We start from the raw sequence: 94,705 nt of genomic DNA, 5'->3' as shown, positions 1-94,705 counted from the left end.
CCCAGATAGCAACCACTGCTTTTGTGGATGCTGGGCTGACAGCTATCAATACGCTAGCTGATGGGAAAGTCTATCTTGGAAATGCAGCAAACGTAGCGACGGAAGTCACATTGAGCGGAGATGTTACCATAGACAATACGGGAGTGAGTACCATCGGAGCAAGCAAAGTGGTAAGCTCGATGATCGCTGATGGAACCATTGTGACCGCAGACCTGGCAGACGGTGCAGTGACCACGGCAAAGATTCTGGACGGAACAATCATAAATGCTGATGTGAGCCCAACGGCCGCAATCGCAGGCACAAAAATAGCTCCTGATTTCGGTGACCAAAATGTAACTACAACGGGCAATGCCACAGTAGGTGGGACTTTGGGAGTAACAGGAGCATCAACCCTGAACGGTGCAACTACTGTGAACAATACTTTGGCCGTAACAGGAGCATCAACAACAGCCGGGATTACCAACACAGGAGACATTTCAACGGGAACTTCAACAGTAACAGGAAATGCCACTGTTGGAGGAACATTGAGAGTAACAGGTATAACCACGTCATTAAATAATACCTCATCCAACAATAAAGATACCGGAGCTGTAGTGGTAACAGGAGGTGTTGGAGTTGGTGAAAATCTAAATGTTGGTGGATATATTTCATCACAAGGTAATATTACAACGCAGGGCAATATTAACGCTGGGAATAATTTAGCAGTAACAGGGAATACTAATTTATCTGGAAATTTAGCAGTAACGGGCAACACTAATTTAGGAGGGAATGCCAATTTTGCAGGTAATTCAGTTTTTCAAAATTCTTCTCCGACAATTGCGCCATTAGCACCTAATTCCGCAGTATTCACTGATGCATTCAATAAATTGGTATCCAACCCGATAACAGGAACAGGAAATGTGGTTTTATCTGCATCCCCTGCCTTATCAGGAGCACCGACTGCACCTACAGCTGTGGCAGGTACCAACACAACCCAGATAGCTACCACAGCCTTTGTGGATGCTGGGCTGACAGCTATCAATACGCTTGCTGATGGAAAAGTGTACCTTGGAAATGCAGCAAACGTAGCGACGGAAGTCACATTGAGCGGAGATGTTACCATAGACAATACGGGAGTGAGTACCATCGGAGCAAGCAAAGTGGTAAGCTCGATGATCGCTGATGGAACCATTGTGACCGCAGACCTGGCAGACGGTGCAGTGACCACGGCAAAGATCCTGGACGGAACAATCATAAATGCTGATGTGAGTGCGACTGCAGCAATTGCAGGTACAAAAATAGCCCCTGATTTCGGTGCCCAAAACCTGACCACCACCGGCAATGCCACAGTAGGAGGGACTTTGGGAGTAACGGGAGCAACAACCCTGAACGGTGCAACTACCGTGAACAATACCCTGACCGTAACAGGAGCAACAACAACAGCCGGGATTACCAACACGGGAAATATTTCAACGGGAACTTCAACAGTAACAGGTAATGCCACTGTTGGAGGAACCATGGATGTAACAGGAGCAACCTCACTTTCAACACTTGAGACCAGCGGACCTGCTACCCTGAACAGTGCAACAGTAACAGGAAATTCGGCCGTTGGAGGAACATTGAATGTTACAGGAGTAACAACCCTGACGGCACAGCCGGTACTTTCTTCATTGAATGCATCTTTACCGGTATTTACAGATGGTTCAAAAGGCTTGGTATCCAATCCAATAACAGGAACAGGAAATGTGGTTTTGTCCGCATCCCCTGACTTGACGGGCGTACCTACAGCCCCTACAGCTCTTGCGGGCACCAGTTCAACACAGATAGCGACCACTGCTTTTGTGGATGCGGGACTAACAGCTATCAATACGCTTGCTAATGGAAAAGTTTATCTTGGAAATGCAACAAATGAAGCTACCGAGGTAACTATAACCGGAGATGTTACTCTTAGCAATACAGGAGTGAGCACTATTGGGGCGAGCAGAGTGGTAAGCTCGATGATCGCTGATGGAACCATTGTGACCGCAGACCTGGCAGACGGTGCAGTGACCACGGCAAAGATCCTGGACGGAACAATCATAAATGCTGACGTGAGCCCAACGGCCGCAATAGCAGGTACAAAAATAGCCCCTGATTTCGGTGCCCAAAACCTGACTACCTCCGGCAATGCTACAGTAGGTGGAACTTTTGGAGTGACGGGAGCAACGACAACAGCCGGGATTACCAACACGGGAAATGTTTCAACGGGAACTTCAACAGTAACAGGTAATGCCACTGTTGGAGGAACTTTGGGAGTAACAGGTGTAACATCACTTTCAACACTTCAAACAAGTGGAACAGCAACCCTGAACAGTGCAACAGTACCAGGAAATACGGCTGTTGGAGGAACATTGAATGTGACAGGAGTAACCACCTTAACAGCACAGCCGGTACTTTCTTCATTGAATGCATCTTTACCGGTATTTACAGATGGTTCAAAAGGGTTGGTATCCAATCCAATAACAGGAACAGGGAATGTGGTTCTATCTGATTCGCCTACTTTAACAGGAACACCTTCAGCACCAACAGCTACTGCTGGTACAAGTACTACTCAGTTGGCTACCACTGCTTTCGTTGCAGCGGCAAATGCAACTAACGCTAATTTAACCGGACCCATCACAAGTGTAGGAAATACTACTTCTGTAGCTTCCCAAACAGGAACAGGATCCAGATTTGTAATGGACACCGCACCAACCTTGGTGACACCGGTCTTGGGAGTTGCAAGTGCAACAAGTATTAATAAATTAACATTGACTGCGCCTACAACTGCGGCTACCCTGACATTGGCCAACAACAGTACATTAGCAACAGCAGGTGCGTTTTCTCAAACATTAACGGCAACTGCCACAACAAATGTGACCTTGCCAACCACAGGAACATTGGCAACATTGGCTGGTGCAGAAACCTTAACAAATAAAACCTTAACAGCACCGGTATTGACTGCGCCTGTTTTAGGAACTCCAGCATCAGGAACTTTAACCAATGCTACCGGATTGCCAATTGCTACTGGAGTTAGTGGTTTGGGAACTAATGTTGCTGCATTTTTAGCAACACCTTCTTCTGCTAATTTAGCAGCTGCTTTAACAGATGAAACGGGAACAGGAAGTGTGGTTTTGTCCGCATCCCCTACCTTGACAGGCGTACCTACAGCCCCAACTGCTCTTGCGGGAACCAGTTCTACACAGATAGCGACCACTGCTTTTGTAGATGCGGGATTATCTGCAATTAACACACTTGCTGATGGGAAGGTATATCTTGGAAACGGATCGAACGTAGCTACAGAGGTAACCTTAACAGGCGATGTTACCCTTAGCAATGCCGGAGTGAGCACCATCGGAGCTGGCAAAGTAGTAAGTTCAATGATTTTGGACGGTACTATTGTGGCTGCCGATATTGCAAACAGTGCCGTGACTACGGCCAAGATTGCGGATGCGAATGTCACCACAGTTAAAATAGCAGATGCAAATGTTACTACTGGCAAGATTGCAGATGCAGCGGTTACCACTGTAAAAATATTGGATGGAAATGTGACCAATGCCAAACTGGACAAGGCTAACATTCCATTGACCGGATTCGCTTCCACTACATCGGCCCAATTGGCGGGTGTTATTTCGGATGAAACAGGAACAGGATCACTTGTCTTATCTGTCTCTCCCGTGTTAACCGGAACTCCAACAGCCCCAACAGCTCTTGCGGGCACCAGTTCAACACAGATAGCGACCACAGCTTTTGTAGATGCAGGATTATCCGCTATCAATACGCTTGCTGATGGTAAAGTATATCTTGGAAACGGATCGAACGTAGCTACGGAAGTTACTTTATCGGGCGATGTTACGCTTAGCAATGCCGGAGTGAGCACCATCGGAGCAAGCAGGGTGACGTATGCTAAAATACAAAATGTTACAAGCGGAACAGTTTTAGGAAGAACAACAGCAGGTACGGGAGTTGTGGAAGAAATTGCTACCACAGGTTCAGGCAATGTGGTTCGTGCCACTTCTGCAACTTTGGTAGCACCAAATTTAGGAACTCCAGCATCAGGAACTTTAACCAATGCTACTGGATTGCCAATTGCTACAGGAGTTAGTGGTTTGGGTACTAATGTTGCTGCATTTTTAGCAACACCTTCTTCTGCTAATTTAGCAGCAGCTATAACCGATGAAACGGGAACAGGCAGTGTAATTTTATCTAATTCTCCAACTTTAACTGGTGTGCCATTGGCACCAACAGCCCCAGCAGGAACAAGTACAACACAATTGGCTACCACTGCTTTTGTAACAAATGCAAATGCAACTAACGCTAATTTGACTGGACCCATCACAAGTGTAGGAAATACCACTTCTGTAGCTTCCCAAACTGGAACAGGATCCAGATTTGTAATGGACACCGCACCAACCTTGGTGACACCGGTCTTGGGAGTTGCAAGTGCAACGAGTATTAATAAAATAACATTAACTGCGCCTGCAACTGCGGCTACCCTGACATTGGCCAACAACAGTACATTAGCTACAGCAGGTGCGTTTTCTCAAACATTAACGGCAACTGCTGCAACAAATGTGACCTTGCCAACAACAGGAACATTGGCAACATTGGCTGGTGCAGAAACCTTAACAAATAAAACCTTAACAGCACCGGTATTGACTGCGCCTGTTTTAGGAACTCCAGCATCAGGAACTTTGACCAATGCTACTGGCTTGCCTTTGACCACTGGTGTAACAGGAACATTACCAGTTGCAAATGGAGGAACTGGCTTAACCTCTGTTGGTACCAATGGGCAAGTATTATCGACTACAGGTACTGGAACGTTAGCTTGGAGTACGCCATCAACAACAGCCACTGCTTATGATGGCGTATTGCCAGTTGCTAATGGAGGAACTGGATCTAGTACAAAGAACTTTGTGGATTTGACAACTGCCCAAACCATTGCTGGAGAAAAGACATTTAGTTCGGGCATTATAGTAAATGGAGAGTTAATTGTTGGTTATGGTAAGGGTGGCGATTATACTAGTGTGGCTGTTGGTGCATTGGCCCAAAGCTCAAATATTAATGGCACGCGTAATACAGCTATTGGTAGCTTTGCACTGAAAAATAATACAGCTTCTGAGAATACAGCAATAGGATATTATACCCTGGAACAAAATACAACAGGAATTTCAAATGTGGCTGTTGGTGGTTATGCAGGAGATCTTATCACAACAGGTTCTCAAAATACACTTTTAGGGCGTGGAACGGATCCAAGTTCATTAGACGGAGTTAATCAAACTGTAATTGGATACAATGCAATAGGTGCTGGAAACAATACCGTACAATTAGGAAACACTGCTGTTACCAATGTTAAAACAAGCGGCACCCTAACTGCCGGAGCAGTAACCTACCCAAATACTCATAATGAAACGGATAGTCAGGTTTTGATTTCGAATTCTTCGGGAGTGGCTAGTTGGACTTCGTTTTCATCAAGCATCGCAGCGAGTTCTATTGTCAATGAAGATATATCAGCCTCAGCCAATATAGACCAATCTAAAATTGCTGGATTGACCGATGCTTTAGCTTTAAAAGCTCCCTTAGCATCACCAACCTTCTCAGGAACACCTTCAGCGCCAACACCAACAGCAGGGACAAATACTACTCAAATTGCAACAACCGCCTTTGTTACGACTGCAAATGCAACTAACGCTAATTTAACCGGCATGGTCACTTCAGTTGGTAACGTGGCTTCTTTGGGTTCGTTTACTTCAGCAAATTTATCAGGTGCAGTTACGGATGAAACGGGAACAGGAACAGTTGTTTTTTCCAATTCACCTACTTTTACCGGAGCACCATTAGCGCCGACCCCCACAGGGGGAGATAATTCCACAAAAATTGCCACAACTGCTTTCGTTGCAGCTGCTGCAAGCTTGGTTAGAGAAGTTGCCGATGAATTTACTGCTACAGCTTCCCAGACAAGTTTTACATTGACTCAAACTCCATCTTCAAATAGTAAAGTAAAAATGTATGTCAATGGTGTCCGCATCAGTAATACTGCTTACTCGATGAGTGGAAATACACTGACTTATAATCCTACCAATAATGGAGCATATGCGCTTGCGGCAGGAGATAGAATTCAAATGGATTTCTATTATTAATACATTATTTATAAACAAAATAGATGTATAGAATTAACTCAAAGGCGCTATCGATGAAAAGCACAATAAAATTTATCTTGTTTTATGCATGCTTCTTCATTTCTATCTTTTCTGGGGTCGCTCAATCAACTCCACAAGGATTTACACTCGTAGCGTATGAGGGATTTGATTACAGTAGTGGGTCTCCATTACGAAATGCAGCAGGTGGAACAGGATGGACAAATCCTTGGGTGAAGGCCTACCAGGATAGATTTTTGAAAACCGCTACAACAGGGTTTACCTATTCTGGCCTTACAACTACAGGCCTTAGGGCTGAATTTGATAATACTTGTTACGGAACATGTAATGATATTGCAGCTTTAAGAAGATCACTTCCTTTGCAAAATAATGGTGTTGTTTATTTTCAGTTTATATCTGTTTTTGAGGCAAATGGAGGATTTGGTACACCTAACATTCGGCTTTTCAGTGAGGGGACACTGACCGGAGGTGTTGGTGCGAGTAGTGGTTCTTTCATGTCCATATTGGATGCTACTCTTAGCAATACAGCCTCCTCAACTGCAAGTTTGAGTGCACAAAACCTGGTAGTGGTTCGCATAGACTATAATTTGAATAAAACGGAAATGTGGATAAATCCTGATTTGTCAACGTTTGATTATTCAAATCCAATCAGTCCATCGGCAACTGCTTCAGGGTTTTCGCCAAGTTTTGACAGAATGGATATATTCATAAGATCCGGAAGCATTGATGAAATTTCAGTTTTTGCAGCTATTTCAGCACCCACAAGCATCTCTGGAAATAATACGATTTGCGCCGGTGACAATACCACATTATCCGCCTCTGGCGGAACTACTGGATCAAATGTGATTGATGTTTGGCATTCTGGACCATTTGATGAAGCTTTTTCCGAGGGTTGGGATACACAACCATATACCACACTTCAAAGTACAATTAATTCCACTAACAATGGAATTCTAAATGTGACGTCAACCGGGGGTGACCCACAAATAAATATGTATAATCTAGGTTCATTCGACCCCTCCGTATATAAATACATTAATTTTCGATACAGGGTGGTTTCTGGATCAGCAGGAGCGGCTCAAATTTTCTTTACAAATTCAGCGATAACAGTTGCTACTGTTGGATATTCTGTAACCAAATCGTTGATATCCGACAATACTTGGCGCATTGCAACTATTGATATGTCGGCACATGCAAGCTGGACAGATAGCAATATTACCGGGTGGAGATTTGATTATAGCAATAATTCTGGTGTAACCATGGATATCGATTTTATACAACTAGGGACAAGCCCCATTGTAGGAACTGGAACATCACTATCGGTTGCACCAACAGTAAGCACAACTTATTCTGTCAATAGAAAAGGGCCAAGTGTCAATACAATGGCTATCTCTCAGTTAGTAACTGTAAGTCCATTGCCAATACCAACGTTTACGACACAACCGGATGACATTGTGATTGATTCAGATGTAACTTATACTAGTCAATCAGGCCAATCTAATTATGTTTGGACAATTCCGGGTATTCTTAATACCGACTATTCAATAAGCTCGGGTGGCACTTCCACCGATAATTTTGTTGTTTTAAAATGGTTAAATTTTGGGAGTAGAGCGATTCAAATTAACTATACCAATTCGAATAATTGTGTGGGTGCTACAGCAACATCTTCAAGTAGTATAAAGGTAAGAAACTATGGAATTACTAAAAACGGGCTTAAAATTTCAAATCCTGTTATTTCTATAAATCAGAATGGCGCAATAGGTACAGGAAAAAGTTTAAGCATTTATGGTGAAAACATGAACACACCATATAGTTGGATTACATCGGGCTTAATCATGCATTTGGATGCTAGTAATACATCTAGTTATCCAGGAACCGGCACAACATGGTCAGATTTGAGTGGGAATGCTAATCATGGAACTCTTATAAACGGAGTTACCTATACCAGTGCTAATAATGGCGCTTTGATTTTTGATGGGGTGAATGATTATTTCGTGACAAACAACAATCTGGACCTTTCAAGTACAGATAAAATAACCATTCAAATCATTCTAAAACCGGCAACTACTAGCGAAAAAATGATTATGGAGCATAGTATAGACTGGAATTCTAATAATTCTTATGGTGTTTTTGTCAATAACAATAAAATGCAATTTACGGACCATAATCAAGGCTATAATGTGCGCAATTCAGTAGCGACTATAAATGATAATAATTGGCATCTTTTATCAGCAACTACGGATAGAAGTCTAAATGCGACAAACCAAACTGTGATTTATATAGATGGTAATGCTCCAAATAGTGAAATTGTCCCAACCCTGGCCAGTGACAACAATGGAAATTTCGCAAGTCATAAGCTATATATATCCTCTAGAGCAGGAACTGGTTATTATTTTAGCGGAACTATTGCCCAGGTATTAATTTATAATAGAGTGCTTACCGCTGAAGAAATCCTAAAAAATTATAATGCCTTAAAATCAACATATGGTTTATAATACTACTTCCTTTAGACCAAGATTTAAGATCCTGGAATATCACAATACATAGAGTATGCCTGAGAAATATGAATGAGACCCCTTTTAATAACTGATCTGATGTATTCACCCCATCTGATCAAATTCGTAAGGTTTTAACAAATAATAAAAATGAAAAAAATATATCTCTTACTGTTGTCATTTGTAGCATTTGCCGCACAATCACAAACGCCAATTTCAAACCCAGATAAAGATCTGATAGTTCAAAAATGTTTGGAGTTTCAACCCTTGGTCGATAAAATTCCTGTTGAAGTGCAAGCCATGATGGCGGACTATTATATTTTGGGCAACAATATGGGATCCGATTTTTCTCAAAATCTCATTGTGAATGGAAAGAAAATCTCTTTTCTGAACAAATCGGACTTAAGCTCTGGAAAGCCTTATTTTGATTTTTTTACATTGAATGTTGAAAACGATAGGGCATTTGTTCGCTATTATTTTACTTATAATAATGGTGAGAAAACTACAATTCCTATCACTATAGATTTTGTAAAAACAAACTCGGTATGGCAAGTGCTTCAGTACACCATTTGAATGAAATAATTATGACTCTTAAAATCACACCAACCAATATTGTTTTGAAAATAGTATTCGTTTTTTTACTGTTTTCTTTGCAAATCAATGCACAGTCGATTTTAAATAACGGACAAAGAAGAATTGGAAACGGAGGAGAAAATTCGATCAATGCCTCTGGAAATATGCAGCAACCTTTTTATTATAACAATGCTCAAAGTACTTGGCGTAAATTGACTTATAGTACTTACCCATTAGATATTAGATGGGGAGTTGGCGGAGATGGTACTAATAATTGGAATATTACAGGTAATTTTGCAGAAAATCCTACTCTTAGTAATATAGTTTATGACTACAGTGGATTTACACCGATAACTAACACTGCTACCAGAAATGAATTAGGGGGTACTGGAGTAATTAAAGTATCCGGAAATATAACAGTCAATAGTCAATTATTTCTTATAGAAAATTCGTACACATTGGGATCGACCGATGGTTTTTTTAGAGTAAAAACGAAAATTACTAATAAAAGTGGTTCAACTGCTACGAATGTTAGACTTTGGGTGGGTACACGCGATGATTGGATAGGTCAAACTGATCAACCAACCAAAGAAAGAGGAAATTTAGTTGATGGAGCTTTTACAATAATTCCCACCCAAGATACCCAAGCTAAATCCATAAAAGTATATTCAGGAGATGAAGCAATCTTGATGTTTAGTAATTCTCCTAGAGCATATTCAACCATTGCCGGATGTTGTTCTTTTACAAATGCAACTAACGTGAATCCTGCTACTAATACCATAAGTGTCACAAACGATGGTTCGTATGCTGTTTATGCAAAATTTAATGATTTGTTAGTGAATCAAAGTGACGAGCTAGATTGGTATTATGCAGCGGGTACAATAGCAGAAATCACTGAAATCATCCGCAAGGTGGCAGAAGCGGCCAGTGCAGTAAGTAATATTACCCATAATTCGGCAGATTATTCCTATTCGGCGACTCAAAGCGGAACAACAAGTTATGTTTTAGTTCCCGCTGGATCAACAGTACCAACTGCTGCGCAAGTTGAAGCAGGTGTAAGCTATACAGGCGGTACCGTTATTTCTAGTAGTTCTATTGCTAGTGTTGCTAACACTGCTCATATCTACAATTTTACAGGACTTATCGCAAGTACAAATTACACGATATATGCCGTTACAAAATACAATGACGGAGTTAGTGATGTATTCACTTCAGTACAAACTACGAATTTTGCTACGATTGCACAACCTACTGGTTTGACAAAACATGGTGAGATAACTACTGATGCAGTTAATATCGTAAACAGTAATGGCGGAATAGGAACCGGATTAGGTCTAAACATTTTCGGTAAAAAGTTGGACACACCGTTACCAATAGTTAAAGATGGTTTAAGCTCTTCTACGGCAGGAACAAGTGCCAAGCAAATAAAAACAGATTACGAATCATCTCCTAGCGGCATTTATTGGATCAGCAATCCAAATATTAATGGTGGGACACCTTTTCAAATATATGCCGATATGACAACAGATGGTGGAGGATGGATGTTATTGAATGTAGGAGCAGGACCAACTACGGTACCAGAATCTACCTCGGTAACATCTCCAAATGTTTTGGGGTATTTGCCTAGAAATTATGTTATTCAATTAGCCAATTTAAGCACAGATGTGCAATTGCGATCAGGGAATTCCTCTACCTCCTATGCCCACAAAACAACTTCCACATCGCCATTAGCAATAGGCGCGTTACGGAGCACTGCAACCGAAGTTAATGGTGCTGCCACATGGGCAAATGGTGCATCTTCTACGTTTGTTGTAAACTCAGGTACCTGGCTATGGGCGTATTGTTGCCCTGGTACTGCGGTGGGATGGCCAAAAATGTACCACTCGGTTAATTATGACCAAGGGGTACATTGGTCAGCAGATGTCGGCACCGGAAGAACTAGTTCTTCTCCTGATGCATGGTTTTCAACTTGGATTAGATAGGAATTTTGGACATCCGACTGTGCCTCTTCTAATAATGCAACAAGTCTGAATCAATTTGATAGTTAAAATTGGCTAGTATTTAAAAAAAGCTTTACCCGAACAAACAGGTTTAGTTTCAATTCGGAAAAGCTGAATTTATCAATAGAATATGAAAAATTACATCAAAATATTTCTGGGGATTTTAATTTCCTTATGCATTTCTACCGAGCTCTATTCGCAAGACTTAACCTTGGTCGGGGAAAGCAAGCTTACCTTGAAAGGGGAAGGTGTGATTTTTTCTGCACCTTCGGTAAAACTCAAGGACAACAGCCAAATCATCCAAGCTGAGGCCATAACATTGCCTCAAGCAGGATATATAGAAATGTTAAGTCCTGATGCTTTATTGAAGACGAGAACCTTGCAAAGTGGGGAAAAAGCTACTTTACAAGTTGGTATAGACAGTAAAGCAGATGTAAGCATTGTCAACCAATCCTCTGCCACTGCTTATTCGATTGGAATGGATAGGCTGAGTGAACCTGAATCCCTGCCATTTTTCTGGAAAGTTACTTCTCTGATCCCTGGAGACGAGGAAGCTATCGCAGATTTACAGTTTTCGTGGACTAAAGATGCTGAGCCGCTTGATTTTCAGCTGAAGTCCCTTGTTAGAAAAGAGGGTTCTGACTGGTTATTAGAATATGGTCAGGAAATCCAGGATACTACCGTTCATCTTAGGAACTATACCAATTTAAGAGCCCAATCTTCTGCATTTACAGTTTCGTCCGTCAGATTGGATTCTGATGGAGATGGCGTTCCTGATATTCAGGAGATCAGAGAGGGTACTGATCCAAATGATCCTACTGATTATTTGGATACAGATGGAGACGAAGTGCCTGATTACATAGAAGGTAACCAAAATACAGATCCATACAATCCGATCAGTTATCTGGATTCAAATGGGGATGGCGTACCTGACTATGTAAGGGACAGATCACCTATTATGTTTATCAATATTTCGGATATCGAGATTCCTTGGGGATATGAAGGTATTGATGCCATGTTACCAAATCCAATAGTAGCAGTATTGGGTTCAGGTGAGATCGTCAACCTTGAAGTCACTTGGGATAAATCAAACCTGGATATTTACAAAAGAGGTACTTACCAGATTATGGGTGACTACAAGTCATATCCAGGTCTTATGAATGGGTATAATTTACCATCTGATATTTTGGTAACAGTACTTCCAAAACCTGCTCCAATTCGGGTCAATCTCAGCCAATATGATTTTGTGGCGGAACCCGACGAAGACGCCATCTTTATCGCAGATATCTCAGTGGTGGATCCTGTGGACAATATCCACGAGATCACTTTGATCGACGGCTACAGGGACAACGGCTACTTCGAAATCAGAAACGGCAATCAGTTGTATTGGGTGTCAGCGGATCCTGCGGCTGGTAAGAAGGAGTTCTTTGTCAACTTCCTGATCACAGACAGAGACGGCAATACCCTGGAGTTCCTAGAGAAATTGACCCGTCACAGAAAATCGATCACAGAGCTGTTTGTTGGAAACACCATAACACCAGGAGATGATGGATACAATGATGCATGGGGAGTTCCTGACCTGATGTACTACGAAGGCGTAAGGCTTCAGATTTTTGACCGTGGCGGGATGCGCATGTTCTACACCCTTGACCCGAGTGAGAAATGGGACGGAACTGTCAACGGACGAGAAGTTCCTGTCGGTACCTACTACTGGACCATAGAAGTAGGTGAAACGGGAGAGACCCGAAAAGGACTCCTATATGTATTGCTAAAATAGATTTAAAAAAGGGACACCGATTAAAATAAGGTGTCCCTACTTTCAAATAACTCTTCGATTCTATAAAAAACATTCCCATGAAAAAAACATTACTCACTTTGCTACTGATCGGAGCTGTTTTGGGCAGCCTGCATGCACAGACCAGAAAATACGTGGCCCAGTTCAGCCACATGCAGGGCTACTTCAACCCAGCTCTGACAGGATATGAAGGTTCCACGGTACGGGGCTTCGTCAGGAACCAATGGGCAGGGTTTGAAGGAGCGCCCAAGACCTATTTTATATCTGCCGAGATGGACTTTGCTGATATTACGGGCAACAGTGACCCCTTGATGGCCGACAAGAATGCCTTCGGGATCAATGTGCTGCATGATGAGTACGGGGCCTTTGCCGAAACCGAGCTGATGGGCAATTATTCCTCAAGGATACAGCTCAGTCCAAGAACCAGCTTCAGGTTGGGAGTTGGTGTCAACTACAACATGATCCGTTTGGATGGCAATATGCTGAATCCCGATCAACCGGAAGACCCAAGGATCATGCAATACCTGAACGGCTTTGCCAATATGCAGGTACTGGATTTCAACATTGGAGGAGCGATTACCCACCCGAACTATTATGTTTCCTATGCAGTGCACAACACCAACAGAGGAGCCATCAACTCAGGGGATATATTTATGGAGAGAAGACCGAGGGTAGGAGTTTTTCAAGGAGGATACCGAAGTGCCTTAACCGATCAGCTTGCATTGGCTACCAATATCATGTACCGTCATCAGGCCGGACTACCGGACCATGTCGAGTTCAATTTCAAAGTGCTGATGATGGACAGACTATGGCTGGGTGCAGGCCACAGAAAATCCTATGCCAACAATTTCCAATTCGGAATGATCTTCCCGGCAGTCAGGCTGGGATATGTATATGAAATACCGATGGCACGTTCCTACCTATTGCCAAATACTACTCATGAATTCCTGGCGGTGTTCCCATTGTTCAGAAAAAATATCAGAGAGCGCAAGGATGAGGTTTTGATCTGGTAAATATATCAATCAAAAACCCTTTTAATAATCGCCCTGATCATCAAAATGGCAGCTAAGATTACTGAGCCTGCAATAACAAATTCCATAATTGGTTTTTTGTTTTAACCCCATTTGGATAGAAATGTTTGTTGAAGCACATTATTCCTGACAATTTATCTCCTGATTGCTTTTTTGCTGTTAGCTTTGTGAACTCAAACCTAACCTGCGATCAATAATGACTTTACTTCAAAAAAGAAGGATAGCCCTTGGAAGCTTATTTTTTTTGGCCGGTCTTTGTTTCTCTTCTTGGGCGGCAAGGATACCTGATATTCAGGTGAAGTTTGATCTGTCCGAGTCCCAATTGGGAACTTTGCTTTTGGGTCTACCCGTGGGGTCATTGTTGGCGCTACCTTTGGCAGGGTGGGCCGTATATCGATTTGGAAGTAAAATTGTAGCTGTTGTCAGTACTGTTAGTTATATAGTTTTTTTGCCATTGATAGGTTTTAGTGAATCAATGTGGATGCTTGTACCTGTGGTGTTCGTATTTGGTATGACAGGTAATCTGATGAACATTTCTTTGAATACACAAGCCCTAGCTCTCGAGGATCACTATGGAAGAAATATTCTGGGATCATTTCATGGCTTGTGGAGTCTTGCAGGATTTACGGGTGCTGGTATCGGGGCAACGATGATTTTTTTTGAAATCCTACCTAAATTTCATTATTTATCAATTTCAGCTATGGTGCTGGTTGTTTTGCTGGTTTCCTATGGTTTTTTGTTGGAAGAACATGATCGGGGCGGGGGTGGTGGATTGGTATTGAGAAAGCCTGATGACCTGCTTTTGAGAATTGGTGGTATAGCTTTTTTGGGCATGCTTTGCGAAGGTTGTATGTTTGATTGGAGTGGGGTATATTTTAAGAAGGTGGTTGAAATTGATCCCGGATTGATCGCTTTGGGTTATGTTTCTTTTATGGGAGCAATGGCCTTGGGGAGATTTATCTCGGATAGGTTGACAAACAAGTTTGGTAAGATTTTAATCTTGAGATCTAGTGGTATTTTGATGTTTTGTGGATTGATGCTATCAGTATTGTTTCCTGTTCCGGTTTTGGCCACAACAGGTTTTTTAATGGTTGGATTTGGTGTAGCATCGATAATCCCGATTGCTTACAGCACTGCAGGAAGGTCCAAGCTTTATTCTCCGGGTGTGGCATTGGCAATCATCTCTACTATCTCATTTTTTGGGTTTTTGATAGGACCCCCTTTGATCGGGTTCATTGCAGATTTGCTAAGTTTGAAAGCATCATTTACCTTGGTAGCCTTTACTGGCCTTGGAATTGCTATCTTAGCTTCTGTGAGAACAGCAGTATTCTTTCCTTCCCAAAAGGTGACCAAATAAAAAAAAGTATGTCAGCAAAACTTCCCTTCCAATATGAGAAAAAGTTTGAAGTGTTGTCATTTCAGATAGATCCACAGGGCAGGATTCGTTTGTCGGCATTGGCTGACCTAATGCAAGAGGTGGCTTGGAAACATGCAGACAGTAGAGACTTCGGTAAAGCGCTGCTCGAAAAAGGTTATGTTTGGGTTCTCTCTAGATTTGAAATCAAGATCCATCACATGCCATCTTGGGGAGACAAAATCCATGTTAAAACTGCCGGAAGAGGAATAGATAAACTTTTTGCCCTTAGAGAATTTTCAATTACAGATGAAAGGGGAAATGAAATTGCAGAGGCCATGTCTGCGTGGTTGTTAGTGGATATCAATACTAAAAGACCCCAAAGACCGGGGAATGTATTGCCTGCTGAGTTGTTTGTTTCCATAGATGACTCAGGCTTGATGCCTGAAAAGATTGTTTTGGATCAAAACCTGGACTTGATAGATAGTATCAAGGTGAGACCTTTTGATCTTGATATGAACAATCATGTCAATAATGTCAGTTACATCCGCTGGGTGGAGGATGTCAGCCTCAATATTGGTTTTGAAATCAAGCAGATATTGATCAATTATATCGCAGAGGCAAGGTTGGAAGAAAATATAGATATGTATTTGAAAAGAACAGTTGAATCGATTCTATTTTCGGGAAGAAATGTCGGAAAACAGGTATTTAATGCTCGTCTTGTAGGAAATTGGTCAAGCAAGAAGGATTAAACAGGTATTTCCTATTGAATAACACTTTTTTTTCATTTGATTTGTTCTATTACCCAAATTTGGACAGTCTTTACATAAGATGTTCTCTTATCCTAACCAAACTGTTTTTTGATCATGAAAGTAAAAACGAATCACCTTTATACTGTTGATCTGTTAAATTCCATTTTACCAATATCCTCAGATTTAATTGAATATCTCCATGAAAAAATGAAATTCACCAAATATAAAAAAGGGGAGCACATCTGTAATAGTGGTGAGTATTGTGACAAATTATTTGTACTTCAAAAAGGATTGGTTCGGGGTTATTTTAGCAGTGGTGGTAAGGAAATTACAACTTGGATAAGCTGTGACCATGAGCTTGTCACTTCAATTTCAGGGTTTTTCAATAGAAAAGCATCTAGGGAAAATATCCAATGTCTTGAAGATACTTCAGCAGAATATCTTTTGTATGATGATTTGAAACATGGAATGGAAATATTTCCCGAAATGGTCACAATTTATCGGATTTTGTTGGAGCAATATTATGTCCACGCAGAAGATAGGGCTTTTTTGGCGAGAATACCTGGGGCTTTGGAAAGGTTCAGGTATTTTAATACAACGTATCAACGACACTTGTTAAAAAGGGCACCTTACAAATATTTGGCATCTCTTCTGGCAATGCGGCCCGAGACATTTAGCCGGATTTTGAATGAGTTTAAAGAAGAATAATCCCTAAAAATTAACTTATTTGTTATGTATGTCTGATACTTTGCCTGTAGAGCTAAAAATACAGATTAATAAGCAGATAATCTTAGTATTTCGCGTGCTACAATTCAAAGAAGTTCATGATTGGAACAGTTGCTCTGAGACTTCAAACCTTGTAATATTTGGTTTATGGCAAGAAAGCAAATTATTTCATTAATTGTGATGATTATCACATCATTCTTTTATGTGAAATAATCAACTTTGTAGATGAATCATTTAATTACCCATGAAAGATATATTTCAGCCATTTATTAAAATATTGACATTGATGGTAGGACTGTTAATTACAATAACGGTACTAACTGCACTACTTATTGGAACTGTAGTGATGCAAATCAATGGTGTTCCACATTCACCTCCTATCCAAGCAAATTCAGGTTCTGCTCAATTGGTGGCCTCAACGACAGAGATTTATCGTGGTGTAGTTCCAAAAGAGGGGCTTTGGCAGGCACCTGCTTGGAATACTGTAGAGGCTGAACCCAATGCTGACCTGATCAAATATGGTAAAGAGCTGATCGCCAATACATCGGAATACTTGGGGCCAAATGGCAAAGTAAAAAAAATATCCAATGGAATGAACTGTCAAAACTGTCATTTGGAAGCAGGAACCTTACCTTTGGGTAATAACTATGCGGCGGTATCCTCAACCTATCCAAAAGTAAGAGGTCGTTCCGGACAAATGGAAGATATTCCCAAAAGGATCAATGATTGTTTTGAAAGAAGCCTGAATGGCAAAGGACTCGAAACTAATAGCAAAGAAATGAAGGCTATGGTAGCCTATATGGAATGGTTGGGAAAAGAGGTGAACAAAGGCGAAGCTCCAAAAGGAGTGGGAATATATGAAGTACCACTGCTTGATAGGGCTTCAGATCCAATAAAAGGAAAAACCGTTTATGCCCAATTATGTCAAAGCTGTCATATGGAAGATGGTCAGGGAATGATGAAAGCAGACAAAACAGGGTATATTTACCCACCATTATGGGGAGAACACAGTTACAATTACGGAGCAGGACTGTACAGAATGTCTAGGTTTGCGGGTTATGTCAAAACCAACATGCCATTAGGAGCAACTTTCGAAAGACCATTGCTTACGGATGAGCAGGCATGGGATGTGGCAGCCTATGTCAACACAATGGACCGACCCGGAAAGGATCTTTCAAGAGATTGGCCGGATATTTCCAAAAAACCAATTGATCATCCATTCGGGCCTTTTTCGGATGAATTCAGTGAGGAACAGCATAAATTCGGTCCCTTCAAACCAATAAAGGTGGCTAGAGAAAAAGCCGTGAAATGAAAGTTTTAATTTTTTTAATTTTTTCTACTTTCTTATGTTTTCAGAGTATAGCCCAAGATTCTGATACGTTAAGAAATAAATCCAAAAATCCAATACAAGGGACAATAGGAATTAGATCCTTTTGGATGTCTACAAGTTATTGGGAAGATTTCAAAGGGGACTTTGCTTTGGGGCAAAGTGCTTACCTTCAATTGAAAACAAAAGAGTATAAAGGCTTTTCGGTAATTGGTAGATATTCAGTTTTTGGTAATGTATGGAGTTCCGATTTATTGGAAAGAGATCCGGCGACCCAGAATTTCAATCGGTATGAAGTTGGGCTTTTTGATGTAAACAATCCATCCGACAGGTTTTTTGGAAAAATAGAAGAGCTCCAAATACGGTACAACGCTCCAAAATTCAATGTCATAGCCGGACGTATGGATATCAATACGCCTTTTATCAATCCTCAGGATGGCCGTCTTTCACCTACTTTTGTAGAAGGAGTTCGTTTGGATTTAAAGCCTGATAAGAAAAATCAGTTTTCTGCACAGTTCATAGGAAGAATGAGTCCAAGGTCTACTTCAGGATGGTTTGATATAGGTGAGACAATTGGGATGTACCCTGTGGGCCAAAGTGAATTTGGTGGGCCCTCCAATTACAAGGGAAATACTAAGAGTAGTTTCTTCACAGTAGCGAATTGGCAACACAGGATGGATTCAGATATTCAGATACAGCTGAATCATACTTATGTGAATAATATTTCCAGCACGGTTTTTACACAGGCTATCAAGGATTGGAAAATGGTAAATAATGATAAAAAGTTTGTTACAGGCCTTCAGTTTGTTGTGCAAAATGGGATTGGAGAAGGAGGTAGTTCTGATCCTGAAAAAAGATTCAAAAATCCTGATGATTTGAATTTTGTTTTGGGCGGTAGAATTGGAGTCAAGTCCCCAAGGTCGATTTGGTGGCTGAACTATACTCATATAGGCGGAAGGGGGAGATTTCTGAATCCTCGTGAGTGGGGGAGAGACCCTTTTTTCACATTTATACCAAGAGAGCGTAATGAAGGCTTCAATCAGGTAAACGCCTTCACCACCTATTATCAAAGAAATCTTCCTGAAAAAGGTTTCCAATTCTATGGTTTTGCAGGATTACATTTTTTACCTGACCCATCCAATCCCGAATTGAATAAATTTGCGTTTCCTTCTTATGCCCAAGCCAATTTAGGAGGAAAATATACGCCTATGAGTTGGGGGAAAGGATTGGATTTCCATATGATCCTCATGAGTAAATTAAATTTAAAATCAGGAGAAATAAAGCCGCTTTGGATTTACAATAAGGTGAATATGGTACATGTCAATTTTATTGTGAATTATACCATTAGGTGGAATTAAAAAAATAAACCTACCCCGATTTAAAACGGGATAGGTTTATTTTTTTAAATAAGTTTACACAAGAATGCCCATAAAATATTAAGCCTGAAACTGAAATATCCAGTTCATACCTGCTCTCCGATAGGCGGGGGTGTCTTCCAACTTCGGACTTCCCTGCCTTTATTTTCTGAATCAATCTCTTCGCTGCATAGAGACTTCATCCAATCCTCTTTTTTTAAGCAAGGCATCAATTTTAGGCTCTTCCCCTCTGAAATTCACATACATCTTCATAGGATCATCTGTCCCGCCCCTTTCAAGGATTTCTTTTCTGAATGCCTGTGCCTTGTCCTGATTGAACAGGTCGGTTTCTTTGAAAGCCTGGAAAGCATCTGTATCCAAGACGCCCGACCAGATATAGCTGTAGTATCCAGCAGAATAACCACCTGAGAAAATATGGGAAAAATAGGTGCTTCTATATCTAGGAATGATTTCATCTATAAGACCGATTTTTTCCATGGAAGCTTTCTCAAATTCATCTGCACCGATGGTAATCGGGTCGGTCTGGGTATGGTAATCCAAATCCAACAAAGAGGCAGCTAGATACTCTGTAGTGCCAAAACCTTGTCCGAAAGTCCCGCTTTTTTGGAGTTTTTCTATTAGGGAATCTGGAATGATTTCACCGGTTTTGTAGTGGACAGCGTACTGCTTCAATACAGTTGGCTCTGTGGCCCAGTTTTCCATGATCTGTGACGGCAATTCAACAAAGTCCCTGGGTACTGATGTTCCTGCTAGACTTTTGTATTGCACATTGGACAGCAAACCATGAAGTGCATGACCAAATTCATGGAAAAAAGTAGTCACCTCATCGAAAGTCAATAATGCAGGCGCATCTGCAGTTGGTCTTGTGAAATTACATACAATGGAAATAACGGGAGCCTTACGTTCGCCGTTTTCTGATTTCTGTGATCTGTAGGAAGTCATCCATGCACCACCTCTTTTGGAAGCTCTTGGGTGAAAGTCCATGTATAAAACTCCTACATGGGTTCCGTCAGCCTCTTTGACTTCGTAAGCTTTGGCATCAGGATGGTAGACAGGGATGTCTTTGATTTCTTCAAAAGTCAATCCCCAAAGATTTTTCACTACCATAAAAACACCTTCCTGAACTTTATCCAAAGCAAAATATGGCTTTACTTCCTGTTCGTCCAAGTCAAATTTTTGCTGCTTCAACTTTTCTTCATAGTATCTCCAATCCCATGGTGCCAATTCAAAGCCATTTCCTGAAGCGTTGATCAACTCCTGCATTTCTGCACCTTCTACTTTTGCTTTAGCCAAAGCAGGTGTCCATAATTGATTCAATAATTTATAAACATTTTCAGAATTTTTAGCCATGGTTTCTTCCAAGACATAATCCGCATGGGTTTTGAAACCAAGTAGGTTTGCTTTTTCCCTTCTAAGATTGGCTATTTCCAACAAGATTGCTTTGTTGTCTTTATCATTTGCCTGATTGGCCCTGATCTGGTAGGCTTCCCAGATTTGCTTTCTCAATTCCCTATTGTCGGCATATTGTAGGAATGGCATTACACTTGGATTTTGAAGGGTAAAAAGCCATTTCCCTTCCAATCCTGCTGCTTTGGCATCACTTGCTGCGGCCTCAATTTGACCTTCCGATAATCCTGAAAGATCATCTCGGTTATCAATTACGAGTTGGTAAGCATTTGTTTCAGCCAATAGATTTTGACCGAATTGTAGACTCAAAGTAGAGAGTTTGCTATTGATAGACCTCATTTTTTCTTTGTCTGCTTCATTGAGATTGGCACCACTTCTTACAAATGACTTGTATCTTTTTTCCAGAAGTTTATGCTGTTCGGGATTCAGGTTGAGGTTGTCTTTTTGGTCCCAAATGGCTTTTACTTTTTCAAATAGTTTCTCATTCAGATTGATATTGTCATAGTGTTTTGACATTTCAGGTGCCATTTCCCTTGCAATGGCCTGAAGTTCGTCATTGGTGTTGGCACTGTTGAGATTGGAAAAGACAATGTTGGTTCTGCTCAGCAAATCTCCCGAAAATTCCATGGCTTCGATGGTATTCTCAAATGTTGGCGCTTCAGAATTGTTAACAATAGCATTAATTTCTTCCTGTTGCTGTTTCATTCCTTCCCTTAAGGCCGGAGCAAAGTGTTCATTTTTGATTTTGTCAAATGGTGGTACTTCAAAAGGCGTGTTGAAAGCCTCCAAGAATGGGTTGGTCATATCGTTTTCATTTTCGCTTTGCCCGCAGGCCACAAATAAACTTGCGGTTGCCAAAGCAGCAATCAATTGTTTTTTCATAGGAAATATATTTGGGTTTGTCCTGCAAAGATACAGAGGTTTTTGAAAGGTGGCATTCTGACAAGTTAATATTGAATGTCAACCTATCTACAAACAATAACATTTAATGTCTTTTCTAAGGAAAAACAGTTATATTGAAGGTTGCTCATCTAATTTGGCTTAGTATCACCTGACTTTGCGTACAAGCAAATCTAAGTACCAGAAGAAATCCCTATAATTTCCAATTTAAAAGCAAATAATATTAAACTTTATTGCTTTAGAGACAAACCCTTCTATTAAATCAATTTCAGTATCAAATGCTTTTACAGAAAACCACAACATCAATTAATTTGCCTCTTTATGACCCATATTAATTTAACCAATAAAATTCTCGACCAAACCAAAGATCTCGTTTGGGCTGTGGATAATAATTTATACCTAGTTTACGCCAATAGTGCTTACCTCAACTTGATGAAGGAGGTAACAGGGGTGGAAAAAAAACTTAACACTCCCATCCTGGTTGAAGGCTTTGGAGAGGGATATATCGAAAAATGGAAAGCCTATTACAAAAGAGCTTTATCGGGAGAGTTTTTTGAAATTGAGGAGCATTTCTACAACCCCGATACCAAAGAAATGCAATACGGCCATGTGGCCTTTTCGCCCATTATGGATGAGGATGGGGAAATTCTGACCGTGTCCTGTCGTTCAGCTGACATCAGTCCGATTATTCGGCAAAAAGATCATGCGAGCCGACTGATGGATGCTACACTGGACGTTTTTTGCACCATTGATCAAGCCGGGAATTTTGTCTTTGTAAGCAATGCCTCTATTGAACATTGGGGTTTTCGTCCAGAAGAACTGATAGGTACGCCTTACAGGGATCTCATTTTAGAGGAAGACCTCGAAAAAACAGATTTGGTGGCTTCCGAAATTATGGCTGGGAAGGATATCAAATCTTTCTCAAACCGATACCGCAAGAAAAATGGAGACATCGCCTATAACTTGTGGTCAGTCCACTGGGGAAATGAACCCAAACACATGTACTGTGTAGCCCGCGATGCGAAAGAAAAAATTGAAGAAGAAGAGCGGTTAAAACTGCTCGAAAAGGTAATCAATAGCACTACAGATCCGATTTTGGTGACCGAAGCAGAGCCTCAGGACGACCCCGGACCGAGAATCGTTTATGTAAATAAGGCCTTTACAAAAATGACCGGGTACACTGCTAAGGAGGTGATCGGAAAAACCCCGAGAATTCTGCAAGGCCCCGACTCCGATTATGATGCGTTAAAGAAATTGGGGGAAAAAATGAGGCGATGGGAGCCTTCAGAAATCACCGTTTTAAATTATTCCAAATCCGGAAAACCGTTTTGGGTGAATTTTGCCGTAAGTCCGGTAGCCGATGAAAAAGGATGGTTCACGCACTGGATTTCCGTACAGCGCGACGTTACCGAGCAGAAAAAACTCGAAGCAGAAAAGGAATTGCTTAGTCAAATCAGCTTGAGCTTTAACAATGAGAAGGAATTAATCCCGGCCACCAATCGCCTTTGCGACAATCTGTATGACTTTGGTAAGTTTGATTTGATAGAACTCTGGTGCCCCAATATGGAGCAAACCCAAATAAAACTCATAGGTCACAGCACTCATAACCAAAATTTCTATGAACTTGAGCCTTTGGGAACTTCATTTCAGAAAAATGAAGGATTGCCAGGAAAGGTTTGGGGAAAGGGAAATCTGCTATTTTGGGATGAAAAACAGATTAAAAAACACTTCGTCCGAAAAAAAGGAGCTTCCAGGGTGGGGTTGAAAGCCGTACTCGGCATCCCCTTGACTTTTAGCGATGAATTGGTGGGAGTACTTCTGGTCGGAACCAATCGGGAGCCGGAATATTTAGAGCAACACAGCCCGGTGATGTGCCGACTGGAAACATTTATCGGATCGGAAATCAACCGAAAACGGCTCGAAAATGACCTCGTCAACGTGTATGATGCAATTCCCGAAATACTTTGCATCACCGACTTAGAGGGGCGATTTTTAAAAATCAACAATGCCGGTTGCAAGCTTTTAGGTTTCAAATCAGAAGAAGTGTTATTCCATTCTTTAGAGAAGTTTACGCTTAAAGAGGATAAAGGTAAGTTCAAAAAAGAAATTAACAAGGTAAACCAAGACTCCTCTATTTTTACTTTTGAAAATCGCTTCCTATCTAAAGATGGAAAGGTAATCTGGCTCAGCTGGAACTGCAATACCGCCTTGGAAGAAGGTTTGATTTATGCTTCCGCAAAAAACATCACATCGGAAGTTCAACTAAGGGAGCTGAATGCCCAAGCCAGTTCGCTGGCAAAAATCGGGTCATGGGAAATAAATTTAGAGGAAAAAACTGTTTATTGGTCTAAAGTAGTGCATCACCTGCATGAAACGGATCCCATTACCTATACTCCCGATTTAGAGACGGCTATTGATTTTTATCGTGAAGATTTTAGGACCTTGGTACAGAGCAGTATCGCAAAAAGTAGCACAACAGGTGAGGGCTTTGATTTTGAAGCAGTGATTGTCACAAAGAAGCTCAAAGAAAGATGGGTGCGGGCCATTGGAAATGTTGAGTTTGCCAATGGTGTCGCTACAAGAATATATGGAAGCTTTCAGGATATCAGCGATAGGAAAGAGCCCGAACTGAGGTTACAATCGTTCGCTGACAACCTGCCGGGGGTAGCCTTTCAGTATTATTTATTCTCAGACGGGACGGACGCTTTAAAGTATGTAACCGATGGTTCTAAAAAGGTATGGGGCTTTGACGCTGACAGCGTGATGCGAGAAAATAATCTTGTTTGGAAACAAATTGAGATTGGTGGAGAGCTTGATTTGGTTAAGAAGAGTATCATGAATTCGTTAGAGACCAAATCTGACTGGAAGGCTCAGTGGCGTTACATCACGCCCACCAATGAATTGCGCACCCATGCCGGATATGGCTCGCCAAACTTCCTGCCGGATGGTACGGTCGTGTTCAACTCGCTTATTTTGGATATCACTGAAGAATATCGAAGTGAGGAACTACTGAAGCAGGCCTCTGAAATGGCGAAAATCGGCAGTTGGGAACTTAACCTGATAGATCAGAAGAATGACAGCATGTACTGGTCGCCAATGACACTTGAAATATTGGAAGTAGATGACAACTATGATCCATCATTGACCGGTGGCTTTGAATTCTATGAAGCGGAAAGCAAGTCCTTAATCAAAAAGGGGGTTGAAGAACTGATCGAATCAGGTACTCCTTTTGATTTGGAACTCATGATTCAAACAGAAAAGAGAAGTAGCAAATGGATTCGTTGTATTGGTAACGCAGAATTTATTGATAGAACATGCGCGAGAATCTATGGTAGTTTTCAGGATATCCATGATAGGAAAACTGCCGAAATACAACTCAAGACATTAACTAATAATCTTCCTGGTGTTGTTTTCCAATACCTGGTTTTTCCTGATGGAAAGGATGCCTTGCGTTCTGTCAGCAAAGGTTCTTATCAAATTTGGGGGTACAGCCCGGAGGAAGTTGAACATGACATCAACCTGGTTTGGAATCAGACCAAATCAGGCGGAGGTTATCAACAGGTTAAAAAAGATGTTATAGAAGCTGTTAGAACAAAATCAAAGTGGTTCTCACGTTACAAAAGTGTTCAGCCAAGCGGTGAAGTTCAAGTCCATTTGGGTAGTGGTACTCCAAGTTTTTTGGCGGATGGTACGGTACTTTTCAATTCATTTGTAATGGATGTCACCAAGGAAGCAAAATATGAGGAGTTGCTTTCTGAAGCGATTCAGATGGCTCGAATTGGCAGTTGGGAGGTAAACTTTCATAACAACAAAATTATTTGGTCTGAAATTACACATCAATTGCATGAGACTGATCCGACTTCATTTATCCCTGATTTGGAAAAGAGTATCAATTTCTACCGGGAGGATTTTCGGGATATGGTACAATCACGCGTTGAGGCCTGTATAGAAGAGGGGAAGCCTTTCGATTTTCAGGCGGTGATCGTTACTGCCAAAAATAACGAAAAGTGGGTGCGAGCCATTGGTCGAGCAGAAATTATAAACGGGCAGTGCAAGCGCATTCATGGTAGCTTCCAGGATATTCACGAAGCCAAATCCAATGAGCTCAGGCTAAAGGAAATACTCGAAAGTATTTCAGATGCCTTTTATGCCATTGATTCCGATTGGAATTTCACCTATTTCAACCGGGAAGCCGAAAACCTTTTGAAGAAAAGTGCAGATGAAGTGCTGGGTGGAAACATATGGGAAATCTTTTCCCCTGCCAAAGGGACTGTTCTGGAGGAGATTTACATGCGCGTAGCTGTGACAGGACAATCTGAAAACTTTGAGTATCACTATCCGGGAGACGGATGTTGGTATGAAATCACAACATATCCTTCAGGCGGCGGTATATCATCTTACTTTAAAAACATTGATGAACGCAGAATGGCTGCTCAGGATCTTGAAAGAGCCTATCAAGAACGAAGTAGTATTTTAGAAAGTATTTCTGATAATTTCTATGCCCTGAACAGCAAGTTCGAATTCACCTATATGAATTCCAGTTGTGCAGAACTGTTACAAGTAGAAGCATCTGATATCATCAATGAAAATCTATTTGACAGATTCCCCGATTTAAAAAATACCTTATTCGAATCACAGCTACTGGAAACCCAGAAAACGGGAATGCCCGTGAAGTTTGAGTTTTTCTATGAATCCTATCAGTGCTGGTTCATTGAAAGTATCTATCCAAACAACGATGGATTTTCGGTATACTTCTACGATATCACAAAAATCAAGGAAGCCGAAAAACAAATTTTGGAAAAAAACAAACAGCTTACCAGATCTTATGAGGAGAAGAACAATATCCTGGAAAGTATTGGGGATGCTTTTTTTGCCGTGAATGAAGATTGGACAATAACCTACTGGAACAAGCAGTCGGAAATCATAATGGGCAGAAATAAGGAGAGTATACTTGGTAAAAATTTATGGGAACTTTACCCCGATGCCATAGATACCGACTTTTACGTGCAGTACCATCGGGCTAAGGAAACCGGTGAAACTGTTAATTTTGAGGAGTACTATCCTACCCTGGACATTTGGGTAGAAGTAACGGTTTACCCATCAGAAAACGGCTTGTCCATCTACTTCAAGGATATTACACTGAGGAAAGCAGCGGATATACTCTTGTTGGAAGCCAATGAACGCTTTGAATTGGTTACAAAAGCCACCAATGATGCCATCTGGGACTGGGATATAGAAAATGATCATTTTTTCAGATCTGATAGTATTCATAAAATTTTCGGAAAAGGGGCTTCTACGGAATTGAATAAAAATCAATTTTGGCAAGATGCATTTCATCCGGAAGATTTGGGGAAATTAAAGGAGAGTATTCAAAGTGCTATAAATGATTCCCAATCCGAGCGATGGGAAATGGAATATAGAGTACTGAGTGAAAACAATGAAGAGCTGTCCGTAATTGACAGGGGGATTATCGTGAGGAATAAAAGTGGAAAAGCTATCCGAATGGTGGGGGCAATGACTGATTTGACCAAACAAAAAAGGCTTGAAAAAGAATTGTTCGAACTCAACGAATCCCTGAAAAATTACGCAAAAGAACTGGAGCGTTCCAATGAGGAGTTGGAGCAATTTGCCTTTATCACCTCCCACGATTTGCAGGAACCACTGCGGATGATTTCGGGCTTTATGGACCTGTTGAAAAGGAAATATACGGACCAATTGGATGAAAAAGGGATGCAATATATTCAGTATGCCACGGATGGCGCCAAACGAATGAAACAGATTATCTTGGATTTATTGCTTTATTCCAGAGCCAATAGGCCGACCGAGCAGTTTGAAGAGGTAGATCTGAATGAAATAGTATCCGAATACTGCCAATTGAGAAGAAAACTTATTGCTGAAAAAATAGCAGCTATCAAATTTGACGGACTTCCTGTATTACAGACCTATAGGGCGCCAATTACCCAGGTTGTCCACTGTTTACTTGATAATGCTTTAAAGTACGCGAAGGAAAACGTAGCACCTCACATTGAAATTCGGGCTCAAGAAAAAGAGGCATTTTGGGAGTTTGCTGTAAAAGACAATGGAATTGGAATTGATGAAATGTTCTACAACAAAGTTTTTATCATATTCCAACGACTTCATAACAGGAATCAGCATGATGGTACCGGTATTGGCTTGTCCATTGCCAAGCGAAGTGTGGAGTTCCTCGGTGGTGAGATTTGGCTGGAATCAAAAGTAGGCGAAGGCACTACTTTTTATTTTACGATCAGAAAATGATCCCACAAAGATCATATTACTTAAAATAAAGTAATGATAAATAAATTAAAGGGCATAGTAGAAGATAATTGTATCTCCAAAGACGGGAATGTCACAACATTGGCCTATTGGAGTGACGTGGTTTTTGCTAAAATTGTTTTTATTCTAGTGCCACTTAGTTTGTTGGCTATAGTTCCTGCAATTATTATTTGCCTCCAAACCGAAAGTTATTTAATCCTGTGGTTTGATGTTTTCTGTTTTTTGATGTTGGTCTTTGTTGGCTATGCTCCGGTATTTTCTGTCAAAACCCGAAAAATAATCTTGATTCTATTGTTGTTTTTGACAGCGTTTGTGCTGTTAAAAGAATTGGGGAATTTTGGACCCGGGTTAGCTTACCTGCTTTCAGGTACTATTTTTATCTTATTGCTATTTCCAAGCAAAAAAACCTTTGCACCATTTATGCTAACGCTCATTTTTTGTGTTGTTTATGGTTTGTTGATTCATCATGGTTTTGTCGAAATACAAGCCAAACATGAAGATCATCTGATGGAGTGGTTTGCCGTTTCTTCAAATGTGCTGTTTATGTCAGCAGTTTTTTCGCTGATCATACCCTTCTTTTTTTCAAAACTGGAAGGGATTTTGGGCGAAAAAATTCAATTGCTCGAATCTGTGCGTAAATCTAATCTAGAGCTTAAGCGGTCGAATGAAGAGTTGGAGCAATTCGCCTTTATCACCTCCCACGATTTGCAGGAGCCCTTGCGGATGATTTCCAGTTTTATGGATCTGTTGTTAAAAAAAAGTGCCGATCAGTTGGATGATAAGACATTGCAATACATTCATTTTGCTACCGATGGGGCTAAGCGGATGAAGCAGATCATATTGGATTTATTGCTTTATTCCAGGGCCAATAAGCCCTCTGAGCAGCTTGGAGAGGTAAGCCTGAATGAAATCTTAGCTGAATACACACAGTTGAGAAGAAAACTTATTGTTGAAAAAAATGCAACCATCATATTTGATGGGCTCCCTACTTTAGAGACCTATAGGGCACCGATAATCCAGATCATTCACTGTTTACTTGATAATGCTTTAAAGTATGCAAAGGAAAACGTAGCACCTCACATTGAAATTCGGGCTCAAGAAAAAGAGGCATTTTGGGAGTTTGCAGCAAAAGACAATGGTATTGGGATTGACGAAAAGTTCTTCGATAAGATATTTGTCATTTTCCAAAGGTTACACAATAGAAATCAGTATGAAGGTACCGGTATCGGCTTATCCATTGCCAAGCGTAGCGTGGAGTATTTGGGCGGGGAAATTTGGCTTAAATCAAAAGTGGGTGAAGGCACTGTATTTTATTTTACAATACCGAAAAAGTGATGATAAAGCTGTGGAACACATACAAGAAAACGATTAACCACAATTGCAACCCTAGCGCTGTGGAGACTGAAGGGACTGTAAGCTATTGGAGAAATACGCTGTTTTCAACCACAATGATGTTTTTACTGCCACTTTGTTTGATTGCGTTAATTCCATCACTGTTTTTGATTACCTATGAAAATAAAGAGTTCATAACAATATTACATTTTACGACTATTGGTCTCATGTGTCTTATCGCTTTTGCGCCTAGCGTGAAAATAACCATGAGAAAATTGATTTTCTCATTCACCGTATTTGTTTTTGCCACTGTCTTAAATTTTTTCGCTGCTCCTTCTTCTGGTTCTGTTTTAGTTTACTTTTTGGCAGCTTGTATATATTCCATTATTATTTTCGATAATAAATATGCGTTTTGGTGGAGTCATATTGTGTTGTTTATATCGATTTTGTTTGGATTTGCTATACACTTCAAGTTATCAGACTTTAGCCACAATGTCGATATGAGCTCAGTTAATGAATGGACTGCCGTCAGTGCTAATCTTGTCTTTCTTTGTTACCTGTCATCAGTGCTAATCCCTAAAATATTTAACGGTATAGAAAACCATATACAAGAACAAATCAGGTTAAAACGTGAACTTGAGAAAAGTAAAATGACATTGCAAATCAAAAATGAAGAGCTTGAGCAATTTGCTTTTGTTGCATCACATGACCTGCAGGAACCACTGCGGATGATTTCCAGCTTTATGGACAAGTTGAAACGGAAATATAGTGATCAGTTGGATGACAAAGCACTACAATATATTCATTATGCCAGGGATGGAGCCCAAAGGATGAAGCAGATCATTTTGGATTTATTGCTTTATTCCAGATCCAACAGGCCTACCGAACTGATTGAAGAAGTAAACCTGAATGAATTGGTAGCTGAATACACCCAATTGAGAAGAGCGCTGATTGCTGAAAAAAAAGCCAAGATCACGTATGATTCACTGCCTGTTTTACAGACCTTCAGGGTACCGATAACCCAGGTGATTCACAGTTTACTGGACAATGCTTTAAAGTACATAAAGGAAAACGTACCCCCGCACATTGAAATCCAAGCTAGGGAAAAGGAGACAGTTTGGGAGTTCTCTGTTAAAGACAATGGAATTGGAATTGATGAAAAGTTCTACGACAAGATATTTGTCATTTTCCAAAGATTACAAAACAGAAATCAGCATGATGGTAATGGTATTGGCCTACCCATTGCCAAGCGGAGTGTGGAGTATTTGGGCGGGGAAATTTGGCTTAAATCAAAAGTGGGTGAAGGCACTGTATTTTATTTTACAATATCTAAAAACAATTAATATGGGTGCAGAGAAGTTAAAATTAGCGCACATCGTTTTTGCAGAACACTGTAAAATAAATGTGGAATCTAAACCAAACTTAGGCAGCACCTTTTATTTTCCAATTGATAAAGGGCAGAGGGAAGTTTTACTTAAAGCGTTTAGATGAAGATTTGATTTAATTAATTAAAAAGGTTGAATAATGGATAAAAAATTGTCATTGGATGAAATATTAACACTAACAGGCGAAATTGCCCGAAATGAACTTGCTCCCCGCGCGGATGAGGTCGATAAAACAGGCAAATGGCCGAAAAAGCAAATACAGGCATTACAAAAAGCAGGTCTGGGCGGGCTGGTTATTCCGGTCAGGCTTGGCGGACACGGTCAGGGACTATTGGGTGTCGCCAAAGTTTGTGAAATTATGGGCAGCCACTGCGCATCCACCTCTATGTGTTTTGGTATGCATCTGGTAGCATCTGCCGTTTTAACTGCAAAAGCTACCCCGAAGCAGGAAGAAAAATTTTTGATTCCTATCGCTCAAGGCAAACATCTAACCACCCTCTCGTTAAGTGAACCGGGAACAGGCTCCAATTTTTATATTCCTGAAGCCAAACTTGTTAAAAAGAAGAATGGAGATTTTATCTTAAACGGTACAAAATCATTTGTCACCAATGGTAGCCATGCCGATTCTTACGTAGTCTCTGCGGTGATTCCCGACCCGAATACGCATATAGGTCATTTTTCGTGCATTGTTGTTCCCGATCAAACAGATGGAATCGAGTGGAAAGAAACCTGGGAGGGAATCGGCATGAAGGGAAACGCATCCCGTAAAGTTGAAATAAAAGACCTAGAGCTCCCGGCTGAAAATTTGCTTGGTGAGCAGGGTGATGAAATATGGTATGTCTTTGAAGTAGTTACTCCCTACTTTGTTACAGCCATGGCCGGAACGTACCTGGGTATCGCATCAGCAGCTTTGCAGGAGGCAATTCAACATTTACAGCATCGCTCTCATACCCATAGCGGAACTTCATTATCTGAGCAACCGGTTTTACAGCATCAGTTGGGTGTCTTGTGGGCCAAGGTGGAACGCTCTCGTCAGCTCATCTATTCTGCGGCAGCCAAAGGTGATGCCGGGAAGGAAGGAGCGCTGCTTTCTATTTTAAGTGCCAAAGCAGAAGTATCCGATTGTGTGGTGAATGTGGTAAATGAGGTAATGACCCTGATGGGTGGAACCGCATATGCACAAGAGGGAAAACTCTCCCGACACCTGCGGGATGCACGGGCCTCCCATGTAATGGCTCCAACTACTCACCAGTTAAGAACATGGACAGGAAGAGCCCTGCTGAATCTGCCGCTTTTAGGAAATTAATGAATGTTTAATAACGTAATATGACAAGGAAGACGGCCATAGCAGAACAAGAGTATATCTATCTGATCCAGACGGAAAACAATGATCTTGTACAACAACTATCAGATATAGTTGACGGGGAATGTAAACAGGTAGCCTCGATCAAAACATTCGGTGATCTGAAGAAAATGCCATTCCAAGGAGAGGTTGTAGCATTTATTATAGGCAGTGATGTAGCAGACCCTATACAGAGTGCCCAGCGTCTTCATTCATTTAATAAAAATGCAAAAATCGTCCTGCTGAGCCCCTCAGAAAAAATTACCGAAAACCTTAAAGAGGCCATCCGTTTTTCACCGTTTATGGGCACAAATGTTACTTGTCTTCATGAAACTGACTGGGAGCATCTCGGGAAGATTTTTCAGGAGAGCCTGCAGGCAGTTAAATACCGGGCTATCCTTGCGGAAACCAATTCAAAAATTTCTACAATAGTTTCGTCCCGAAAACAGAGTTACCATCAACAATTCATCAATAAACTGATGGATATTACTCCTGTAGGCATAGCTATCGTGAGCAATCAAGGGAAAATTTTGGGATGGAATAAAGAAGCAACATCCATTTTTGAAAAAAATGAATCTCAGGTTATGGGAGCCACTTTCTCAAATCTCTTTGAACACAAGGAAGGTAATAAATTAGAAAAATATCTCAGAAAAAGCATTAATACTTCCTATAGCAACGATGAAGGTGAAGCGCTGGAAGTCAAAAGAGAAACACAACACAACACTATTCAAATTTTAAGTATTACCTCAGCCCGGTTCGAATATTCAGAGGAAGATGAAAATGGGCTTATTTTGGTAATCAATGATATCACAACGCGTAAAGAGTCTGAACAGTGCCTAGAAAAACTGAATCTTTCGCTAGAAATCCAGACCAAAGAACTGGCCGCTTCAAATACTGAACTGGAACAGTTTGCTTATGTAGCCTCACACGATCTGCAGGAACCGTTGCGGATGATTACTAACTTCCTGACAAAGTTAGAATGGAAATATGATCATCTGCTGGATGAGAGGGGCAAAAGATATATTCATTTTGCAACTGACGGGGCCAAGCGTATGCGGCAAATTATTCACGACCTGCTAGAGTATTCCAGAATTGGGCGTGTTGAAATTGAAAAGGAAGATATCGATATGAATGATCTGGTACAGGAAGCACTTGGATTAAACGAAATATTGATTAATGAGCAAAAAGCTGTTATTAAAGTTGAGAAACTGCCTGAAATCAATGGTGCAAGAGCGCCTATGCGACAGCTTTTTCAGAATCTGATAAATAATGCAGTTAAATACCAAATAAAGGGAAGTAATCCAGAAGTAAAAATTACCTCAAACGAGGATGAGGAATTCTGGCACTTTGAGGTAAAGGATAACGGCATTGGTATTAAACCGGAATATTCTGATAAAATTTTTAAAATCTTCCAAAGGCTGCACAACAAGGAGGAATACAGAGGTACCGGAATTGGTCTTGCAATCTGTCAAAAGATTGTGGAAAATCACGGGGGTAGAATCAGGGTTGAATCAGAACCGGGTAAAGGAAGTACATTTTATTTTACGATTGCAAAAAATCAAATAGTCTATGTCAATTAACTTTCATTTTAACAAAAAATTATGATCGCAATAATCAGCAAATATGAACATATAAGTAGTTAGTTATGAAATCATTTAACGTTAAAAAAATTTATGAAAGTTCTAATGAGCTTTCTGATTATATTTCGGAATTGCATTTCAAGCATGATCCTTCAGTATCTGATCGTTATAGTCCGGAAGGAAAAACCCAATGCCGACAAGATGCTGTCAATCATCTCAATTTTTTAGCAGAAGCATTGGCAATGGAGCTTCCCGAGATGTATGCAAATTATATTCTTTGGGCTGAAACTATGCATAAATCAAGAAATATCCCTGATACAGACCTTCTAAACAACCTGGATTTTGTTCAAATCGCGATTCATGAAATACTGGGCAGTGATTTTTCAAATGTTACAAAAGACTATATCAACAATGCCAGAGAAAAACTTTTAGAAAAAAAAGAAGAAGTCAGTTCATTTATTACCGATGAAAATCCTTTAAAAGATGAAGTGACCATGTATCTTGACTATTTATTAAATGGTAAAAGGCATGAGGCCTATCAATTGATTTCTGATCTGATTTCGAAAGAAACGTCCATAAAAGATATATATCAACAGATTTTTCAAATATCCCAATACGAAATCGGACGGCTTTGGCAATGCAATAAAATTACAGTAGCGCACGAACATTATTGTACTGCTGCAACCCAACAAATCATGTCAGGATTGTACGCTCATATTTTTTCAACTAATCGCAACGGCAAAACATTGGTGGCTTGTTCTATTAGCGGTGAATTGCATGAACTTGGAATCCGTATGGTAACTGATTTTTTTGAGATGGACGGATGGGATACCTATTATCTTGGCGCTAACCTTCCCGAAGATCAACTGCCGAAAGCCTTAAAAGAATATAAAGCCGATATTCTGGCACTTTCGGTGACCCTGCCTACCCATGTGAGTAAATCTGTTGCATTGATCAATAATCTTAAAAATGTAGATGAATTCGAGAACCTAAAAATAATGGTGGGTGGCTATCCTTTTATTACCAATCCGAATCTCTGGAAAAAAGTGGGTGCTGACGGCTTTGCACGAAATGCAGATGAAGCCATAAAAAAAGCTAATGAACTGATTTCTAACTGATATGGACACTATCAAAGAACATAAAATAATGTTTTCCTGTAATCATCACGGAACGATTGTTCAAGTATTTCTTGACACTGCCGGAATATTGGAAAACTTTGATTTACCAATTGGTATTCATCAAATCATTGAAAAATCATCTATCAATGTATTGGGAGATTTTTGGCTTTCAATCAAACAAAATATGATGGAGGAGGAGCACTATTTAGTAGGTCTAAATAATCAAGGAGAAAATATAATTTTTAATTTTTCGGGCTATCTGCTCAATGATAAGGTATTGATATGCGGAAGAACTGATATGAATTCTTCCGAAAAAGCTTTGGAAGAAATAATGTTAATAAACAATGAACAGGCAAACAAAATACGGCTCGTAGAGAAAAAAGCAGACAATTTCGAAAGAAAAGTCAATAAATATGAAGTGGATGAGTTTTTATTGAATGACTTTTCATCCCTGAATAATGAATTGATCAACAGCAAAAGAGAGATGATGCGTAAAAACCAAAAAATAGAGCTGTTGAATAATGAACTTAATACTGTGAATAAAAATCTGGAACTGTTGGCTTATTCACTCTCTCATGATCTAAGGGAACCTTTGCGAATGGTGGGATCTTTTTTGGGCCTACTTCAAAGGAAATATGTTGATCATTTAGATGTAAAAGGACAGCGTTACCTGAAGTTTGCTTCAGAAGGAGCAAAAAGGCTCAGTAAAATGTTGACTGGGTTATTGGAATACCATAAAGCCGGCAATATAGTTATAGATGAAACAGTTGATCTCAATAATGTTTTATCAGAAGTCAAACAGATATTACAAACTGTAATAAAAGAGAGTAAAACTGAAATCATTAGTGTAAAATTACCCATTGTAAAAGGTTCTTTTACAGGATATCAACAAGTATTTCAAAACTTAATTTCAAATAGTATCAAATTTGTACCCAAAGGTAGGACTTCAAAAATATCAATTGAAGTATCAGAAAACGACCAATTATTCACACTTGCAATCCAAGATAATGGCATTGGTATTCCTGAAAAAAAATATCAAGAAGTATTTGTGATGTTTAAACAATTACATAATTCCGGAGAATATGAGGGTACGGGAATGGGTCTTTCTATGGTTAAAAAAACGGTTGAAAGAATGAACGGAAAAATCTGGGTTACCTCAGAAAAAGACAAAGGTAGCACCTTCTTTATAGAGATAAAAAAACAGAAATAAATGCATACATTTCCAATCATAGCTTTAGGAGCTTCAGCAGGAGGGTTGGAGCCGCTTGAAGTTTTCTTTGAACATGCCAACCCCAAATCAAAATATGCTTTTGTGATTATTCAGCACCTGGCCCCCAATCACAAAAGCCTGATGGACGAGTTGCTTTCAAGGCACACCAAGCTTCCCATCCAAAAAATTGAGGATGGCATGTCAATTGAAAAGGGAAATATTTACCTCAACCCTCCCAAAAAGTTTGTGGAGATTGAGGATGGAAAATTCGTTTTGACTGAAAAAGAAGACAGAACCCTAAGCTTTCCGATCAGTGATTTTTTTGCTTCATTAGCGGAAAATCTTCACGAAAAGGCTTGTGCCATCATCCTGTCCGGTACGGGAAGTGACGGATCTAAGGGGATAAAATTCATCAAAGAAAACGGAGGACTGGTATTGGTACAGGACCCTCAGCAGGCCAAATTCAATGGCATGCCCAATAGTGCCATTTATTCCGGTGTCGTTGACATGGTTTGCCGGGTGGAAACGATGCATCAGGAGATTGACCGTTTTTTTGAAAACCGCGATACCATTTCACAAAACTTCAACAATTCTTCCAAAGCCAACGCTGTAATCACAAGTATTTTACGAAGTGTAGAAAAACAAATTGATGTAGATTTCACCGGATATAAGCATACTACCGTTTCGAGAAGGATCAGCAGGAGAATGAGTATTCTGGATTACACCAAAATGGATGCTTATTACAACCACCTGCAAAACAATCAAAATGAAGCCCAGCTTTTAGCCAAGGAACTGCTTATAGGCGTTACCCGCTTTTTCAGAGATGAAGAGGCCTTCAATGCCCTTAAAACTCAGGTGATTCCTAAAATGATCGAAAACAATTCGGACTCAAAGACCCTTAGGGTTTGGGTACCGGGTTGCTCTACAGGGGAAGAAGCCTATTCCATTGCCATATTGATCAAAGATCATCTTAGGATAAACAAACTACAATATGAAGTCAATATTTTTGCCACAGACCTGGACAAAGAAGCCATAAAATTGGCTGCAAGTCGCGTTTTCCCAAACAATATCAGCGCTGAAATACCCATAGAATACCTGAACACTTATTTTGTCTCCCAAAAAAACGGTTATGCCATAGCAAAGGAAATCCGTGAAATGATTGTGTTTTCGGTCCACAACGTAATCCAGAATCCTCCTTTTAATAAAATCGATTTGATCAGTTGCAGAAACCTCCTGATCTACCTTACTGATTCGATCCAACAGCAGCTTTTTACCATTTTTCAATATTCTTTGCGAACCAACGGATTCCTGTTTTTGGGATCCAGTGAAACGCTGGGCGATGCCAGGGAAGATTTCTTTGAGTTCAACAAAAAACAAAACCTGTTTGTCAATAAAGAGAATAAGAAGTTTGTCCAGCGATTGCATTCCGTCAAAAAGAGGAATCAAAAGGTAAGTGACAAATTACCAAATTCCGATCTTGACAACAGCGTTCCTGCTTTTAAAGCCAATAAAAAAAACCTGCTGAGCGAAATACAGCATTCCCTTATTCAGGAATATGTGCCGGATTCTCTCATCATTGATGAGCAGTTGAACTTGCTGCACAGTTCGGGCAATGCTCACAGACTGCTGACCATGCCTTCGGGAGAGATCAGTTCCAATATCACCAAGATGCTGCCTGATACTATTGCCATTCCCCTGGAGGTAGTAGCCAATAAAGTATTGCAGTCTGGAAAGCCCGTAACCCTGACGGATATACAGGTACCGGATGAGTTCAGAGCTTTCGTAGGTGCAAGTGGGTTTATGAATATTCTTGTCCGTAAAAAAGAACTTTTTGATGGCATGCATTACCTGTTTATTACCTTTGAGACTTCCTCGAAAAGGCCTCCTGAACAATCCCCATCAGAGCATGTAACGATCAATACGGTCTCTAAAGAGAAAATCCATATCCTTGAAAGAGAACTCAGAATCAATAGAGAGACCTTGCAAACGACCATTGAGGAGCTGGAATCAAGCAATGAGGAACTACAGGCCACAAACGAAGAACTGCAGAGTTCCAACGAAGAACTGGAATCAGTCAATGAGGAGCTCTATACCGTCAATGCTGAGTATGAACAGAAAAACCATGAGCTTTCTCAGTCCAATGATGATCTGAATAACCTGATTCACAGCACCGAGCTGGCCATTTTATTTTTAGATGCCAATCTGAATATACGGAAATTTACCCCTGCCATCAAAAAGATTTTGGATTTAGTACCCCATGATATAGGAAGAAACATCAGTCATTTCAGGGCTAAAATCCATTTGGAGAATTTTTTGGAGCATATTGAAGCGGTTTTGGCTGAATCGGTTTCTTATGAGTTCACCATCGAAGACATTAAGGGCAAAGAGTATCTGTTGAAAATAGCCCCATTCCGAAACCACAAAAAAGATGTTCAGGGAATTACGCTGGTATTTGTAGACCTGACACAGGCCAAAAAGCTCAAGCAAGCTATTCAAGTATCGGAGAAAGCTCTTTCGGAGCTGGAACTGAAACATGAAAATCAGGATGAAATTTTCAAGTTGATTTCCAACAACCTGAGGGATATGGTTTGCATTGTAACTCAACAGGGAGCCATAGAATACAGTACTCCTTCAGGAGTTGAAGTCACCGGATACGCTTTAGATAAGTTATATAATATAAACTTTCTGGAAAAAATGCCACAGCTTAGACATAGGGAGATCTTTCAAAAAGCATTTTCAAATGTCCACAAAAATCAAGAGCTCGGTCTGGTAGAGTTTGAGTTTAAAAAGGCCAAAAATGTATTGAGATGGCTGGAAGCGAGCATCAAACCCATCCAACAAAATAAATCCCAGGAGCAGAAGTTTTTGTTGATAATCAGAGATGTTCACCAACGGAAGTTGAATGAATTTGAGTTTACCAAAAACTCGCTGATTGCTGAGCAAACCAGTAGTGCTGTGATCATAACAGATGGGGAAGGTGGAATAAACTTCGTCAACGATGCCTTTGAAAAGATGACAGGATATACCGAAAACGAGGTTTTGGGCAAGAAGCCCGGGGATTTTTTGCAGGGCCCGGAAACGGATCCCAAACTCGTGGAATTGATGTCCCAATCTATCCGGGCAAAAAAAGCATTCACTGTGGATATCATCAATTACCATAAAACAGGCAATAAATATTTGGTGAATATCAAAGCAGAACCCCTATATGATAAAGAAGAAAATTTCATAGGATTCTTCTCCATACAAAATGATATCACAGAGCATCAGGACCATATCAATCAGATTTACCGACTAAGTCAAATTAACAAAGAACAATTCAAGAAACTGGAAGAGGTGAACAGATCGCTTGAAGAATTTGCTTATATCGCATCTCATGATTTGAAAACACCAATCCGAAATATCAAATCTTTGTTGCAAATGATCCAAAAGAAGGGAGATCTGTTAGAGGAAGAAAAAAAGCAAAAGTATTTTGAGGTGATTCTAACCTCATCTGTTGAAATGGATAAGTTGATCAATAATTTACTTGATTATTCAAGAACCGGGATCTCCAATGAGAAATCAGTTGTGGTGAATCTCCCTGATTTTTTTCATGATGTTATTGAAGTTTTTCAGATAGACTTAAATAAAATTACTCATTCCATAAAATATGATCTTTCAGTCAAGGAATTGTCTGTCTACCCCATTATATTTAAGCGCTTAATCAATAACTTAATAGGTAATGCCATCAAATACAGAAGCAATGATAAGCTTTTGTTAAGCATCAATAATAAAAATGTTGAGAATGGGGTTCAGTTTCAAATCTCTGACAACGGCATTGGAATTCCTCAAAATCAATTTGAAAATATATTTAAGATGTTTCAATCTTTAAAACCGAATAAAGAAAGCAATGGCATAGGATTGTCTGTTTGCAAAAAGATAGTAGAGCTGCATGGTGGCAGGATATGGGTAGAATCCACATTGGGGAAAGGCTCTACTTTTTATTTTACAATTGCAAAAAATAATTAAACTATATGAAAACAAGGAATTTTAAATTAGCACATATTCTTCTTGTAGAAGACAACGACGGAGATGTTTTGCTCACACTTGAGGCATTTGAGGAGAGTAAATTCCATACACATGTTAGTGTTGCCAGAAATGGTCAGGAAGCTTTGGATTTTTTACACAAGAAAGGTGAGTTCTCCAACGCTCAAAGACCTGATTTGATTTTACTGGACATCAATATTCCCATCTTCAATGGGCTTGAAGTTTTAGAAGAGATTAAGCAGAATGAGAGTCTGAAAAAAATACCGGTAATTATGCTGACTACCTCCTCCAATCAGAAAGATATTGATATGGCTTACAAAAAATACTGTAACAGTTATGTGAAAAAACCAATGGAAATGGACGACTTTATGGAAGCTATTCAAAAAATTGAAGAGTTTTGGTTGCAGCTTTCAGTATTATCTAAATAATGTATAACCCAAAAAATATGAAGCCTAATAATTTGTCCGTTATGGTCATAGAAGACAATGAGGGAGACTTTATTTTGGTAGAGGATTTGTTAATCGAATCCTATAAAAAAATACAAATTAAACATTGTGTTGATTTCAGTACCGCGGCTGATGATTTAAATCAAAAGGAAGGCCAATTCAATGTAATCTTGCTGGATTTAAACTTGCCGGATTTGAGCGGTATTGAACTCATCAATGCAGTATTGAAAATCAGTAAAGATGCACCAATCATTGTGTTGACAGGATACGCTGATATAAACCTTGCCAAGCAAAGCTTGGAATTGGGTATATACGACTTTTTGATTAAGGATGAAATTAATCCCAGTTTACTTCAAAAAAGTATCGATTTCTCACTTTCAAGAAAAAATTTCAGAAATCAATTGGAGGGAGAACGTGAAAATTACAAAAACCTTTTCAACCTCAGCCCACAGCCCATGTGGCTGCTACACCCTGAAAATTTTAAGATTCTGGATGTCAATGAAGCAACAATTGAAAAGTACGGTTACTCGCTTGATGAATGCCTATCGCTTTCTATTTTGGATTTACACCCAGCCTGGGAAAGAGATGTTTTAATAGGAAAACTTGTAGATAATCCTGCTTATAATGTTAATAATCAGTTTACACAACTGAGAAAAGACGGTCAGGAAATCAATGTAGAGTTATCTACAAAAAAAATAACTTACAATACAGGCAGAAAAGGAATCATTGTTCAGGCTACTGACATAACAACCATCTTAAATCATGTCAAAACGATTGAACAACAAAATGAAAAACTAAAGAATATTGCGTGGACTCAGTCACATGTGGTCAGGGCACCACTTTCAAGAATTTTAGGAATTATCAACTTAATTGAAGAACACCATGAAAATCTAGATGATATGATGTTCTGGTTAAAAGAACTCAGAACATCAATGAATGAAATGGATGATATCGTAAAAAAAATAGTTGATGAAGCCCAGAATTTTGACCTCTAATTTCTTGGTATATGGAGAAAATTATATGCATAATTGATGATGACCTGATATATAGGTTGATAGTCCAAAAGATGATAAAAAGAAACTTTCCTTCACAAGTATGTCATGAATGTGAAAATGGGGAGGAGGGTTTAAAACTTTTAAGTTCTTTCCAAAAATCACCATTAAAGATAATTGTGTTGTTAGACATTAACATGCCGGTTTTGGACGGTTGGGGGTTTCTAAATAAATTAGAAGAAAACAACTTATACAATATTCAAGACCTGTCAATTTATTTGGTTTCGTCTTCAACAGATCATAATGATATATCGAGGGCGAATCAGTATGGTTTTATAAAAAAATTTATACACAAACCGCTAAGCTCAGAAGATTTGAAAATAATTTTAGGTTGATTTTTTGATAGGCTATGAACATGGTCTTAAAAATTTGGGCAATGAATTTTTAATTGTTAAAAGCAGGGGATTCTTTTTCAATGTGGGGTTGGTATTTGGAAGGTAGTAATTCAATATTTTCTATTATTCAAATTACCATTATTTTTTTTATCAAGAATCCTTTAATTTTAACCTTTATTTGAAAATTTAGAAATCAAAACCAAAAAATAAGTGTCAAAAAGAACCGTTAAAGTAGGGTTGGTCCAGAATTCCTGTAGTCCTGATCTAGAATTAAACCTATCGAAAGCAGGAGAAGGAGTAAGAAAAGCCGCCCAAAAAGGTGCGCAAATCATCTGTCTACAGGAACTTTTCAAATCCCTTTATTTCTGTGATGTGGAGGATCATGATAATTTTAAATTGGCGGAAAATATTCCCGGACCATCCACTGATTTTTTTTCCGCTCTCGCCAAAGAACTTGGGGTGGTCATCATTGCTTCGCTTTTTGAGAAAAGGGCAGAGGGCCTTTATCATAATACAACCGCTGTGTTGGATGCTGACGGAAGTTATCTCGGCAAATACCGGAAAATGCATATTCCTGATGATCCGGGATATTATGAGAAGTTTTATTTTACGCCAGGAGATTTGGGCTATAAGGTATTCAACACCAAGTTTGCTAAAATAGGAGTATTGATCTGCTGGGATCAATGGTATCCTGAGGCAGCAAGGGTCACATCGCTCATGGGAGCAGAGATGCTTTTTTACCCGACCGCTATTGGTTGGCATAAGGATCAGGATCTGGAAACCAATGATGAGCAATATCAGGCTTGGCAAACCATTCAGCGTTCCCATGCAGTGGCTAATGGTGTTCCGGTAATCTCTGTCAATAGGGTAGGCGTTGAAGGAGACATGAAGTTTTGGGGAGGGTCATTTGTGACCAATGCCTTTGGTAGGGTTTTATATCAAGCGGATCATGGGGAAGAGGAGGTTTATGTCCATGAATTGGATATGGAGAATTCTGATAGGTACAGAACCCATTGGCCTTTTTTGAGAGACAGACGCATTGATTCCTATTCCCCCATCCTCAAGAGGTTCATTGATGAAGACTAATATTTACACCAAAGACATTTTCGAAATTGCAAAGTCTGGAGAAGTTACCCCTTTCCAATTGGGTTATTCTTTTCCTGCGGAATTTGCACTTCATTCGGCGACTTGGCTGAGTTGGCCTCATAAAGAGGCTTCCTGGCCTGGAAAAATCAACACCATTTTTCCTGCTTATGCTGAGTTTATAAAATATGTGGCTTTAGGCGAAGAAGTTCATATCAATGTCAAAGATGAAGTAATGAAGGCATTTGCTTTGGGGCATCTTGAGGGGGCTGGGGTGGATTTGGATAAAATTTTCTTTCATTTTTCCCCTACCAACGATGCATGGTGCAGGGACCATGGTCCGGCTTTTTTGATCAATGCCGAGGCAGACACCAAGAAGGTTCTGGTCAAATGGGATTACAATGCATGGGGAGATAAATATCCTCCCTATGATTTGGACAATCAGATTCCGATCAAAATTGCAGAATTTAGAAAAGTTCCTTGCTTCAAGTCTGGGATTGTCATGGAAGGTGGTTCGGTAGAATTTAATGGCAAAGGAACATTGCTCACCTCAGAAGCTTGTCTGCTCAATCCCAATAGGAATCCACATCTTTCCAAAAAGCAGATTGAAGAATATTTACAGGGTTATTATGGCGCAGAAAATATCCTTTGGCTCAATGATGGCATCGTAGGTGATGATACTGATGGGCATATCGATGACCTGACAAGGTTTGTCAATGCGGATACGGTGGTAACCATGGTAGAACACCATAAAGCAGATGAAAATTATGTTCCACTAAAAGAGAACCTTGATCTACTTCACAAAATGAGGTTGGAAAATGGGAAGCAGATGAATATTGTGGAACTGCCGATGCCAAGGGAAATTATCCACGAAGATATGCGATTGCCTGCTTCCTATGCGAATTTTTATATCTCCAACCATGCTGTGGTGGTACCTACTTTTCAGGATAAGAATGACGATAAGGCTTTGGAAATCCTGACTTCCTGTTTTCCGGACAGAAAAGTGGTGGGGGTCAATTCCTTGGACCTGATATGGGGCTTGGGTTCGTTTCACTGTCTGAGTCAGCAGGAACCGTTTGTTTAGGAGACGGAAGATGGAAGACCGGAGACCGAAGAAGCGAGATGGTAGCCTAGGAAAGAATCTGATAACTGGAAGGAAAGTTAGGGATTCTTTGACAAGCCAAATATAATTCAACAATTGCCTGCACTTTCTAGGATTATCATTGGATTGTACGAAATCCTAACAATAACCATCCAAAATTAAAGCTAACAGGGCCAATGCCTTATTGCCAGGCACATCGGTCATCCGATATCGGACATCACTCAATTTTAAAAAAGTTTAATCCAAATCCGAAAAAACCTCATCCAAGTCAAGTTTGAATCCCTTGATGCATTTTGATTCGACGATATCGCCGACAGTAAAAAGTTTGGAGGGTATGTATTTGCCATCAGTCAAAGTATAGATCAAAAGTGTCAGTTCGTAAGGCTGAATGATCCAATACTCTTTTACTCCACTTTCTTCATAAACTTCGTATTTATTTTGGAGTTCTTTTTTGTTATTTCCTGGTGAAAGTATCTCAACAATCAGGTCAGGAGCACCAATACAGCCATATTCATCCAACTTACTTTTGTCGCAGATCACACAGATATCAGGCTGGACCACTGTAAAAATATCTTCATTTTTCTTTGACTTGACCGGAAGCCGTACATCGAAAGGTGCATCATATACTTCACAAGACTTGCCTTCTAAGTAGACATGTAGTTTTGTCAAAACATTTCCAGATATCTTTTGATGGATTCTTCTTGGTGCCGCTGCTGCTGATTTGAATATTTTTCCTTTGATGAGCTCGACCATTTCTTCAAATTCCCATGTCAAATAATCAGCATAGGAATATACGCCACCTGCCTGTCCGGTAGGAAGATATTCGGATAATGGCTCCTCTACTTTGTTTTGGTTTGGTGATGATTCCTCATACTCTTTCATGTTACTAAGTTATAAAAATCTTATTAGTTGAAAAAGGTTAAGTTTTTGTTTTTAAAAGGATTACGGGATATTCCAAGATATTAACTTTTGAGTAATGCCCTATAAAAAATTGAGCTCCAAACTTTCTTTTGTTACTTTGGATTCCAAAGCAAATCCGACAGCAATGAATCATATAAAATCCCTTTTTGCCTTATTAATTTTTTTCGCTTTAATTCACCCACAGGTCTTTTCACAGGAAAAAGAGCAGTATGTAATCCTTATTTCTCTTGATGGTTTTAGATATGATTATGTGGAAAGATTCAAACCGGAAAATCTAACCCGATTTATTCAAAATGGGACTGCTGCTGAAGCATTGATTCCTTCGTTTCCTAGTAAAACCTTTCCAAATCACTACACCATTGCTACAGGTATGAAACCTGAGAACCACGGTTTGGTGAACAATTCCTTCTATGAACCTGAAAAAGACCTTGTCTATTCCATGGGCAACAGAGATATTGTTGAAGATGGGTATTGGTATGGAGGAACCCCTATTTGGGTATTGGCAGAACAAAATGGCATGAAAGCCGCGAGTTACTTTTTTGTCGGATCTGAGGCACCGGTGCAGGGCATTCACCCGAGTTACTATTTTAATTTTGATGGAAGTGTACCTAACCTTACACGGGTTTCCAAGGTGTTTGAATGGTTGCAGTTACCGGAAGAGGAAAGACCGAGAATGATAACGTTGTATTTTTCTGATATGGATAATGTAGGGCACAGTTATGGGCCTGACAATAACGAACAAATAGGACATAGGCTGGAAAAATTGGACCGCGAATTGGGGGCCTTGTTTGAAGGATTGGAGAGTTTTGACTTGGATATCAATATATTCATCGTCTCCGATCATGGCATGACCAACATTCCCAAACAGAATCTACTCAACCTTGACCATATCACCGAAGGGATTGCAGCGAGAGTAGTCAACAACGGTGCATTGGCCCATCTTCACTTGGAGAATGAAAAGGAATTGGAGAAGGTTTACAGGAAATTGAAGAAAGCTGAAAATCATTTCAAAGTAGTCAGGATATCGGACAGGGAATATTACAAGAATACCGAAAAGTACAGAAATCGATTAGGGGACCTGCTCATCATTCCTGATTTGGGCCATTATTTGGCCACTAGCCAAGGCATGGTTTCTTATCAAAACAGGTCAGCCATGTTCAAAACAGATGTCTTTGGGGAGCATGGTTTCAGCCCTGAGTTTAAAGATATGCATGGTATTTTTTTCGCTAAAGGACCGATGGTGAAGGAAGGGTTGATAATTACACCTTTTGAAAATATTCACGTATATCCATTGTTGGCTACAATCTTGGGATTACCGATTCCTGAAGACATAGATGGGAAGCGTGAAATACTTGAACCGATTTTGAAAGAGAAATAATGGAAAGGAAAGAAATAGAGAACAGGGATGACGTGTCGCTTTTGGTAAGGAGTTTTTATGCCCGCATCAGAGTCCATGAAAATTTGGGACCAATTTTCAATAAGGTAGTTGAGGATTGGGAAACACACTTGGAAAGATTGACTGATTTCTGGGAAATGGTATTGTTGAATACAGGACCTGGGGCTGGTAAGTTCAGTCCCGTTCCAGTGCACAAGGAAGTTGATCGAAATACAGGAAATACAATTGAACAACTCCATTTTGGAAATTGGTTGGAGCTGTGGTTTTCGACCTTAAATACTTATTTCGAAGGTGAAAATGCGGATTATGCCAAGGAACATGCCCGAAACATGGCACATATCCTGTTTTTCAGGATCATGGAAGGCAGGAGCAAAACCATGTGATTTAGAATTCAACACTTATTCATTTTTATTTTGATTTGAAAAATGTAAACTTATCCCATTCCTTTCTATACCTGAAAAGATCATCCATGAAAGGAAGTCCACCCACCACGAATATTTTTTCAATTCGGATTTCATGGACACCATTTTCCAAATGAGAGATGTCTAAAAGTCCCTGATATGCTCTTTGACGGGTATCTCTCATAGCGATTTTTCGCCATTTGGATTCTTCGATGAAAACGAGACTGTCATTAAGATAAAAGCGGTAAAGATCGATGTCCGAATTGAGCGTACCCCAGCCAAGGCTGTCAAGATCAGGCTTGAATTTTTCTTGGAGTATCTTGAGGTTTTTGCTGTCCATTTCGTAATAAGACAACGTAATGGGCGTTAGGTCTTCCTTGATTTCTTCACTTTTCAACATTGCCCGTGGGAATCTTTCTTGCTTATCGATTTTATCCTCAAAATGCCATGATTGGTATGGCCAATCGAGTGATTGTTCCGACAGGTTTGAAATGTTGGAAAAGAGGAAAAGGTCTTTGCTGTCCGAGATGATGAAAGGTATGGTGAAGAGAAAAATGAATATGGTGTAACCCAATATATACCATTTGCCAAGATTGCTTTGGTATAATGCCTGAATAGTACTGAATAACGACTTAGCCATCCATGCTTTCAGTTTTGATTTTTTTCCAATAGCCGAGAAAAGAGCAAATCCAATCAGTGAGGCCATAAAAATCAGATAAATCAAGAAGAAATCAAGATCGAAAAATTTATAAATTGCCAATAGAAATCCCAGATAAGAAGTAAATATTAAAAAAATAATCCCCATCATCAATGGAAAAGCAAATGCCATACTGCAAATCCTTTCCAGTTTTAAGACCATATCGGAAGGTTTGGCATATTCATAATCCTTCCCTACTTTGAACAGATTCTCATTGATGACACCTTTTGGAAAAGCATAGCTCAGGCCCAATAAACCTGCCCAGGCAAATCTCAAAATCAAGTGTACAGTAAAAAAAATCTTAAAGACATTGACAATAATAGAAAGGTAGATAAATACGAGCCAGGCCCCAATAAAATCAAGACCTATATCCTGCACCAGTACGATGGCAAATTTGTACACTTCTGCAGGAAAAGCGAAAATGAAAGCCAAAGAGATACCTGAAATTATTACCTCAGGTTCCCAGCTGTTTTTTTGGAGATTCCTCAACCATGAAGAATCTTCCTCTTCAATCTGGCCAGTCTGCTCACTCATATATTCATAGTTAATTTTAAAAATTATTTGCGCTCAAACCAAAAGTAAGTAAAAAAAATAATAGTTGCTTTGATCAGGTAGGAAATGCTATAGGAAGCACCTATCTGATAGGCGTTTGTAAGAATAGGTAAGTAAATAATTTATTGCATTTTATCAGACTGAAATCAGCTTGAAATGATAATTCATTCTTTCTGCTTTTTGAAAAGAAATGGTTTTCCGCAAGTGGTAAAATGCTTCCAGCAGCATAGCATTTTCAATTTCTCCGGCGTCAACAGGTTTAAAACCAACCCATTCGATGATTCTTTTTACCATTGCTTTTTCTGTGGAATCAGGTCCACAGTAATAACTTTCATTCACCAAGCCCATAGGATCTGATTTTGGATAGTCTATACCCAGGTTATTGAATGCTTTGAAAAGCTTATGTTCTCCAATACTCCTTTTGATTAAAGTTGTATTTGGGCAAAACTCTGCGGTGTAAGCACCGTTGGTACAGTCTATGATGATTTTGTTGCCCAAGTCGGATATTGCCAATGCTTCAGATACTCTTGGCAGGTGCTCGTTTTCGCAGCAGATCAATACCACATCAGACATTTCAATGGCAGTTTCGTAACTGAAAATTTTGTCCAAATACATGTTGAGAATTTTCCACTCGATTTCTTTGATTACAAAATCTTCACGTACTCCAAAAACCACAGTTTGGTTTGCGGACAATAATTTGTTGCCGAGTGTGGAAGCAAGCTTGGTTCCACCTAATATACTTATTTTCATAATCGATCAGTTGCTTAGCTTTTGGGTGAAAAAGCCAACGGTTAGATGATAATTTAACCACTCCGTTTGTAGTATTTTATTTTGATATTCAACAGAATGGTTTGAAATATAGACAATTAGAACTCGTATTCAAAATATATTTTTGGAAATTCAACCTGGTAAAAATGAAAAGCAAATAAGTATTTGTGACTTTCAAATTACAAAATGGGAAGAGGGATTTTGGAGAGAAAAATTTTTAATATTTTTTTTGATCGGAAGGGAAACTTGATAAAAATCAATTTTTTAGAGGGAAAATAAATTGGAGAAAATGGTTATCCGCTTCTTTGCCATTAACCCAATATTCTACTTCAAACATGTCTGATTTTCCGAAGTCGGATGTCCCCTGTCTGCAGACAGACAGGCATGTGCCGGACTATTCAACTCCGTAGTTAGAATTATTTTGAATTACCAATTTACATGGATCATTACGCACATACGGATTGGAAAAATATGACTTTTGGATCTGAATATTCCATGAAGAAATGCCGGGATGAGAACCGTGACCAAGCCAAAATAATGCGGGTAAAAAGAAAGAAGCTTAGAAGTCAGACTGTAATCAATTTGAAGTGATATTCTGTTTTTTCTTTTTTATTGGTAGCAATTTCTTTTCTCAAATGAAAGAAAGCTTCTAAAAGATAAGCACTTTGTGAGGAGCCTGCGTCAATTGCCTTAAATCCTGATTTTTCAATCAGTTTCTTCACTTTTAATTTTTCGGGTCCTTCTTCACCACAAAAATAGGTTTCTTTGATTAAGCCCAATACATCTGAGTCCGGATAGTCAAGTCCTAAATTATTAAAAGCTTTGTAAATATTTTTTTTTCCAAGGGATTTTTGGATTAGAAAACTGTTGCAGGAAAAATTGCTTTCAAATCTTCCATTAGTGCAGTCGATGATTGTTTTGTTTGTAAGATCAAGATCCAAAAATGATTGGCAGATTTCATGCAATTGATCGTTTTCGCAGCAAATAAGGACGATCTCAGATCTTTTGATAGCTTCGGCAAAACTATATATTTGACTTGGAAATCTGTTCAGAAGTTTCCATTCAATATCTTTTGATTCAAAATTCTCCCTGACTCCATAATTGACTTCCAAATTAGAGGAGAGAATTTTTTTTCCCAATGTTGTGGTGAGCTTGGTAGCTCCCAATATCCCTATTTTCATTAATCAGGCTTATTTTGAAGATTGCTTGAAGTTTTAAATCCACACCTTTACTAGGGCTTTGTTAGGTATGGATTGGGTCAGGTTGGCAACAAGATCTTTATACGAAAGGTTTTTTTGTAATTTGTCTTGCTTTTGTTGAAAATTAATAAATCAAATATGAATTACAAAATAAAATATTGAAAAATAATAATTTTTTTAAATAAAAACATTGGATTAACAATCAGTTAATATGTTTTCAAAAGAAATATTGGATGATTCACTGAAACACAGCCCAAAACAAACCTAATGTCATCTCTGAAGAAATGGTCACACTATTTTGATTGGATGAATTTTTGAAATGGATTAGTTTTTCTGTTCTTGAGTCCATGAATACCTGCGGCTATAAATAAAACCGCAGCAAAAAACAGAGCAGCATAGGCTACCATAGATTGATTATCCCATTGTTTGACAGCAATTGCAATAAAGGCCCAAACACCTACCAAAGCAGCTTCTCGCATATTTCTGTAGCGGATAAGGGCTAAATAAATCCCCGTCCCAATCGTTAAAACTGCTATAGTCCAAAACACCTGATTGGACAGCAATATTTCTTTAGCTAAAAACCATACCGATAAGTTAACCACAGAAGCCGTGATAATCCAACCTGTGTAAATACAAATCGGCCACCATACAAATGCAATGACATCCAATGGTGCATCCCATGTTTCCAGTCTTAATTTAACTACAAGAATCAAAAGGCACATCAGCAATGCGAATATCACCAAAACGGAGATAGTAATCATTTGAGAAGTCCAGACTACTATCCAAAGGCCATTGAAGACATTTGAAAGTCCAAACCAAATGGATGCGGGAATCAGGGATTTTTGGTTTTGATTTTTGAAAAATGAGAACCATTGGAAGACGATAAAGCTCAACAAAAGAAGATAAATTAAGCCCCAAATGGAAAAAGCATATCCGGCAGGCGTAATCAAAGTGTCATATTGATTGCTGATTTCACCCACTGATTTTCTTTCTCCTACTCCGGCTCCGTAGAGATAATTGAGATATAGGGTTGCTACAAAACTAAGTGTGTTGAAAATTAGAAGGGATAGATTTTTTGTCATAAAAAGGGAAGTTCAGCTTCGGATAGGACTATCAGTATTGAAATTGTTGCATGGCAAATTGAAGGGATTAGATCATATCATCAAACACTTCTTCCAAATCAAGAACAAAGCCTTCAACTGCTTGGGAAGCTACTTTATCTCCATGTGTAAATATTCTTGATGCTTGGTATTTCCCATTCATCAAGGTGTTAATGATCAAGGTACATTCATTAGGGTGGATGATCCAATATTCCTTTACCCCGGATTCTTCGTAGACTTCATATTTGTTTTGCAGTTCTTTTTTATTGTTGCCGGGAGAAAGGATTTCTACAATCAGATCGGGAGCACCCACACAACCAAGTTCGTCCAATTTTTCCGGATCACAGATCACACAGATATCAGGTTGGACAACGGTATCGATGTCTTCATGCTTTTTGGATTTGACAGGAAGCCGGACATCAAATGGTGCCGCATAAACTTTGCAAGAATGTTTTTCCAAAAAATTGTAAATTTTATTGAAAATTCTACCAGAAACCTCCTGATGAATTCTTCTTGGTGCAGCCGCTTGCCTAAATATCTTGCCTTTAATCAGTTCTACCATTTCATCCATCTGCCAGGTCAGATAGTCAGCATAGGTATAGCGACCGTAATCTGCTAATGGCTCTTCAACTTTGTTTGTCAATTCTTCCTTTTCCATAAAGTAAAAATACTGATTATAAGGGAGAAAGGAAATATGGAATTTAAGGTGGATTAGAATATGGTCATTAGCGTCGTTTTATTTCGGACAATAGGATTACCGGAATAGATTTCAATAATATAGGGACATCATTAGGAGCAGGGGTGAAAATATCAGCTTCTTCGTCTGTTAACTTGAACTTGATAAATACAGGTATAGGGTCTTGGCTGACAAATTTATACTCTTCAGGTAGATTTTCCGGATAGTAAACCTCATCCTTATAGCGAATTAAAAACTGGTATGAACCTCGTGTAGCTACATTTATAACCACTTCACCATTTCCTTCTAAGAAAGGACCGTCATCCGAAATGCAGGAGTTAAATAAAAGTAGAAATACGCTGATTAATAAACTTAAGTTAGACTTCATATTGTAAAGACGATGATTTTGATAAAAATGTGACAGATGATCTTTTTCTAAAATAAAATACCCGAGATAAAACTTTTTGTCCTATGCAATGCTTGGACAAAGAGAATTGAATGTAGAATTAATAATTTCAAACACTGCAACGCTACGTATGTTATCAAAGTTGAAACGGTCCTTAATTTAATCTATGAAATTTTACACCAGTTACCTTGCTTGTACCATTCTTTTGTTAGGATCTTTATCCTGTTCTTTCAAGGGGATTCATCGGAGCAAAGAGATTACCTATATGGAAAATGGGTTTTTGGAAAATCTTCCTGAAAAGCAATTAAATGTCTTTGCTCCAAAAAAGGCAGATGGAAAGCAACCCGTTATGCTTTTTATCCATGGTGGCAGTTGGGATTCTGGAAATAAGGATATCTACAACTTTCTTGGAGCAAGATTGGCGAGGAAGGGAATAGTGGCAGTGATCATTGATTATCCCCTCACTCCGGATTATCAGGTTCATGACATGGCAAAAGCTTCGGCGCAGGCTGTTAATTGGGTAAATGAAAATATCAATAAATATGGCGGAGACCCAGATAGGATATTCGTTTCAGGACATTCTGCCGGGGGTCACTTGGCAAGTTTGATTTCTGTGCGGGATGAATATTTTGATACCTTGGGTGTGGAAAATCCTATCAAGGGGACAATCCTGATAGATGCGGCGGGTCTGGATATGTATTGGTTTTTGAAGGAAATGAATTATGAACCTGGGACTAAATATCTCCGGGCCTTTACGGATAATCCACAGGTATGGAAAGATACCTCACCGATTTACTATTTAGATAAAAAAGATCCACCGATGCTGATCATGATGGGAGGAAGAACGCTTCCGGGAATAGAAAAGACCACGGAAAGATTTTTGGAGGAATATAAAAAAATAGAACCCGAACCTAATTTTCATCTTCAGAAAGGCAAAAAGCACAAACCCATGATCGTACAGTTTATATACACGCCCAACAAGGTATATAAGTGGATTGAGGAATTTATGGAGGTTAAATAATGAGTTGAAAGTTGTAAGTATGATTACAACTTTTTGATATTTTTGATTAAGTTGTAAGTATGATTACAATAAATTATATATTTGTATATTCTTGTAATCATAATTACATATATGTTCCAGATACCCAAAAATTTAAATACCCGTCAGGATTACCTGGATAAGATTAAACCCTTTATTGGAAAAGGTTTGGTGAAAGTTTTGACCGGACAGAGAAGGGTCGGGAAAAGTTATTTGTTGTATCAGCTAATTCAGGAACTTCAAGATAAAGACATCAATACCCCGGTTATTTACATCAACAAAGAAGACCTTGATTTTGCGTGGATGAAAGAAGCCAAAGACCTGCACCAGTATGTCAGGGACAAAAAAGTGTCTGGTAGGATGAATTATGTATTTATTGATGAAATACAGGATATTGTAGATTTTGGAGATGCATTAAGGTCATTACTCTTGGATGAAGAACTCGATATCTATTGTACCGGAAGTAATGCCAATTTGCTTTCTGGTGATATCGCCGGGAACCTTAGCGGAAGGTATATAGAAATTACAGTTTACAGCCTTTCCTACCTCGAATTTTTGGAATTTCATCAATTGGAGGACAGGTCTGAAAACCTTGAAAAATATTTGAAATATGGAGGATTGCCATATTTAAAGCATTTGGAACTGAAAGATCACATTGTCTTCGAGTATTTAAAAAACATTTATGGAACAATTGTATACCGCGATATCATCAACAGGTATGGAGTAAGGAATACGACATTTCTTGAGCAGCTTGTCTTTTTTTTGGCAAGCAATACAGGAAGCCTGTTTTCAGCCAAGAAAATTTCTGATTTTTTAAAATCCCAAAAAATAAATATGGCACACAATCAGGTACAAACATACACCGAGTACCTGTGTAATGCCTTTTTGATCCACAAAGTACCACGGTTTGACATAGTGGGAAAGCGTTTGTTTGAGATAGGTGACAAGTACTACTTCGAAAATCTCGGAATCCGACATGGTATTTGGGGCTACCGACCTGAGGACAGGGGGAAGATTCTGGAAAATGTGGTGTACAATCATTTACTCTTCAAAGGATATAAAGTCAAAGTTGGTGTATTGGGAAATGAGGAGATTGATTTTGTTTGTCAAAAAGACGGAGAAACCACCTACTATCAAGTTGCGCTTACCATCAACGAAACCAAAACGATGGAAAGGGAATTTGGCAATCTTCAAAAAATCAACGATAACTACCCAAAAACCGTCATCACCATGGACAAGTTTGATGGGAATACTTTTGATGGGATTCAGCAGATGGAACTGAGGAATTTCTTGAAAGTGTGACAGATTGGTTCAAGTCTTCAGACTTGGACCAAAAACGTCACAGTCTTCAGACTGTGGTAAATGCAGTCTGAAGACTGCAACTATAATAGTCCAAGACAAAGTCTTGAACTACTCCATCAATATCACCTCCATCAATCTATCCGTCAACCCCGCATAACTCGCAGCAGCTATAGAGATATTCTTCTGGAGAGAAGAAAATGCCCAGTCCTAGAGGATTGTTTGATTGATATTTTTCGTTTGGTTTTCATGGATATGGCCTAATCTTCTTTTTATTAAAGCTATACTGAAATTTGGACTAGTTTTCCATCTTTAAGCGAATAAATATTTTCCTCTTCGTCTTTTAAAAAATCAAATCCGGGATTATTAGAGATAATTTTTAACCATTCATTTCCATCGTTTATTTCTTCTTCCAATAGAATTAAGACTTTAACGTTTTTATCAGCCTCTTTCAAATCCAAATCTAATTTCAAATGGCCTTTTTTATTGGTTTTTGAATTTATTTCAATTGCTTTCATTTTTGCTAAAGTTTATATTTATCAAAGTACGATTTTTTTACCTAATGGTAGGTAATGCCCTTCACAAAAACAACCCCACTGGTTCAAGTCTTCAGACTTAGACCAAAAACATCACAGTCTTCAGACTGTGGAAAATGCTGGTTGTAAATATGATTACAATGAATACCTGATAAGGGAAAGTTTTTGATACCTAAAATAAACTTATAGCAGAAATAGGTATTACACCATGATTTTCTGTTTGAAATGCATTTTCCATTTTATCTGCCCCTGTTACAGCGACTCCAATTACTTTATTGTTATAAGAAATTATTGGGCCACCACTATTTCCCGCAATCAAAGGGGCATTTATTAAAAAACGGGTTATCGAAGATGCTTGTCTTGTCCCTATTATTAATCCAGGAGAAAATATTCCGGAATCCCCATAATTATGATTTGGAAAACCTGCCACAACTATTGGATCGTTTAGTTTCACTCTGTCTGAATCACCTATTTCTAAGCCATTACTTATTTCAAAATCATCAACTTCAAAAATTGCAAGGTCAATAACTTCATGCCTTTTTTTAATTTTAACAGGAAATCTTTTATGTTCTTCATTAGATCTGAAAATTTCGCTGTCAAAAAATAAACAATGACTACAAGTTACAAATCCAACCCCATTTAAATAAAAACAGGAACCCTGAATTGCGTTAGAGGATGATTCAATTACGAATATGTTATTTACTATCTTATTTATATCAAATGATGGGGGTTCAGATATTACCCTCATTATTCTTTTTCTATTTAATTCAATTAGTTGGGGCAACACATGGTTGTTTAAATAATCAATTAGAAATTTTTGATAATGAAGAAAATTGAACTTCATATCTTCATGCGTACCTATAAATGTATACTTAGTAAATGAAAATTGATCTGGTAAAACTTCATTCACATAATTGAAATCAGGGAACTTATTAAGTTGAACAATTTTTAAAGCATTGCCAATTAATTGGGTATCCGATATTTTATTAAAAATTGGAGGATTTGAACCGGTTAAACTGTCTAATTGGAAAATGACAACTCCATTCTCTGTGTAGGAGCTAAAGATAGTAGTTCCTAGAAATGGAGTGTCACAAATAAATTCGGGATATCTTTGTTCAATTACTAATCTCATCAGTTTTGGAAGATGGATTCCTAAATCCACTTCAGGAAAATTTGAATACGGAATGCTCCAGTCGTAGTTTATTTTAGACATTTTTTATAAGCTGATTAAGATTTAATTATGCTCACTAAGTAGTTCAGGAAAACAATAATGTTATAAGTACTTTAAAAATCTAAATTTATAAAATTTCTTTTCAAATTAATTTAAAGTCAAAGTTTTCATTTCTTTCTGTTTTCCAACTTGTAAATGTCAATCACTTTGCTCTCTTCAGACCATCTTCCTATGATGATATTAGAAAATACAAAACTTTGATTTTGGCCGAGGGTACAAGTATTCAGGCTTGTACTACCAAAAACTAAAAGACCAAATGATGATTAAGGATGACATTTTAGTTTGGAAAACCTCAAACCCTCAATCCCCCGCATTCCAATAAGCCATCCGCTCACAACTCTCCACCTCAATACTGTAAAAGTCAAATTCCTGCGTGACTTTACCTTTGATCAGATAAATACCACGGCCTTTGAAGGGATATTTTTTGACTACCGGAGGAAAATGAACGGTATCTATCCAGTCGCCCTCCCGATCGATAAAAGTGCCAAAGTTCATTACATCGCCCTTTACTGTCCTGGTGTACTTGATGGTGACGAGGTAACCAATGATCTGCACAGACTTGCCCAAATGCTGCTTTAAATCCCTTGCTTTAATGCTGGGCACGGTCTGATCCTTGACCAAGTGGAAGGGAGAGTCCAAGGGAAATTCCAGAATATCTATCTGATCCACAATCTCCTGCCGTACATCAGAGGCTTCCAGTTCGGGCACTTTCAGCTCCCGGAAACCGGCCTGCCGGAAAAGTTCATTGCCTGTAGCCACTGCTTTCCGCTTATTGAGAATAAAATGTGCTTCCCAAAGCAGTTCCTGTTTGCTCTTTCCTGTAAAGCGGAAGCAGCCGATACGGATCAAGATCAGCACTTGTTCCAGGCTGATCTCCAACCGGGCGATAAAGTCCGAGAGCCCGAGATAATTCCCGTTTGCCCTGCGCTCAGTCAGGATTTTCTCTACTGTGTTCTTTTCCAAGAACTTCAGGTGAATAAAGCCTATATACACTTTCTTGCCATGGATGTTGGTCAGGTAATCGCTCTCGTTGATATGTGGGGCTTGGATGTCGGCACCGTTCATGCGGAGTTCGTGGAAGTAGAATTCGGTGTGGTAAAAGCCCCCGAAATTGTTGATCACACCTACCATAAATTCCAAAGGGAAATAAGCTTTCAGGTACAAGCTTTGATAACTTTCCACAGCAAAGGAAGCCGAATGCCCCTTGGCAAAGGAGTATCCCGCAAAACTCTCGATCTGATGCCACACTTCTGCCGTAATCTTGGGGTCACGTCCCAGCCTTTTACAGTTCGCAAAAAACTGATCGTGTACCCGTTGGAATTCATCCTTGGAGCGGGACTTACCACTCATGCCCCGACGAAGTACATCCGCTTCGCTGAGTGAGAGTTCGGCAAAGTAATGGGCCACTTTGATCACATCTTCCTGATAGACCATGATGCCGTAGGTTTCGGGCATGATGTCCATCATCACAGGATGAGCCTGCTTGCGCCTTTCTGGATCCACATGCCTCAGGATATATTCCCGCATCATTCCAGAGCGGGCGACACCTGGACGGATGATGGAACTGGCAGCAACCAACTCAAGGTATTCATCTGCCTTCATCTTGGCCAGCAGCATCCGCATGGCAGGAGATTCCACATAAAAGGCACCGATTGTATGCCCATTGCGCAGGTGTTCCTTGATCTTGGGATCTTTTTTGAATTTTTCCACTTGCCTAATATCCACTTGCACCCCTTGGTTTTGGTAGATGATTTCCAAGGCGCTTTTGATATGGCCGAGTCCCCGCTGAGAGAGGATGTCAAACTTGTGCAAACCAATGTCCTCCGCGATATGCATGTCAATATGTGCGAGAGGGAATCCTTTTGGAGGCATTTCCGTGGCGGTATAATAATGTATCGGTTTATGCGAAATCAGAATCCCACAGGCGTGGATGGTCAGGTGCGAAGGCATCCCGTGGAGCACCTGACTGTATTTGATGATCAGCTTTCCATACTGGTCTGGAATAAACTCAGGCTTACCTGCATAATAGATCAGTGACTCAATTTCCGTCTTGGGAAGGCCAAATACTTTCCCGAGTTCACGCAGCATCGAGTTAGACTGGAAGGTGCTGTATGACCCCAAGAGTGCCACATGGTCTTGCCCCCCTTTGTTGTATTTCTCAAAAATATACTTCGTCACATCATCCCTATCCGTCCAACTGAAATCAATGTCAAAGTCAGGAGGATTTTCCCGATAAAGGTTGATAAAGCGCTCAAAATATAAATCCAGCTCAATCGGATCCACATCGGTAATATACAGGCAGTAGGCGACAATACTATTGGCTCCGCTTCCTCGGCCCACATGATAGAAATTTTTGCTATGGGCATAATTGACGATGTCGTAATTGATCAGGAAGTAGGAAACAAAGCCTTTTTGTTGGATAAGCTCCAGTTCTTTCTCTATTCTTGTGCTGATCTCTGCCGAAAGGTCCGGATAGCGGTTGAGGGCACCCTTGAAGGTTTCCTGCCGGAGGTAATCGTAATCCTCCCAATCGGAGCCTAGGATATCCCGCTTGTTTTTGACGGCTTGGAAGTAAAAAGAAAACTGACACGCTTCTAGGAGTTTTTGGGCATTGTACAGCAGGTAGCTGTGCCCCTCACAGCGGGCCACCATGTCCGCATAACTGTACAGCATATCACTGATTTCTCCCTGTTCTTCCACTTCAAGTTTGCTGAGCAGTGTATTTCCATCAATGGCCCGCAGCAGACGGTGGGCATTGAATTCCAGTTTGGAGGAAAAGGATGCGGGCTGTAACAATACCAGCTTGTCCTTATACCTGAACCACGGGGACTTGACGATTCGGTTAAGCTGATAGGGGTGCACACCTATAAATTCATTTTCCCGGAGGGCAAAAAACTTGGGAGGCAAAGGGTAGATGATAAAGCTGTTCTGGAAAGCCGGAGCGCTATCTGCAAATGGAATACCCTTGATGCGGTGGTGGGAAAGGTGGCGATTGAGTTCGTAAAAGCCTTCCTGATTTTTGGCCAGCCCGATATATTGTTGCCTGACCCCATTTCGGAAGTCTATGCCAATGACAGGATGGATGCCATTTTTCTGTGCTTCGCGGATAAAGGGAAATACCCCCGACACCGAATTGATATCGGTCAGGGCAAGGGCATCGAGTTTTTTGCCCTTCGCTTCGGTAATCAGCGCTTCCACGGACATGGTGCCGTATTTGAAGCTGTAAAATGAATGGCAGTTGATGAACATTGATATAAATTTGAAATATGCTGAAGCGATATAAATGGATATATACGGATGTGGGACCTATGTTGGGAGTGAAATCCAACAGTAATTTATTTGATCCGCGTTTAGATAATGGATATTCTATCTATATCATCTCAATGCTTGGAATATCCGGCATATCAATATATGTCAAATAAATTAACATTATAATGTTTATAATTTAAACAAATAAAAAGTAACCAAACAAGGAGAGAGAAGAGAATTGTCAATAAATATTCTTAAAAATGGATCAAATCTTTAAAAATCAGCTTTTTTCAGTCCAATTGATTTTTTTCCAAAATAGGCTCAATTGCTTCATTTAAAATGAGTTTTCTGATCGTCAGGATTGGGAATATAAGGACAGAATAAGCTATCATAAAAATGATAATATAGTCAATATAACCTATAGCCAACATTATAGAGATCATGAGTAATTGAAAACCCAAACCGTAGAGGGATACCATGGACATAAACCATTTTGGGAAAGGTTTTGTGCGTGTTACATCTTTTTCTATAGCATAAACTGTCTTGTCAAATAAACCATACATAAAGCTAAATACCTTGAACAGGAAATCTACAGTACCCTGTTTTTCTCCTGGTAGGGCTTCAGGGCTTTCAGTCTCGATGATGTTACTGGTCGTATCACCTCCATCTGAAGCATGTCTCAACACCACATAATAAAAATTGTAAAATGTACCCTGAAGTTGCATGCAGAAAAATGCAATCAGAATTAGTGAAATGCTTGTCTCAGAAACCAATCCAATAGATAGCAGAATAAGAAAATTGAGGATCCAATCAAAAATAGAATCAAGATACCTTCCTGTATAGGATGGGGTGTTTTTAGCTCTTGAAAGTTCACCGTCTGCTGCATCAAGGATGGATTTCAAAATCAAAAAAAAGCCAGCAGTCAAATACCAGCCTTGAATAATACAATAGATTGAAATCAATCCGCTTACCCCAAAAAGAAGAGTCAAGTCAACTGGTGTAAACTGGGTTTCTTTAAGGTGATATACAATTATTTTGGCAATTGATCTGCCATAATCTGAGAAGTCGAGGAACTTCTCTTCTTTGGAAAGTTTTGACATTTTAGAGGACCGAAGTACAGCGAAAGACGATTGGAGTCTTAATTCGGCGTTAGGACTTAAACTGAAATTATATTTTACAAACAGCATTACCAAAGTATTTGTTTTATTTGGTTTAAGGTTATGCTTCTGTTGGTTAATTATCAATCAGTTAAATAATTCTCCTTTACCCAGAAATTGCCAGTAACATTGATTTCAATAGAATTTGAAATTCATAGATACATGAGACCAATAGAAACTACCTTGTCAATCAAATAGTATAAAGAAAATCAAGCCTTACAGTTATTAGTGTGGATTTACATGGCTTTTCTATTTGAAATAATAGAAACTAGCCTTAAGTTAGATTTTTAAATTATAGGTATGGAAAACTGGGTTGAATACCTAAATGATATAGTCGAATACGAAGTCAGGTGGAATATCTATAAAACTGTCCTGATCATTTTGATTTTATGGCTGATCAAAAAGGGTGCCTATAAGCTTATAGGTATTGGAAAGGACAGTGACCTGAAAAGGGTGTACCATTGGCGCAAGACTATTCAATACACCCTTGTTTTTATCGGGTTATTATTGGTAGGAAATATATGGATCAGTAATTTCCAATCAATCACCACTTTTCTGGGGCTATTGTCAGCGGGTATTGCGATTGCTTTGAAGGATATTTTTGTCAACATAGCCGGCTGGATTTTTATATATTGGCGCAAGCCCTTCGATGTGGGGGACAGGATTCAAATAGGGGATTACAAAGGTGATGTGGTAGACCTCAGGTTGTTCCAGTTTAGCCTGTTGGAAGTGGGCAATTGGGTAGATGCCGACCAAAGTACAGGCAGGATTGTCCATGTACCTAACGGAAAAGTTTTTACAGATCCGCAGGCTAATTATAGTCAGGGATTTGATTACATCTGGAATGAGCAGAATATCAATATCAGTTTGGATTCGGATTACAAAAAAGCCCAGGTTATCCTGAAAGAGATCATGAACAAAATGTTTCAATCTGATTTCAAGACAATCGAATATGCGCTCAGAAAAGCACAGAAAGAGCATTTTATCTCATTCAGTCAATATACACCAACTGTTTATAGCAAAATTCATGAGCGGGGAATACAGCTTTCATTGCGATACCTGTGCAATCCCAGAAAAAGACGTTTTTTTGAACATTATTTTACAGAAGAAATGATAGACAGATTCAGAATGGAACCTGAGATCAAGATTGTTTATCCTATTACTTCTATATACTTGGAAAAAGGATCAGAAGATGGAGCTTCAAAACTTTAAAAATAGCCCCAAATTAGTATCCTTGGGGCTATTTTCGAGATTTAGTGGATAATAAGTTTTTAATCTTGCTCTAATTTAATGTATGACACGGTTCAGAAAAATCTATTTGATCAATCTCCACCCATGGCATACTGACAGCTTACATTTGGATTGAAGGGAGAATACATACCCATCGGATTATTGCTCCACAACCAAACATGGAGTTGGTAATGTGGGAATGGAGGTCCGCCTTTGGCATTAACAAAGACATTTGGCTCGATTTCTATCAATTCCCGATGATCATCAAAAGGTATTTCGCCTAACATGGGAGGTCCATCATTGTTGGCATCCCAAGGTTCAGAAGGTACCAAATACTCTACGGCGACGAGTTTATATCCACCGTTTTTCATAGGCTCATATACTAAAACTCCGGGTTCAATCGGATTGACAAATGGAATGATTTTGTCCATATCAGCAGCATGATGCCCCATTCCTCCCAAATCAGGTGCTTCGACGCAATGAGGATTGAAAACATAGCCATCAGCTTCTGCTACAGAAAGACGATGGTATTTGGCAGTTGCTGCTCTAATGTTTGCTAAAAGCTTATTCTGATTGGAGGGATTCATCCTGAGGGTGATTCCAATGTCATCATCCAAAATAGCTAACTCCTCTGTACTCAAATTCATATCCTGCGAAGGTTGAATAATGTCCTCCGTGATGCTTTCTTGAATGCATCCAGCCATAATCAGGCAAACTGCCAAACCAAAAATGAATGCGGCTGATAAATGTGTTTTTTTTCTCATAATGCTTTGATTTTAAGGGTTAAAGAATTGATTTCAAACCAAATGATTGATCAAATGGAAGTATATCCATTTAAAATATCTTTTTGGTTTCTGCTCTTAAAATTGCTGTGAGTAGGTACAACATCCTTCACCCTAAAGGGTGATTTTGTCAATACACAAAAAAAAACTGCGCATTGCGCAGTTCATGAAGATTTGTCAACTAAAAACCCAATGATTTAATCCCGTTTTTTCAAGTCACCTCTTTTGATGGATTGGATAAACTTAGACCAAGCAAATGGATCCACAAGTGTAAATGGTCTTGGTCCGTATCGGTCTTGGATTTGCATGATTTGCCCCTGTTGGAAATAGCGCATATTTTCATTGCCGGAAGCTGGCATTCCTTCTGCCCATCTGAGTAGTGTTTCAGGATTCATATTACCCCTTGTGTCCACTGACATGGGTGCATCATAATTCATAGCCAACACAGCTCTTTTGAATTCTTCTTCAGTTGGGTAGGGCATGACTTCAATTTCTGCCAAAGCTATTTCATCCACCTGCATGGTAAGGATAAGACTGATTCTGTCTTCTTCTACAGATTCCGGCACATTAAATACCTGTCTTTCCAATCCGATAAAACTGAAAACGACACTATCGCCTTCTAAAACCGGCATAGAGAAATAACCATACCGCCCACTACTTGTACCACGGCCTTTCTTTGGGACGTAGACATTTACTCCCGGAACAGCATCAGTACTGTCTGCATTCAGAATAATTCCTGAAAGTTGAATGACTTTTCTTTCTTTTTGATCTTGGGCAAATGAATTCTTATTTCCAAAGAAGAAAAGACCTAAAAATAACATCAGGGCTATATGTGATAATTTTAATTTCAAAGCGACAATTTTAATAAATAATGAAAATTAACCCGATTGAGTTCAGTAAAGGTTTTTAATTTGGCTATAATATTAGCCTATTTTGGTATCATTTGTTTAATTTCAAACCAGATTTATTCGTTAAAAAATATAAATGCGACTTAAAAATATCAGTTTGAGCTATGGAATGAGAATTTTCAAAGCTTTGTCAGAGGAGCCTAGGGTACGTATTCTCCACTTATTACAACAGAATAAGGAGCTTTCTATTTCAGACTTGGAACATATTCTGGATTTTACCCAGACCAAGACAAGCAGGCATCTTGTCTACCTCAAAAATTCAGGTTTGGTCGGAAGCCGCAGGGTGGACCAATGGATTTTTTATTACATTCTTGAAGAAGTACAGGAAATCATTCAGCAGGTTTTTAAGTTTATTCAAAAGGATGCCAACCTTATCAAGGATCAGGAAGTTTACCAAATACTCCATTCCAATAGGGAACTTGCCATCAATAAAATACAAAACAATCCATACCGAAAATAATCTTCCTTGAAAACTTACCAACACCTCTTCTTCGACCTCGACCATACCCTTTGGGATTATGACAAAAATGTGCAGGAATCACTTTCAGAACTTTTTGAAATATATCAGCTCCAAAATTTTGGAATCCTCGATTATGAAACTTTTTTGGAAGCCTTCTACCAGGTCAATTTTAAGTTATGGGCGATGTATGATTTGGGCAAAGTGGATAAAAAAAGGCTTAGAGAAATCCGTTTCAAACTGATTTTTGAAAAGGCTGGAGCTAGGGATAATGCTGTTCCCAAAGAAATGGAAGATGACTTCATGCATAGGACATCTTCCAAGCCACATTTGCTCCCCTATTCCAAAGAGATTTTGGACTATCTTAGGCCCAATTACAGGATGCATATCATCACCAATGGTTTCAATGAAAGTCAGGCATTGAAAATTAAATCTTCCGGTTTGGAATCTTATTTTGATTTTGTGATCACCTCTGAGACAACGGGACATAAAAAACCTGACCCGAGGATCTTCAAATATCTTTTGGACAAATTATCCGTGAACGCCACAGATTGTATTATGATAGGCGACAATCCCAATTCTGATATTCTGGGTGCTATCCAATCCAATCTTGATAACATCTATTTTGATCCCCATGGAAAAGGAATCGAGCATCTGCCGACTTATACAATCAAGCATTTGAAGGAATTGGAAGGAATTTTTTAGAAGCGAGAGATGAGAAGCGAGAGTTTTAGAGCCAAGAAACAAGAGCCAAGAACAAAGAAACATCAAGAGCCACGGAGTTGGGAATGAGACGTGGTATTTGAGAAAAGCTATGAATTATTTAATGCCGATAAATAGGGAAGCCAGAAATAAGAATCAATTGGTGTGAGACAAAGAAGACTACTAGATGATTTAGATAATACAAACTTTTTTACTTTAGAACCATCCAACTTTTGAACCTACCCAACAACCAAACCTCCTTTCTGACGGGGTTTTCCCAATAGGAAGCCTTATATTTGGGGAATTAGAAACTTAATAAACTCAAATAATATGCTTAAAGGATTTTTCAATGTTCCAGAACCGGTCAATGAACCGGTCAAAAGTTACGCCCCAGGTTCTCCGGAGAGGTCAGAGCTTCAGGCAATGTTAAAAGAATTCAGGGCGCAGCAAGCCGACGTGCCTATGTATATCGGGAGTGAAAAAGTGAGAACAGGCAACAAAAAGCCCATGAACCCGCCACATGACCACCAACATCTTTTGGGTCATTTCCATGAAGGAGATGCTTCCCATGTGGAGCAGGCAATTAATGCCGCGATGGGGGCAAAGTATGCTTGGGAATCTATGGAATGGGAGCAAAGAGCTGCTATTTTTCTGAAAGCCGCAGACTTGTTGGCAGGTCCCTATAGAGCGAAGATCAATGCGGCAACCATGCTAGGTCAATCCAAGAATGCTTTTCAGGCCGAAATTGATGCTGCTTGTGAGTTCATTGATTTTTTGCGCTTCAATGTAAAATATATGGTAGAAATCTATTCCCAACAGCCACCCGTTTCTGGAAATGGCGTTTGGAACAGAGTGGAGCAAAGACCTTTGGAAGGTTTCGTATTTGCTTTGACTCCTTTCAATTTTACTGCTATTGCAGGTAACCTGCCTACTTCTGCTGCCTTGATGGGAAATACGGTGGTTTGGAAGCCCGCCCATACTCAGATCTATTCTGCCAATATATTGATGCAGGTTTTCAAAGAAGCCGGTGTACCGGATGGCGTGATCAACCTGATCTATGTAGATGGACCCACCACTGGAAAAATTGTTTTCAACCATCCTGATTTTGCCGGGATTCACTTTACAGGTTCGACGGGCGTTTTCCAACATATATGGAAGACTATTGGTGAAAATATCTTTAAGTACAAGTCCTATCCAAGAATTGTTGGCGAGACTGGAGGAAAGGATTTTGTGATTGCCCATAAATCAGCAAATCCCAAAGCAGTGGCTGTGGGACTTTCGAGAGGAGCTTTTGAATATCAAGGTCAAAAGTGTTCTGCGGCATCAAGGGCCTATATCCCCTCCAATATGTGGGATGATGTGAAAAAATATTTATTGGAAGATCTGGCGTCCATGAAAATGGGACCAACTGAAGATTTCACCAATTTTATCAATGCCGTAATTGATGAAAAAGCATTTGACAAAATCTCCAATTATATCTCAGAAGCTAAGAAAGCAGATGGAGTGGAAATCATCTCAGGCGGCAATTTTGACAAATCCAAAGGTTACTTCATCGACCCCACCGTCATTGTAACCAAAGACCCCATGTATACTACGATGTGTGAGGAGATTTTTGGCCCTGTTTTGACGATATATGTGTATCAAGCTGAGCATTTTGAAGAAGCGTTGGAATTGGTAGATCAGACTTCCCCTTACGCCTTGACAGGAGCGGTCTTTTCCACTGACAGATATGCTATCGAATTGGCTACCCAGAAACTCAGAAATGCAGCGGGTAACTTCTATATCAATGACAAGCCGACAGGTGCAGTGGTAGGGCAGCAGCCATTTGGTGGTGCTAGGGCTTCCGGGACCAATGACAAGGCCGGTTCCATGATCAATTTGCTTAGGTGGGTATCTCCCAGGACGATTAAAGAAACCTTTGTGTCTCCTGTGGATTATAGGTATCCGTTTTTGGGAGAGGATTGAGAAAAGCGTTTAGAAGCGAGAGACAAGAATCAAGAATCAAGAAAAAAGAGAGCGTTGACCTTTGAGGTCTTTTTTGACCTCGAAGATTTGTGGGAAGCGAGAAGCGAGAAGCGAGACTTTAGAAACATGAACCAAAGCCTGCCCCGAGAATCGGGGAGCCAAGAATCAAGAGCTAAAGCTTTTCCCGAATATTGGGAAATCAAAAACCAAGTGACCTTTGGGGTTTATTAAAACCTCAAAGGTTATCACTTCTTTTTAAACAATGAATCCACAAACTCTTTTCTGTTGAATACCTGTAGGTCAGTCATTTTCTCGCCAACACCGATGTATTTGACCGGGATTTTGAATTGGTCCGAGATGCCGATGACTACGCCACCTTTGGCTGTACCGTCCAGTTTGGTGATAGCCAAGGCAGTGATATCTGTGGCTTTGGTAAATTCCTGTGCCTGAATAAAGGCATTCTGTCCGGTAGAACCATCAAGTACCAATAGGATTTCATGGGGAGCATCGTCGATGAATTTCTGCATGACTCTTTTGATTTTGGTCAGTTCATTCATCAGGTTGACTTTGGTATGCAATCGGCCGGCGGTATCCACAATGACCACATCTGCACCGGTATCCACTCCTTGTTTGACAGCATCAAAAGCCACCGAAGCAGGGTCAGTATTCATCCCATGGGAAACCACAGGCACACCGACCCTATCACCCCAAAGAATCAATTGATCGACTGCCGCAGCTCGAAAAGTATCCGCAGCTCCCAATATGACAGATTTCCCGGCACCTTTAAATTGGTGGGCCAACTTACCTATTGTGGTAGTTTTTCCCACACCATTGACACCGACTACCATGATTACATAAGGCTTTTTGTCTGCAGATAGGTCAAAATCAGAAAGATCGGCACTTTTGTTTTCTTCCATCAAGCCCATGATTTCTTCCCTAAGGATGACATCAAGTTCTGTGGTATTCACATATTTATCCTTGGCTACACGGTCTTCTATTCTTCTGATAATTTTGATGGTAGTATCCACACCAACATCTGAGGTAATCAGGATTTCTTCCAGTTCATCCAATACTTCCTCATCAACCTTGGATTTGCCGACAACAGCCTTGCTGAGCTTGGAAAAAATATTTTCGCTGGACTTTTGTAGTCCCTGATCAAGACTTTCTTTTTTGTCTTTTGTAAAAAAACCGAAAATTCCCATATCTATACAATTTTAGAATCCGAATATAATGAAAAAGTCCCTCCAAGACTTTGCCTGAAGGGACATTTACTTGCAAATGATTGCAATGTATTATTTTTTCAAGGTATCCTGAACCATTGTGGTCGGAACCATCTCTTCTTTAAAGGTATATGCACCGGTCTTGTCAGACTTGATTGCTCTGATCACCTTAGCATAAGTTACTCCACCTTCTTTTTTCAGGGTTGCTACTACTTTCTTAGCCATATTATTGAGATTTATTAGGTTGATTAAACAAAAACCTAAATTATTTAATTTCTTTATGTACCGTCATTTTCTTCAAGATTGGGTTGAATTTCTTCAATTCCAATCTTTCAGTAGTGTTCTTACGGTTTTTGGTAGTGATGTACCTTGAGGTACCTGGAAGACCGGAGGTTTTATGCTCCGTACATTCCATTATCACTTGAACTCTGTTACCTTTCTTAGCCATCGCTCTATATTATTTATTGGGTAAACCCGCTGATTATCTAATTACAATGAATCCTTTTTCCTGAGCTTTTTTCAATACGGCAGTAATGCCTTTCTTATTGATAGTTCTTAGGGCTTTGGTACAAACTTTCAACGTGATCCAAGCATCCTCTTCAGGAACATAGAAGCTTTTCTTGTGCAAGTTTGGATAAAACTTACGCTTGGTCTTGTTGTTCGCGTGCGATACATTATTACCTACTCGAGGTCTTTTACCGGTGATGTCACAAACTTTTGCCATGATATATGATCGTATTATTAAAGACGTTTTTCCAATTGAGTTTGCAAATATCGGACTTTTACCTGAATTACCAAGGGTAGGTTTCAAAAATATTCCTGAAAGTTTTTAATGCAAGACATGAGATTTGAGACATGAGACACAAGAAAGGATGTTTAAGACCTTTGAAACGAGTGATAAAGGTAAAGTTTGTACCAAGTACATTGAACCAAGTACCAAGAATCGACAAATTTGGAACTTGGTGATTTTGAACTGCTAACAGTGTTTAAGTCCATAAAGGACTTCTCCTTGTCACCTCGACGGCAGGTCTTGTCCGCCGTGGCGGAAGAGGTCTGTAACATTTAAGGTTGTATAGATTTCTCCTTTTTTCCGAAAAGACAAAAAAGTCAATCCAAACAACTCAACCCTTTTCCTTATACGGACAATGCTTGCAGCCGCTATCACAACAATATCCCCTCCTTAAGTGGTATTGGGCCGTGAATACCATGAGGCCATTTTCATTGATGTAGTAGTCTCCCGGGATGAGGGTCATTGGTACTGTTGTCTTCTTTTTGGAATTCATTCTTTTATCCTAAAGGCATTTACTATATTTGCCGAAAGTGATATATACGGTCAAATCTGTTCTTGATTGGGCAGCGAAATTACAAATTTTATGATGGAAACAATAAACTCAAGTGATCAGGCGATTGCGCTGGAAGATAAATATGGAGCCCATAACTACCATCCCTTACCGGTTGTGCTGTCTAAAGGTGAAGGTGTTTTTCTTTGGGACGTCGAGGGTAAGAAATATTATGATTTTCTTTCTGCCTATTCTGCTGTCAACCAAGGTCATTGTCATCCAAGAATCAAAAACACTTTGATCGAGCAGGCCGGAACTTTGACTTTGACATCAAGGGCATTCCACAATGATATTTTGGGACCGTTTGAGAAATACATTACCGAATATTTCGGTTTCGATAAAGTATTGCCTATGAATACTGGAGCGGAAGGTGTTGAAACTGCCATCAAGATTGCAAGAAAGTGGGGTTATGAAGTTAAAGGTGTAGATGAAAACAAAGCTAAAATCATAGTAGCTGAAAACAACTTTCATGGAAGGACTTCCACTATCATTTCATTTTCAAGTGATGAAAATGCGAAAAAGAATTTTGGACCCTATACCCCAGGCTTTATTAAGATACCTTATGATAATATTAAAGCACTGGAGGAAGCATTGGAAGAGGAGAATGTTGTTGCTTTTTTAGTGGAGCCTATCCAAGGTGAAGCAGGGGTGTATACACCAGCTGATGATTATTTGAGAAAAGTATCAGAAGTGTGTAAGTCCAAGAATGTATTGTTCATAGCAGATGAAATTCAGACTGGAATTGCACGTACAGGTTCGCTATTGGCCGTTTGCGGCAACTGTACCTGTGAGGGGCATTGTGAAAAACAGGATACCTATATCAAACCGGACATGCTGATTTTGGGAAAAGCTATTTCAGGAGGTTTTTATCCCGTGTCGGCAGTATTGGCAGACAATCATATTATGAACGTGATCAAACCAGGTCAGCACGGTTCTACCTTTGGAGGCAATCCTTTAGGTGTAAAGGTGGCGATGACTGCATTGGAAGTAGTCAGGGATGAGAAACTCGCCCTCAATGCCCGCAAACTTGGAAAGCTCTTTCGAGTTAGAATGCAGAAATTGGTGGACAAATATAAAATCCTCAAACTAGTGAGAGGCAAAGGTTTGCTCAATGCTGTTGTCGTCAATGATTCGGAAAAAAGCTCTACCGCTTGGGATATGTGTGTGGCACTGAAGGACAATGGGCTCTTGGCCAAGCCTACACACGGCAATATCATCCGCTTTGCACCACCTTTGGTCATGACTGAGGAACAGTTGCACGAATGCTGCGATATCATTGAGAAGGTGGTGAGGGAGTTTGAAAAGTGAAATCATGAAAAAAGCGGTCATTTTCGATATGGATGGCGTAATCTGTCATACCAATCCCTTCCATTCAATGGCATTCAAAGAATTTTTTGCCAAAAGAAATATGTATCCTACGGAGGAGGAGTTTGCCCTGCACATGTATGGTAAAAGCAATTCCTATATCATGAGCCATTTTTTTGGTAGACCCATTTCCGGAAATGAGCTTTTGAAACTTGAAGATGAAAAGGAAAGTCTGTTCAGAGAGATTTATAAGGATAAGATTGACCCGATTACCGGATTTATGGAGTTTTTCCAGCAATTGAAAACCAATAAGTTTCTGACCGGAGTAGCTACCTCCGCGCCTTTTGCCAATATGGAATTAATAGCGGGAACTTTGTCTTTGTTTGACCATATGGAATCAGTGTTGGCGAGCGAGGATGTGACCAAACACAAACCCGACCCACAGGTATATCTGAAATCTTCCGCAAACCTTCAGGTTGGACCTGAGTTATGTGTGGTTTTTGAGGATTCATTTTCAGGCGTGACAGCGGCCAAAAATGCGGGTATGAAAGTAGTGGGAGTCTTGTCTTCTCACAATAAAGAAGAATTGCCTGTCTGTGACTTGTATATTCAGGATTTCAGGGAAGTGGATGTTGAGAAGGTTTTGGGTTTGTTGACCTAAGGTTTTCACCTAAATCCAATTATCAAGAATGAATTTGAATTAAGGCTAGGATACTTCTAAACTTTATATTGCGATCATGAAAACCCTATTTTGTTTTTTCTTCATAAACCTTTTGTTTTCGGAGATACAAATAAACCAATTTTCTTTAGGAGAGAATAAGCCCTTCATTCACCGAACAGAAGAGAACTTCCGGGAGTACCTTAATGAATTTATTCTTGAGGATGATATTTCCCCTTTGATGGAAGGTGAAATATTGGTCATCAATTTATGGGCTACATGGTGCGGTCCCTGTATACAGGAAATCCCCGAATTAAATATACTTGTGGAGAAATACCAGGATCAGCACATCCGTTTTTTGGCCTTTACTGATGAAAGCAAAGAGGTTTTTGAAAAATTCCAGAAAAGGAGACCTTCTTTTGAATTCGGTTTTGAGAAGAGTTTTGAAAATATGGAAGCCATGGAAGTATTGATGAAATTGGATAAAGAATACCAAGGCAAGGCGATTCCCTTACATGTTCTGGTGAAGAAAGATGGCAGTGTCAAAGAAGTTTTTGTCGGAGGTTCAAAGTATAATATCCAACGGATCGAAAGTTTTATAAAAAAGGAACTGAAAAGCAAAAAGTAATCTATTTTTAGTTTATAGTGTAAAATAATTCTGGGAAGAATTGAAAAAAGATTTGGATGGCAGCAATATTGGAAACTAAAGAATTGACCAAAAGATACGGCAATCAGCTGGCATTGGATGGGTTGAATTTCAGCCTAAAGAAAGGTCAGGTCCTTGGGGTGATCGGTCCGAATGGCAGTGGAAAGACCACTTTGTTCAGTATTGTTTTAGGCCTTAGGAAAGCTTCCTCCGGTTCTTTTACTATACTAGGGGAGGATGACCCTGAGGAAGTCAGAAAAAGGGTGGGTGTCATATTGGATCAGGGTAATTTTTACCAGAATATTTCAGCGAAAAAAAACCTGACTATTTCGGCCATGACAAAAGGAGTGGACTTGGCAAGGGTAGGTGAGCTTCTTGAAAAAGTAGGGTTAGGTCAAGTGGGAGAAAAAAGCTTTAAGAACTTTTCTTATGGTATGAAGAAGAGATTGGAAGTTGCAGATGCTTTATTGGCCCAACCTGAATTCATTATTATGGATGAACCCACCAATGGATTGGATCCTGAGGGGATCATTTTCATCAGGGATTTGATTGTTCGGTTGCAGCGTGAAGGAAAGACCATCATGCTTTCCAGTCATTATCTGGATGAAGTAGAAAAAGTCTGTACTGACTTTTTAATCTTGAAAAATGGAAAGAATATTTTCCATGGAAGTAAAGATGAGGTCAAAGATAATTTCAAATCTCTTGAATCAGTATTTACCAATAAATTTTGATCAGATGACTTTTTCACAAATGTTGAAAATTGAAATGTATAAGCTGCAACGCTTTGATTTTTATTTGTTTGCCGGATTATACCTCTTGTTGATCATTGCTATTCCTTTTGGGGTCAATTCAATTTTTGGCAATGCAATATCATATACCGAAGCTGTGAGATTTATGCATTTGGTGAGTATCAAACTGATGTTATTTGGGACCATTATCGCCACTTCAAGAGAATATACCAATCAGGTAAACAGAAAAAGACTGCTAAATGGATACAAAAGGCATCAGCTATTCCTCTCCCAATTGATTACAGTAGGTTTATACGTTTCCACTATAATGATACTCTCCTTGTTAGCCATCCCGATATTGGCGATGATCGTTGGAGGATTTTCTGGATTTCTGGAAATCCCTTGGATTTGGTATGCAGGACTGATGCTGAGTAATATAGCATGGGGACTGTTTGCAGTTTTTTTGGTCAATGTATTCAAAAAGCCACTTTGGGCTATATTGGCATATTTTGGGCTTAGTTTTATTGAAATCCCATTGAAGTTCGTGGGTCAGTTTCAAATGGCATCAGGAGGAAAGGATAATATGGTGTATTTTGCCCAAATGGATTTGTTCAATAAATTCCAGACTTTTGAAGAGCTGAACTTTGCTTTGGTGATAGCACTCATAGTTTATTTACTCTTGTATCAATTTGGGTCACTGTTAATCATTAAAAGGAGGGATTTTTAATTTATATTTAAATTTGCCCGGATGTCACTTCGGAATAATTAATCGTAAGGACTTAGGGTGTGATCATTACTTAGTTTCTCATGTTTACATGAAAGTGAAATATTTTAGCTCTAATTAGCTCTAATAAGTAGGGAAAAATATAATCGTTTTTATCATAATAGTATCTTTGAAAAAAATTGAATTACCATGCTCAGAAGACCAAGAAGAAACCGAAAGTCACAGGCCATCCGCAATATGGTGGAAGAAACAAGGCTTTCTGTAAAAGATTTTATATTCCCCATGTTTTTGATTGATGGGGTGAACCAGAAAATCGAGGTAGCTTCCATGCCGGGCATATATAGATATTCTTTGGATTTGATGTTGGAAGAAATAGCAGCATGCATGGAGTTGGGCATAATGGCTTTTGATATTTTCCCTGCCTACCCCGAAAGTAAAAAAGACAGATTTGCTACAGAAAGTCATAATCCTGAGACTTTTTACTTAAGGGCCATCCATAAAATCAAAACAACTTTTCCAGATGCAGTAGTCATGACTGATGTGGCCATGGACCCTTATAGCTCAGATGGACATGATGGTTTGGTCGAAAACGGGAAAATATTGAATGACGAGACTTTGGAGATATTGGCAAAAATGTCTTTGGCGCAAGCTAGAGCAGGGGCTGATATATTGGGTCCTTCAGATATGATGGATGGAAGGGTCGGTTTTATTAGGAGCATGTTGGACGACCATGGATTTACCGATGTCTCCATTATGTCCTATACTGCAAAGTATGCTTCTGCCTTTTACGGTCCATTTCGTGATGCATTAGATTCTGCCCCTAAGATGGGAGATAAGAAAACCTATCAAATGGATCCGGCCAATTATTATGAGGCCTTGATAGAAGCCGATTTGGATACTGAGGAGGGCGCAGACTTTTTGATGGTAAAGCCTGCTTTGGCCTATTTGGATGTGATCAGGTTATTAAAGGACAATTCTAATCTGCCCATTGCAGCCTACAATGTCAGTGGAGAATATGCCATGATTAAAGCTTCAGCCCAGCGAGGTTGGTTGGATGGAGAGAGGGCCATGATGGAATCCCTACTCAGTATCAAAAGAGCTGGTGCCAATGTGATATTAAGTTATTTTGCCAAGGAGTTTGCTCAATTAAGCAAGTAGTTATCAACTATTTTGGGTAAATAGGTTGAAAGATTGGATTAAATGTGGTTTTTGATTATATGCCGATACCCATGGTTATTACTGGCCAAGAAGCGGATATCCATCAATCAATTTATTTATTTTTTACAAATTTTTGTTATTTTTTGTCTTGTGGTGTCCAAGCTCGGCCAAAATTTTTTATCTTAAAAATTATTTCAAATCTAAAAGAAGAGCGTGTTGGCCATTCCAATTCAAATTACAGATCCCGTTTATAAAGAAAGGCAAATCTTTACCGGGTACGAACGATTTTTGATGAGATTTATCAAAGATCCACGGGACTTGCCCTTTTTACATTTGATGACTTCTATCCACCTAACAGTGATTCCGTTGGCAATTTTACTTTATTTGCCGATTCTAAATGGACTTTGGTGGTGGGCTGTTGCCATTCCATATTTTTACATTTCCCAATTTTACTTCAAAGGCTCCTTTGGGTTGATGCTTCATTGCTTTTGCCACCGCAGTATGTGGAAATCTGAGTGGCAATGGATGCAAAAATATATTCTTTGGTTCCTATCTCCTTTTTTCGGACATCTTGGAGAATCTTACCACAGCCATCATATTGGAATGCACCACATTGAAGGAAATATGCCGGAAGATTCTAGCAGTACGATGGGATACCAAAGAGATAGCGTAAAGGATTTTATTAAATATTGGTTGAATTTTATGGCTTTGGGCTTCCATGATACTTTCCAGTTTTTGTTTAAAAGAAATTTGAGGAAATTCTATGTTCCATTGACCTACAGTGAAATACTGTTCTACATTTTCGCAGTTGCCATGTGTTTTGTTAACTTAAAAGCAACCATGGTTGTATTTGTAATACCTTTCTTTTTCGCAAGACTTGTCATGATGTTGGGCAATTGGACACAGCATGCATTTGTAGATCCTGTCGAGCCTGAGGATGAATTAGCGAGTACAGTTATTTGTATGAACACGGTTTACAACCATAAGTGTTGGAATGATGGTTACCATGCATTTCATCATTTAAAACCAGCAGCACATTATACAGAATATCCCCTGATGTTTGAAAAGTATAAAGATCAGTTAGCGGAGAAAAAAACTTTTGTTTTTTCGGGAGTGCATTACCTCCATATTTTCAAGTGGCTGATGACAAAAAACTATGATCAAATGGCCGCCCATTTGATCAATATCAATAATTCTTTCAGGGACAAGGACGAAATGGTCTCTCTATTGAAAGCAAGGGTACAGAAATTTGAGAATACTGATCAGCCAAAAACAAATCCCAAAGAATTTATCTCAAATTAGAAAAATGGTAATCCCTCTAAAAGTATTTTTACTTTTGGAAGGATTATAACTCTTCTTCTCTTTCCAGCATCAATAGGGAGTGCTGTGGTACGATATAGTATTTTTCCCCTTCATAGAGCACTTCGTACGAACCGTTCAAAAGGAAAATAGCCAAATCACCTTCTTTTGCCTGAAGCGGAATGTATTTGATATTGTCATCCCTATCTTTCCAAGGTTCATCTATTTCCATGGGTGAAGGTATTGGATAACCGGGACCGGTCTTGATGATATAGCCTTGTTGTACTTTTTCTTTTTCCTGCACACCGGGAGGAAGGTAAAGCCCTGTTGCTGTCTTTTCATCTGCCTTTCTGAGTTTGATCAGAACCCGGTCACCTACTATGATGAGTTTTTTTAGTTTATTGTCAGGGGTGAGTTTCATTTGATTTTAGATTTTAGAAGGGAGATTTTAGATTGGAGACTCAAGATTGGAGACACAAGATGCAAGACACAAGGTGGAAGATACAAGAGCCAAGAACCAAGAGCCAAGACTGTCTTGATTCTTGGTTCTTGGCTCTTGGTTCTCAAAAAAAAGAGGCATCCATATCAGATATAGATGCCGTCTTTTTTGGTTTATGATTTAATTATTTTTTGTCCTCAGACACTTCTTCGTAGTCAACATCAGATACGCCGTCTCCGGCTTCTGCTGAAGCTCCTGCATCTGCACTTGCTCCTGCATCAGCACCTGGTTGGGCACCTTGAGTAGCATTGTACATTTCTTGAGAAGCACCTTCCCATGCTTTGTTCAAAGTTTCCATAGCAGCATCAATTCCAGCCAAATCCTGAGACTGATGTGCTTTTTTCAATGTTTCCAAAGCTGAAGAAACATTAGCTTTATTCTCATCCGAAAGTTTGTCACCATATTCTTTCAGTTGTTTTTCGGTTTGGAAAACAAGACTGTCAGCCTGGTTCAACTTTTCGATTTTCTCTTTTTCTTCTTTGTCAGAAACAGCATTTGCTTCAGCTTCTTTTTTCATTCTTTCGATATCGTCTTGCGACAATCCTGAAGAAGCCTCAATCTTGATTTTTTGCTCTTTTCCTGTTCCTTTATCTTTTGCAGATACATTCAGAATACCATTGGCATCAATATCGAAGGTCACTTCGATTTGAGGAACTCCTCTTTGTGCAGGTGGGATATCGCTCAATTGGAATCTTCCAATTGACCTGTTATCCTTGGCCAATGGTCTCTCTCCTTGCAAAACATGGATGTCAACCGCAGGCTGATTGTCTGCTGCTGTAGAGAAAACTTCAGATTTTTTGCTTGGAATGGTGGTGTTGGATTCGATCAGTTTGGTGAATACACCACCCATAGTTTCGATACCTAGAGATAGGGGCGTCACATCAAGCAACAACACGTCTTTTACTTCACCGGTCAATACTCCACCTTGGATAGCAGCACCTATGGCTACAACTTCGTCAGGGTTAACACCTTTTGAGGGTTTTTTACCGAAGAATTTTTCAACTTCTTCCTGGATTTTTGGAATTCTAGTCGAGCCACCTACTAAGATTACCTCATCTATATCCGATGGAGACAATCCTGCATCTTTAAGGGCCTTTTTACAAGGGTCCATGGATCTTTTTACCAAATCCTCAGACAGTTGTTCAAACTTAGCCCTACTCAAAGTTCTTACTAAGTGCTTGGGGCCTGTTTGCGTCGCAGTGATATAAGGAAGGTTGATTTCCGTGGAGGAAGAACTGGACAATTCAATTTTAGCTTTTTCAGCTGCTTCCTTCAATCGTTGAAGCGCCATCGGATCTTGTCTCAAATCAATTTGTTCTTCGGCTTTGAACTCGTCTGCAAGCCAGTTGATGATTTTCTGATCAAAGTCATCACCACCTAAGTGAACGTCACCATTTGTAGATTTAACTTCAAACACGCCATCACCCAATTCAAGAACAGAAACGTCAAATGTACCACCGCCAAGGTCATACACAGCGATTTTCATATCCCTGTTTTTCTTATCCATCCCGTATGCCAAAGCAGCAGCAGTGGGCTCATTGATGATTCTTTTTACTTCAAGGCCAGCAATCTGACCGGCTTCTTTGGTAGCCTGACGCTCAGCATCATTGAAATAGGCTGGAACTGTGATGACAGCCTCGGTAACAGTCTGACCCAAAAAGTCTTCAGCTGTACTCTTCATTTTCTGAAGGATCATAGCAGAAAGCTCCTGTGGCGTGTAAGCTCTGTCACCAATTTTGATGGTGATAGTGTCGTTTGAACCCTTTTCAACTTTGTAGGAAGCATGTTTTTTCTCTTCGGAAACCTCGGAGAATTTTTTGCCCATAAATCTCTTTACTGATGAAATGGTGTTGGCAGGGTTAGTGATTGCCTGACGCTTTGCAGGGTCACCTACTTTTCTTTCTCCATTACCATTGTCCAAGAAGGCCACAATAGATGGAGTGGTTCTTCTTCCTTCACTGTTTTGGATGACCACCGGCTCGCTGCCTTCCATTACGGCAACGCATGAGTTAGTAGTACCCAAGTCTATACCTATGATTTTTCCCATGATGATATATTATTTCTGTTATTGATTACAATTTTTTGAATTACAATTTCCTTATTGACAAGGGTTGTGCCAATGAACGTTATCCATGATTTTGTGTCAGATTGACAGATTTGTGTCACAGATTTAAAAAAGATATTTCAAAGTTGTCATTATGCAGGATGTGATGTCAGGTCAATCATACACCCACCAATCAGGTCTTACGGTGACAAACCTTCTACCCAATGCCCGATTTGCACAAGTCTGACATTCGGGTGGGTATTCAAATAATTGTCTCCCCAATACAAAAGTGCAGGGAGGGCGTAAAAAAACAGGTGATATTTCAGATGTTACATAAAATCGGGTGACTTGGGATTTTGCTACTTCGAAAAATCCCAAAACTTTATCATTAGGGTCATTTACGTTTTTAATGTTCCCATTGATGGGAGCTGGGGGGATATCAAACAAAGAGCCCTGATTTTCAATCACGATTTTGATTCTTTCCCAATATTCGAAAGCCTCTCTGTTAATACTCAATTGTTTTACACTGATAAACATGGGATACAGGAATGAATTATCCATTTTTCTTGTAGCCAATAGTTGATCAATGTTTTGTGTTTTGCTGGTAGATCCGTTAAAGAGGTTGATTCTTGCAGGCTCCATGATATCAAAAATAAAGCATGGAGGGGGCATTGGGGGCGGGATTCCAGGCGCATTTATCCATACCAACTCCCAATATGAAGTTTCTTCGACAATCCACCTCAGATAAGCAGGCTCATTATCCTGAGGAAGTTGTGTTTTGGTAAATACTTTGAAAACATGTTCATTGACTGTAGTTCTAAATGGTTCATAACCGACTTCATAACTTAGGCTATCAGTACCAATTGAATTTGGGATTTCTTGAAACGATGATCTAAACACTTTTTCCCCAACCTTTACTTCAAGTGAATAGCTTTGTCCTTCAATGGGGTTGAAATTATGTAGTTCATAATTTCCATTGCCGAGGGAAGTATACCGTAAAGTACCCCCATCTAGCACCAATAAATTGACTTCTGCATTGGGTATGCCGATTTGAGTAAAGCCTAAACTCCTGCTCGACCCTACATTTACAGTATGGGTGTTTTCCCCTGCTGATAGTAAACCGTAGATGATTATTTGCCCTTCCACCGTATCACCTATAAAATCCAATCTGTCAATACAAGAGCTTACCAGAAAAAGCCATACTATACATAGTAAAGGACTTACAAGGAATATATTGAAAAATTTCTTCATTTATTAAATGTTACGCTATAGGTAATTGATGGGAATGCAGATCCCAAAACAGATACTTGATAAGGCCTTAACCGGAGAAAATTCTCTTCTCTTTGGAAAAACACCGAATAGGCATTTCTTCTTCCCAATAAATTATAGACACTGAAATTGATTTTGTCATTCCAATTTCTGACAAAACCTTTGGCAAGATAAGAAAGGTCAACTCTAAAATAATTTGGAATTCTGAATTGGTTTCTGTCACTATAATCAGGAATCAGAATGCCATTTACCAGATAATTTGTGGATGGCGCTGTAACAGGTCTTCCTGTTGAAAAATTGAAATTCAAATTGAAATTTCTTCCTTTGCCCAAATGAAAATTAGTCACCAAAGATACGATATGCGGCCGATCGAAATTGGTTGGAAACCAATTGCCCCGGTTTATCTGGATTTCACTGAATTCTGAAGTAGTTCTGATAAGCGAACGGCTGTAAGTATAAGCTAACCAACCTGTGATTCCACCCGTGTTTCTTTGAATAAGAAATTCTGCACCATATGCAAGGCCTTGACCTTGTATTACTTCCGTTTCGAGATGTGGATTAAGAAACAAATCCGCAAAATCCCTGTATTCCAACTGGTTTTCTGTAGTTCTATAAAACCCTTCCAAAGAAGTGGACCATTCGTTTTCTTTGAAATTCCTGAAATAACCCAAAGATAAATTGTGGGATCTTTGGGGTTGAATGTAGGTGGTACTCAACTGCCAAAGATCAATAGGCGTAGGTCCTGTGGCATTTGAAATGGTTTGTAAATATTGGAACATACTTGAATAGCCTGCTTTGATGGAATTCACCTCGTTGAACGTCCATCTCATAGATGCACGGGGTTCAAATCCACCATACCGGACAATGGAACCCTCATCAATTGCATCAATGCCGGAAATGGTGAGTCTCGTCCGGGGTAATCCTTCCTGATAGCGATGAACCGAATCAGGTCCCAATTGATGATACTGAGAATACCTTAGCCCACCTGAGATTGAAAAGTTTTCGGTGGGATTCCAATCAATCGAAGCAAATGGAGCAAACTCCAATCCCTTCTGTTTCCCTACTTTTTCCTGGAAAATACCTGATTCTCCTGAAAAGGGCAGTAGTGTTTCAGGCCTCATCTGATATTGAATGGCTTCACCGCCAATAGTGATATCAGTGTTTTCAAGGGTAAGCAAACCTGTAATTTTCCCCTGAAAATAATAAAGGCCGTTTTTGATAATGGAAGGGTCAGTGCCAGATGGTTCAAAAAATCCATTATTAAATGAACCAAATGCCGCCATACCGATCAAAGAGAAGTTTTCAGACAATAGGTTATTGCTGGTAAGCGAAGTGACAAGGTTATTCCATTCAAATCCAAATTGATCGGAAAACCTAAAATAGTCACCTGTGTTCAGCAAGGAAAAATCTAAGGAATGCTCTTGGGAGAACTTGTGGTTGAGTCCCAAGTAAATATCGTGAAATCTGATGTTGCTGTTTCTGACATCAGGTTCATCGACTCTCTGCAACAACCAATTCGCATTGGACCTTCTCAATCCTGCAATCATGCTTGTTTTTTCGGGAATGATAGGACCTTCGACAAGAAGCTTGCTCACAGCAGTCCCCAGTGATCCTGAATAATTCCATTTTTCAAAATCACCTTTGCTCATTTCTATATTCAAGGCTGCAGCACTCCTGCCACCAAAATTACTGGGAACAGTACCTTTATATAAAGTAAAATTCCTGACCACATCTCCATTGAAAGCAGATAGAAAACCCAATGCATGACTGTTGCTCAGTACAATTGCCTCGTTCATCATGATAAGATTCTGATCCGCTTGTCCGCCTCTTATGTTCAGTCCCGAAGAGCCTTCTCCCACAGAAGTGACTCCGGGAGTGGCCTGAAGGACATTGAAGACATCAGGTTCACCCATCAAAGTAGGGATCAATTTAATATCCTCAATATTCATTTTTGTAACTCCTGTGATGGGGCTTTTTATATTCCTGTCTTTTTCCTCCTCCCGGACTATAAATGTCTCCAATTCGAAACTGAGGTTTTCCAATTCAGTATCCAAAACACCATCTCCATAAAGTTCCACAATAAAGGGTTGTCCCTTTTTGCCAAACTGTCTGAAAACAATCCGGTGTCTGCCTGAATCCAAATGTGCTAGATACATTCCATTTCTATCGGTATTTATTCCCGTAAAAAAACCATCTACATGAACAGCTGCACCCGAAATCAAATCCCCAGTTTGTTTATCAATAACTTTTCCGGTCAGTATGTATTTGGCTTTTTTTCTTTCTGGGTCTGCCTGAAACTTCACTATGGGAGTTTCAGATTGCGCCATGACAAAGGATTGGCAAAAAGTCATATAAATGCTAAAAGCAATGCAAAAACAAATGCGGGTCTTGATCGAATGCTGAAACTCAAAAATCCTTTCCACAAACTCTTTTCTCCAAATTTTTGGGATTTATAAGCTTACAATTAAACGAATTATTTTTTGCCTTAAAAATGATTTGTGAAAATAGAGAAATCTCATAATCAATTATATGAATAAAGTTTCTTTGATTTTATAAGTACCTGATGCATATAGTCAGTCCATCATCAATTTTCTTCTCTGTTGGTTAAAATTTGTCAAAAACCTGATCGCATTGCTTTCGTTAATGCAGAAAGCAGTATTTTTCGTTTTCAAAAATCAATGACACCTCTATGTCTCTGAATCAAATTTATTTCCGGTTTTTCATTTCAGTATTATTTGTCTTTTTCATTTCAGATCTGACAGCGCAGGGCATAAAAGGAAAAGTGACCACCTCTGATGGTGAGGCATTGCCTTTTGCCTCCATCTACATCAGGAATTTGGGTGATGGGGTTCCGACCAACCAAAATGGCGAATATGAGTTCAGGCTAAAACCAGGATATTATGATGTGCTTGCACAGTATCTTGGCTTTGCATCAGTTTTAAAAACTGTGGAAGTCAAAGACGATTGGATCGTATTGGATTTTGAAATGAATGAACAGGTTTATGCTTTACAGGAGGTGGAAGTAAAGACCAAACAAGAAGATCCTGCTTTGACCATCATGCGTAAAGCCATTTCCAAAGCCAAATACCACAGGCTTCAGGTGCAGGAATACTCTATGATGGTGTACCTGAAAGGCACAGGGGAGTTGACCAATGCGCCGTTTTTTTTGAAAAAGGAAATGGAAAAGGAAGGTGTGAAGTTAAATGAGGCCTATACTTCAGAATCAGTTTCCCAAATCACTTTTAAGCAACCCAATTCTGTCGAGGAAAAAGTAATTAGCATCAGGACCAATGGTGAAAACAACCAAACCTCTCCTGCACCCTATATCGCTACGAGCTTTTACAATGAAAAAATCAATGAAGCAATATCCCCTTTGGCACCTTCGGCCTTTGTTTATTATAAATTCAAGTATGAAGGATCCTATGTGGAAAATGATGTAATGATTAACCGGGTAAAAGTTACTCCAAGGTCAAGAGGTGAGCGGGTTTTTGAAGGTTATATTTATATCATTGAAGATCTTTGGGCCATTCATAGTTTGGACTTGACAACTTCTTTATTGGGGTTTCAAATCGGAGTCAAACAACTTTATCAACCTGTGGCAGAAAATGTTTGGATGCCCTCAACACACACATATACTTTTGGCGGTAAGTTTTTTGGCTTCGCTGGAGAATTCAGATACCTGGCATCCACAAGGGATTATAACATAACCCTCAATCCTGATTTGATAGTGGAAACAAAGATCATTGACGAAAAAGTTGATGATGTCCCCGATGATGTGAACACCTTCAGCAAAAGTTTGTCTAGTCTTGAACAGATGAGTCAGGCGGACAAAATGACCAGAAAGGATTTCAGAAAACTGGTCAATGAATATGAAAAGGAAGCCATGAAAGAAAGGGAGGAGGTAGAGGTCATTTCCAATAGAAAATATTCCGTTGATAGCTTGGCCAAAAAAAGGGATCTGAGTTATTGGGACAGTATCAGACCGGTGAAATTGACAGATGCGGAAATCAAAGGATACCAAAGAGATGACAGTCTTGCCGTAGTGGAAGCTGCCAAAGAAAGTGAAGTGGACAGTATTGCCAAAAAGGCAAAAAGAGGATTTAAGCCTCTTGAAGTCATCACAGGTGGTTCTTATTCCTTCGGGAAAGGAAGGTCAGCAGGATTTGATCCCAATCTGACTAAGCTGTCTTTCAATACCGTGGAAGGATTTAAATTCGGGTTTTCAGGATTTTATAGGATAGTCCAAAACACCAAAATGGCAGATTCGGTCACCATGCATCGGAGGTCATGGACGGTCCGTCCCGAATTCAGGTATGGTTTTGCCAGCCAACAGGCCTATGGAACACTGGACATCAGAAGGTCTGTCAACAAAGGAAGGCCCGGATATACTTATGGGTTGACAGGTGGGAAATATATTTTCCAGTTCAATGGTGACAATCCCATTCAGGAACAGGTCAATATGGTCTATTCCCTTTTGCTGAGACAGAATTTCATGAAACTCTATGAACAACAATTCTTAAAGGCATTTTACAGCCATAGGGTCAATGATGCATTTACTTACAGAACTAATGTGAATTATGCTTTTCGAAGGGAATTGGAAAACAATTCCGATGTAAGCTTTTGGAACAGACCTGAAAGGATATATACGCCCAATAGGCCTGAAAATATTGAAGCAGATCCTACGGCTTTTGATGACCATCACGCCTTGATCTGGACCAACAATGTCGAATGGAGGCCGGGATTAAAGTATAGTATCAGAAACGGACGTAAAAACCCGATATATGAATCCGCACCTTTGGTCAATTTCCGATATACCAAAGCCTTTCCGGGCATTTTCAACAATGCGATGGCTTCCAAATTTGATCTGGTGGAGGCAAGTGTGGAGCACTTTTTCAACTTTGGTGTCAGTGGCAAATTGGACTTCAACCTGACAGCCGGTGCGTTCCTGAACAATGACCGGGTGTATTTTATGGACTACAAACATTTTGGCGGCAACAGGACCATATTTGCCAATATGGGAGTAGCTTCAAATTATAGGTTTTTGGATTATTACCAATACAGCACCCAAAGTCAATATGTGAGTGCCATAGTACATTACCAGTTCAGAAAGTTTTTGCTGACCCAGTTACCGATGCTTCGGTTTTCCGGCGTCAGGGAAAATATCTTCTTCAACTATCTCAAAACAGAAAATTCACCCCACTATTGGGAATTGGGATATTCCTTGGATAACCTGTTCAGGATATTTCGTGTGGAAATGGGTGCAGGCTTCGAAGGAGGCACCTTTCAGCGGGCAGGTATGAGGTTTGGGATTGCCAGCTTTATCAATATTAATTTTGATTGAGGGGGGTAGGGGTGTTGAGTGAAAATTGAGGCAATTAAAATTGAGGTCGGCAACTGTATGGGATCTTAGGATAAGCAGGAGGCTGAATCAAAAATCGTCTTTCAAATTTTATTGCCAAATAAAGTGTCTGTTTTACTATTAGGCCATTTGTGACTTAGTGTCTTTGTGGCCAAAATTGTTAAAAAATGCCATAAAAGCACAAACGCAACGATTATTCAAATTTAATCCCAAATAATATTTGGATAAAATTTCGAAGATTTCACTTATGAGACAGCCTCATAGTGTCTACGCTAAACTTCACCCAAATAGGGATTTTTGGAGGGCTGCTTGGCTATCAAGTTGTTAGGCTTGGAAAAAATAACTAAAAATGCTTGGATAATAATAATAATAATAATAGTATACTTGAACTAACTTCCAAGTGGAAGCAGATTTTGGCCAAAATCAGTTTTAAATTATTTAAATGAAAATCAAATGAAAAAATTTGTTTTTGGATTATTTTTATCCGCGTTGTTTTATTTCCCATTTAATGCAAAGCAAAATACTGCTTTTGCAAATGGTTATGAAATGCGAACAGAATTGTGTAGGGATGGAAGCACACAAGAAAGATGCAGGCCAATGGAGCGTGCAACCTGTAATGTAAGTGGTCAAACCGATTGCGGCGGAGGAGGCGGCGGCGGTCCAATTCAGTAAATTCCATTATAAGCTGTCTCTCAGGGAGAGACAGCTTTTATTAAAATAAATGAACACTAAACTCTGAATTTTTAATGATAAGAAGGATATTGATTCTTTTGACGATTTCAGCATTTCTACAATCTTGTAGTGAAAATGACAACAATTCTAAACCAAACATTAAAGTACAGCTTGATAACTCTGGTTCAACATTGCTTTCAGATTTTTTTGATGATATTGACTATATTTTATTGGACGAATCAGACGAATTTCCTATAGTTAAACCTTATAAGGTTGTTTTCTATAATGGTTTAATTATTGTACATGACAATGTCTTGGACAATCTCCATTTATTCGATTTCAATGGAAAAAATCGAACAATATTAAAATCTCTGGGCCAAGGTCCAATGGAGTTTTCTCATATCGAGGATTTTGTACTTTATGGAGATAGTCTAATTATTAAGGACAATGTTCTTAAAAAACTCATATATTTCAATTTGAAGGGGGATATTTTAGGAGAAAGTAAAAGTCTTATCAGCTCATCGGAATTTTTTTATACTCCTAAGATGCAACTCCACTTTATGGATAATAGAGATGAATTCAATTTCTTAAGGCTTGATGAAAATGAAAATATTTCCGACAAATATTACCTGGTATCCAAACATTTAAATGGATTTCATTTCAAATCAATTACTGGTTTTTACAGGGATAAATTTAGAAATAGAATTCTCTTCAATATCCCATATACTTATCATATAGCAATTTTTAGCCTCTTGGGTAATTTGGATAGTATTATAGAGATTGACTTAGGTAGGGCTTCCATGGATCAAGAGACACTAAGTAGGTACAATAAAGGGTTTGAACGAAGAGCATTCGTTGAGGAAAATAACTTATCGGAGATGATCACATGTTTTTTTCCGTTTGAAAATGGGTACTTTCTTTTTTTGGTACAAGGAAAGGGAAACTACCATTTTATATTCCTAGATGAAAAAATGAATGTAAGAAAACAGTCCAAGTTATTCAAAAACGACTTGGACGGAATGAAAATCCGCACTATTCCTTGGACTTTTACTGATGAACATATTGTTTTCACCTCCAGTTCTATAGATATTTTGAATGATTTTATGGAAAGAGAGGCAGAAATAAGGGAGAAATATTCAAATTCATCTATCATTAAATTTATAGAAAAAAATAAGGATAAACTTGCTTCAGAAAAAACAGTATTGATACTTTTAAAGGTCTCAAAGGCTCTTAATTCACAAGAATAAGCCACATCCCTAATTGCCTTCGCACTTCCGGACTTATGCCAGTTTTTAATACTCTCCTGCTTTACAAAAACAGATGGGAGATCGAGCCAATCTTTTAAAAAGATTAAGCTAAACTTCGAGATTGCTATTTTCTTCCGGGAGCCCGGAAGGAATCAAAACACAGATATAGATGGTGTAGATTGCTGACCTGATATTTAGCGCGGTTCACAAGCCGATCAAAGAAGTTGAGCAGTTCACATCCTTGGTATCCATGGTCCGAGTAAACCTGATTTCTATCACAAAAATGATTGGCTATTTAAAAATTAATTTTTAAGTTTAGTAAATAATTTTTAAATAAAACTTAAAAATTAAATAGCCATGTATCTCCAATATAAATCCTCGTTTTTCTTTGTTTTGGTTTTTGCCTTCTCTATTTCCTTTGAGGTAACAGCTCAAAAAGAGGCGGAAAAATTTACCGCAAAGCATTCAGCCTATCTTGAGGTCGGTGGAAATGCAGGCCGGTATGCTTTCAATTATGGGCGAATAATCCATCAAAAAGGGAAACTAAAGCTAAATGGGAGTGCAGGTTTTTCAATGTTCCATCACAGTTTAAATTCTAAAACAACACGGCTCCCAGTAGTACCTGTAGAGATATCAGCATTTTATGGTAAGTCAAACCATCATCTGGAATTAGGTATGGGAGTTACTTCTTACTTAACCAGAAGTTTAACTTTTGATTCGGAAACATTTGAAACAATCGATAAAGTGGTTTTTGATGCGTGGATACCTTTAAGAATTGGCTATAGATTCCAAAAACCCGGTGGAGGATTTTTTATTAGGGTTGCTTATACACCATATATTGCTTTTCCCAGGGAAGGAAGAGAAGGTTGGATTTTTTCACCAATTTTTGCAGGATTGAGTATTGGTAAGAGTTTTTGATGACTCCCATTATTTTGGACTGGTGTAAGTATTGTCAGAATGTAAGGTTTTGGATTCAAACCTTTAAAGCTGGGGTAAAATTGGACGGATGCGGCTAGGTGTAATTTGCAATTACACCTTTCTATCAGTCCCAATTTGCAATTGGCTTTTTTACCTACTAATATAAAACTAAAGCTAATTCTTGAATCAAAGAATAAAAAATATATAAGATAGAAAGTTGTAAATGGAATCTACACCTAGCTACTTTTCCGAAATTTCTCAGCAGGGTTCACAGACTTCTCCTGACGTCGAAGTGACAAGGTGAAGTTGGAAAGTACTCTTAAGCACTATTTTTAGAGTAACCGTGTAAAATGTTCTTCCTTTTGTTCGAACCAAAAAAAAGCTGTTTCTGACTAATGCCAGTATTTTAATACTGTTTGGGTTCTTGTTTGATATGTCTTACCCTCAATATTCTGATATGCGTTTCGGTGATAAAGTAAGCAATTCGGATGCTGTGTTTTTCAAAAGCCCTAAAATTTCCATCATTTTCAGTCTTAAATTTGTCAGCATTGAATTTCTCGGGATTGTCAGGCAAATCATCGATTATTTTGAAGATATCCTCTATGACATTTTCTGCTGACTGAAAGGAGTCTTTTTTTATATGATCAATTAGTCTGTTGAAAGTGTTTCTGGCCTTAACATCCCAAATTATTTCCTTTTCACCCATGATTTTGACTCCTCTTTTACAGCTTCGTGGGTCAGATATTCTCCAGCTTCGATGCGGGAATTGGCTTCGTCCAGTTCCCGATTATACTGCTCGATGCTGTCACAATGATGGGATTCCTTCCATTTCATTAATTCATTGATCAGGGTTTGGTCATGAAGATTGGCCAACCATTCAAGCAATTCCAGTTTTTGTAATTGTGCAGTGCTCATATTAAAACCATTTACTCAAAGTAACGAATTTTGAATTTCATTTGATCACTTATAAGGATTAAATATCACATTAATCGTATTATGTTCCCATGCTATGCGAAGTAAATTGGACGGAGGCGGCTAGGTGTAATTTGCAATTACACCATTCTATCAGTGCCAATTTGCAATTGGCTTTTTCACCTTCAAATATAAAACTAAAACTATTTCTTGAATCAAAGAATTGAAAATTCTTAGAATAGAAAGTTGTAGATACGATTCCACATTTAGAGCATACTCCATACTTCAACCATCCCGGCACACAGACTTCTCCTGACGTCGAAGTGACAAGGCAAAGTTGGAAAGTACTCTTAAACACTAATTTTAGGACAACTGTGCAATATCTCATTCCCAAACTGCCCACTGTTTCACCCTGGGCATGAACACTGCCCACTGAACACTTTTGAACTTCCCACTCCCTACTTCCCTACTTCCCACTTCAACATTTTGAAAATCCCCCAATCCCCTCTATATTAGCAGGCAGTAAGGTTTAATATTGCAAAAGATTTAACAGTCTATGGCTGTTTCATCTTTCCACGGGGCTTCTTTGAAGCCTTTTTTGATTTTTATGCTTTTTTTAGCCAAACCATTCCTTAATTTAGCCACCTAAATTCCTATAGTTCGAAATGTCCCTTCAAATCAATTCACTTACAAAAACCTACGGTCAGCAGAAGGCGCTGGATCAGGTTTCTTTTGTGGCTGAAAAGGGAGAAGTCCTGGGTTTTTTGGGGCCCAACGGTGCCGGGAAATCCACGACAATGAAGGTGGCCACGGGATTTATTTTGCCTGATTCCGGCGATGTGATGGTGAACGGGATTTCTGTTTTGGAGAATCCAAAAGCCGTCAGCAAAATGATCGGATACCTTCCCGAACATAATCCGCTTTACCTGGATATGTATATCAGGGAGTTTTTGGATTTTATCGGAGGACTTTATGGAATGAAGGGTAATGTATTGAAATCCAGAATAGAAGAACTGATTTCCCTTTGTGGCCTTGAACTTGAAGCCAATAAAAAAATCCAACAACTCTCAAAAGGATACCGGCAAAGGGTCGGATTGGCCAAAGCGCTGATCCATGACCCTGAGGTGATCATTTTGGACGAACCTACCACCGGACTGGATCCCAACCAATTGGCGGAAATCAGAAAATTGATAAAAAATATCTCCGTCAACAAAACGTTGATTTTGAGTACCCATATCATGCAAGAGGTGGAGGCGATCTGTGACAAAGTAGTCATTATCAATAGGGGGAAAATCGTAGCCTCAGATCTATTGCAAAACCTCAAGTCAGTTGTAGGTAAAAACATCCTGTTGGTAGAGACCGAAGAATCCATGGACTTGGAATGGTTTGCCCATTTGGGTGAAGTTTCTTTTGTCAAAAACAAAAACAATGCTATCAGTTTGATCGTGGTGGATGCTGTGTCTTCCCGAAAAGAATTGCTTCAAATGTTACAGCAGAGGTCTCTGACTTTGGTCAGTATCCAACAGCAGGAAAAAAATCTGGAATCTATTTTTCATCAAATCACCCAAAATTGATGAGAGCACTGTATTGGAAAGAAGTAAATGCTTTCTTCAGCAATGTCAGCGGATACCTGATCTTGGGCGTTTTCCTTGTTTCCCTAGGCCTGATAGTTTGGGTGTTTCCGGATACAGCTGTCATGGAATATGGTTTTGCTGATCTGGAACCGCTTTTTGTGTACACGCCTTTTGTATTTACTTTTCTGATCCCTGCCATTACCATGAAGATGATATCGGAGGAAAAGAAAACCGGTACCTGGGAGTTATTGATGACCTCACCATTGGGCATTCGAAAAATCATCTTGGCCAAGTACTTCGCCTCAATAACTTTGATCTTTGTGGCTTTGATCCCGACTTTGGTTTATTACTATTCGGTGGTGCAATTAGGAGACCCTGTTGGAAACATTGACCATGCGGGTTTTTTTGGTTCATGGATAGGCCTGTTGTTTATGGGGGCAGTCTTTGCTTCGATAGGTATTTTCAGCAGCGCTTTGACCTCACATCAGATCGTGGCATTTATATGGGGCATTTTTATTTCATTTTTATTGTATTTTGGTCTGACAGCCTTGGTACAATTGCAGGTGATGAGTCCATTTGCTTTGTTTTTGGAGGAAATGAGTTTGAGTTACCATTACCAAAGTCTGAGTAGGGGAGTGATAGAAGCCCGAAATGTGGCGTACTTTCTTACAGTGATTATCCTGATGTTGGGCCTTACCGGAGTTTTGATCAGAAGGAGATGAGCAAAGGTTCCAACATATCGCTTTTCAAGAGTTATGGTATTCCGGTTGGAATACTTGTTCTCATTTGGGTTTTTGTTACCCTGTTTCCTTTCATAATTGACCTTACAGAAGATAAAAGATATTCACTTCATCCTGCTACCATTGCTTTATTGGAATCCATTGAGGAACCTTTGGAAGTGGAAATCTTATTGACAGGAGATCTCCCAGGTGGAATGAGAAGACTCCAAAGATCGATTGAAGAAACTGTCAAAACCTTTAATGCATACAGTGCCAAAAAAATCACTTTTTATTATGAAGATCCTTTGAGTCTTCCTGCTGACATTAGGGAGGACTATATTGTGGATTTGGCAGGATATGGAATCAATCCCACCACCTTGTACATTTCCGAAGCAGGAGGTCAAAAAAGCAAATTGATTTTCCCTGGTGTAGTGGTTCGGAATGAGGAATTTGAGACAGGGGCTTTGTTACTAAAAGGCGAGAAGGAATTAGGACCCGATCAGATATTAAATCAATCCATTGAAAACCTGGAATTTGAATTGGCTCAAGCAATACGTAAACTCCTCAGGAAACAGCAATATGCCATAGGAATGATTGTAGGCAAAGGCGAATTGGAAGAAGATGATGGTTTTGGCATTGTAGAAGGTTTGGCAGAGGACTTTGAAGTGTATAAGGTCCCGTTGGAACAGGCAAAAAATGTGGAGGACTTATTTCCATTTGATGTGATTTTGATTGTAGGTCCCAAAGAAATTTATACTGACAAAGAAATCTTTCTGATTGACCAATACCTGATGAATGGGGGCAATTTGATATTCTTGGTCGATGCCTTGGTTTTTGATATCGATCAGGCCGGAGGTGAAGGAACGGTGGCCATGCCTTTTGAAAACGGATTGGATCAATTGCTGTTCAGATATGGGATCCGGGTCAACAAAGACCTGATTCAAGACATGAATTTTGGATACCATCCGGTCATGGGCGGTAATTTCGGTGACCAACAGCAATTGATTTCATTGCCTTGGCCTTTTTATGTGTCTGCCGGAAGAATGGCCAATCACCCCATTACCAAAGGACTCGATCAGGTCATGTTCCGATTTGTCAGCAGTTTGGATACTGTGAAGGCAGATGGGGTTAAAAAGACTCCGTTGATTTTCGGGTCTGACTTCAGTAGAAAACTTGCCGCGCCTGTCAGGATTGCATTTGAAGACATGTCGGATGGGCCGGACTTGGATCAATTTACCAACAATAACCTTCCATTGCTCTATTTATTGGAAGGGGAGTTCACTTCATTATTCAAAAACAGGTTTTTACCCGAAGGAGCTGATAAAGCAAAATTCTTGGAATCAGGGAATGGGAAAGTACTCGTTTCGGGATCCGGAGAACTCTTTACGAGTTTATTTTCAGTTGTGGATGGTCAACCTTTGGCTTTGGGACAGGATCCATTTACTGAAGCTACCTATGCCAACAGGCAGCTTTTACAAAACAGCATTAATTTCCTGACAGATCCGGAAGGAATCATTGCCACTAGAACCAAGCAATTCCAGATCAGGCCTTTGAACAAATCAAAGGTGCAGAATGAAAAGATCAAGTGGCAGTTGATCAATGTACTGTCGCCATTGGTATTTTTTCTATTTCTTGGCTTGATATGGATCGGTCTGAAAAAGTCCAGATTTTCAAAAAAATAAAGATGCCAGCCATATTTTCTCTTAAATTTTGAGGAAATATTTTTTAAAAACAAGGGCTAATAACCTCAATTACAATTGGAGGATTAAAAAACAGGTTTTTTTGCATGTCAAAGGCATCATTTATAATTTTATTTATAAATTTACCCTGTTCAAAATCAATTGAAAAAATAAGCACGCCATATATGAAATTTATTGTTTCTTCTTCTGCTCTTTTAAAGCAGCTTTCAACGATCAACGGTGTAGTCACCACCAACCCGGTAGTTCCTATTTTGGAAAACTTCCTTTTTGAAATCAAAGACGGAAAGCTCACCATAACTGCTTCTGATCTTCAGACATCCATGATCACCGAAATTGATGTAGAGGCCAAAGAAGATGGAAATATCGCAGTTCCTGCAAAGATCCTTATTGAAACATTAAAGAACCTTCCTGAGCAACCTGTTACTTTCAGCATTGACCCTGATACCTACAGCATTGAGATAAGCTCCGATAATGGTAGGTATAAATTGGCCGGCGAGAATGCCACTGATTTTCCAAAAATCCCTACCGTGAGCAATGCGACAGTGGTGGATATGTCCACGGAGATATTGAGCAGCGCGATCAGCAATACTATTTTCGCTACGAGCAACGATGAGTTGAGACCTGCCATGACTGGTGTCTATATCAACCTTAGCAGTACAAATACTACTTTTGTTGCCACTGACGGACATAGATTGATCAGATACAGAAGGGTGGATGTTGCTTCCCAAGATGATGCGAGCATCATCATTCCCAGAAAAGCACTTAACTTATTGAAATCAACTTTACCTTCAGAAAATGTCCCTGTGGCAGTTGAGTTCAACAGTTCCAATGCCTATTTCAAATTCAACAGCATCAAAATGATCTGTAGATTGATCGATGAGCGATTCCCGGATTATGAAAATGTAATCCCTGTGGACAATCCTAACCACATGACCATTGACAGGTTGGAGTTTTTGGGTTCCTTGAGAAGGATAGCTATCTACGCCAACAAAACAACCCACCAAGTAAGGTTGAAATTGACCGGAAGTGAATTGCAGATCTCTGCTGAAGATCTTGACTTCTCAAATGAGGCGAATGAAAGATTATCCTGCGAGCATGACGGCGAGGATATAGAAATCGGATTCAATGCCAAGTTCTTGGTGGAAATGCTGAACAACCTTTCTTCCAAAGAAGTGACCTTACAGTTCAGCGCCCCTAACCGTGCCGGTCTGATTGTCCCATCTGATAAGTCTGAAAATGAAGATATCTTGATGTTGGTGATGCCGGTGATGTTGAATAATTATGTTTGATAGATGTGAGATTTGAGACGTGAGATTTGAGACGTGAGACACAAGACTCAAGAAAATAAGAGTCCCCGATTTTGGGGACTTTTTTGTTTTGGGGGAAATACTTTTTGGGTAAGTTGTTTTCAATAATTATATTCAAGTATAAATATTTGTTTTGAAATGGAAAGTTGGAATGAAAGAATAACCTTTAACCCTGGACAGTGCGGGGGAAGACCTTTTATCAGAGGAATGAGAATCAGGGTAGTTGATGTTTTGGACCTGTTGGCATCAGGGCTGACCCAAGAACAGGTCCTAGATGAGTTACCTGATCTGCAGTTGGAAGATATTGAAGCTTCTTTGAAATATGCTAGCAGCAAACTTAACCATCCAATAATTGCTGTATGACAATTACCTCAAAAGCTATGTGATCTATATGAACTATGTGGTAATCATTTTTCTTCAAAGATCATTAATTTAGGCCTTCTTGGAAAATTCCTTCGGAATTGAGAAGTAGGGTTAAAACTAAACTCTACTTTCTTTTTCTCTTTGGTTTCCGGATGATTTTGAAGTCAATTTTGGTACGGG

73 protein-coding genes are annotated in these 94,705 nt (G+C 39.4%); 48 read left to right on the top strand and 25 right to left on the bottom strand.

The genetic code is table 11. The annotated features are described in order from the left end of the window. Window positions 1–23 precede the first annotated feature (23 nt). From HMJ38_RS18075 to HMJ38_RS18025, 11 genes are all read left to right on the top strand, one after another. Window positions 24–6,137, top strand: a complete 6,114-nt coding sequence (locus tag HMJ38_RS18075; RefSeq protein ID WP_228780124.1) for a hypothetical protein — start codon at window positions 24–26, stop codon at window positions 6,135–6,137. Between the two features lie 53 nt (window positions 6,138–6,190). Next, complete coding sequence (locus HMJ38_RS18070; protein WP_194975835.1) at window positions 6,191–8,650, top strand: LamG domain-containing protein; 2,460 nt, start codon at window positions 6,191–6,193, stop codon at window positions 8,648–8,650. 150 nt (window positions 8,651–8,800) lie between these two features. Further along, complete coding sequence (locus tag HMJ38_RS18065; protein WP_194975834.1) at window positions 8,801–9,223, top strand: hypothetical protein; 423 nt, start codon at window positions 8,801–8,803, stop codon at window positions 9,221–9,223. Beyond that, window positions 9,196–11,205 (top strand): fibrinogen-like YCDxxxxGGGW domain-containing protein, encoded by a 2,010-nt coding sequence (locus HMJ38_RS18060; protein WP_194975833.1) that lies wholly within the window; start codon window positions 9,196–9,198, stop codon window positions 11,203–11,205. Before HMJ38_RS18065 ends, HMJ38_RS18060 begins: the two co-directional genes overlap by 28 nt. A 148-nt stretch (window positions 11,206–11,353) precedes the next feature. After that, window positions 11,354–13,000: a T9SS type B sorting domain-containing protein gene (locus HMJ38_RS18055; RefSeq protein ID WP_194975832.1), complete on the top strand. Its 1,647-nt coding sequence runs from the start codon at window positions 11,354–11,356 to the stop codon at window positions 12,998–13,000. 77 nt (window positions 13,001–13,077) lie between these two features. After that, window positions 13,078–14,031, top strand: coding sequence for a PorP/SprF family type IX secretion system membrane protein (locus HMJ38_RS18050; RefSeq protein ID WP_194975831.1), 954 nt, complete (start codon window positions 13,078–13,080; stop codon window positions 14,029–14,031). Between the two features lie 214 nt (window positions 14,032–14,245). Beyond that, window positions 14,246–15,406, top strand: a complete 1,161-nt coding sequence (locus HMJ38_RS18045; RefSeq protein ID WP_194975830.1) for an MFS transporter — start codon at window positions 14,246–14,248, stop codon at window positions 15,404–15,406. 8 nt (window positions 15,407–15,414) lie between these two features. Further along, complete coding sequence (locus HMJ38_RS18040; protein WP_194975829.1) at window positions 15,415–16,155, top strand: acyl-[acyl-carrier-protein] thioesterase; 741 nt, start codon at window positions 15,415–15,417, stop codon at window positions 16,153–16,155. 114 nt (window positions 16,156–16,269) lie between these two features. Then, window positions 16,270–16,863, top strand: a complete 594-nt coding sequence (locus HMJ38_RS18035) for a Crp/Fnr family transcriptional regulator (protein WP_228780123.1) — start codon at window positions 16,270–16,272, stop codon at window positions 16,861–16,863. A 262-nt stretch (window positions 16,864–17,125) separates the two neighbouring features. Then, entirely contained in the window at window positions 17,126–18,193 is a 1,068-nt protein-coding gene (locus tag HMJ38_RS18030; protein WP_194975827.1) for a c-type cytochrome, read from the top strand. Window positions 18,194–18,318: 125 nt separating this feature from the next. Beyond that, window positions 18,319–19,566 carry a hypothetical protein gene (locus HMJ38_RS18025; RefSeq protein WP_228780122.1) on the top strand — a complete coding sequence of 416 codons (1,248 nt, stop codon included), beginning with the start codon at window positions 18,319–18,321 and terminating at the stop codon, window positions 19,564–19,566. 171 nt (window positions 19,567–19,737) lie between these two features. Here HMJ38_RS18025 and HMJ38_RS18020 read toward each other — a convergent pair whose 3' ends face one another. Further along, window positions 19,738–21,873, bottom strand: a complete 2,136-nt coding sequence (locus HMJ38_RS18020) for a M3 family metallopeptidase (RefSeq protein WP_194975825.1) — start codon at window positions 21,871–21,873, stop codon at window positions 19,738–19,740. Between the two features lie 339 nt (window positions 21,874–22,212). Here HMJ38_RS18020 and HMJ38_RS18015 point away from each other — a divergent pair, with 339 nt between their 5' ends. From HMJ38_RS18015 to HMJ38_RS17955, 13 genes are all read left to right on the top strand, one after another. Next, window positions 22,213–28,167 (top strand): PAS domain S-box protein, encoded by a 5,955-nt coding sequence (locus HMJ38_RS18015; protein ID WP_194975824.1) that lies wholly within the window; start codon window positions 22,213–22,215, stop codon window positions 28,165–28,167. Window positions 28,168–28,200: 33 nt separating this feature from the next. Continuing rightward, complete coding sequence (locus HMJ38_RS18010; protein WP_194975823.1) at window positions 28,201–29,520, top strand: sensor histidine kinase; 1,320 nt, start codon at window positions 28,201–28,203, stop codon at window positions 29,518–29,520. Further along, window positions 29,520–30,860 (top strand): sensor histidine kinase, encoded by a 1,341-nt coding sequence (locus HMJ38_RS18005; protein WP_394355074.1) that lies wholly within the window; start codon window positions 29,520–29,522, stop codon window positions 30,858–30,860. The genes HMJ38_RS18010 and HMJ38_RS18005 overlap by 1 nt, the downstream gene beginning before the upstream one ends. Window positions 30,861–31,041: 181 nt before the next feature. Then, a complete protein-coding gene (locus HMJ38_RS18000; RefSeq protein WP_194975821.1) occupies window positions 31,042–32,208 on the top strand; it encodes an acyl-CoA dehydrogenase family protein in 1,167 nt (388 codons plus the stop codon). A gap of 20 nt (window positions 32,209–32,228) precedes the next feature. After that, entirely contained in the window at window positions 32,229–33,824 is a 1,596-nt protein-coding gene (locus HMJ38_RS17995; protein WP_194975820.1) for an ATP-binding protein, read from the top strand. A gap of 65 nt (window positions 33,825–33,889) precedes the next feature. After that, window positions 33,890–34,942 (top strand): cobalamin B12-binding domain-containing protein, encoded by a 1,053-nt coding sequence (locus HMJ38_RS17990; RefSeq protein WP_194975819.1) that lies wholly within the window; start codon window positions 33,890–33,892, stop codon window positions 34,940–34,942. Window position 34,943: 1 nt separating this feature from the next. Further along, the gene (locus HMJ38_RS17985; protein ID WP_194975818.1) at window positions 34,944–36,152 is read left to right on the top strand and encodes a sensor histidine kinase; all 1,209 of its coding nucleotides are present in this window, start codon (window positions 34,944–34,946) and stop codon (window positions 36,150–36,152) included. Beyond that, entirely contained in the window at window positions 36,153–40,157 is a 4,005-nt protein-coding gene (locus HMJ38_RS17980; protein ID WP_194975817.1) for a CheR family methyltransferase, read from the top strand. A 5-nt stretch (window positions 40,158–40,162) separates the two neighbouring features. After that, window positions 40,163–40,603, top strand: coding sequence for a response regulator (locus tag HMJ38_RS17975; RefSeq protein WP_194975816.1), 441 nt, complete (start codon window positions 40,163–40,165; stop codon window positions 40,601–40,603). Between the two features lie 17 nt (window positions 40,604–40,620). Further along, entirely contained in the window at window positions 40,621–41,616 is a 996-nt protein-coding gene (locus tag HMJ38_RS17970; protein WP_194975815.1) for a response regulator, read from the top strand. Window positions 41,617–41,627: 11 nt separating this feature from the next. Next, on the top strand, window positions 41,628–42,008 hold the full coding sequence (locus tag HMJ38_RS17965) for a response regulator (protein WP_194975814.1): 381 nt from the start codon (window positions 41,628–41,630) through the stop codon (window positions 42,006–42,008). Window positions 42,009–42,218: 210 nt separating this feature from the next. Next, window positions 42,219–43,094, top strand: coding sequence for a carbon-nitrogen hydrolase (locus HMJ38_RS17960; RefSeq protein WP_194975813.1), 876 nt, complete (start codon window positions 42,219–42,221; stop codon window positions 43,092–43,094). Next, window positions 43,084–44,175 carry an agmatine deiminase family protein gene (locus HMJ38_RS17955; protein WP_194975812.1) on the top strand — a complete coding sequence of 364 codons (1,092 nt, stop codon included), beginning with the start codon at window positions 43,084–43,086 and terminating at the stop codon, window positions 44,173–44,175. The genes HMJ38_RS17960 and HMJ38_RS17955 overlap by 11 nt, the downstream gene beginning before the upstream one ends. 255 nt (window positions 44,176–44,430) lie before the next feature. On the opposite strand, the gene HMJ38_RS17950 is transcribed toward HMJ38_RS17955, so the two are convergent. Then, window positions 44,431–45,075: a Uma2 family endonuclease gene (locus HMJ38_RS17950; protein WP_194975811.1), complete on the bottom strand. Its 645-nt coding sequence runs from the start codon at window positions 45,073–45,075 to the stop codon at window positions 44,431–44,433. A 163-nt stretch (window positions 45,076–45,238) separates the two neighbouring features. Here HMJ38_RS17950 and HMJ38_RS17945 point away from each other — a divergent pair, with 163 nt between their 5' ends. Continuing rightward, the gene (locus HMJ38_RS17945) at window positions 45,239–46,492 is read left to right on the top strand and encodes an alkaline phosphatase family protein (protein WP_194975838.1); all 1,254 of its coding nucleotides are present in this window, start codon (window positions 45,239–45,241) and stop codon (window positions 46,490–46,492) included. Then, window positions 46,492–46,893 (top strand): group III truncated hemoglobin, encoded by a 402-nt coding sequence (locus HMJ38_RS17940; RefSeq protein ID WP_194975810.1) that lies wholly within the window; start codon window positions 46,492–46,494, stop codon window positions 46,891–46,893. Before HMJ38_RS17945 ends, HMJ38_RS17940 begins: the two co-directional genes overlap by 1 nt. A 25-nt stretch (window positions 46,894–46,918) precedes the next feature. Here the strand turns inward: HMJ38_RS17940 and HMJ38_RS17935 are convergent, their stop codons facing one another. The 6 genes from HMJ38_RS17935 to HMJ38_RS17910 all read right to left on the bottom strand — a co-directional run bounded on the left by HMJ38_RS17935 (window position 46,919) and on the right by HMJ38_RS17910 (window position 52,291). Further along, on the bottom strand, window positions 46,919–48,142 hold the full coding sequence (locus HMJ38_RS17935; protein ID WP_194975809.1) for a hypothetical protein: 1,224 nt from the start codon (window positions 48,140–48,142) through the stop codon (window positions 46,919–46,921). Window positions 48,143–48,295: 153 nt separating this feature from the next. Next, window positions 48,296–48,910, bottom strand: coding sequence for an NADPH-dependent F420 reductase (locus HMJ38_RS17930; protein WP_194975808.1), 615 nt, complete (start codon window positions 48,908–48,910; stop codon window positions 48,296–48,298). Between the two features lie 584 nt (window positions 48,911–49,494). Further along, complete coding sequence (locus HMJ38_RS17925; RefSeq protein ID WP_194975807.1) at window positions 49,495–50,109, bottom strand: NADPH-dependent F420 reductase; 615 nt, start codon at window positions 50,107–50,109, stop codon at window positions 49,495–49,497. Window positions 50,110–50,420: 311 nt separating this feature from the next. Continuing rightward, window positions 50,421–51,209 (bottom strand): hypothetical protein, encoded by a 789-nt coding sequence (locus HMJ38_RS17920; protein ID WP_194975806.1) that lies wholly within the window; start codon window positions 51,207–51,209, stop codon window positions 50,421–50,423. Window positions 51,210–51,276: 67 nt separating this feature from the next. Further along, complete coding sequence (locus HMJ38_RS17915) at window positions 51,277–51,885, bottom strand: Uma2 family endonuclease (RefSeq protein ID WP_194975805.1); 609 nt, start codon at window positions 51,883–51,885, stop codon at window positions 51,277–51,279. 67 nt (window positions 51,886–51,952) lie between these two features. Continuing rightward, complete coding sequence (locus HMJ38_RS17910; protein ID WP_194975804.1) at window positions 51,953–52,291, bottom strand: hypothetical protein; 339 nt, start codon at window positions 52,289–52,291, stop codon at window positions 51,953–51,955. Between the two features lie 184 nt (window positions 52,292–52,475). On the opposite strand from HMJ38_RS17910, the gene HMJ38_RS17905 reads away from it, so the two are divergent. After that, entirely contained in the window at window positions 52,476–53,330 is an 855-nt protein-coding gene (locus HMJ38_RS17905; protein WP_194975803.1) for an alpha/beta hydrolase, read from the top strand. Between the two features lie 111 nt (window positions 53,331–53,441). After that, the gene (locus HMJ38_RS17900; RefSeq protein ID WP_194975802.1) at window positions 53,442–54,650 is read left to right on the top strand and encodes an ATP-binding protein; all 1,209 of its coding nucleotides are present in this window, start codon (window positions 53,442–53,444) and stop codon (window positions 54,648–54,650) included. A gap of 278 nt (window positions 54,651–54,928) precedes the next feature. Here HMJ38_RS17900 and HMJ38_RS17895 read toward each other — a convergent pair whose 3' ends face one another. The 4 genes from HMJ38_RS17895 to HMJ38_RS17880 all read right to left on the bottom strand — a co-directional run bounded on the left by HMJ38_RS17895 (window position 54,929) and on the right by HMJ38_RS17880 (window position 60,763). After that, a complete protein-coding gene (locus HMJ38_RS17895) occupies window positions 54,929–55,165 on the bottom strand; it encodes a hypothetical protein (RefSeq protein ID WP_194975801.1) in 237 nt (78 codons plus the stop codon). A 190-nt stretch (window positions 55,166–55,355) separates the two neighbouring features. Then, window positions 55,356–56,396: a S1 family peptidase gene (locus HMJ38_RS17890; protein WP_194975800.1), complete on the bottom strand. Its 1,041-nt coding sequence runs from the start codon at window positions 56,394–56,396 to the stop codon at window positions 55,356–55,358. Between the two features lie 318 nt (window positions 56,397–56,714). Further along, window positions 56,715–59,663 carry a DNA polymerase III subunit alpha gene (locus HMJ38_RS17885; RefSeq protein ID WP_194975799.1) on the bottom strand — a complete coding sequence of 983 codons (2,949 nt, stop codon included), beginning with the start codon at window positions 59,661–59,663 and terminating at the stop codon, window positions 56,715–56,717. Window positions 59,664–59,953: 290 nt separating this feature from the next. Next, a complete protein-coding gene (locus tag HMJ38_RS17880; protein WP_194975798.1) occupies window positions 59,954–60,763 on the bottom strand; it encodes a CDP-alcohol phosphatidyltransferase family protein in 810 nt (269 codons plus the stop codon). 357 nt (window positions 60,764–61,120) lie between these two features. Here HMJ38_RS17880 and HMJ38_RS17875 point away from each other — a divergent pair, with 357 nt between their 5' ends. After that, complete coding sequence (locus HMJ38_RS17875) at window positions 61,121–62,032, top strand: mechanosensitive ion channel family protein (RefSeq protein ID WP_194975797.1); 912 nt, start codon at window positions 61,121–61,123, stop codon at window positions 62,030–62,032. 110 nt (window positions 62,033–62,142) lie between these two features. On the opposite strand, the gene HMJ38_RS17870 is transcribed toward HMJ38_RS17875, so the two are convergent. Further along, complete coding sequence (locus tag HMJ38_RS17870; RefSeq protein WP_194975796.1) at window positions 62,143–62,814, bottom strand: hypothetical protein; 672 nt, start codon at window positions 62,812–62,814, stop codon at window positions 62,143–62,145. 215 nt (window positions 62,815–63,029) lie between these two features. Next, complete coding sequence (locus HMJ38_RS17865) at window positions 63,030–63,653, bottom strand: carboxypeptidase-like regulatory domain-containing protein (RefSeq protein WP_194975837.1); 624 nt, start codon at window positions 63,651–63,653, stop codon at window positions 63,030–63,032. A 163-nt stretch (window positions 63,654–63,816) separates the two neighbouring features. On the opposite strand from HMJ38_RS17865, the gene HMJ38_RS17860 reads away from it, so the two are divergent. The 3 genes from HMJ38_RS17860 (at window position 63,817) to pruA (ending at window position 66,864) form a co-directional block, all read left to right on the top strand. Continuing rightward, on the top strand, window positions 63,817–64,200 hold the full coding sequence (locus HMJ38_RS17860; RefSeq protein ID WP_194975795.1) for an ArsR/SmtB family transcription factor: 384 nt from the start codon (window positions 63,817–63,819) through the stop codon (window positions 64,198–64,200). Window positions 64,201–64,206: 6 nt separating this feature from the next. Continuing rightward, a complete protein-coding gene (locus HMJ38_RS17855) occupies window positions 64,207–64,902 on the top strand; it encodes a YjjG family noncanonical pyrimidine nucleotidase (RefSeq protein ID WP_194975794.1) in 696 nt (231 codons plus the stop codon). Between the two features lie 327 nt (window positions 64,903–65,229). Then, window positions 65,230–66,864 (top strand): L-glutamate gamma-semialdehyde dehydrogenase, encoded by a 1,635-nt coding sequence (gene pruA / locus HMJ38_RS17850; RefSeq protein ID WP_194975793.1) that lies wholly within the window; start codon window positions 65,230–65,232, stop codon window positions 66,862–66,864. Window positions 66,865–67,109: 245 nt separating this feature from the next. Here the strand turns inward: pruA and ftsY are convergent, their stop codons facing one another. The 5 genes from ftsY to HMJ38_RS17825 form a co-directional block, all read right to left on the bottom strand. Next, on the bottom strand, window positions 67,110–68,066 hold the full coding sequence (ftsY, locus tag HMJ38_RS17845; protein ID WP_194975792.1) for a signal recognition particle-docking protein FtsY: 957 nt from the start codon (window positions 68,064–68,066) through the stop codon (window positions 67,110–67,112). Window positions 68,067–68,156: 90 nt separating this feature from the next. Then, window positions 68,157–68,309 carry a DUF4295 domain-containing protein gene (locus HMJ38_RS17840; protein ID WP_194975791.1) on the bottom strand — a complete coding sequence of 51 codons (153 nt, stop codon included), beginning with the start codon at window positions 68,307–68,309 and terminating at the stop codon, window positions 68,157–68,159. A 40-nt stretch (window positions 68,310–68,349) separates the two neighbouring features. Continuing rightward, a complete protein-coding gene (gene rpmG / locus HMJ38_RS17835) occupies window positions 68,350–68,532 on the bottom strand; it encodes a 50S ribosomal protein L33 (RefSeq protein WP_194975790.1) in 183 nt (60 codons plus the stop codon). A gap of 33 nt (window positions 68,533–68,565) precedes the next feature. Next, window positions 68,566–68,808: a 50S ribosomal protein L28 gene (rpmB, locus tag HMJ38_RS17830; protein WP_194975789.1), complete on the bottom strand. Its 243-nt coding sequence runs from the start codon at window positions 68,806–68,808 to the stop codon at window positions 68,566–68,568. A gap of 397 nt (window positions 68,809–69,205) precedes the next feature. Continuing rightward, a complete protein-coding gene (locus HMJ38_RS17825; RefSeq protein ID WP_317174552.1) occupies window positions 69,206–69,337 on the bottom strand; it encodes a DUF5522 domain-containing protein in 132 nt (43 codons plus the stop codon). Between the two features lie 120 nt (window positions 69,338–69,457). Here HMJ38_RS17825 and rocD point away from each other — a divergent pair, with 120 nt between their 5' ends. From rocD to HMJ38_RS17790, 7 genes are all read left to right on the top strand, one after another. Beyond that, the gene (gene rocD / locus HMJ38_RS17820) at window positions 69,458–70,732 is read left to right on the top strand and encodes an ornithine--oxo-acid transaminase (RefSeq protein ID WP_194975787.1); all 1,275 of its coding nucleotides are present in this window, start codon (window positions 69,458–69,460) and stop codon (window positions 70,730–70,732) included. Between the two features lie 4 nt (window positions 70,733–70,736). Further along, window positions 70,737–71,390 carry an HAD family hydrolase gene (locus HMJ38_RS17815; RefSeq protein WP_194975786.1) on the top strand — a complete coding sequence of 218 codons (654 nt, stop codon included), beginning with the start codon at window positions 70,737–70,739 and terminating at the stop codon, window positions 71,388–71,390. Between the two features lie 76 nt (window positions 71,391–71,466). Next, window positions 71,467–72,015: a redoxin domain-containing protein gene (locus tag HMJ38_RS17810; RefSeq protein ID WP_194975785.1), complete on the top strand. Its 549-nt coding sequence runs from the start codon at window positions 71,467–71,469 to the stop codon at window positions 72,013–72,015. A gap of 56 nt (window positions 72,016–72,071) precedes the next feature. Continuing rightward, window positions 72,072–72,764 (top strand): ABC transporter ATP-binding protein, encoded by a 693-nt coding sequence (locus HMJ38_RS17805; protein ID WP_194975784.1) that lies wholly within the window; start codon window positions 72,072–72,074, stop codon window positions 72,762–72,764. Window positions 72,765–72,768: 4 nt separating this feature from the next. Next, window positions 72,769–73,488: a hypothetical protein gene (locus HMJ38_RS17800; protein ID WP_194975783.1), complete on the top strand. Its 720-nt coding sequence runs from the start codon at window positions 72,769–72,771 to the stop codon at window positions 73,486–73,488. 186 nt (window positions 73,489–73,674) lie between these two features. Next, window positions 73,675–74,643 (top strand): porphobilinogen synthase, encoded by a 969-nt coding sequence (hemB, locus tag HMJ38_RS17795; RefSeq protein WP_194975782.1) that lies wholly within the window; start codon window positions 73,675–73,677, stop codon window positions 74,641–74,643. A gap of 291 nt (window positions 74,644–74,934) precedes the next feature. Beyond that, on the top strand, window positions 74,935–75,945 hold the full coding sequence (locus tag HMJ38_RS17790; protein ID WP_194975781.1) for a fatty acid desaturase family protein: 1,011 nt from the start codon (window positions 74,935–74,937) through the stop codon (window positions 75,943–75,945). Window positions 75,946–75,988: 43 nt separating this feature from the next. On the opposite strand, the gene HMJ38_RS17785 is transcribed toward HMJ38_RS17790, so the two are convergent. The 4 genes from HMJ38_RS17785 to HMJ38_RS17770 form a co-directional block, all read right to left on the bottom strand. Further along, window positions 75,989–76,363: a co-chaperone GroES gene (locus HMJ38_RS17785; RefSeq protein ID WP_194975780.1), complete on the bottom strand. Its 375-nt coding sequence runs from the start codon at window positions 76,361–76,363 to the stop codon at window positions 75,989–75,991. A 202-nt stretch (window positions 76,364–76,565) separates the two neighbouring features. Continuing rightward, complete coding sequence (dnaK, locus tag HMJ38_RS17780) at window positions 76,566–78,488, bottom strand: molecular chaperone DnaK (protein WP_194975779.1); 1,923 nt, start codon at window positions 78,486–78,488, stop codon at window positions 76,566–76,568. Window positions 78,489–78,659: 171 nt separating this feature from the next. After that, window positions 78,660–79,736, bottom strand: a complete 1,077-nt coding sequence (locus tag HMJ38_RS17775) for a DUF4249 domain-containing protein (RefSeq protein ID WP_194975778.1) — start codon at window positions 79,734–79,736, stop codon at window positions 78,660–78,662. Beyond that, a complete protein-coding gene (locus HMJ38_RS17770; RefSeq protein ID WP_194975777.1) occupies window positions 79,733–82,081 on the bottom strand; it encodes a TonB-dependent receptor in 2,349 nt (782 codons plus the stop codon). The genes HMJ38_RS17775 and HMJ38_RS17770 overlap by 4 nt, the downstream gene beginning before the upstream one ends. 362 nt (window positions 82,082–82,443) lie before the next feature. On the opposite strand from HMJ38_RS17770, the gene HMJ38_RS17765 reads away from it, so the two are divergent. From HMJ38_RS17765 to HMJ38_RS17750, 4 genes are all read left to right on the top strand, one after another. After that, window positions 82,444–85,095, top strand: coding sequence for a DUF5686 and carboxypeptidase regulatory-like domain-containing protein (locus tag HMJ38_RS17765; RefSeq protein ID WP_194975776.1), 2,652 nt, complete (start codon window positions 82,444–82,446; stop codon window positions 85,093–85,095). A 471-nt stretch (window positions 85,096–85,566) separates the two neighbouring features. Further along, the gene (locus tag HMJ38_RS17760; RefSeq protein ID WP_194975775.1) at window positions 85,567–85,785 is read left to right on the top strand and encodes a hypothetical protein; all 219 of its coding nucleotides are present in this window, start codon (window positions 85,567–85,569) and stop codon (window positions 85,783–85,785) included. 74 nt (window positions 85,786–85,859) lie between these two features. Next, entirely contained in the window at window positions 85,860–87,032 is a 1,173-nt protein-coding gene (locus HMJ38_RS17755) for a 6-bladed beta-propeller (protein WP_194975774.1), read from the top strand. Window positions 87,033–87,389: 357 nt separating this feature from the next. Beyond that, window positions 87,390–87,950 (top strand): hypothetical protein, encoded by a 561-nt coding sequence (locus HMJ38_RS17750; protein WP_194975773.1) that lies wholly within the window; start codon window positions 87,390–87,392, stop codon window positions 87,948–87,950. A 406-nt stretch (window positions 87,951–88,356) separates the two neighbouring features. Here the strand turns inward: HMJ38_RS17750 and HMJ38_RS17745 are convergent, their stop codons facing one another. Together HMJ38_RS17745 and HMJ38_RS17740 are read right to left on the bottom strand one after the other, a co-directional pair. Continuing rightward, window positions 88,357–88,656, bottom strand: coding sequence for a type II toxin-antitoxin system RelE/ParE family toxin (locus tag HMJ38_RS17745; RefSeq protein ID WP_194975772.1), 300 nt, complete (start codon window positions 88,654–88,656; stop codon window positions 88,357–88,359). Next, complete coding sequence (locus HMJ38_RS17740; RefSeq protein ID WP_194975771.1) at window positions 88,638–88,865, bottom strand: hypothetical protein; 228 nt, start codon at window positions 88,863–88,865, stop codon at window positions 88,638–88,640. The genes HMJ38_RS17745 and HMJ38_RS17740 overlap by 19 nt, the downstream gene beginning before the upstream one ends. Before the next feature lie 662 nt (window positions 88,866–89,527). On the opposite strand from HMJ38_RS17740, the gene gldA reads away from it, so the two are divergent. From gldA to HMJ38_RS17715, 5 genes are all read left to right on the top strand, one after another. Then, window positions 89,528–90,436, top strand: coding sequence for a gliding motility-associated ABC transporter ATP-binding subunit GldA (gene gldA, locus HMJ38_RS17735; RefSeq protein WP_194975770.1), 909 nt, complete (start codon window positions 89,528–89,530; stop codon window positions 90,434–90,436). Next, window positions 90,436–91,158, top strand: coding sequence for a gliding motility-associated ABC transporter permease subunit GldF (gene gldF, locus HMJ38_RS17730; RefSeq protein ID WP_194975769.1), 723 nt, complete (start codon window positions 90,436–90,438; stop codon window positions 91,156–91,158). Before gldA ends, gldF begins: the two co-directional genes overlap by 1 nt. Further along, on the top strand, window positions 91,155–92,837 hold the full coding sequence (gldG, locus tag HMJ38_RS17725) for a gliding motility-associated ABC transporter substrate-binding protein GldG (protein ID WP_194975768.1): 1,683 nt from the start codon (window positions 91,155–91,157) through the stop codon (window positions 92,835–92,837). The genes gldF and gldG overlap by 4 nt, the downstream gene beginning before the upstream one ends. A 182-nt stretch (window positions 92,838–93,019) precedes the next feature. Continuing rightward, window positions 93,020–94,144, top strand: a complete 1,125-nt coding sequence (dnaN, locus tag HMJ38_RS17720; RefSeq protein ID WP_194975767.1) for a DNA polymerase III subunit beta — start codon at window positions 93,020–93,022, stop codon at window positions 94,142–94,144. A 156-nt stretch (window positions 94,145–94,300) separates the two neighbouring features. Next, window positions 94,301–94,525 (top strand): DUF433 domain-containing protein, encoded by a 225-nt coding sequence (locus HMJ38_RS17715; protein ID WP_194975766.1) that lies wholly within the window; start codon window positions 94,301–94,303, stop codon window positions 94,523–94,525. The last annotated feature ends 180 nt before the right edge of the window (window positions 94,526–94,705 follow it).

The organism is Aquiflexum lacus (assembly GCF_015476655.1).
In the GTDB taxonomy this organism is placed as follows: Bacteria; Bacteroidota; Bacteroidia; order Cytophagales; family Cyclobacteriaceae; genus Aquiflexum; species Aquiflexum lacus.
This window is presented reverse-complemented; position numbering and strand designations above follow the sequence as displayed.

What these genes read in the sequence shown, in the direction of transcription:
- HMJ38_RS18070 (WP_194975835.1), top strand. Translation starts at nt 6,191, where the DNA reads ATGAAAAGCACAATAAAATTTATCTTGTTTTATGCATGCTTCTTCATT.
- HMJ38_RS18065 (WP_194975834.1), top strand. Translation starts at nt 8,801, where the DNA reads ATGAAAAAAATATATCTCTTACTGTTGTCATTTGTAGCATTTGCCGCA.
- HMJ38_RS18060 (WP_194975833.1), top strand. Translation starts at nt 9,196, where the DNA reads ATGGCAAGTGCTTCAGTACACCATTTGAATGAAATAATTATGACTCTT.
- HMJ38_RS18055 (WP_194975832.1), top strand. Translation starts at nt 11,354, where the DNA reads ATGAAAAATTACATCAAAATATTTCTGGGGATTTTAATTTCCTTATGC.
- HMJ38_RS18050 (WP_194975831.1), top strand. Translation starts at nt 13,078, where the DNA reads ATGAAAAAAACATTACTCACTTTGCTACTGATCGGAGCTGTTTTGGGC.
- HMJ38_RS18045 (WP_194975830.1), top strand. Translation starts at nt 14,246, where the DNA reads ATGACTTTACTTCAAAAAAGAAGGATAGCCCTTGGAAGCTTATTTTTT.
- HMJ38_RS18040 (WP_194975829.1), top strand. Translation starts at nt 15,415, where the DNA reads ATGTCAGCAAAACTTCCCTTCCAATATGAGAAAAAGTTTGAAGTGTTG.
- HMJ38_RS18035 (WP_228780123.1), top strand. Translation starts at nt 16,270, where the DNA reads ATGAAAGTAAAAACGAATCACCTTTATACTGTTGATCTGTTAAATTCC.
- HMJ38_RS18030 (WP_194975827.1), top strand. Translation starts at nt 17,126, where the DNA reads ATGAAAGATATATTTCAGCCATTTATTAAAATATTGACATTGATGGTA.
- HMJ38_RS18025 (WP_228780122.1), top strand. Translation starts at nt 18,319, where the DNA reads ATGTCTACAAGTTATTGGGAAGATTTCAAAGGGGACTTTGCTTTGGGG.
- HMJ38_RS18020 (WP_194975825.1), bottom strand. Translation starts at nt 21,873, where the DNA reads ATGAAAAAACAATTGATTGCTGCTTTGGCAACCGCAAGTTTATTTGTG.
- HMJ38_RS18015 (WP_194975824.1), top strand. Translation starts at nt 22,213, where the DNA reads ATGACCCATATTAATTTAACCAATAAAATTCTCGACCAAACCAAAGAT.
- HMJ38_RS18010 (WP_194975823.1), top strand. Translation starts at nt 28,201, where the DNA reads ATGATAAATAAATTAAAGGGCATAGTAGAAGATAATTGTATCTCCAAA.
- HMJ38_RS18005 (WP_394355074.1), top strand. Translation starts at nt 29,520, where the DNA reads ATGATAAAGCTGTGGAACACATACAAGAAAACGATTAACCACAATTGC.
- HMJ38_RS18000 (WP_194975821.1), top strand. Translation starts at nt 31,042, where the DNA reads ATGGATAAAAAATTGTCATTGGATGAAATATTAACACTAACAGGCGAA.
- HMJ38_RS17995 (WP_194975820.1), top strand. Translation starts at nt 32,229, where the DNA reads ATGACAAGGAAGACGGCCATAGCAGAACAAGAGTATATCTATCTGATC.
- HMJ38_RS17990 (WP_194975819.1), top strand. Translation starts at nt 33,890, where the DNA reads ATGAAATCATTTAACGTTAAAAAAATTTATGAAAGTTCTAATGAGCTT.
- HMJ38_RS17985 (WP_194975818.1), top strand. Translation starts at nt 34,944, where the DNA reads ATGGACACTATCAAAGAACATAAAATAATGTTTTCCTGTAATCATCAC.
- HMJ38_RS17980 (WP_194975817.1), top strand. Translation starts at nt 36,153, where the DNA reads ATGCATACATTTCCAATCATAGCTTTAGGAGCTTCAGCAGGAGGGTTG.
- HMJ38_RS17975 (WP_194975816.1), top strand. Translation starts at nt 40,163, where the DNA reads ATGAAAACAAGGAATTTTAAATTAGCACATATTCTTCTTGTAGAAGAC.
- HMJ38_RS17970 (WP_194975815.1), top strand. Translation starts at nt 40,621, where the DNA reads ATGAAGCCTAATAATTTGTCCGTTATGGTCATAGAAGACAATGAGGGA.
- HMJ38_RS17965 (WP_194975814.1), top strand. Translation starts at nt 41,628, where the DNA reads ATGGAGAAAATTATATGCATAATTGATGATGACCTGATATATAGGTTG.
- HMJ38_RS17955 (WP_194975812.1), top strand. Translation starts at nt 43,084, where the DNA reads ATGAAGACTAATATTTACACCAAAGACATTTTCGAAATTGCAAAGTCT.
- HMJ38_RS17950 (WP_194975811.1), bottom strand. Translation starts at nt 45,075, where the DNA reads ATGAAAGAGTATGAGGAATCATCACCAAACCAAAACAAAGTAGAGGAG.
- HMJ38_RS17945 (WP_194975838.1), top strand. Translation starts at nt 45,239, where the DNA reads ATGAATCATATAAAATCCCTTTTTGCCTTATTAATTTTTTTCGCTTTA.
- HMJ38_RS17940 (WP_194975810.1), top strand. Translation starts at nt 46,492, where the DNA reads ATGGAAAGGAAAGAAATAGAGAACAGGGATGACGTGTCGCTTTTGGTA.
- HMJ38_RS17935 (WP_194975809.1), bottom strand. Translation starts at nt 48,142, where the DNA reads ATGAGTGAGCAGACTGGCCAGATTGAAGAGGAAGATTCTTCATGGTTG.
- HMJ38_RS17930 (WP_194975808.1), bottom strand. Translation starts at nt 48,910, where the DNA reads ATGAAAATAAGTATATTAGGTGGAACCAAGCTTGCTTCCACACTCGGC.
- HMJ38_RS17925 (WP_194975807.1), bottom strand. Translation starts at nt 50,109, where the DNA reads ATGAAAATAGGGATATTGGGAGCTACCAAGCTCACCACAACATTGGGA.
- HMJ38_RS17920 (WP_194975806.1), bottom strand. Translation starts at nt 51,209, where the DNA reads ATGACAAAAAATCTATCCCTTCTAATTTTCAACACACTTAGTTTTGTA.
- HMJ38_RS17915 (WP_194975805.1), bottom strand. Translation starts at nt 51,885, where the DNA reads ATGGAAAAGGAAGAATTGACAAACAAAGTTGAAGAGCCATTAGCAGAT.
- HMJ38_RS17910 (WP_194975804.1), bottom strand. Translation starts at nt 52,291, where the DNA reads ATGAAGTCTAACTTAAGTTTATTAATCAGCGTATTTCTACTTTTATTT.
- HMJ38_RS17905 (WP_194975803.1), top strand. Translation starts at nt 52,476, where the DNA reads ATGAAATTTTACACCAGTTACCTTGCTTGTACCATTCTTTTGTTAGGA.
- HMJ38_RS17900 (WP_194975802.1), top strand. Translation starts at nt 53,442, where the DNA reads ATGTTCCAGATACCCAAAAATTTAAATACCCGTCAGGATTACCTGGAT.
- HMJ38_RS17895 (WP_194975801.1), bottom strand. Translation starts at nt 55,165, where the DNA reads ATGAAAGCAATTGAAATAAATTCAAAAACCAATAAAAAAGGCCATTTG.
- HMJ38_RS17890 (WP_194975800.1), bottom strand. Translation starts at nt 56,396, where the DNA reads ATGTCTAAAATAAACTACGACTGGAGCATTCCGTATTCAAATTTTCCT.
- HMJ38_RS17885 (WP_194975799.1), bottom strand. Translation starts at nt 59,663, where the DNA reads ATGTTCATCAACTGCCATTCATTTTACAGCTTCAAATACGGCACCATG.
- HMJ38_RS17880 (WP_194975798.1), bottom strand. Translation starts at nt 60,763, where the DNA reads ATGTCAAAACTTTCCAAAGAAGAGAAGTTCCTCGACTTCTCAGATTAT.
- HMJ38_RS17875 (WP_194975797.1), top strand. Translation starts at nt 61,121, where the DNA reads ATGGAAAACTGGGTTGAATACCTAAATGATATAGTCGAATACGAAGTC.
- HMJ38_RS17870 (WP_194975796.1), bottom strand. Translation starts at nt 62,814, where the DNA reads ATGAGAAAAAAAACACATTTATCAGCCGCATTCATTTTTGGTTTGGCA.
- HMJ38_RS17865 (WP_194975837.1), bottom strand. Translation starts at nt 63,653, where the DNA reads ATGTTATTTTTAGGTCTTTTCTTCTTTGGAAATAAGAATTCATTTGCC.
- HMJ38_RS17860 (WP_194975795.1), top strand. Translation starts at nt 63,817, where the DNA reads ATGCGACTTAAAAATATCAGTTTGAGCTATGGAATGAGAATTTTCAAA.
- pruA (WP_194975793.1), top strand. Translation starts at nt 65,230, where the DNA reads ATGCTTAAAGGATTTTTCAATGTTCCAGAACCGGTCAATGAACCGGTC.
- ftsY (WP_194975792.1), bottom strand. Translation starts at nt 68,066, where the DNA reads ATGGGAATTTTCGGTTTTTTTACAAAAGACAAAAAAGAAAGTCTTGAT.
- HMJ38_RS17840 (WP_194975791.1), bottom strand. Translation starts at nt 68,309, where the DNA reads ATGGCTAAGAAAGTAGTAGCAACCCTGAAAAAAGAAGGTGGAGTAACT.
- rpmG (WP_194975790.1), bottom strand. Translation starts at nt 68,532, where the DNA reads ATGGCTAAGAAAGGTAACAGAGTTCAAGTGATAATGGAATGTACGGAG.
- rpmB (WP_194975789.1), bottom strand. Translation starts at nt 68,808, where the DNA reads ATGGCAAAAGTTTGTGACATCACCGGTAAAAGACCTCGAGTAGGTAAT.
- HMJ38_RS17825 (WP_317174552.1), bottom strand. Translation starts at nt 69,337, where the DNA reads ATGACCCTCATCCCGGGAGACTACTACATCAATGAAAATGGCCTCATG.
- rocD (WP_194975787.1), top strand. Translation starts at nt 69,458, where the DNA reads ATGATGGAAACAATAAACTCAAGTGATCAGGCGATTGCGCTGGAAGAT.
- HMJ38_RS17815 (WP_194975786.1), top strand. Translation starts at nt 70,737, where the DNA reads ATGAAAAAAGCGGTCATTTTCGATATGGATGGCGTAATCTGTCATACC.
- HMJ38_RS17810 (WP_194975785.1), top strand. Translation starts at nt 71,467, where the DNA reads ATGAAAACCCTATTTTGTTTTTTCTTCATAAACCTTTTGTTTTCGGAG.
- HMJ38_RS17805 (WP_194975784.1), top strand. Translation starts at nt 72,072, where the DNA reads ATGGCAGCAATATTGGAAACTAAAGAATTGACCAAAAGATACGGCAAT.
- HMJ38_RS17800 (WP_194975783.1), top strand. Translation starts at nt 72,769, where the DNA reads ATGACTTTTTCACAAATGTTGAAAATTGAAATGTATAAGCTGCAACGC.
- hemB (WP_194975782.1), top strand. Translation starts at nt 73,675, where the DNA reads ATGCTCAGAAGACCAAGAAGAAACCGAAAGTCACAGGCCATCCGCAAT.
- HMJ38_RS17790 (WP_194975781.1), top strand. Translation starts at nt 74,935, where the DNA reads ATGAGATTTATCAAAGATCCACGGGACTTGCCCTTTTTACATTTGATG.
- HMJ38_RS17785 (WP_194975780.1), bottom strand. Translation starts at nt 76,363, where the DNA reads ATGAAACTCACCCCTGACAATAAACTAAAAAAACTCATCATAGTAGGT.
- dnaK (WP_194975779.1), bottom strand. Translation starts at nt 78,488, where the DNA reads ATGGGAAAAATCATAGGTATAGACTTGGGTACTACTAACTCATGCGTT.
- HMJ38_RS17775 (WP_194975778.1), bottom strand. Translation starts at nt 79,736, where the DNA reads ATGAAGAAATTTTTCAATATATTCCTTGTAAGTCCTTTACTATGTATA.
- HMJ38_RS17770 (WP_194975777.1), bottom strand. Translation starts at nt 82,081, where the DNA reads ATGGCGCAATCTGAAACTCCCATAGTGAAGTTTCAGGCAGACCCAGAA.
- HMJ38_RS17765 (WP_194975776.1), top strand. Translation starts at nt 82,444, where the DNA reads ATGTCTCTGAATCAAATTTATTTCCGGTTTTTCATTTCAGTATTATTT.
- HMJ38_RS17760 (WP_194975775.1), top strand. Translation starts at nt 85,567, where the DNA reads ATGAAAAAATTTGTTTTTGGATTATTTTTATCCGCGTTGTTTTATTTC.
- HMJ38_RS17755 (WP_194975774.1), top strand. Translation starts at nt 85,860, where the DNA reads ATGATAAGAAGGATATTGATTCTTTTGACGATTTCAGCATTTCTACAA.
- HMJ38_RS17750 (WP_194975773.1), top strand. Translation starts at nt 87,390, where the DNA reads ATGTATCTCCAATATAAATCCTCGTTTTTCTTTGTTTTGGTTTTTGCC.
- HMJ38_RS17745 (WP_194975772.1), bottom strand. Translation starts at nt 88,656, where the DNA reads ATGGGTGAAAAGGAAATAATTTGGGATGTTAAGGCCAGAAACACTTTC.
- HMJ38_RS17740 (WP_194975771.1), bottom strand. Translation starts at nt 88,865, where the DNA reads ATGAGCACTGCACAATTACAAAAACTGGAATTGCTTGAATGGTTGGCC.
- gldA (WP_194975770.1), top strand. Translation starts at nt 89,528, where the DNA reads ATGTCCCTTCAAATCAATTCACTTACAAAAACCTACGGTCAGCAGAAG.
- gldF (WP_194975769.1), top strand. Translation starts at nt 90,436, where the DNA reads ATGAGAGCACTGTATTGGAAAGAAGTAAATGCTTTCTTCAGCAATGTC.
- gldG (WP_194975768.1), top strand. Translation starts at nt 91,155, where the DNA reads ATGAGCAAAGGTTCCAACATATCGCTTTTCAAGAGTTATGGTATTCCG.
- dnaN (WP_194975767.1), top strand. Translation starts at nt 93,020, where the DNA reads ATGAAATTTATTGTTTCTTCTTCTGCTCTTTTAAAGCAGCTTTCAACG.
- HMJ38_RS17715 (WP_194975766.1), top strand. Translation starts at nt 94,301, where the DNA reads ATGGAAAGTTGGAATGAAAGAATAACCTTTAACCCTGGACAGTGCGGG.